Annotated in this window: 81 protein-coding genes, 1 tRNA gene and 1 pseudogene; 32 read left to right on the plus strand and 51 right to left on the minus strand. The window is 72.9% G+C overall.

Going from position 1 to position 84,344, the window contains the following annotated elements; translation table 11 throughout:
- Window positions 1-223: 223 nt before the first annotated feature.
- The 3 genes from HEQ75_RS14770 to HEQ75_RS14780 all read right to left on the minus strand — a co-directional run bounded on the left by HEQ75_RS14770 (window position 224) and on the right by HEQ75_RS14780 (window position 3,164).
- The gene (locus HEQ75_RS14770; RefSeq protein ID WP_168031896.1) at window positions 224-670 is read right to left on the minus strand and encodes a BLUF domain-containing protein; all 447 of its coding nucleotides are present in this window, start codon (window positions 668-670) and stop codon (window positions 224-226) included.
- A 41-nt stretch (window positions 671-711) separates the two neighbouring features.
- A complete protein-coding gene (gene mutL / locus HEQ75_RS14775; protein WP_168031898.1) occupies window positions 712-2,487 on the minus strand; it encodes a DNA mismatch repair endonuclease MutL in 1,776 nt (591 codons plus the stop codon).
- Window positions 2,488-2,564: 77 nt separating this feature from the next.
- On the minus strand, window positions 2,565-3,164 hold the full coding sequence (locus tag HEQ75_RS14780) for a YqgE/AlgH family protein (protein WP_168031900.1): 600 nt from the start codon (window positions 3,162-3,164) through the stop codon (window positions 2,565-2,567).
- Window positions 3,165-3,345: 181 nt separating this feature from the next.
- Between HEQ75_RS14780 and HEQ75_RS14785 the strand changes: the two genes are divergently transcribed.
- From HEQ75_RS14785 to HEQ75_RS14805, 5 genes are all read left to right on the plus strand, one after another.
- A complete protein-coding gene (locus HEQ75_RS14785; RefSeq protein ID WP_168031902.1) occupies window positions 3,346-3,828 on the plus strand; it encodes a peroxiredoxin in 483 nt (160 codons plus the stop codon).
- Window positions 3,825-4,097 carry a hypothetical protein gene (locus HEQ75_RS14790; RefSeq protein ID WP_168031904.1) on the plus strand — a complete coding sequence of 91 codons (273 nt, stop codon included), beginning with the start codon at window positions 3,825-3,827 and terminating at the stop codon, window positions 4,095-4,097. Before HEQ75_RS14785 ends, HEQ75_RS14790 begins: the two co-directional genes overlap by 4 nt.
- 121 nt (window positions 4,098-4,218) lie before the next feature.
- On the plus strand, window positions 4,219-4,782 hold the full coding sequence (locus tag HEQ75_RS14795) for a GbsR/MarR family transcriptional regulator (protein ID WP_168031906.1): 564 nt from the start codon (window positions 4,219-4,221) through the stop codon (window positions 4,780-4,782).
- A gap of 3 nt (window positions 4,783-4,785) precedes the next feature.
- Window positions 4,786-6,153, plus strand: a complete 1,368-nt coding sequence (locus tag HEQ75_RS14800; RefSeq protein WP_168031908.1) for a cytochrome ubiquinol oxidase subunit I — start codon at window positions 4,786-4,788, stop codon at window positions 6,151-6,153.
- Entirely contained in the window at window positions 6,150-7,163 is a 1,014-nt protein-coding gene (locus HEQ75_RS14805) for a cytochrome d ubiquinol oxidase subunit II (RefSeq protein ID WP_168031910.1), read from the plus strand. The genes HEQ75_RS14800 and HEQ75_RS14805 overlap by 4 nt, the downstream gene beginning before the upstream one ends.
- A gap of 93 nt (window positions 7,164-7,256) precedes the next feature.
- On the opposite strand, the gene HEQ75_RS14810 is transcribed toward HEQ75_RS14805, so the two are convergent.
- Both HEQ75_RS14810 and HEQ75_RS14815 read right to left on the minus strand, forming a co-directional pair.
- Window positions 7,257-8,447: a glycosyltransferase family 61 protein gene (locus HEQ75_RS14810; protein ID WP_168031911.1), complete on the minus strand. Its 1,191-nt coding sequence runs from the start codon at window positions 8,445-8,447 to the stop codon at window positions 7,257-7,259.
- A complete protein-coding gene (locus tag HEQ75_RS14815; protein WP_168031912.1) occupies window positions 8,444-8,962 on the minus strand; it encodes a hypothetical protein in 519 nt (172 codons plus the stop codon). Before HEQ75_RS14815 ends, HEQ75_RS14810 begins: the two co-directional genes overlap by 4 nt.
- Before the next feature lie 307 nt (window positions 8,963-9,269).
- Between HEQ75_RS14815 and HEQ75_RS14820 the strand changes: the two genes are divergently transcribed.
- Window positions 9,270-10,109 (plus strand): DUF1206 domain-containing protein, encoded by an 840-nt coding sequence (locus tag HEQ75_RS14820; protein ID WP_168031913.1) that lies wholly within the window; start codon window positions 9,270-9,272, stop codon window positions 10,107-10,109.
- Window positions 10,110-10,167: 58 nt separating this feature from the next.
- Here the strand turns inward: HEQ75_RS14820 and HEQ75_RS14825 are convergent, their stop codons facing one another.
- The 3 genes from HEQ75_RS14825 to HEQ75_RS14835 form a co-directional block, all read right to left on the minus strand.
- A complete protein-coding gene (locus tag HEQ75_RS14825; protein WP_168031914.1) occupies window positions 10,168-10,926 on the minus strand; it encodes an SDR family NAD(P)-dependent oxidoreductase in 759 nt (252 codons plus the stop codon).
- Between the two features lie 2 nt (window positions 10,927-10,928).
- Window positions 10,929-11,687 (minus strand): crotonase/enoyl-CoA hydratase family protein, encoded by a 759-nt coding sequence (locus HEQ75_RS14830; protein ID WP_328734016.1) that lies wholly within the window; start codon window positions 11,685-11,687, stop codon window positions 10,929-10,931.
- Window positions 11,688-11,761: 74 nt separating this feature from the next.
- Window positions 11,762-12,217: a MarR family winged helix-turn-helix transcriptional regulator gene (locus HEQ75_RS14835; protein WP_168031916.1), complete on the minus strand. Its 456-nt coding sequence runs from the start codon at window positions 12,215-12,217 to the stop codon at window positions 11,762-11,764.
- A 103-nt stretch (window positions 12,218-12,320) separates the two neighbouring features.
- Here HEQ75_RS14835 and HEQ75_RS14840 point away from each other — a divergent pair, with 103 nt between their 5' ends.
- From HEQ75_RS14840 to HEQ75_RS14865, 6 genes are all read left to right on the plus strand, one after another.
- The gene (locus HEQ75_RS14840; protein ID WP_209318574.1) at window positions 12,321-14,102 is read left to right on the plus strand and encodes a feruloyl-CoA synthase; all 1,782 of its coding nucleotides are present in this window, start codon (window positions 12,321-12,323) and stop codon (window positions 14,100-14,102) included.
- The gene (locus HEQ75_RS14845) at window positions 14,099-15,328 is read left to right on the plus strand and encodes a thiolase family protein (protein WP_168031917.1); all 1,230 of its coding nucleotides are present in this window, start codon (window positions 14,099-14,101) and stop codon (window positions 15,326-15,328) included. Before HEQ75_RS14840 ends, HEQ75_RS14845 begins: the two co-directional genes overlap by 4 nt.
- On the plus strand, window positions 15,325-15,750 hold the full coding sequence (locus HEQ75_RS14850; protein ID WP_168031918.1) for an acyl-CoA thioesterase: 426 nt from the start codon (window positions 15,325-15,327) through the stop codon (window positions 15,748-15,750). The genes HEQ75_RS14845 and HEQ75_RS14850 overlap by 4 nt, the downstream gene beginning before the upstream one ends.
- A gap of 101 nt (window positions 15,751-15,851) precedes the next feature.
- Entirely contained in the window at window positions 15,852-16,844 is a 993-nt protein-coding gene (locus HEQ75_RS14855; RefSeq protein ID WP_168031919.1) for a tripartite tricarboxylate transporter substrate-binding protein, read from the plus strand.
- Window positions 16,845-16,989: 145 nt separating this feature from the next.
- Window positions 16,990-18,552: a glycosyltransferase family 39 protein gene (locus tag HEQ75_RS14860; protein ID WP_168031920.1), complete on the plus strand. Its 1,563-nt coding sequence runs from the start codon at window positions 16,990-16,992 to the stop codon at window positions 18,550-18,552.
- Window positions 18,549-18,695, plus strand: a complete 147-nt coding sequence (locus HEQ75_RS14865; RefSeq protein WP_168031921.1) for a hypothetical protein — start codon at window positions 18,549-18,551, stop codon at window positions 18,693-18,695. The genes HEQ75_RS14860 and HEQ75_RS14865 overlap by 4 nt, the downstream gene beginning before the upstream one ends.
- Before the next feature lie 5 nt (window positions 18,696-18,700).
- Here HEQ75_RS14865 and HEQ75_RS14870 read toward each other — a convergent pair whose 3' ends face one another.
- The 7 genes from HEQ75_RS14870 to HEQ75_RS14900 all read right to left on the minus strand — a co-directional run bounded on the left by HEQ75_RS14870 (window position 18,701) and on the right by HEQ75_RS14900 (window position 25,817).
- Entirely contained in the window at window positions 18,701-19,498 is a 798-nt protein-coding gene (locus HEQ75_RS14870; RefSeq protein WP_168031922.1) for a YdcF family protein, read from the minus strand.
- Window positions 19,495-20,373 (minus strand): glycosyltransferase family 2 protein, encoded by an 879-nt coding sequence (locus tag HEQ75_RS14875; RefSeq protein WP_168031923.1) that lies wholly within the window; start codon window positions 20,371-20,373, stop codon window positions 19,495-19,497. The genes HEQ75_RS14870 and HEQ75_RS14875 overlap by 4 nt, the downstream gene beginning before the upstream one ends.
- The gene (locus HEQ75_RS14880) at window positions 20,373-21,260 is read right to left on the minus strand and encodes a glycosyltransferase family 2 protein (RefSeq protein ID WP_168031924.1); all 888 of its coding nucleotides are present in this window, start codon (window positions 21,258-21,260) and stop codon (window positions 20,373-20,375) included. The genes HEQ75_RS14875 and HEQ75_RS14880 overlap by 1 nt, the downstream gene beginning before the upstream one ends.
- Window positions 21,257-22,375, minus strand: coding sequence for a glycosyltransferase (locus HEQ75_RS14885; RefSeq protein ID WP_168031925.1), 1,119 nt, complete (start codon window positions 22,373-22,375; stop codon window positions 21,257-21,259). Before HEQ75_RS14885 ends, HEQ75_RS14880 begins: the two co-directional genes overlap by 4 nt.
- Entirely contained in the window at window positions 22,372-23,415 is a 1,044-nt protein-coding gene (locus tag HEQ75_RS14890; RefSeq protein ID WP_168031926.1) for a glycosyltransferase family 4 protein, read from the minus strand. Before HEQ75_RS14890 ends, HEQ75_RS14885 begins: the two co-directional genes overlap by 4 nt.
- Complete coding sequence (locus HEQ75_RS14895) at window positions 23,412-24,932, minus strand: oligosaccharide flippase family protein (RefSeq protein ID WP_168031927.1); 1,521 nt, start codon at window positions 24,930-24,932, stop codon at window positions 23,412-23,414. Before HEQ75_RS14895 ends, HEQ75_RS14890 begins: the two co-directional genes overlap by 4 nt.
- A 153-nt stretch (window positions 24,933-25,085) precedes the next feature.
- Window positions 25,086-25,817 carry a sugar transferase gene (locus HEQ75_RS14900; RefSeq protein WP_168031928.1) on the minus strand — a complete coding sequence of 244 codons (732 nt, stop codon included), beginning with the start codon at window positions 25,815-25,817 and terminating at the stop codon, window positions 25,086-25,088.
- Between the two features lie 255 nt (window positions 25,818-26,072).
- Here HEQ75_RS14900 and HEQ75_RS14905 point away from each other — a divergent pair, with 255 nt between their 5' ends.
- Both HEQ75_RS14905 and HEQ75_RS14910 read left to right on the plus strand, forming a co-directional pair.
- On the plus strand, window positions 26,073-26,282 hold the full coding sequence (locus HEQ75_RS14905; RefSeq protein ID WP_168031929.1) for a hypothetical protein: 210 nt from the start codon (window positions 26,073-26,075) through the stop codon (window positions 26,280-26,282).
- A 294-nt stretch (window positions 26,283-26,576) separates the two neighbouring features.
- Complete coding sequence (locus HEQ75_RS14910; protein WP_168031930.1) at window positions 26,577-28,037, plus strand: DUF6311 domain-containing protein; 1,461 nt, start codon at window positions 26,577-26,579, stop codon at window positions 28,035-28,037.
- Here the strand turns inward: HEQ75_RS14910 and HEQ75_RS14915 are convergent.
- Complete coding sequence (locus tag HEQ75_RS14915; RefSeq protein WP_168031931.1) at window positions 28,016-29,026, minus strand: glycosyltransferase family 2 protein; 1,011 nt, start codon at window positions 29,024-29,026, stop codon at window positions 28,016-28,018. The genes HEQ75_RS14910 and HEQ75_RS14915 overlap by 22 nt on opposite strands.
- A 94-nt stretch (window positions 29,027-29,120) precedes the next feature.
- Between HEQ75_RS14915 and HEQ75_RS14920 the strand changes: the two genes are divergently transcribed.
- The 4 genes from HEQ75_RS14920 to HEQ75_RS14935 all read left to right on the plus strand — a co-directional run bounded on the left by HEQ75_RS14920 (window position 29,121) and on the right by HEQ75_RS14935 (window position 31,232).
- Window positions 29,121-29,597, plus strand: a complete 477-nt coding sequence (locus HEQ75_RS14920; RefSeq protein WP_209318575.1) for a MarR family winged helix-turn-helix transcriptional regulator — start codon at window positions 29,121-29,123, stop codon at window positions 29,595-29,597.
- A 6-nt stretch (window positions 29,598-29,603) separates the two neighbouring features.
- On the plus strand, window positions 29,604-30,293 hold the full coding sequence (locus HEQ75_RS14925; RefSeq protein ID WP_168031933.1) for a cyclase family protein: 690 nt from the start codon (window positions 29,604-29,606) through the stop codon (window positions 30,291-30,293).
- Between the two features lie 275 nt (window positions 30,294-30,568).
- Entirely contained in the window at window positions 30,569-31,045 is a 477-nt protein-coding gene (locus HEQ75_RS14930; protein WP_168031935.1) for a hypothetical protein, read from the plus strand.
- Between the two features lie 112 nt (window positions 31,046-31,157).
- A tRNA-Thr gene (locus HEQ75_RS14935) sits at window positions 31,158-31,232 on the plus strand.
- 54 nt (window positions 31,233-31,286) lie between these two features.
- Here HEQ75_RS14935 and HEQ75_RS14940 read toward each other — a convergent pair.
- From HEQ75_RS14940 to HEQ75_RS14965, 6 genes are all read right to left on the minus strand, one after another.
- Window positions 31,287-34,052, minus strand: coding sequence for a PAS domain S-box protein (locus HEQ75_RS14940; RefSeq protein WP_168031937.1), 2,766 nt, complete (start codon window positions 34,050-34,052; stop codon window positions 31,287-31,289).
- A gap of 90 nt (window positions 34,053-34,142) precedes the next feature.
- On the minus strand, window positions 34,143-34,421 hold the full coding sequence (locus HEQ75_RS14945) for a circadian clock KaiB family protein (protein ID WP_168031939.1): 279 nt from the start codon (window positions 34,419-34,421) through the stop codon (window positions 34,143-34,145).
- Complete coding sequence (kaiC, locus tag HEQ75_RS14950) at window positions 34,414-36,108, minus strand: circadian clock protein KaiC (protein ID WP_168031941.1); 1,695 nt, start codon at window positions 36,106-36,108, stop codon at window positions 34,414-34,416. Before kaiC ends, HEQ75_RS14945 begins: the two co-directional genes overlap by 8 nt.
- Window positions 36,109-36,230: 122 nt before the next feature.
- A complete protein-coding gene (locus tag HEQ75_RS14955; RefSeq protein ID WP_168031943.1) occupies window positions 36,231-37,010 on the minus strand; it encodes a response regulator transcription factor in 780 nt (259 codons plus the stop codon).
- Between the two features lie 125 nt (window positions 37,011-37,135).
- Window positions 37,136-38,044 carry a GGDEF domain-containing protein gene (locus HEQ75_RS14960; protein WP_168031954.1) on the minus strand — a complete coding sequence of 303 codons (909 nt, stop codon included), beginning with the start codon at window positions 38,042-38,044 and terminating at the stop codon, window positions 37,136-37,138.
- A gap of 9 nt (window positions 38,045-38,053) precedes the next feature.
- Window positions 38,054-38,755 (minus strand): HD-GYP domain-containing protein, encoded by a 702-nt coding sequence (locus tag HEQ75_RS14965; protein WP_168031956.1) that lies wholly within the window; start codon window positions 38,753-38,755, stop codon window positions 38,054-38,056.
- 596 nt (window positions 38,756-39,351) lie between these two features.
- Here HEQ75_RS14965 and HEQ75_RS14970 point away from each other — a divergent pair.
- Window positions 39,352-40,554: a glycosyl hydrolase family 8 gene (locus tag HEQ75_RS14970; RefSeq protein WP_168031958.1), complete on the plus strand. Its 1,203-nt coding sequence runs from the start codon at window positions 39,352-39,354 to the stop codon at window positions 40,552-40,554.
- 63 nt (window positions 40,555-40,617) lie between these two features.
- Here the strand turns inward: HEQ75_RS14970 and HEQ75_RS14975 are convergent, their stop codons facing one another.
- The 6 genes from HEQ75_RS14975 to HEQ75_RS27900 all read right to left on the minus strand — a co-directional run bounded on the left by HEQ75_RS14975 (window position 40,618) and on the right by HEQ75_RS27900 (window position 45,993).
- Window positions 40,618-40,992, minus strand: coding sequence for a phage tail fiber protein (locus HEQ75_RS14975; protein ID WP_168031960.1), 375 nt, complete (start codon window positions 40,990-40,992; stop codon window positions 40,618-40,620).
- Window positions 40,993-41,030: 38 nt separating this feature from the next.
- Window positions 41,031-41,204, minus strand: coding sequence for a hypothetical protein (locus HEQ75_RS14980; protein WP_168031962.1), 174 nt, complete (start codon window positions 41,202-41,204; stop codon window positions 41,031-41,033).
- 147 nt (window positions 41,205-41,351) lie between these two features.
- The gene (locus tag HEQ75_RS14985) at window positions 41,352-41,624 is read right to left on the minus strand and encodes a hypothetical protein (protein ID WP_168031964.1); all 273 of its coding nucleotides are present in this window, start codon (window positions 41,622-41,624) and stop codon (window positions 41,352-41,354) included.
- An 11-nt stretch (window positions 41,625-41,635) separates the two neighbouring features.
- Window positions 41,636-42,907 (minus strand): LamG domain-containing protein, encoded by a 1,272-nt coding sequence (locus tag HEQ75_RS14990; RefSeq protein WP_168031966.1) that lies wholly within the window; start codon window positions 42,905-42,907, stop codon window positions 41,636-41,638.
- Window positions 42,908-42,918: 11 nt separating this feature from the next.
- The gene (locus HEQ75_RS27895; protein WP_209318576.1) at window positions 42,919-45,276 is read right to left on the minus strand and encodes a glycosyl hydrolase family 28-related protein; all 2,358 of its coding nucleotides are present in this window, start codon (window positions 45,274-45,276) and stop codon (window positions 42,919-42,921) included.
- A gap of 66 nt (window positions 45,277-45,342) precedes the next feature.
- Window positions 45,343-45,993 carry a hypothetical protein gene (locus HEQ75_RS27900; RefSeq protein WP_209318577.1) on the minus strand — a complete coding sequence of 217 codons (651 nt, stop codon included), beginning with the start codon at window positions 45,991-45,993 and terminating at the stop codon, window positions 45,343-45,345.
- A 319-nt stretch (window positions 45,994-46,312) separates the two neighbouring features.
- Between HEQ75_RS27900 and HEQ75_RS15005 the strand changes: the two genes are divergently transcribed.
- From HEQ75_RS15005 to HEQ75_RS15035, 7 genes are all read left to right on the plus strand, one after another.
- Window positions 46,313-47,413 carry an extracellular solute-binding protein gene (locus HEQ75_RS15005; protein WP_168031968.1) on the plus strand — a complete coding sequence of 367 codons (1,101 nt, stop codon included), beginning with the start codon at window positions 46,313-46,315 and terminating at the stop codon, window positions 47,411-47,413.
- On the plus strand, window positions 47,410-48,555 hold the full coding sequence (locus tag HEQ75_RS15010; protein WP_168031970.1) for an ABC transporter ATP-binding protein: 1,146 nt from the start codon (window positions 47,410-47,412) through the stop codon (window positions 48,553-48,555). The genes HEQ75_RS15005 and HEQ75_RS15010 overlap by 4 nt, the downstream gene beginning before the upstream one ends.
- Entirely contained in the window at window positions 48,552-49,424 is an 873-nt protein-coding gene (locus tag HEQ75_RS15015; protein ID WP_168031972.1) for an ABC transporter permease subunit, read from the plus strand. The genes HEQ75_RS15010 and HEQ75_RS15015 overlap by 4 nt, the downstream gene beginning before the upstream one ends.
- A complete protein-coding gene (locus HEQ75_RS15020) occupies window positions 49,421-50,203 on the plus strand; it encodes an ABC transporter permease subunit (protein ID WP_168031974.1) in 783 nt (260 codons plus the stop codon). Before HEQ75_RS15015 ends, HEQ75_RS15020 begins: the two co-directional genes overlap by 4 nt.
- Before the next feature lie 58 nt (window positions 50,204-50,261).
- Window positions 50,262-50,624: a hypothetical protein gene (locus tag HEQ75_RS15025; RefSeq protein ID WP_168031976.1), complete on the plus strand. Its 363-nt coding sequence runs from the start codon at window positions 50,262-50,264 to the stop codon at window positions 50,622-50,624.
- 98 nt (window positions 50,625-50,722) lie between these two features.
- Window positions 50,723-51,925, plus strand: a complete 1,203-nt coding sequence (locus HEQ75_RS15030; protein ID WP_168031978.1) for a pyridoxal phosphate-dependent aminotransferase — start codon at window positions 50,723-50,725, stop codon at window positions 51,923-51,925.
- Window positions 51,926-52,001: 76 nt separating this feature from the next.
- The gene (locus HEQ75_RS15035) at window positions 52,002-52,439 is read left to right on the plus strand and encodes a GNAT family N-acetyltransferase (protein WP_168031980.1); all 438 of its coding nucleotides are present in this window, start codon (window positions 52,002-52,004) and stop codon (window positions 52,437-52,439) included.
- Here HEQ75_RS15035 and HEQ75_RS28805 read toward each other — a convergent pair.
- On the minus strand, window positions 52,400-54,088 hold the full coding sequence (locus HEQ75_RS28805) for a sensor histidine kinase (protein WP_168031982.1): 1,689 nt from the start codon (window positions 54,086-54,088) through the stop codon (window positions 52,400-52,402). The two genes, HEQ75_RS15035 and HEQ75_RS28805, sit on opposite strands and share 40 nt — an antisense overlap.
- A 211-nt stretch (window positions 54,089-54,299) precedes the next feature.
- Between HEQ75_RS28805 and HEQ75_RS15045 the strand changes: the two genes are divergently transcribed.
- The 3 genes from HEQ75_RS15045 to HEQ75_RS15055 are packed head-to-tail and all read left to right on the plus strand — an operon-like array spanning window position 54,300 to window position 57,015.
- Complete coding sequence (locus HEQ75_RS15045; RefSeq protein ID WP_168031984.1) at window positions 54,300-55,502, plus strand: pyridoxal phosphate-dependent aminotransferase; 1,203 nt, start codon at window positions 54,300-54,302, stop codon at window positions 55,500-55,502.
- A complete protein-coding gene (locus tag HEQ75_RS15050) occupies window positions 55,499-56,503 on the plus strand; it encodes a GNAT family N-acetyltransferase (protein WP_168031986.1) in 1,005 nt (334 codons plus the stop codon). The genes HEQ75_RS15045 and HEQ75_RS15050 overlap by 4 nt, the downstream gene beginning before the upstream one ends.
- Entirely contained in the window at window positions 56,500-57,015 is a 516-nt protein-coding gene (locus HEQ75_RS15055; protein ID WP_168031988.1) for a DinB family protein, read from the plus strand. The genes HEQ75_RS15050 and HEQ75_RS15055 overlap by 4 nt, the downstream gene beginning before the upstream one ends.
- Window positions 57,016-57,067: 52 nt before the next feature.
- Here the strand turns inward: HEQ75_RS15055 and HEQ75_RS15060 are convergent, their stop codons facing one another.
- A complete protein-coding gene (locus HEQ75_RS15060) occupies window positions 57,068-57,943 on the minus strand; it encodes an alpha/beta fold hydrolase (protein ID WP_168031990.1) in 876 nt (291 codons plus the stop codon).
- A gap of 71 nt (window positions 57,944-58,014) precedes the next feature.
- Between HEQ75_RS15060 and HEQ75_RS15065 the strand changes: the two genes are divergently transcribed.
- Together HEQ75_RS15065 and HEQ75_RS15070 are read left to right on the plus strand one after the other, a co-directional pair.
- Entirely contained in the window at window positions 58,015-58,932 is a 918-nt protein-coding gene (locus HEQ75_RS15065) for an NAD(P)-dependent oxidoreductase (RefSeq protein WP_168031992.1), read from the plus strand.
- Window positions 58,933-58,936: 4 nt separating this feature from the next.
- Window positions 58,937-59,728 carry an N-acyl homoserine lactonase family protein gene (locus HEQ75_RS15070; RefSeq protein WP_168031994.1) on the plus strand — a complete coding sequence of 264 codons (792 nt, stop codon included), beginning with the start codon at window positions 58,937-58,939 and terminating at the stop codon, window positions 59,726-59,728.
- Here HEQ75_RS15070 and HEQ75_RS15075 read toward each other — a convergent pair.
- From HEQ75_RS15075 to HEQ75_RS15175, 21 genes are all read right to left on the minus strand, one after another.
- Complete coding sequence (locus HEQ75_RS15075; RefSeq protein ID WP_168031996.1) at window positions 59,719-60,048, minus strand: hypothetical protein; 330 nt, start codon at window positions 60,046-60,048, stop codon at window positions 59,719-59,721. The genes HEQ75_RS15070 and HEQ75_RS15075 overlap by 10 nt on opposite strands.
- 38 nt (window positions 60,049-60,086) lie before the next feature.
- Window positions 60,087-60,710 (minus strand): LysE family translocator, encoded by a 624-nt coding sequence (locus HEQ75_RS15080; protein ID WP_168031998.1) that lies wholly within the window; start codon window positions 60,708-60,710, stop codon window positions 60,087-60,089.
- A 75-nt stretch (window positions 60,711-60,785) separates the two neighbouring features.
- Window positions 60,786-62,963 carry an NAD-dependent DNA ligase LigA gene (gene ligA, locus HEQ75_RS15085; protein WP_168032000.1) on the minus strand — a complete coding sequence of 726 codons (2,178 nt, stop codon included), beginning with the start codon at window positions 62,961-62,963 and terminating at the stop codon, window positions 60,786-60,788.
- Window positions 62,960-63,445 (minus strand): GNAT family N-acetyltransferase, encoded by a 486-nt coding sequence (locus HEQ75_RS15090; RefSeq protein ID WP_168032002.1) that lies wholly within the window; start codon window positions 63,443-63,445, stop codon window positions 62,960-62,962. Before HEQ75_RS15090 ends, ligA begins: the two co-directional genes overlap by 4 nt.
- A complete protein-coding gene (gene recN / locus HEQ75_RS15095) occupies window positions 63,442-65,121 on the minus strand; it encodes a DNA repair protein RecN (RefSeq protein ID WP_168032004.1) in 1,680 nt (559 codons plus the stop codon). Before recN ends, HEQ75_RS15090 begins: the two co-directional genes overlap by 4 nt.
- A gap of 22 nt (window positions 65,122-65,143) precedes the next feature.
- Window positions 65,144-65,959, minus strand: coding sequence for an outer membrane protein assembly factor BamD (locus HEQ75_RS15100; RefSeq protein ID WP_328734039.1), 816 nt, complete (start codon window positions 65,957-65,959; stop codon window positions 65,144-65,146).
- Between the two features lie 175 nt (window positions 65,960-66,134).
- Window positions 66,135-67,082, minus strand: coding sequence for a UDP-3-O-acyl-N-acetylglucosamine deacetylase (gene lpxC / locus HEQ75_RS15105; RefSeq protein WP_168032008.1), 948 nt, complete (start codon window positions 67,080-67,082; stop codon window positions 66,135-66,137).
- A gap of 320 nt (window positions 67,083-67,402) precedes the next feature.
- Window positions 67,403-68,914: a cell division protein FtsZ gene (gene ftsZ / locus HEQ75_RS15110; protein ID WP_168032010.1), complete on the minus strand. Its 1,512-nt coding sequence runs from the start codon at window positions 68,912-68,914 to the stop codon at window positions 67,403-67,405.
- Window positions 68,915-68,987: 73 nt separating this feature from the next.
- Window positions 68,988-70,280: a cell division protein FtsA gene (ftsA, locus tag HEQ75_RS15115; protein WP_168032012.1), complete on the minus strand. Its 1,293-nt coding sequence runs from the start codon at window positions 70,278-70,280 to the stop codon at window positions 68,988-68,990.
- Window positions 70,277-71,167, minus strand: coding sequence for a cell division protein FtsQ/DivIB (locus HEQ75_RS15120; protein ID WP_268887761.1), 891 nt, complete (start codon window positions 71,165-71,167; stop codon window positions 70,277-70,279). The genes ftsA and HEQ75_RS15120 overlap by 4 nt, the downstream gene beginning before the upstream one ends.
- Complete coding sequence (locus HEQ75_RS15125) at window positions 71,157-72,080, minus strand: D-alanine--D-alanine ligase (RefSeq protein WP_168032014.1); 924 nt, start codon at window positions 72,078-72,080, stop codon at window positions 71,157-71,159. Before HEQ75_RS15125 ends, HEQ75_RS15120 begins: the two co-directional genes overlap by 11 nt.
- Window positions 72,077-72,976, minus strand: coding sequence for a UDP-N-acetylmuramate dehydrogenase (gene murB / locus HEQ75_RS15130; protein ID WP_168032016.1), 900 nt, complete (start codon window positions 72,974-72,976; stop codon window positions 72,077-72,079). Before murB ends, HEQ75_RS15125 begins: the two co-directional genes overlap by 4 nt.
- A gap of 14 nt (window positions 72,977-72,990) precedes the next feature.
- On the minus strand, window positions 72,991-74,433 hold the full coding sequence (murC, locus tag HEQ75_RS15135; RefSeq protein ID WP_168032018.1) for a UDP-N-acetylmuramate--L-alanine ligase: 1,443 nt from the start codon (window positions 74,431-74,433) through the stop codon (window positions 72,991-72,993).
- Window positions 74,433-75,596, minus strand: coding sequence for an undecaprenyldiphospho-muramoylpentapeptide beta-N-acetylglucosaminyltransferase (murG, locus tag HEQ75_RS15140; RefSeq protein WP_168032020.1), 1,164 nt, complete (start codon window positions 75,594-75,596; stop codon window positions 74,433-74,435). The genes murC and murG overlap by 1 nt, the downstream gene beginning before the upstream one ends.
- Window positions 75,593-76,723 (minus strand): FtsW/RodA/SpoVE family cell cycle protein, encoded by a 1,131-nt coding sequence (locus HEQ75_RS15145; protein ID WP_168032022.1) that lies wholly within the window; start codon window positions 76,721-76,723, stop codon window positions 75,593-75,595. The genes murG and HEQ75_RS15145 overlap by 4 nt, the downstream gene beginning before the upstream one ends.
- Entirely contained in the window at window positions 76,720-78,120 is a 1,401-nt protein-coding gene (gene murD / locus HEQ75_RS15150) for a UDP-N-acetylmuramoyl-L-alanine--D-glutamate ligase (protein ID WP_168032024.1), read from the minus strand. Before murD ends, HEQ75_RS15145 begins: the two co-directional genes overlap by 4 nt.
- Complete coding sequence (mraY, locus tag HEQ75_RS15155) at window positions 78,117-79,205, minus strand: phospho-N-acetylmuramoyl-pentapeptide-transferase (RefSeq protein WP_168032026.1); 1,089 nt, start codon at window positions 79,203-79,205, stop codon at window positions 78,117-78,119. The genes murD and mraY overlap by 4 nt, the downstream gene beginning before the upstream one ends.
- On the minus strand, window positions 79,202-80,581 hold the full coding sequence (locus HEQ75_RS15160) for a UDP-N-acetylmuramoyl-tripeptide--D-alanyl-D-alanine ligase (RefSeq protein ID WP_168032028.1): 1,380 nt from the start codon (window positions 80,579-80,581) through the stop codon (window positions 79,202-79,204). Before HEQ75_RS15160 ends, mraY begins: the two co-directional genes overlap by 4 nt.
- Window positions 80,578-82,041, minus strand: a complete 1,464-nt coding sequence (locus HEQ75_RS15165; RefSeq protein WP_168032040.1) for a UDP-N-acetylmuramoyl-L-alanyl-D-glutamate--2,6-diaminopimelate ligase — start codon at window positions 82,039-82,041, stop codon at window positions 80,578-80,580. The genes HEQ75_RS15160 and HEQ75_RS15165 overlap by 4 nt, the downstream gene beginning before the upstream one ends.
- 19 nt (window positions 82,042-82,060) lie before the next feature.
- On the minus strand, window positions 82,061-83,992 hold the full coding sequence (locus HEQ75_RS15170; protein ID WP_168032030.1) for a peptidoglycan D,D-transpeptidase FtsI family protein: 1,932 nt from the start codon (window positions 83,990-83,992) through the stop codon (window positions 82,061-82,063).
- Between the two features lie 10 nt (window positions 83,993-84,002).
- A complete protein-coding gene (locus HEQ75_RS15175; RefSeq protein WP_168032032.1) occupies window positions 84,003-84,191 on the minus strand; it encodes a hypothetical protein in 189 nt (62 codons plus the stop codon).
- 61 nt (window positions 84,192-84,252) lie between these two features.
- Here HEQ75_RS15175 and HEQ75_RS15180 point away from each other — a divergent pair.
- Window positions 84,253-84,344 (plus strand): annotated as a pseudogene (locus HEQ75_RS15180) (FHIPEP family type III secretion protein); the annotation flags it as partial.

Genomic DNA, 84,344 nt, shown 5'->3' on the forward strand with positions numbered 1-84,344 from the left:
CCTGCTGCGACGCATGGAACTGGCTCATCGCACAGCCAGAACAGATCACCACCATCGCATCGCGTGCATACGCACAGGTCAGAACATGACACCGGGCGTATAACTTGAGTGATCATGGTATGATCCTAGTCGAGTTTCCAATTGCTCAGACCGACAGCGCCTCAAGCCGCCGCTAAGTCTTTTGTGTGTCTGAAGCATCCGACGGGCATGAGAAGCTTGGCAATCACGCCACCTCCCCCGCCACCCGATCAAACACCTCCCGCGCCTCCGCCGCCGAGGCCCGCAGCATCGCCCCCGCTCGCACCTCCTCCCGGCTCCACATCCAGCTGCGCGCCGGGTCTTCCAGCATGTCCCAGTGGCCAAAAAGCCGGGCCGGCGCGTCGCCGGACCAGACGAGGGACACCTCCAGGTGCCGGTCGTCGCGCAGGATGCGGCCGAAGGTGGCGGTGACCTTGTCGCGGGGGCCTTCCAGCATCTGCAGGAACAGGTCGGCGCGGCAGATCAGCGCGCCCGTCAGCCCATCCCGCCGGTTGTTGTGCCGCGCCGTCATCAGGATGTCGTCCAGCATGTCCCCGGAAAAGCCGAAGGGGCGGGAGGCATAGATCAGCTGCATCAGCGGCGCGGCGGCCAGGGCCGGGGCGGCAGCCTTGGTGGCGGCAGGGGCGGTCATCGGCGCGTCTCCCATGGTCGTTGCGCCGAGGATGCACGCATTCAGCGCCGGCCGAACAGCCTTTCCAGCTCCGCCTTGCCGAAGCGCAGCACGGTGGGGCGGCCGTGGGAACAGGTGGCGGCGCGCGGCGTCGCCTCCATCTGGCGCAGCAGCGCCGCCATCTCCGCGCCCCCCAGCCGCCGCCCGGCGCGGATGGAGCCGTGGCAGGCCAGGCGGGCCACCGCCGCATCCAGCCGCGCCTCCAGCGCCAGGGCCTCGTCCATCTCGGCCAGTTCCTCGGCCAGGTCGCGCAGCAGCGGCGTCGGGTCCGGCGCGCCCAGCAGGGCGGGCAGGGCGCGCACCAGCACGGCGCCGGCGCCGAATCCCTCGATCTCCAGCCCCAGCCGGGCCAGATCCGCGGCGCGGTCCAGCAGGCGGGCGATGTCGCCGGCGGGCAGTTCCACCACGGCGGGCAGCAGCAGCGGCTGGGCGCGGACGCCGCCTTCCACCAGCTGCGCGCGCAGCGCCTCATGCGTCAGCCGTTCATGCGCCGCGTGCTGGTCCACCAGCACCAGGGCGCCGTCCGGCGCCTCCGCCAGCACATAGGTCTCGAGGATCTGGCCCAGCGGCCGGCCGAGCGGGCCTTCCGGGCCGAAATCCGCCGGCGGCGGCGGCGCGGCGGGGGGCGCGAAGCCCAGGTCGAGCCGCCCGGGGCCGCGCGGGCGGCCGGGCAGGGGCGTCGGCCGCCAGCCGGGGAAGCTCTCGGCGAAGCCGGGGCCGGCATCCCAGGTGGGCGGGGCCGCCGCCGGCGCGGCAAGGTCCGGCGCCTCCGGCGTCGCGCCCGGCGCGCCCACCGCCACGGCGCGGCGGAGCGCGGCGATCATCAGGCCGCGCACGCCTTCCGGGTCGCGGAAGCGCAGCTCCGTCTTCATCGGGTGGACGTTCACATCCACCGCTTCCGACGGCAGGTCCAGGAACAGCGCGGCGGCGGGAAAGCGCTTGGCCGGCACCAGGTCCCGGTAGGCCACGCGCAGCGCGGTGCGCAGCAGCGGGTCGCGCACCGGGCGGCGGTTCACCACCAGGTGCTGCGCGGCGGAGGTGGCGTGGTGGTGCGTCGGCAGCCCGGCCTGACCGGCCAGCTCCAGCCCGCCGCGGCGGGCTTCCACCGGCACGGCGGCGGCGGCGAAATCCGCGCCGAGCAGCGCGGCGATGCGGCCGGCGCGGTCGGCCTGGCCCAGCACCAAAGTGGGGCGGCCCTCCACCTCCACCCGGAAGGCCACTTCCGGCCAGGCCATGGCCAGGCGGCGCACCGCCTCCACCGCCTGCTCCGCCTCATGGCGCGGGCTGCGCAGGAAGGCGCGGCGGGCGGGGGTGGCGAAGAACAGGTCGCGCACCTCCACCCGCGTGCCGGGGGCGCCGGCGGCGGGGGAGACGGCGGATTTGCGGCCACCCTCGACGCGGATGGCATGCGCCGCGCCATCGGCGGGGCGGGAGGTGAGGGTCAGGCGCGCGACGGCGCCGATCGAGGGCAGGGCCTCGCCGCGGAAGCCGAGGGTGGCGATGCGGAACAGCATCGCCTCCTCCGCCAGCTTGGAGGTGGCGTGGCGTTCCAGCGCCAGGGCCAGATCCTCCGGCCCCATGCCGTGGCCGTCATCCTCCACCAGGATGCGGCCGATGCCGCCTTCCTCCAGCGTCACGGTGATGCGGGTGGCGCCGGCATCCAGCGCGTTCTCCACCAGCTCCTTCACCGCCGCGGCCGGCCGTTCCACCACCTCGCCGGCGGCGATGCGGTTGGCGGTGGTCTCGGACAGCAGGCGAATCCGGGGCGCGGGGGCCATGCCATCGGTGTGCGGCGGCTGCGGCGGGAAGTCCAGCGCTGGGGAATGGGGGGCGCCCGCCCGAGGGCACCCAGGTATCAGGCGTGCCCGGCGCTGCCCGACAGCGCGGAGGGGTCGATGCCCAGCCGCGCCATGGCGGCGCGCCACAGCTGGTCCGGGCGCTCCGCGAACAGCAGCGCCTCATCGGCCGGGACGCTGAGCCAGGCGTTCTGGTGCAGCTCGGAATCCAGCTGGCCCGGGCCCCAGCCGGCATAGCCCAGCGCCAGCACCCCCTCGCGCGGGCCGCCGCCGCCGGCGATGGCCTTGAGGATCTCGACGCTCGCGGTCAGGGCCAGGCCGGGCTTCACCGTCAGGCTGCCCTCCGTCTCCCAATCCGCCGTGTGCAGCACGAAGCCGCGGCCGCCTTCCACCGGCCCCCCCTGGGTCAGCCGGATGCGCCGGGCGGGCGGCACCGGCGCCAGGCCGAGCTGGCCCAGCAGGTCGTCGAAGGAGAGGTTGTCCAGCGGCTGGTTCAGCACGATGCCCATGGCCCCGTCCGGGGAATGGGCACAGAGGCAGATCACGCTGCGGGCGAAGCGCGGGTCGGACATGCCGGGCATGGCGACCAGAAGCTGGCCGGCCAGGTAGCCCTCGGGCTCGACGGGGTCGGTGGGGGGGGGCGGTTCACGTTGTGCCATGGCAGGGGAAACATGGCGGCCCACCCGCCCCCCCGCAAGCCGCGCCGCCTTCCGCAATCCTCCGCAGTGGCATCGCGCCCCCGCTCGTCGCCATCTGCCAGGACGGCGCGCATGGATGGCCCGCATGGACGGCATGGCACCTTCTGCCTTATGCAGCGTTCCGAGACCGAGGAGACCCCGCATGACCATCAAGGCTGGCGACACCATTCCCGATGCGAAGCTGATGCAGGCGACGGTGGAAGGCCCGAAGGAGGTCACCACGACCGACCTGTTCAAGGGCAAGACCGTGGTCCTGTTCGGCGTGCCCGGCGCCTTCACCCCCACCTGCTCCGCCAAGCACCTGCCGGGCTTCGTGACCCAGGCGGAGGCGCTGAAGGCCAAGGGCGTGGACGTCATCGCCTGCATGTCGGTGAACGACGCCTTTGTCATGGGCGCCTGGGCCAAGGACCAGGGCATCAGCGACCAGGTGGTGATGCTGGCGGACGGCTCCGCCACCTTCACCAAGGCGCTGGGGCTGGAGCTGGACCTGACGGCCCGCGGCCTTGGCATGCGATGCCAGCGCTTCGCCCTGGTGGCGAAGGATGGCGCGGTGACGCATGTCGCCGTCGAGGCGCCGGGCGCCTTCGAGGTTTCCAAGGCCGAAGCGGTGCTGGCCGCCCTGTGATCAACCCGGGCGCCTATGCGCTGTTCGCCTGGCAGGCCGGCTGGGTCTTCACCCTGCGCAGCCTGCAGCTTTCCGTCGACCCTGCCGGCGCCAGCGCGGCGCTGGCCGAGATGGTGGCGGAAAAGCAGAAGGCGTTCACCGATGGCGCCTTCGCCGCCACCCGCGCCGTGATGGCGGGTGCGCGGCCGGACCTGGTGGCGGCGGCGGCACTGCGCCCCGCCCGCCGCCGCGTCGCCGCCAATATCCGGGCGCTGCACCGCAAGCCCTGAGGCAGGAAGAGCCGCGCCGCGCGCGCCGGCCTCCGCCTGGCCGCTTCCCCGGTCGTTTCGAGCCTTGACCTTCCGGCAGCGTGATCCGATATTTCAGAAATTCCTGAAATGTCGGGCCGCCATGAAACTCCCACCCCTCGTCCAGGCCTTCGTGCTCCATTTCGGTGAGATGGGCAGCCGCTGGGGCATCAACCGCACCGTCGGGCAGATCTATGCCCTGCTGTATGTCTCACCCGATCCGCTGAACGCGGAGCAGATCGTCGAGGCGCTGGGCGTCTCGCGCTCCAACGTCTCGATGGGGCTGAAGGAGCTGCAGGCCTGGAACCTGGCCATCCCCAAGCACATCCCGGACGACCGGCGCGACCATTTCACCACGCCCGACGACGTCTGGCAGATCCTGCGCACCCTGGCGGAGGAGCGGAAGAAGCGGGAGGTCGACCCGACCCTGTCGGTGCTGCGCGAATTGCTGATGCAGACCCCGGGCAGCGAGGAGGAACGCCATGCGCAGGAGCGGATGGCGGAGATGCACGCGCTGATCGAGCAGCTCACCACCTGGTACGACGACGTGAAGCGGCTGGAGACGGAGCGCCTGGCCGCCCTGCTCGCGCTCGGCGCGCGGGTGACGCGGCTGCTGGAAGCGAAGGACCGGGTGGTCGGCCTGGTCCGCGGCAAGAAGGAGGGCTGAGCCATGGACCCGATCCTGCTGGCGCGCATGCAGTTCGCCGCCAACATCTCGTTCCACATCCTGTTCCCCACCATCACCATCGCGCTGGGCTGGGTGCTGCTGTTCTTCAAGCTGCGCTTCAACGCCACCAGGAACGAAGCCTGGATGGACGCCTACCGCTTCTGGGTGAAGGTCTTCGCCCTGTCCTTTGCGCTCGGCGTCGTCTCCGGCATCACCATGTCCTTCCAGTTCGGCACCAACTGGCCGGGCTTCATGGAGCGCGTGGGCAACATCGCCGGCCCGCTGCTGGCCTATGAGGTGCTGACCGCCTTCTTCCTGGAGGCGACCTTCCTCTCCGTCATGCTGTTCGGCTTCAGGCGGGTGCCGGGCTGGATGCACACCGGCGCCACCTTCCTGGTCGCCTTCGGCACGACGATGAGCGCCTTCTGGATCATCGCGCTGAATTCCTGGATGCACACCCCGGTGGGGTTCGAGATGCGCGACGGCGTGGCGCATGCCACGGACTGGTTCGCCATCGTCTTCAACCCCTCCATGCCCTACCGGCTGGCGCATATGCTGGTGGCCAGCGCGCTGACGGTGGCCTTCCTGCTGGCCGGGCTCTCCGCCTGGCGCTGGCTGCGCGGCGACCGGGCGCCGGGGGTGCGGAAGGCGCTGCACACCGGCATCGTCATGGCCGCGGTGCTGGCGCCGACGCAGGCCTTCCTCGGCGACCTGCACGGGCTGAACACGCTGGAACACCAGCCGGCCAAGGTGGCGGCGATGGAGGCGAATTGGGAGACGCGCGGCAACGTGCCGCTGGTGCTGTTCGCCATCCCGGATGAGCGCCGGCGGGAGAACCGCTTCGAGATCGCCATCCCCAACGGCGCCAGCCTGATCCTGCGGCACGAGGCCGCGGGCGTGGTGCCCGGGCTGAACGACTTCCAGGGCAACCACCCGCCGGTGGCCCCGGTCTTCTACGCCTTCCGCGTGATGGTGGGCATCGGCCTGCTGATGATCGCCATGGGCTGGGCCGGCGCGTGGTTCCTGTGGCGCCGCGGCAGCCTGCCCGGGCTGCTGCTGCGCGGCTTTGCGCTGATGAGCTTCGCCGGCTGGGTGGCGACGCTGGCCGGCTGGTATGTGACGGAGATCGGCCGCCAGCCCTGGCTGGTGACCGGCGTGCTGAACACCGCCGCCGCCGCCGGCCCGGTGCCCGCCACCGCCATCGGCGGCACGCTGGCGATGTACCTGGTGCTGTATGGGCTGCTGCTGCTGGCCTACATCGCCGCCCTCTTCCGCCTGGCCCGCGCCGGCCGGCTGGCGGAGACGCAGGACAACGCGCTGCTGAAGCCCGGCAGCGCGCCCGGCGCCGCCGGCCAGGAGAAGCTCGCATGACCCCCTTCCTGCCCGGGGAATGGCTGCCCCTGGTCTTCGCCGCCCTGATGGCGGTGGCGATCCTGGCCTATGTGGTGCTGGACGGCTTCGACCTCGGTGTCGGCATCCTGCTGGAGACGGCGGCGGAGGAGCCGGACCGGGACCGCATGATCGCCGCCATCGGCCCCTTCTGGGATGCCAACGAGACCTGGCTGGTGCTGGGCGTCGGCCTGCTGCTGGTGGCCTTCCCGATCGCCCATGGCATGATCCTGACGGCGCTTTACCTGCCCGTCGCGCTGATGCTGGTGGCGCTGACGCTGCGCGGCGTGGCCTTCGAATTCCGCGCCAAGGCGGCGGACAAGCCGGCCAAGCGGCGCTGGGACCGCTGGTTCTTCGCCGGCTCCCTGGCCGCGGCCCTGTCCCAGGGCTGGATGCTTGGGCGCTACGTGCTGGGCTTCGCTCAGGGCTGGGCGGCCACCGGCTTCGCGCTGATGGCGGCCATCGGCCTGGCGCTGGCCTATGCCTTCATCGGCGCCTGCTGGCTGGTCTGGCGGACGGAGGGGGCGCTGCAGGCCCATGCCATCCTCTGGGCGCGGCGGGCATTGTGGCCGGTGGGGCTCGGCATCCTGCTGGTCTCCGCCGTCACGCCGCTGGTCTCCGCCCGCATCGCCGCGCGCTGGTTCGACTGGCCGGAGATGCTGCTGCTGGCGCCCCTGCCGCTGCTGACGGTGGCGCTGCTGGCCGGGCTGTACCGGCTGCTGGCGCGAATGCCGCTGCAAGGCGATGCCTGGCACCAGGCGCCCTTCTGGGGGGCGACGGGGCTGTTCGTGCTGTTCTTCGCCGGCCTCGCCTGGTCCTTCTTCCCCTATGTGGTGCCGGAGCGGCTGACCATCTGGGAAAGCGCCAGCGCGCCGGAGAGCCTGTCCATCATCCTGGTGGGCGCGCTGGTCGTGCTGCCGGTGATCCTGCTCTATACCGTCTTCGCCTGGCGGGTGTTCGGCGGCAAGGCGCGCGACCTGACGTATTACTGAGCGGCCCCCTGGCGGGGCCGCCCGCAGGCGCCGGGCGCGAAGCTCCGGCCTCCTTGGCTCGCGGCCCCGGCCGCGACGCCGTCCTCGGACCGGTCAGGGGAAAGGCCCGCCGGTGGGCTGCGTCGGGCGGCCTGCGCTGTCCTCCAGCGCGTCCAGCGCCCGTTCCACCGCCGCCAGATCCACCAGATAGGGGCTGTTGTTGCGGTCGCGGCTGGCCGAGAAGCTCTCGCCCACCGCATGCGCGATGCGCAGCCCGGTGAGGTGGGTGGAGCTGTCGATCAGCGGCCGCGTGTAGTCCGGCGAGACCAGGCTGAGCACCCCGGTGCCGGGGGCGGAGAAGATGGCGTTCAGCAACCCGCCGCCCAGCGCCCCGGCGACCAGGCTGGCGGAGCGGTACAGCGCCAGCTGGCCCGCCACGTCGAGGGTGGAGGGCACCACCGGCTCGAACCCCCGGCGGCGCAGCAGGGCCACCACTTCCCGCTCGTTCAGCAGCATCCGGTCCCAGGCCCAGGCGTCGCGGCGCACCACCAGGATGCGCCGCTGCCCGGCCGGCATGGCCGCGGTGGCACGGCGGAACGGCGCCACGCTGCGCGCATCCAGCCAGCGGGGGAAGGAGGCGACGAGCACCTGGCGCAGCCGCAGCAGGGTCCGCGGCGCGTGCACCAGGAAGGCGTCCTCCGCCTGGCCGGATACCGCCAGCAGGAAGCCGCGCCAGCGCCGCCAGGCCTCCTGCGACACCAGCAGGCGCGGCCGCGGCGCCGGCAGGGCTTCCCACAGCGCCAGCTTGGGCAGGGTGTCGATCAGGAAGTGGGTGAAGGCGTTGTCCGCCTGGCACATCAGGTGGAAGACCGGCTCCTCCACCGTCCGCACCGGGCCGGGCAGGGCGGACAGCGCGCCATCCTCGGCCCGCAGCAGGCCGTAGAGGCGCAGCGTCAGCGCGAAGCGGGCCGGGTCCGCGGCGATCTCATGCGCATGGGCGGCCAGGCCGTCCAGCACCACCCCGCCATCGGCCCCGATCACGGCGCCACCGCCCGCCAGCCAGGCATCGCGCAGGCTGGTCAGGCGCAGGCCGTGGTCCATCTCCCACCGCCCGTACAGGGCGGTGGGCCGGCCCTCGGCGCCGAAGCAGGGGCCCCAGGCGTATTCGTGCCGCCCGGCGGGGTGCAGTTCCAGCACGCCCCCATCGCTGTCCAGCAGTGCCGCCGCATCGGCCACCGGCGCGAAGGCTTCCGGCCCCTTCAGCCGGAGCGCGGCGGGCGGGCGCTCGGGCGGTGGCGCCCTCATGCCACCAGCCCCACGGCGGCCGGCACGCCCTCTGCCGGGCGCCACAGCGTGGCGCCGGCATCGGCCGCGTCCGGATTGGCAAAGACCTGCACCAGGCAGGAGGGCCCGGCGGCGGCCAGCGCCGCGCGGCGGTCGGCGGCGGCGACGCGCGGGGTGCAGAGCAGCGCCTCGACCCGCCTCGGCCCGGTGGCGAGATGGGTGATCTGTGCCACCGCATCCGGCCCGGCCGGCAGCAGGTGCAGGGCGAAATCCGGGCGGATCTGCCGCAGCGCTGCCAGCAGCAGGTCCGGATCGCCATGGTGCAGGCCCAGCAGGATGGCCTGGCGGCTGAGATAGCGGTGGTTCAGCCCCTGCACGGCGGCGTGCATGGCGGCGGCCAGCACGAAATGCGGCGCCGGGCGCCGCAGCCGCGGCGGCACCAGCGCCTCGAAATACCGTTGCAGCACGGGGCTCGGGAACAGGATGTCCCCATCGGCCCCGGCCCTGATCGCCAGGAGGAGGTCACGCGGAAGCACCCGCGCCGCTTACGGCGGAATGCGCGGGGCCGCAATGGCATGCCCCCGGTGAAAGCGATGTTATTGCACGACAATCCTCTGCCCCAAGCCAGCCGCCTTCAGCGCGCGTCAGGGCCGCGCTGTGCCCCGCCGCCGCGCCGGCCGGCCGCGTTCGCCACCGGCGATGTCGCGGAGCCGAAGGGGGCGGGCTTCCCCGGCGACCGGGGCGCCGGCCGCCGGACCCTTTGCCGGCCTGGCGCGCAGGCGGCGGCGCGGGAACCCTGCGGCCGCCGGGCTCGTTGCGCCCGGCAGCAGACCGGGGACACCGATGGCCAGGACGCGATCACGCCTCGAAGGGCTTGCACGGCTCGGCTACGCGGCGCGCGGCGCGGTCACGCTGGTGGTCGGCGGGCTGGCACTGCTGGCCGCGCTGTCCCGCGGCGGGCAGGTGACGGGGTCCCGCGGCGCCATCCAGGCGATCTTCGCCCAGCCGCTCGGCGCCGTGCTGATCGGCGTGGCGGCGGCCGGGCTGTTCGGCTTCGCGCTGTGGCGGGTGTTCCAGTCGCTGCTGGATGCGGATGGGCGGGGGCGCGACATCAAGGCGCTGCTGGCCCGCGCCGGGCAATTGGTCTCTGCCGTCACCTATGCCGGCCTCGGCGTCTTCGCGCTGAGCCTGGTGCTGGGCCGGGGCAGTGGTGGCGGGGATGAGGAGGGTGCGGCGCAGGACTGGACCGCCTGGCTGCTGGCACAGCCCTTCGGCCGCTGGCTGGTCGCGGCCGCCGGGCTGGCCGTGGTGGGGGCGGCGCTGGCCATGGCGAGGCAGGCCTGGACGGCGCGCTTCCGCCGGCATCTGGCCTGCGACGCGGCGGCGGCGCGCTGGGTGGTGCCGCTGGGGCGGCTGGGCTACGCGGCGCGCGCCGTGGTGTTCCTGGTGATCGGCGGCTTCCTGATCCTCGCCGCCTGGCAATCCGACCCCAGCGAGGCGCGGGGCCTGGGCGGCGCCCTGCTGGCGCTGCAGGCGCAGCCCTACGGGCGGCTGCTGTTCGGCGTGGTCGCGGCGGGGCTGGCCGCCTTCGGCGCCTTCGAATTCGCCGAGGCCCGCTACCGCCGCATCGACACGCCGGACCGCGCGGACATGGCCGACGCTGTCGGCATGCGCGACCGCTAGCCTCCTCCGCCCTTCATGGCGGAGAGGGTTGGGTGAGCGGGCCGTGTGACCGCGGCGATCAGGCCGGCGGCAGCCGCAGCGCGCCGTCCAGCCGGATGGTCGTGCCGTTCAACTGCGGGTTGGCCGCGACCGCCAGCACCATCCGCGCGAATTCCTCCGGCCGGCCCAGCCGGGCCGGGAACAGCGGCATCTTCCCCAGGCTCTCCCGCGCCTCCGGCGTCAGCGTGTCCATCAGGGGCGTGTGGAACAGGCCCGGTGCCAGCGTCACCACCCGCACGCCGAAGCGCGCCAGTTCCCGCGCCGCGGGCAGCGTCAGGGCGGCCACGCCGCCCTTGGACGCCGCATAGGCGCATTGCCCGATCTGCCCATCCTCCGCGGCGATGGAGGCGGTGGTGACCACCAGGCCGCGTTCGCCATCCGCCATCGGCGGGTTGCTCGTCATCCGCGCCGCCGCCAGGCGCAGCAGGTTGAAGGTGCCGACCAGGTTCACCCGCACGACGCGCTCGAACAGCGCCAGGTCGTGCGGCCCCTGGCGGCCGGCGACGCGGGCGGCGGGCGCGATGCCGGCGCAGGCCACCGCGACGCGCAGCGGGCCGAGCGCGGCGGCGGCCTCGACCGCCGCCTGCATCGGCGCTTCCTCCGCCACGTCGCCGGGGATGGCGGCGCCGCCGATGGCCGCGGCCACGTCGCGCGCCGCGCCCTCGTTGATGTCGAGCACCACCACCCGCGCGCCGGCCTCCGCCAGCGCCCGTGCCGTGGCGGCGCCGAGGCCGGATCCGCCGCCGGTGACCAGTGCCGATGCGCCCCGCAGCTCCATGCTCAACCCTCCCCCGCCTTGGCCGCCCGCTTCTCCAGGAAGGCGGCGAGGCCAGCCTGCGCCTCCGGCCCGGTCTGGGCCAGGGCGGCCATCATGCTCTCCACGAACAGGCCGTCCTCCTCCGCCATGTCCTGGATGCGGGGCAGGGCCTGCAGCACGCCGAGCACCGTCAGCGGCGCCATCTGCGCCACCTTGGCCGCCAGCACGCCGGCCTGGGCCGGGGCGCCGCCGGGCTCGGTGAGGTAGGTGACCAGGCCGGCGCGCTCCGCCGCCGCGGCGTCCAGCGCGCGGCCGGTCAGCATCATGTCCGCCATCCGCGCGGCGCCGAGGATGCGCGCCACATGCACGCTGGCGCCGCCGCCGACGAAGATGCCGCGGCTGCCTTCCGGCAGGGCGAAGCGCGCGGTGAGGTCCGCCACGCGGATATGGCAGGCGGCCGCCAGTTCCAGCCCGCCGCCGACGCAGGCGCCATGGATGGCGGCGATGGCCGGGATGCTGCCCGCGCGGATGCGGCGGAACACGGCGTGCCAGCCGCGGGAATGGTGGAACACCGCCTCCGCCGTGCGCGCGGTGTGTTCCGACAGGTCGAGGCCGGCGGAGAAGCAGGGGCCGTGGCCGAACACCACCATCGCCCGCGCCGCGCCCTGCGCGCGGGCCACCGCCGCATCCAGCGCCGCCAGCAGCGCGTCGCTGATGGCGTTGCGCTTGGCCGGGCGGTCGAGGCCGATCCAGGCGACCTGCTCGCGGACCTCCAGGCTCACCAGCGATGCGGCCATAGGCGGCCTCCGTTCGTTATAGGCCATAACAATAAGACCGCCGCCCGCGGCCGGCAAGTTCAGCCGCGGGCGATGTGGCGCAGCGCCGCCAGCAGCGCGGCGCGCCCGGCGGGGTCCAGCCCCTCGGCCAGTTCCTTCTCCACCTCGGCTTCCGCCGCGGCGCCGCGCTTCAGCAGGGCGCGGCCGGCGGTGGTCAGCCGCAGGCGGTTGGCGCGGCGGTTGCCGGCTTCCTCCGCCCGGCGGATCAGCCCCTCCGCCTCCAGCGCCGCGAGCAGCACGGTGAGGTTGGAGGGCTTGATGCGCAGCGCCTCCGCCAGCACCGCCTGGCGGATATCGGGGTTGGCCTCGATCAGCAGCAGCACGCCGAGCCGCCCGGGTGTCAGGTTCAGCGGGCCGAGCATGCGGTGCAGCGTGTCGAAGCTCACCTGCTGCGCCAGGCGCAGCCAGAAGCCCAGCTTGTCCTCCAGCGGGGCGAGGTCGGGTTGCTCGGCTGGCGCGCGGCGGGTCAGGGACATGCCACCCGGCTTACAGGATGCACGCGACCCCTTGGAAGGGGGCGCGGTTCCTACTATTATGGGATATAACAGTCGGGCCGGGGAACCTCGGCCGGGGGAGAGCATGTCCGCAACCCGCCTGCCGATGGGCGCGGCGCCGGTCCGCCTGGAACAGCGGCCCGATGGCGCGCTGCTGGTGACGCCGGTGCCGGCGCTGGGCGCCTATCCGCGCCTGCTGACCGAGCGGCTGCAGCACTTCGCCGCCACGGCGCCCGGGCGCACGCTGATCGCGCAGCGCGACAAGGCATTGGGCGGCGACTGGCGGCGCATCTCCTATGCCGCGATGTGGGATGCGGTGCAGGCGCTGGGCCAGGCGCTGCTGGATCGCGGCCTGTCGGCGGACCGGCCGCTGGTGTTCCTCTCCGGCAATTCGCTGGCGCAGGCCATGCTGACCCTGGCTGGGCTGCATGTCGGCGTGCCGGTGGCGCCGGTCTCCCCGGCCTATGCGCTGCTGGCGAAGGATTTCGTGAAGCTGCGGCACTGCCTGGCGCTGCTCACGCCCGGGCTGGTCTATGCCGAGGACGGCGCCGCCTTCGCCGATGCCCTCGCTGCCGCGGTGCCGCCCAGGGTGGAGGTGGTGACGGCGGCCGACATGCCGCGCCTGCTGGCGACGGCGCCTACGCCCGGCGTCGCCGCCGCCCACGCCGCCGTGCGGCCGGATGACGTGGCCAAGATCCTGTTCACCTCCGGCTCCACCGGCCAGCCCAAGGGGGTGGTGAACACGCACCGCATGCTGTGCGCCAACCAGCAGATGCTGCGCGAGGCCTTCCCCTTCGTGGCGGAGGACCCGCCCGTGCTGCTGGACTGGCTGCCCTGGCACCACACCTTTGGCGGCAACCACAATCTCGGCCTCGTGCTGTACAATGGCGGCAGCTTCTACATGGATGACGGCCGCCCGGTGCCCGGCGGCTATGCGGAATCGCTGCGCAACCTGGCGGAGATCGCCACCTCCATCCACTTCAACGTGCCGCGCGGCTTCGAGGAGCTGGTGCACCATCTGAAACAGGATGCGGCGCTGCGGCGGCGCTTCTTCTCCCGCCTCCACATGATGTTCTATTCCGCTGCCGGCCTGCCGCAGCACATCTGGGACGCGCTGGATGCGTTGGCGCTGGCCGAGCGCGGCCGGCGAATTCCGATGTTCACCGGCCTGGGCGCGACGGAGACCGCGCCCTTCTGCCTGGTGGTGCGGGAGGATTCTTCCGAGTCCGGCGCCGTCGGCCTGCCGGCGCCGGGCATCGTGCTGAAGCTGGCGCCGGTCGCCGGCAAGATGGAGGCGCGGGTGAAGGGCCCCTCCATCACCCCGGGCTATTGGCGCAACCCGGAAGCCACGCAAGCGGCCTTCGACGAGGACGGCTTCTACCGCTTCGGCGATGCGCTGGTGCCGCTGGACCCCGCCGACCTGCACAAGGGCTTCCGCTTCGACGGCCGCATCACCGAGGATTTCAAGATGGCGACCGGCACCTGGGTCAGCGTCGGCCCGCTGCGCGCCCGGCTGGTCGCGGCCTGCGCGCCCTATGTGAAGGATGCGGTGATCGCCGGCCAGGACCGCGACAGCCTGGCCGCCATCCTGCTGCCGGAACGCGAGGCCTGCGCCGGCGTGGCGGACCTGCCGAGGCTGCTGGCGGACCGGCTGGCATCGCTGGCGGCGCAGGCCACCGGCAGTTCGCAGCGCATCACCCGCGCCGTGCTGCTCGATGGCGCACTCTCCCTCGATGCGGGGGAGGTGACGGACAAGGGCTCGATCAACCAGCGCGCCGTGCTGGCGCGCCGCGCCGCGCTGGTGGCGGCGCTCTATGCCGATCCGCCGGGTGCGGACATCATCTGCCTGCCGGAGACCGTCGCATGAAGGACCTGCACACCGAATGGCAGGATGCCTGGCTGTTGGCCGGCGCCCGCACGCCCTTCGCCGATCTCGGCGGGCCGCTGGCCAAGGTCTCGCCCATCGACCTCGGCATCGCCGCCGCGCGCGGGGCCATCGCCAGGGCCGGGATCGACCCGGAGGCGATCGGCTGCGTCGTCGCCGGCTCCGTCGCCCAGGCGAGCTTCGACGCCTACATGCTGCCGCGCCACATCGGGCTGTATGCCGGCGTGCCGGTGGAGGTGCCGGCGCTGCTGGTGCAGCGGGTCTGCGGCACGGGGATCGAGGCGCTGGTGCAGGGCGCCAATGCGGTGGAGCGGCAGGGCGCCGGCATCGCGCTGTGCGTCGGCGCGGAAAGCATGAGCCGCAACCCGATCGCCGCCTTCACCCATCGCGGCGGCTTCGACCTTGGCGCACCGGTGGAGTTCAAGGATTTCCTGTGGGAGGCGCTGGAGGATCCGGCCTGCGGCCTGTCCATGGGCGGCACGGCGGAGGAGCTGGCGCGGCGCCACGGCATCACGCGGGATGCCGTGGATGCCTATGCCGCGCGGTCCTTCGACCGCGCGCTGGCGGCACGCGAGGCCGGATTCTTCGACGACGAGATCATCCCCCTCCGCCCCGCCACCTTCAGCCGCGAGGGCCTGCGGGATCGCGGCATCGCCCTGCCGCGCCGGGTGGCGGAGGTGACGGCGGACACGCATCCGCGCCCCTCCCCGGTGGAGGCGCTCGCACGAATCCGGCCGGCCTTCGGCGGGGTGCAGACCGGCGGCAATTCCTCCGCCGTGGTGGATGGCGCGGCGGCGGCGCTGGTGTGCAGCGGCGCCGGCGCGCAGGGCGCGCTGCCGCTGGCGCGCCTGGTGGCCGCCACCGCCGTGGGCTGCCCGCCGGAGATCATGGGCATCGGCCCGGTGCCGGCGATCCGCGCCCTGCTGCACCGCACCGGGCTGACGCTGGACCGCATCGACCTGGTGGAGATCAACGAGGCCTTCGGTGCGCAGGTGATGGCCTGCGCCCGCGACCTCGGCCTGGATGAGGCGCGGCTGAACGTGCATGGCGGGGCGATCGCCATCGGCCATCCGCTGGCCGCCACCGGCATCCGCCTGGCGTTGACCTGCGCCCGGGCGCTGCGGCGGCGTGGCGGGCGCTACGGCATCGCCTCCGCCTGCATCGGCGGCGGGCAGGGCATCGCGCTGCTGATCGAGGCGGCGGCATGACCACGCTGGTCGGGCGCCAGGCGCGGGTGATCGAGTGGGGCGATTGCGACCCCGCCGGCATCGTCTTCTACCCGCGCTACTTCGCGCATTTCGACGCCTGCACCGCGCTGCTGTTCCAGCAGGCGCTGGGCGAGACGCAGGCGGCCTGGGCGGCGCGGCATGGCGTGATCGGTATTCCGATGGTCGACACCCGCGCGCAATTCACCACGCCCTGCACCTTCGGCGACCAGGTGGTGGTGGAAAGCCGCGTCGCCGCCTTCCGCCGTTCCTCCTTCCAGGTGGAACACCGGCTGCTGCGCGCCGACGGCGTGCTGGCGGTGGAGGCGTGGGAAACCCGGGTCTGGGCGGCCCGCCACCCGGACGACCCCGCCCGCATCCGCGGCGTGGCCGTGCCGGCGGCCGTCGTCGCGGCCTTCGGCTGAGCGCTTCGGCTGAGAACGGCTTGGTATCCCGGCCATCCGCCGGGCAGAGTGGCGTCAACGCCCCGGCGCAACGACGCCGGGTCCCAGGAGGAGAGACCGAGATGAGCACCAGCCTGACCCGTCGCACCGCGCTCGGCCTTGCCGCCGCGGCGCTCGCCACGCCCGCCTTGCCGCGCCGGGCCGGCGCGCAATCCATCGCCCGCACCGTCCGCGTCATCGTCGGCTTCCCGGCCGGCGGGTCTTCCGACGTCGTCGCCCGGCTCTACGCCGACAAGCTGCGCGGCCTCTACGCGCCGAACCTGATCGTGGAGGGCAAGGTGGGCGCCGCCGGGCGCATCGCGGTGGAGGCGGTGAAGGCCGGCGAGACCGATGGCAGCATCTACCTGCAGACCCCGGCCTCGATGCTGACGCTGCAGCCGCATGTCTTCCCGCGGGAGGTGCGCTACGACGCGCTGGTCGATCTCGTGCCGGTTTCCACCGTCTGCACCTTCCCCTTCGCCATCGCCGTGCCCACCGGCCATCCGGCAAAGACGCTGGCGGAGCTGATCGCCTGGATGAAGGCGCAGGGCGGGGAGGTGCCCTTCGCCTCGCCGGCCGCGGGCTCCGCGCCGCATTTCCTGGGCGTGATGCTGGGCAATGCGATCGGCGTGAAGGTGACGCATGTGCCCTATCGCGGCGCGGCGCCGGCCATGCAGGACCTGGTCGGCGGGCGGCTGCCGATCTTCGTCGGCGTGCTGGGCGACATCTCGCCGCAGCATGGCAGCGGCGCGCGGATGCTGGCCGTGTCCTCGCCGCAGCGGAACCCGCGCTACCCCGACCTGCCGACCTTCGCCGAACTCGGCTACCCGCAATTCACCAAGGATGAGTGGTTCGGCGCGCTGCTGCCGGCCAACACGCCGGCGTCCATCGCCAATGCACTGCATGCCGGCATCGTGCAGGTCTCGCGCATGCCGGAGATGGTGGCGGCGCTGGACCGGCTGGAATACCTGCCCACCGTCTCCGCCAGCCCGCAGGCCTTCGCCGAGCGCATCCGGCGGGAACGCGCGGAATGGGGGCCGATCGTGCAGGAAAGCGGCTTCAAGCCGGAAAACTGAGTTTTCCGCCGGCGGCCCCGGCGCCGCCGCAATCGCGCCGCGGGAAAACCGCGGCGCGGCGGCAAAGCAGGGCGCAGAGCGGTTGCATCCGCGCCCCGCCTTTGGGATGGGTAGCGCGTGCGGCATCACGGCCGTGTGAGAACCCATGCTGGACGGTCGAACCCTGTCTGCGCCCACAAGCGCCACGCGGCCCGGGGCCGCCGACGCGCTGGCGCTGCTGCTGATCCTGGCCGCCGCGGTGCTGCTGCGGCTGACCAGCTTCGTCCCCGCCGTGGTCGACACGGATGAAGGCCTGTACATGGTGCAGGCGCGGGAATGGCTGAACGGCGGCTGGCCGCTGGTGGCCGCCTGGGACATGCACCCGATCGGCGCGCCGGCGATGTTCGCGCTGGCCTTCCTGGCCTTCGGCGTCTCGGTGGAGGCGGTGCGGCTGCTGGGCCTGCTCTGCGTCATCGGCACCGGCTTCGGCCTGTATGGCGCGGCGCGGGCGGCCGGCGCGCCGCGGTCCGTCGGCGTCGCCGCGGCGGTGGTCTATGCGGCGCATTCGCTGCTGCTCAGCGGGTTGTGCACCAACACGGAATTGCTGATCGCGCCCTTCGTCACCGCCGCCATGGCCATCGCCATCCGCGGCGCGGCGCGGGCACTGCAGCTGGTGGATCCGGCGGCGCCGGGCTGGCCCTCGCTGGTGGCGATGGGGCTGCTGGTGGGCTGGGCGCTGCTGGTGAAGCAGGTGGTGGTGCCGGCCGGCTGCTTCGCCTTCGCCCTGCTGCTGGGTCCGGCGCTGTGGCGCGGCCTGCTGTCCTGGCGGCGCCTGCTGGCGATGGCGGCGGCCTATGCCGCGCTGTGCGCCACGCCCTTCCTGCTGGCGGGCTTCGCCTATTGGATCCAGGGCTGGCTGCCGGATTACCTGGACGGCTCCATCCTGGCGCCCTTCCGCTATTCCATGGAGCGCATCGCGGCGGCGGAGGCCTGGCGGCGGATCGGCACGGCGGTGCTGACGCTGGGGCTGGCCTTCGCCGCGGCGCTGGCGGCGCTGGCCTGCTGGCGGCCGCGCGGGCCGCTGGCCCTGCTGACGGCGGTGGCCTTCGCCTGGTTCCTCATCGCCAGCGTGGCGATCTCCGGCCCCGGCTTCTTCTTCGCGCATTACTTCCTGCTGTGGCTGCCCTCCCTCTCGCTGCTGGCGGCGGTGGGGCTGTGGCAGGTGGCGCGGCGGGTGGCGCGGCCGGAGCTGTCCCGCCCGGTGCTGGCCGGGCTGCTGCTGCTGCTGGCCAGCCAGGGCTGGCTGCCCGAGATGACGGAGCGGCTGGAGCGCGGCCCCGGCCTGATGCACCGCGACCCGGTGCGGGAGGTGGCGGCGGCGGTGCGCGAAGCCGCCGGGCCGGACGGCGATGCGCTGATCGCGAACTACCATGCCAGTGTCTACGTCATCGCCGGCGTGCGGGTGGCCACCCGCTTTCCCTTCCCGCCGCATCTGACCGGCTATTTCGAGGATCTGTCGGACACCAACACAACGGTTGAGCTGAATCGGGTGCTGGCGGCGCGGCCGCGGGTGATCGTGGTGGACCGCGCCTGGATGCAGACCATGCGGCCCGCGGCGGCGGAGCAGGTGATGGCGGCGGTGGCGGCGGGATACGATCTGGCCGCGACGGTGGCGGAACGCCGCGGGCCGGTGGAGATCTACCGGGTGCGGGGGGCCGCGGCGCCGTGACGGTGCCGCCGGAGCCTGCGGCGCTGGCGCGCCCACCACGCCCGGTACCCCTGATGCAGGTGGTGACCAAGGGCTGGTGGGTGCTGCGTGTGGAACGGGTGAGCGTGGAGGAATTGCAGAAGGCCGCGCAGGCCGCAGGCTGACCGCCTCACGGCGCCGGGAACCACGCCCCCGTCCGCCCGGTCAGCCAGTACACCGTCAGCCCCACCCATTCGCGCAGCGCCCATTCCGCCTGGTTCAGCCGGCTGGGGAAGGGGTTGTCCCACCACAGCGCGGGGTCCGCGCCGGTGGTGTAGTTCACCGGCCAGGCGGTGATCCGCCAGCCGGCGGCGCGGAACACGCCCATGCTGCGCGGCATGTGGCTGGCAGATGTCACCAGCAGCCAGGTCTCGCCCGGTTTCGGCGCCAGCAGGCGGTGGGTGAAGACCGCATTCTCATGCGTGTTGCGGCTGGCATCCTCCAGCACCAGGCGGCCTTCCGGCAGGCCGAGGCTGGCGAACAGCATCGCCGCCGTCGCCGCCTCCGTCGGGCCGGACTGGTCGATGGCCGCGGTGCCGCCGGTGAACACCAGCTTCGCCTCCGGATGCCGCAGCGCCAGCGCCACGCCTTCCGTCATCCGCTCCGCCGCGCCGTTCAGGGCGGGGATGCCGCGCGCCTCGGTCAGGCGCTGTTCCACCGCGCCACCGAGCACGATGATGCCGGTGACCTGCGCCGGCGCCTGGGTCGGGCGGGGGAAGCGGTTTTCCAGCGGCAGGGTCAGCAGGGCGGCGACCGGCAGGGCGAAGACGGCCCCATACCAGCCGAGGCCGAGCGCCAGCGGCCAGCGGCCGAAGCGGCGCCCGCGCCAGACCAGCACCAGCCCGGCCACCGCCAGCAGCAGCGCCAGCGTGTTCGGCCGCAGCACCCCCCAGGCCAGTTTGGAGACCAGGAAGAAGGCGTCCGTCATCCCTTGAGGTCCAGGATGCGCATGGGGTGCGCCCGGCCGCGCAGCAGGTCGGCCAGCGCCAGAAGGTTGCCGCGCAGGCGGCCGAAGCGGTCCACATGCGGCTCCGGCGCCAGGGACCGCGCGGCGTTCATCGCCAGATGCCGCGCGGCGGAGGGGATCGCGTGGCTCCAGGGGAAGGTGCCCTTGTGGGCGAGGTAGACCGGATTCGCCACCTGGCTGTAGCCGAGCCGGAGCCCGGAGACGCGGCCGGCCTTCACGCCGAGATGCACGCCGCGCGCCCCGGCCAGCCGCAGGATGGAGCCGTGCCGGCTGAGCGCGCGGGTGACGTCGATATCCTCGTACCAGCCATACAGCGGCAGCGCCTCGTCCACCCGGATGCCGTGCGCGCGCAGGGGGGCCAGCCGGAAGGCCATGTTGCAGCCATAGCCGTTGAAATGCGGCGTGACGGCCAGCGGGTCGGCGGGCGGCACGTCCGCGGCCAGCACGGCGCGGCCTTCCGCCACCGTCAGCCCCGGCCCCTTGGCGCCATCGGCCAGCACGGTGCCGGTGGTCACCACGCAATCGGGATGCGCGCGCAGCACCGCCTCCGTCACCGCCAGGTAGTCCGGCGCAGGGAGGAAATCATCGTCCAGGAACAGCACCGCGTCGCAATCGGTGCAGGCGTCCAGGATGGCGTTGCGCTGGCGCGGCAGGCCGGCGGGGCTGGCCATGAAGGTCACGGCGGGGAAGCGCGCCGGCAGCCCCGCCACGTCCTCGGCCGTGACGTGGCAGACCAGCACGCGGTCCGGCGCACGGGCCTGGCGGGACAGTTCGGCCAGCACCTCGCCCAGGATCGCGGCACGGCCGCGGGTGGCGATGCCGATCGCCAGCCGCATCAGCCTTCCTCCCTGCGGCCCTGGATGGCGGGGCGGATGCGCCCGGCGGTCGCGTCACCGCGGAGGAAGCCGCGTGCCCGGCCGAGGAAGGTCATGCCGTAATAGGCGGCCGGGCGCAGCCGCAGCCGGGCCAGGCTCAGCGCCAGGCCGCCGAGCGGGCGGATGGCAAAGGTCATCCAGATGCGCGCCGGCACGCCATGCCGGCGCAGCGCGAAGCCCAGCCCCTTGCCGTAGAGCCAGGCCCGCGCCACCGCGACATCGGAAAGCCGCTTGTCCGGGTGGATCACCCGCAGCGCCGGGTCGTAGACCGCCTTGTGGCCGACGGTGACGGCGCGCAGCACCAGGTCGTTCCCCTCCGCCGAGCCCAGCGAGGTGCCCGGCCCCATCGCCTCGTCATAGCCGCCCAGCGCCAGGGCCAGCGGCCGCCGCAGCCACAGGTTGAACTCAATGACGCTGGTCCAGGCGTTTTCCTGCGTGATCGGCCCGCCTTCCTCGCGCCAGCGGCCGGATCCGAGGCCGCCTTCCGGGTTGGCGGCTGGGCCGGTCAGGATCATCAGCGCCGGGTCGGCGGCGAAGGCGGCCTCCACCTGGTCCAGCAGGCCGGGCGGGTAGAGGCAGTCATCGTCCGGAAAGCTGACCAGCGCGCCGCGTGCCTGGCGCAGGCCGAGGTTGCGGGCATGGTTGGCCCGCGCGATGGAGGAGCGCAGATGCGTCAGTTGCAGCGGCGCCTGGTAGGGCGCCAGCAGCGGCACCAGCCGGCCATCCTCGTTCTGGTCGACGATGATGACCTCGGCATCCGTGCGGCCCTGCGCCAGCACGCTGTCGAGGAAGGCGACCAGCTCCTCCGTCCGGCCGCGGGTCGCGACCACCAGGCTGAAGCGCATCATGCGGCCCCCCCGCGGGCCGCCAGCGCCTCCTCCACCAGCGCCTGCATCCGGGCGCGGAAGGCGGCGCGGGAGAATCGCTCGGCATTGGCACGGCAGGCGGCGGGCGCGATGGAGAGGCTCTCGAAACGAGCGACGGCTGCCATGATGCTCTCCGCGGTCTGGTCGGGAAACAACAGGCCCGTCTCATCAGGTTGAACAATATCAGAAGCCCCGCCCCGGGCAAAGGCGACCAGGGGCGTGCCGCAGGCCTGGGCTTCCACCAGCGCGATGCCGAAATCCTCCTCCGCCGCGAAGACGAAGGCGCGGGCCGATTGCAGCAGCGCCACCAGTTCCGCCTGCGGGACGCGGCCGCGGATTGCGATGTTCGGCGCCCCGGCGGCGGCTTCCCGCACGCGGGCCATCTCCGGCCCGTCGCCGGCGATCACCAGTCGCCGGTCCGGCATCCGGGCGAAGGCCGCGGCGATCAGGTCGATGCGCTTGTAGGGCACGAGGCGGGAGGCGACGACATAGTGGTCCTGCTTGTCCGGCTGGAAGGGAAAGCCATCGAGGTCCACCGGCGGGTGCACCACCACGCTGTCGCGCCGCCAGGCCTTGCGGATGCGCCCGGCGATCCAGGCGCTGTTGGCGGCGATGACATCCGGCCGCGCGCCGGAGGCATGGTCCCAGGCGCGCAGCCGGGCCAGCAGCCAGCGCGTCAGCAGCCCCTTCACCCCGCGATCCAGGCGGGACTGCCGCAGATACTGGTGCTGCAGGTCCCAGGCATAGCGCATCGGGCTGTGCACATAGGCGACATGCAGCGTCCCCGGCCCGGTCAGCACCCCCTTCGCCACGGCGTGGGAGGAGGAGATCACCAAGTCGTAGGCCGAGAGGTCGAACTGCTCCACCGCGATCGGCATCAGCCCGAGATAATAGCGGAACCATTGCCGCGCCCTTGGCAGGCGCTGGATGAAGGAGGTGGTGGGCACCCGGCCGCCGAGGAATCCGCGCTCCGCCGCCGGCAGGAAGTCGCAGACCGCGAACAGCTCGGCCTGGGGGTACAGCAGCAGAAGCTGCTCCAGCACGCGTTCCGAACCGGCATAGCCGTCCAGCCATTCATGGATGATCGCGACCTTCATCGGTGCTCCAGCAGGGCCAGCAGCCGCTCGGCGGCGGCGGGCCAGGAGAATTGCGCGGCACGCGCCCGGCCGGCCTGGCGCAGCTGCCCGGCCAGCAGCGGCTCGTCCAGCAGCCGGGTCAGCGCCGCGGCCGGGGTGCGCGGGCCTTCCGCGTCGAACCACAGCGCGGCCTCGCCACACACTTCCGGCACCGCGCCGGCGGCGGCGGCCAGCACCGGGCAGCCGCACCACATCGCCTCCAGCGGCGGCAGGCCGAAGCCCTCATAGCGGGAGGGGAAGATGAGGCCGAGCGCATTCTCATACAGGGCGCGCAGTTCCGCATCGCTGACCCGGCCGAGCGCCAGCGCGGCGTCGACATCGCCGGCATTGCGGAACACGCCGGCATCCGCCGCGCCGGCCACCGCCAGCTTCATGCCGCGGGAAGCCAGCAGCGCCACGCCATCGCGCAGCGCATCCAGGTTCTTGTGCGCGGCGCGGGTGCCGACCGCCAGCACGAACCGCCCGGGCTGCAGGCCGGTCCGCGCCAGCACCCCGGTCTCCGCCGCATCCCGCAACGCATGCTCGCCCCCTTCCGCCACCACACCGATACGCGCGGCAGGCAGCTTCAGATGCAGCGCAAGCCGGGCGCGCGAAAATTCCGAGACGGTGACGATCCGCGTCCCCCGCCGCGGCAGCGCCCAGTGCAGGGCGCGGTACCAGGCGCGGAAGGGCAGGGAATAGCTTTCCGGCGTGTCGAAGACGCCGGCATCGTGGATCACCACGGTCTGCCGGCGGCCCAGGCGCAGCGGCGCTGTGTTGCCCAGGTTCAGCAGGTGGTCGGCGCCCACCGCGCCGGGCAGGTCGAATTGTTCCCAGGCCTGGCCGCCACGACGGCCGAGGCGGGTCACCGGATGGCCGGCGAAGGTCTCCGGCGCGTCGGGCGGGGCCAGCAGGCGGATCGGCCGGCCGGTGGCGAGCAGCGCCTGCGTGATCTCCCGCGCGAAGCGCTGCACGCCGCTCATCTTCTGGGTCAGGAAGCGGGCGTTGATGGCGAGGCTCATGCCGGCTCGCCCTTCAGCACGGCGCGAATCCGCCAGGGCCGGCGGGCCAGGATGCGCAGATCCTGACGCTCCGCCGCCGTCAGCGCGGCGAAGCCGGCCAGCGCGAAGGCCAGCAGCACGGCAAGACCCAGCGGGAGGGGCATCAGGCCCGGCAGCAGCAGCGCCAGGCCCAGCCCGCCGGCCAGCAGCGGCGGCACCAGGCGGTGCGTGGCCGCGGCGGCGGCCGGGTAAAGCCGGGCCACAAGCCACAGCCGGCCGGCGACATCCGCCGCGCAGCGCAGCGCCCAGGCCGCGGCCGCGCCCTCGATCCCCAGCCAGACCAGCAGCAGCGCGGACAGCGGCAGGAACAGCGCCGCCTGCGCCACCTGCCACTTCGCATTGGCATCCGGCCGGCCGATCGCGTCCAGCAGCGCGCCGGGGGCGAAGGCGGCGCAGGAGAAGAAGATGCCGACGGCCAGGATCTGCAGCACCCGGCCGCCGCCGGCGGCGAAGTCCGCGCCGAGCCAGAGGCCGAGGATCGCAGGCCCCCAGGCCACCAGCACCAGGCAGGCCGGCAGCACCGCGGCCATCACCAGCAGCGCGCCGCGCCGCAGCAGCCCGGCGGTGGCGGCCTGGTGCGTCAGATAGGCGCCGGCCATGGCCGGCAGCAGCGCCTGCGCGACCGCCACCGGCAGGATCCACATCCGCATGACCAGGTCGAGCGGCGTGGCGTAGTAGGCGACGGCGGCCAGAGTCAGCACTGCGCCAACCAGGAAGCGGTCGGCATAGAGCAGCGCCTGGGTCAGCACGCCGGAAGCGCTCATCCATCCGCCCATGCGCAGCAGCGGCGCCAGCAGCGCCCAGCTTGGCCAGGCCGGGCCGAGCCCCGGCAGGTCGCGCCGCGCCAGCCAGAAATAGGCCAGGGAATTGGCCAGCCGGCAGGCCAGCAGCGCCAGGATCACGCCGACCAGGCTCTGCCAGACCAGCAGCACCAGCACCGGACCCAGGTAGTAGAAGATGGCGATGGGGATGGCGGCCAGGTTCGCCTCCCGGAACCGCTGGTGGGCCGCCAGCGTGCCCCAGAGCGCCGCATTCACCACCACCAGCGGCGCCGCGGCGCACAGCCAGCGGAAGGCGGCGATGGCTTCCGCCTGCAAGGCGGGCGGCGTGTTCAGCAGCCCGGTGACCAGGGCCGGCACGAACAGGTAGGCGAGGGCGGCGATGCCGGCACTCAGCAGGGCCAGCGCGCTGATGGCGCTGCCGGCAAGCTCCGCCGCGCCCGCCACTTCTCCGGCGCCGATCCGCGCCGCCAGCGCCCGGGTCAGGGCGGCGCCGACGCCGAGGTCGAACACGCCGAAGACGCCGACCAGGGCGAGGGCGAGGGTGAAAAGCCCCCAGCGGTCGATGCCCATCTGCTGCACGAGAAGCGGGGTGAGCGCCAGGGCCAGCAGCAGCGGCAGCCCCCGCCCGGCGGCGTTCCACAGCGTGCCGGAGAGGAGCCGCCCGCCGGAGGCGCGTTGTTCGGCCGAATGGGCCATGACCTGCGCCGTTCCTGATCGTCCGGCGGCGGTGGCCGCCGGCGCTGACATTGTTCCGGCGGCGGTGGCCGCCGGTGCTGACGAAGTTCGGGGCGGTCTACGACGGGCGCCGCCGCACGGGAAGGCCCGCCGGTGCGGGGCCTTCCAGCGCCCTCAATAGGCGCCGCGCCGGGCCAGCACCGCCATCGGGGTGCGCAGGAGGATGCGGATGTCGCCGATCAGGGAGGGGTGCTTCGCATAGGCCACGTCCAGCGCCACGCGCTGGGCGTAGGAGGTGTCGTTGCGCCCGGAGACCTGCCAGGGGCCGGTGATGCCCGGGCGCACGGCGATGTAGTGCTGCGCCGCCGGGCCGTAATAGACCGCAAGCTCGCCGGACTGCACCGGGCGGGGGCCGACCAGGCTCATCTCGCCACGCAGCACGTTCAGCAGCTGCGGCAGCTCGTCCAGCGAGGAGGCGCGCAGGAAGCGGCCGATGGCGGTGACGCGCGGGTCGGCCTTCAGCTTGCGGGTCGCCTCCCACTCCGCGCGGGCCTGCGGGTCGCGGTCCAGCAGGGCGGCGAGGCGCCGGTCGGCGTCCGTCACCATGGAGCGGAACTTCAGGCAGCCGAACAGCCGGCCGCCGCGGCCCACCCGTTCATGCGCATAGAAGGCCGGCCCGCCATCGAGCCGGACCAGGGCGGCGATGACCAGGAAGGCCGGCAGGCAGACCAGCAGCAGGACCCCGGCGCCCAGCAAGTCCAGCGCACGCTTGGCGGCGGCCTGCGCCGGATGCGCCGCGGCCACGGCAGGGCCGTGCGGCGCCGCGCCCGGGGGGGCGAATTCGAACAGGGATTGCCGGGTTTCCGGCTCTCGCAGAAGTGTCTGGACGACTTCCAGGCCAGGCATGGAGGGTCCTCGTGGTGCGGTCGGGGGGCCGCGATGGGGTGTGGCGGGCAGTGGCCCGACCGAAGCGGCCGCAGGGGCCGCGTCGGGTCGGGGTTCTTTCCCTTGTCAGGATGGATACGCTTGGTCACTGGCGGGTTTGCGACGTGCTTGCGGCGGAAATAGGGCGCATCGGCCGGCTGTCGTTGCTGCGATGCAAATTAACCGCAGTGAAGCAGTTCGACACAGTTCCGCAGCCTGATGATGGCATGATGCCTCATGCGTGATTTCGCGAATCGCCGCCACGGCGCGGCTGGCCAGGCGGAGGCCCGCCGCGGCGCGACCTGTGGCACGGAGCGCCCGGAGCCGCCTCGGCGCCGGGCCTGGTTCGCCGTGCCGGAGGCCGCGCCCCGCGGCGGGCGCGGTATCCTGCTGGCGGCGGCGCTGTCCTCGGTGTTCTGGGCGGTGCTGGGGTGGGCGGTTCTCTAGAAGCCTTTGATTCTAGAGAAAACAATGCGTTCAGATGATTCGGTCTGAACGCAGATTCTCTAGGCTTGCGGCCGGGGCCGCGGCGGACCTAAGTCTGCAGCCGCACCCCGCCCCGCCTTCCCCCCCCTGCCCAAGGACGCCGCCATCCTGACCGCACGCCTTGAAGCGCGCCTCGCCTGGCTGGCGGCGCTGACCCTGGGCCTTGGCCTGGCGCTGTGGCTGTTTCCCCTGGATTTCCTGTGGCCGCAGGCGGGCCAGCCCTGGCGCCCGGCCGGGGATGCCGCCCAGCATCTGGTGGCGCAGCGCTACCTGATCGCCGATGCCTGGCGCTGGCCGCCCACCCTGGCGCTGAACCTCGATACCCAGCAGGGCGGCCTCAACACCGTCTTCGCCGATTCCATCCCGCTGCTCGTCCTGGCGCTGAAGGCGCTGCGCGGGCTGCTGCCGGAAGGCTTCCCCCAGGGGTTTCACGGCATCGGCCTGTTCTACGGCCTGGCCTGGGTGGCGCAGCCGCTGGCCGCGGTCTGGGCGCTGCGCGGGGCGGGGGAGACGCGGCTGGCGCCGGCCATCGGCATCGCGCTCGCGGCCGCCGCCATGCCGGCCTTCATCGGCCGCTTCGGCCATGCGGCGCTGGATGGCCATTTCCTGCTGCTGCTCGGCCTCGGCTTCTACCTGCGGCTGGTGGCCAGGCCGAGGCCGTGGCTGTGGCTGGGCGCGGCGCTGCTGCAACCGGCGGCGCTGCTGATCCACCCCTACCTGGCGGCGATGACGCTGGCGCTGCTGGGCGCGGTGCCGGCGACGCGGCTGCTGCGCGGGGAGGCCTTCATCGGCCCGGCCCTGGCGGTGGCGGCGGCCTTCGCGGCGGTGGTGGGCGTGATGGCGGGCTTCGGCTATCTGGGCGCCGCCGGCGATGGCGGCTACGGGCAGTTCGCCATGAACCTGCTCTCCCCGCTTTATCCCGCCGGGTCGCTGATCTGGGGCCTGCCCTGGTCGCCGCAGGTGGATGCCACCGGCCATGGCGGGTGGGAGGGCTACAACTGGCTCGGCACCGGGCTGCTGGGGGCGCTGCTGGCCGGGCTGCTGCTGCGGCCACGATTCGCCCTGCGGCGGCTCTCCCGCCATGCCGGGCTGGTGCTGGTGCTGCTGGCGCTGGTGGCGCTGGCAGTGTCCTTCCAGGTGGGCTTCGGGTCGCGCATCGTGCTCGACCTGGGGCCGCCGCCAGCGGTGCTGGAACAGTTCCGCGCCTCCGGCCGCTTCTTCTGGCCGGTGGGCTATGCGCTGCTGCTGGCGGCGATGGTGCTGCTGGCGCGCGTCGCCCCGCTGCTGTGCCTGCTGGCGGGGCTGGTGCAGTTCGTCGATGCGCAGCCGCTGCGCGCGGCGCTGGCCGAGTGGGCCGGGGCCCGCCCGGCCTGGACGGTGGAGGCGGCGGCGCTGCGCGCCGAACTGGCCACGGCGGAGCGCCTGACCCTGCTGCCGAGCTGGCCCTGCGTCGACAAGCCGACCGGCAACGAGACCTACGCCCTGCTGCTGGAGGTCCTCGCCCTGGCGTCGGAACGCGCCGTGCCGGCCAGCACCATGTATGTGGCGCGCTGGCGCACCCCGCCCCGCTGCCGCGACGCCGACCTGGCCTCGGCGCCGCTGGAGCCCGGCGAACTCCGCCTGGTGCTGCCGGCCGCGCAGCCCGCCCTGGCGCCGCTGATGCCTGATTCGGCCACCCGTTGCCGGGCGATCGGTCAGCTCCTCGCCTGCCGCTGATCCGTGGCCTCGCTCGGCAGGTGGCGCTCCACGATGTACAGCGGCCGGCGCTTGGTCTCGTTGAACACCCGCCCGAGATACTCGCCGATGATGCCCAGCGTCATCAGCTGCACCCCGCCGAGGAACAGCACCACCGCCATCAGGCTGGGGTAGCCTGCCACCGGGTTGCCCCACAGGATGGTGCGGATGATGAGCTGGATGCCGTAGATCGCCGCGCCGAAGGCGGTGGCCAGGCCGAGATAGGTGGCAACCTTCAGGGGCCCGACGGTGAAGGCGGTGATGCCCTCCAGCGAGAGGTTCCACAGCCGCCAGTAGTTCCACTTGGTCTCCCCGGCCGCGCGCGGCGCGCGGTCATAGGGCACGGGGATGCTGGGGAAGCCCACCCAGGCGAACAGCCCCTTCATGAAGCGGTGCTGTTCGCGCAGCGCCAGCAGCGCATCCAGGGCGCGCCGGCTCATCAGCCGGAAGTCCCCGGTATCGGCCGGCAGGTCCACCTTGCCGCCGATGCGCTGCATCACCCGGTAGAAGCCGGCGGCGGTGGCCTTCTTCAGCCAGGTCTCGCCTTCCCGCGCCCGGCGGCGGGCATAGGCGACGTCGTAGCCCTGGCGCCAGGCCGCGACGAGGTCCGGGATCACCTCCGGCGGGTCCTGCAGGTCGGCGTCGATCACCACCACCGCCTGGTCCGCCGCCGCATGGTCCAGCCCCGCGGTCAGCGCGATCTCCTTGCCGAAATTGCGGCTGAGATTGACCAGCGACACGCGCGGGTCCTGCGCCCGCAGCGCCAGCATCACGCCCAGCGTGCCGTCGCGGGAGCCATCATTCACATAGACCACCTCGAAGGGCAGGCCGATCGCTTCCATCACCGGCACCAGCCGGGCGTGGAAGGCGGGCAGCACCGCTTCCTCGTCGAAGGCGGGAACGACGACGGACAGCGCCGGGCGGGCGGCGTGGACCGGCAGGGCAGGGCGGGCGGCGAGCTGGGTGGACATGGCGCGCAGCCTGCCACCCGCTTGCGGCAATTCGGGGGCGGTCGAAGGGCCGCGGTTGAAGTGCCGCGGTTGAAGTGCCGCGGTTGACCGGCCGATGCATCCTGCGATCCTGGCCACGATGTCCGAGCCGGCGACCATCCGCGACCTGCTGTCCTACCGCATCCACCGCCTGGCCAATGCGCTGAGCCGGGGCGCGGCGCGGCGCTACCGCGCCGAATTCGACGTCAGCCTGATGGAATGGCGCATCCTGGCGCTGCTGGGCGGCTTCGCGCCGCTCACGCTGGGCGACCTGGCGCGCGAATCCGGCCTGGACAAGGCGCAGGCCAGCCGGGCGGTGAAGGCGCTGGTGGCGCGCGGGCTGGTGGAGCGCGCCGCCGGCGCCGCGGATGCACGGGCGGTGGCGCTGCGCCTGTCGCCGGAAGGCGCGCGGGTGCAGGCCGGGCTGATGCGGGCCGCCCGCGCCCGCGATGCCGCCTTCCGCGCCGCCCTGCCGGCGGAAACCCTGGCGGTGCTGGAAGATGCCATCCGCCTGCTGCAGGCCGAGGCCCGCCGCCAGACCCCGAAGGAATAGGAAGCCATGGAACTCATCGACCTCTCGCGCGAGATCTTCCACCGCACCCAGACCCACCCCAGCCACCCGCCGGTGGTGATGACGGTGTGGAACGACCATGCGGAGAAGAAGGTTGCCGGCGCCACCACCTTCAGCAGCAAGGCGCTGTCGCTGGCGATGAGCGACCATGCCGGCACGCATGTGGACGCGCCGGTGCATTTCGACCCGCGCCCCGGCGCGGCCTCCATCGACCAGGTGCCGCTGGAGAAATTCTACACCGAGGCGATCTGCCTCGACCTGTCGCATGTGCCGCTGAAGCACGCCATCACGGTGCCGGAGATGGAGGCGGCGCTGGCGGCCTCGGGGCAGGCGATCCGGCCGGGCGACACGGTGCTGATCCATATGGGGGTGAACGCCCGGCTGCTGGGCAAGCCCGGCTACCTGCACGACTTCCCCGGCCTCGCCATCCCCAGCGTGCACTGGCTGGCGGACCAGGGCATCGGCATGTTCGGGGTGGAGGCTATCAGCCCGGCCCCGGAGGGGGAGCTGAACTTCCAGGCGCACATGGCCTGCGCCGAACGCGGCATCACCCACATCGAATGCCTGGCGAATCTGGAGGCCCTGGTGGGTCGCGGCCGCTTCCGCTTCATCGGCTTCCCGCTGAAGATCCGGGGTGGCACCGCGAGCCCGATCCGCGCCGTGGCGCTGTTCGCCTAGGGCATTTTCAAGCCTTGCGGCTTCGCAAGGCGACTCGGAAAATGCGTCGAAACAAAAAGCTGGAGCCGTTTCACCGTCTTCGCTTGCGGTGAGGCGGCTCCAGGGCGGCGTTCGCCCCGCACCCGGGCGCCCGGTGGCCGCGTTACCATGCGATGGCGTTTGCGCCGGCGTCGTGACGGGCGCTTCGCCTCGGCCGGCGGGACATGCCATACAGCGCCCGACGCGGCTTCCCTTGAGCCTCCGAGGAGGACGAGAGCATGTTCTTGCCTGGACAGATGGTATGGCATCGCGACGGCCAGCGCAGCGGCAAGGTGCTGGAATGCGAGGGCGGGCGCGTCTTCATCGAGCAGGAGAACGGCGCCGAACTCGACTTCCCCGAGCGCGACCTGACGGCCTCGCCGCCGGCCTCCGCCAGGCCCGCCGGCACTCCGGCGGCGTCGGCCGGACGCGGCGGCGGCGCCGCTGCCTATGTCATGCCGGAGCACATCCTGATCACCGCCGACATCACGCCGGAGCATGTCCGGGTGCTGGGCCTGGTGCCGCAGCGCACGCTGCAGGCGGTCGCCGCGTTGTATGAGCGGCGGCCGGGCCGGCGCAAATTCAGCGCCCTCGACGTCGCCGGCAAGCTGAACGTCATCACCGAGATCACCGCGGTGCCCTACCGCACCATGCGCGACTACAGCGACCGGCCCGGGGAACTTGGCCTGCTGATGGGCAAGGGCCTGGCGGACAGCCAGAAGGCCGCGGGCTGAAAGCCCAGCGGCGCGGCCGGGCGGCTCCGCCCGGCCCTTGCCGCCGCCGCATGCAGGGGGTTGCGGCGCCCCCGGCGAACCGCTAGGAACCGGCACGCTTCGACGACGGCGCGCTGCTGTAGCTCAGTGGTAGAGCACTCCCTTGGTAAGGGAGAGGTCAAGAGTTCAATCCTCTTCAGCAGCACCACCGCCCGGACCGCTGGTCCGTCACCCCTCCTTCCAAGGTCACTGCCTGGCGGCTTCACGCTGGTGCCTCCAGCGCTTCCCGCACCTTGGTCGCCAGCTGGTTGCGGCGATAGGGCTTGGGCAGGATGGGCAGGGCCGGGCCGCGGCCGGGGATCTCCGGCTGGCTGTAGCCGCTGGTCAGCAGCACCCGCAGCGTCGGCCGCAGCGTCCGCGCCAGCACCGCCAGCTGCGCGCCATTCATGCCGTCCGGCATCACGATGTCGGTGAACAGCAGGTCGTATTCGCCATCCTGGCGCAGCAGCCGCAGCGCTTCCTGTGCCGTGCCGGCTTCCGTCACGCGGTAGCCCAGGTCGCGCAGCAGGGTGGCGACATGGTCGCGCACCGGCAGGTCGTCCTCCACCACCAGCAGTCGTTCGGTGCCGCCGCGCGGCGCCTCCGTCGGCGCGGGCGGCGGCGCCGGCACGCCGTGCAGCGCGATGGGCAGGTAGATGGACACCGCCGTGCCCGCCCCGGGGGCGGAGCGAATGGTGACCTGCCCGCCGGACTGCTTGATGAAGCCATAGACCATGGAAAGGCCGAGCCCGCTGCCCTGGCCGACCTCCTTCGTCGTGAAGAAGGGCTCGAAGGCCCGCGCCGCAACCTCCGGCGGCATGCCGTGCCCGGTATCGGTGACGCGGATCAGCACATAGCGGCCGGGCGCCACATCCTCCTCCGCCGCCGCCGCGTCCAGCGCCACGGTGGCGGTCTCGATGCGCAGCTGGCCGCCCTCCGGCATCGCGTCGCGCGCATTGATGCAGAGGTTCAGCACCGCGGTCTCCAGCTGCGGCGCGTCGATCAGGGCCGGCGCCAGGCCGGGCTCCGCGCGCAGCGTGAAGTCGACCTGCTCGCCCAGCGTCCGCCGCAGCATCTGCGCCAGCCCGCCGAGCAGCGCATTCACATCGACCGGCTTCGGGTCCAGCGCCTGGCGGCGGGAGAAGGCGAGCAGCCGGCTGGTCAGCGCCGCGGCGCGGTCGGCGGCGGCCATGTTCATCTCCGCCATCTGGCGCAGCTCGCTGTCCGGCTCCAGCCCCTGCACCAGCATCTCCGCATTGCCGAGGATGACGGTGAGCAGGTTGTTGAAGTCGTGCGCGACGCCGCCGGTGAGCTGGCCGATGGCTTCCAGCCGCTGCGCCTGGCGCAGCTTCTGTTCCAGCTCCAGCCGCTGGGTGATGTCGGTGTGGACGGCCAGGATGGCGCGCGGCCCGTCGCCATGGCCCATCATGGTCCAGTTGGCCTCCACCACCAGGCGCGTGCCGTCCTTGCGCCGGTGGCGCAGCTGGCCGCGCCAATGGCCCTCGCTCAGCACGGCCTGCATGGCCGCCGGCCCGTTCTCCGGCATGTCGTCGATGCGCTCGCAGGCCGGCTGGCCCAGCATCTCGGCCGCGGTCCAGCCGTACAGCCGTTCCGCGCTGCGGTTCCAGTAGAGCGTGGTGCGGTCCGTGCCGATCACCAGGATCGCGTCCTGCACCAGGTCCAGCAGCGCCGCCTGCTGTTCCAGCTGCGCCTGGTGCCGGCGACGATCGGTGATCTCGCGCTCCACCGCGACCCAGTGGGTGATCCGGCCGCGGGCCTCCTGCACCGGGACCATGTCCATCTCGATCCAGAACGCCTCGCCGGTGCGGGTGTAGTTCAGCAGCTCGGCATGCACCGGCTGGCCGGCCTGCAGCGCCCGGCGGACGCGGTCCAGTTCCGCCCGCTGGGTCTTCGGGCCCTGCAGCAGGCGCGGGCTGCGGCCCAGCACCTCGGCCGCGCTGTAGCCGGTGCGGCGGGTGAAGGCCTCGTTGACGAAGACGATGCGCGGCCCCGGCTCGTCCAGCAGGTCGGCATCGGTCACCAGCACGATGTGGTTGAGCTGCGCGATGCAGGCTTCGAGCAGCTGCTGCCAGGCGGCGCGCCGGCGCCGCTCGGTGATGTCGTGCAGCACCACCGTCACGCCCTCGGCGGCGGGATAGGCGCGCATCTCCAGCCATTGCCCGGTGCCGCGCAGCTCCGCCTCGCCACCGGCCATGGCGCGGCCGGTGGCGGCGTCGGCGAGCCAGCCGCCGAAGGGCTCGCCCGGCCCGAAGCCGGGCTGCGCCGCGGCGGGCTGGCCCAGCAGCGCCCGCGCATCCTGGCCCAGCAGCCGCGCCGCCGGATGGTTCACGTGGCTGAAGCGGCCGTGCTGGTCCAGGGTGAAGAAGGCGTCGGAGATCGAGGCGACGGTGGCGGCCAGCCGTGCGGCCAGGCGGCGATTCGATTCCTCCGCCGCCAGCCGCTCGGAGATGTCCTCAACGATCGCGATCAGCCCTTCCAGCGCGCCAGTGCCGTCGCGCAGGGCGGAGACGCTGACACGCGTCCACAGCCGGCGGCCGTCGCGCCGGATGAAGCGCTTCTCGATGACGAAGCCGCTGCGCTCACCCCGCGCCACGGCGCTGGCCAGCGCCCGGCAGGCCGGCACGTCGCGCGGTTCCGACAGGGCCAGGAAATCGTCCCGCGGCAGGGTTTCCGGCGTGTAGCCCAGCATGGCGCAGAAGGCGGGGTTGGCCTCGCGCACCTGGTTCGACGGCCCGGTGCTGACGATGCCGACGGCGGCATTGTGGAAGATGCCCTGGAAGGTGGCCGCGGCGCGCAGCACGTGCTCCTGTGCGCCGGGCATCAGGTGACGGCGGCCGAAGGGATCGATCAGCGCATCCACCTGGCCGCCCGCCAGGTCCTGCAGCCGCGCCTGGGTGACGTGCAGCGTGCGCAGCAGGTCGAGAAGTTCGGCGCGCTCGGGCTCGGCGGCGTGCAGGCCCGGCTTCATGGCCGGCTGCGGCCCGCAGCAGGGGCGCGACCGGCGGTGCCGGAACTGGCGGGGCGGCGGGTCTGCGTCACGGCGTGATGGGTCCTCTCGTCACGGCGGGACGACACCCAGCGTCGCCAGCAGGGCCGCATGGTCGCCGAGGTCCCCCACCACGGCGCGCGGCCCCTCGGCATCCAGGATGAGGAGTTGCGGCGTCAGCAGGATTCCGTCGGCAAGCGCCCGCGCCGGCTGCGCGAAGACGTCCACCGTCTCGACCTCCCAATCCCGGCCATGTGCGGCGCGGATATGGGCGAGGTTGGCGCGGGCGCGGCGCGAATTGGGGCTGGCGCCGGCGACGTAGAGGCGCAGCCGCAGCATGGTGTCAGGCATCCGGCGGGTCCTGTGCGTCGCCCATGCGACGCAGATGCAGTTCGGACCGGCCACGCGCCGCCTGCGCCAGGCTGGCGCGACCGGCCTCGCGGATCGCGTTCCACTCCGCCTGCTTCAGTTCCAGCTGGCGGTGCAGCAGCGACAGCCTGCCCTCGATCTCCGCCCTCTCCGCCTCCAGCCGCAGGCGCTGCAATTCCGCTTCGGCGGCGGCGGCGCTGGCACGGTTCCGCGCCGCATTCTCCTGCTCCCAGCGCAGCGTGCCCATCATGACTTCCCCATCCGCGAGGTAGACCTCGTCCAGGGTGACACCGTTGCCCGACAGCAGCAATTCGCGGACCTGGTTCGAATGGCCGGTGCCGCGCGACTTGATGATGGTCAGGGCGCGGTTCCGTTCGCCGCCGCGCGCCAGGTAGCTCAGGTGGATCCAGGTATCGGCGATGGTGGAGACCTGCAGCGGCGTGCCCTCCTGCTCCGGATGCAGATGCGCCATCAGGCTTGTGCAGAGCAGGGTGATGCCCGCCGCCTTCGCCCAGTCGATCAGGCGCTCGGCGACGCTGTGCGAATAGGCGGCGTTGCCGTCCTGCGCCAGCGCCGAGAGCGGGTCGATCACCAGGCAGCGCGCGCCCTGTTCATGCGCCGCGGCGCGGATGCGCAGCAGGTGGCCTTCCGCGCTGCCATGGACCGAGCGCGCGGCGAGAATGCGCAGCATGCCGCTGCGCTGGTGCGTCGCCAGGTCGATCGCCACCGAAGCGAGGTTGCGCTCCACCTCCTCGGCCCGCGAATCAAAGCTGACGAACAGCGTCGGCTCCCCGCGCTGGCAGGCGGCTTCGGCGAAGGCGCCGCTCAGCGTCGTCTTCGCCGTGCCGGGGGCGCCGCTGATCAGGATGCTGGCGCCGCGGTGGTAGCCGCCTTCCAGCATGGCATCGAGGCGCTGCACGCCGCTGCCGACACGTTCCTGCGGCGCCGGCCCGCCGGCGTCGCGTTCGCCGCCGGCGAAGGCCACCTCGATTCCTGCCGCGCCGATCAGCAGCGGCGCCTGGTTCTCGGCGAAGCCGGAGCCCCGGTACTTCAGCACGCGCAGGCTGCGCTGGGAGACGCCGCCGATCAGCTCGTGCCGCAGGCTGATGGCGCAATCCGCCATGAACTGCAGGAAGCCCAGCCCGTCCGGGTCCGCGGCCATGTCCGGCGCCGCGGCGGATTTGGCGGTGACGATGGCGGTCATGCCGCGGGCGCGCAGCCAGTGGTTCAAGCGGTGCAGTTCCCGGCGCCGCGCCGTCGCGTCCGGCAGCAGCGCCAGCATCACGTCGAGCGCGTCGAACACCACGCGTCGCGCGCCGGTCTCCTCCGCCATGGCCCCGATCGCGGCGAGCAGCCCGCCGAGGTCGAAGCTGCCCGCCTGCACCAGGTCCGGGTCCGGCTGCGCGTCCAGGAAGAAGGTGGCGTCGTGCCAGGCGGGGCCGGCCCAGGCGAAGCCGGCGCAATTCTCGCGGATGCGGTCGGGCGCTTCCTCGAAGGCAACGAAGATCGCCCGCTCGGCAGCGTGGATGGCGCCATGCGCCAGCACCTGCAGGGCAAGCAGCGTCTTGCCCGCGCCCGGGCCACCATCCAGCAGCGTGATCCGCCCGGTGGGAAGGCCGCCACGGGTGATCTCGTCCAGTCCGCTGATCCCGGTCGCTGCTTTCGCCATGGCCGTCCCCCCTTGTCGCCCTGCCGAGACCGGGCACCCTGCCGGGACTGGGTACTCCGCCGGCACCGAAGGGGGAAAGCCCGCGGCCGCGCGGCGGGGCCAGCCGCCTTGCGTGATGACGCCTACCAGACCAGCCGGTAGCCGCGGCCGCGCACCGCGGCGATGGTGACAGCCCCGGCGGAGGCGGCAAGCAGCTTTTGCCGGAGGTTGGAGGCCAGCTGGTCAACGCCGCGCTGTTCCGGCAGCAGGCGCCGTCCCAGCACCCGCTCGGAGATCGTTTCCCGATCCGCGAGATGGTCGGGCGCCGTCAGCAGCAGGCCGAGCAGCCCGGCCTCGCCGCCGGTCAGCCGCGTCTCCCGCCCATTGGCATCCTGCAGGCGCAGCCGGGCGGGTTGCATCGACAGGCCGGCGATGCTCCAGCTCTGCGGCTCGCCGACGGGGGCCGCCGGCTCCTGGTCCGGGGCGGCCGGCGGGGGCGGGGCGCCGGCAACGGCGTCCAGCCGCCGGCTCAGCGCCCGCACGCGCGCCACCATCTCCCGCAGAGAGAAGGGCTTGGCCAGGTAGTCATCGGCACCGACCTCGAGCCCGATGATGCGGTCGACCTCCTCCGCCCAACCACTGACGACGATGACGCCGAGGTCGGGGCAGCTGCCGGCCTCACGCACGAAGGCGATGCCGTTGCCATCCGGCAGGCCGAGGTCTACCACCACCAGGCGCGGCTGGTCCCGCTGCAGCCGATGCCGCGCCTCCGCCAGCGATCCGGCGGTGACGGTCGACCAGCCATCGCGCGAGAGCGCCGCGCAGATGGTTGCGGCGACGGCCTCGTCATCCTCGACCACCAGCACCGGGCGGTTCGTGGCTAGGCTTCGCGTCGGCATGCCGACCAGCGGAGAGACGACCATCTGCCGGGCTTTTCCAGACGTCTTAATGAAGTACTAATTTGATGAACCTAGGGTATGCCCTCCCAGGGTGTCCACCCGTAATGAGCGAATATCTGTTACGTTGATCGCCTGAAGGCGTCGGCAACCTAGCCGATTGCAACCCGGTTGCGGCCTTCCCGGCGCGCCGCCTGCAGGGCAGCCTCGGCCCGCCTTACCAGCTCGGACAGGGTCTCACCCGGCGCCGCGGCGCAGATTCCGAAGCTGCAGGTGACGCGCAGCGGCCCCGCCTCGGTCGGAAATTCCGCCGCCGCCAGCGCCCGGCGCAAGCGTTCCGCCGCACGGCGGGCGCCAAGCAGGTCCAGGCCCGGCAGGCACAGCGCGAAGGCGGCCGGGCCGGTGCGGCCAACCACGTCGCCATGGCGGACGTTTTCCGCGAGCAGGTCGGCCACGCCCATCACCACGGCGTCGCCGGCGGCAGGGCCGAAGGTTTCCGACACCCGGCGCAGCTGGTCGATCTGCAGGCAGGCCATCGCCAGGCGCGGCGTCCGCCCTGCCCCCAGCCGGCGCAGCAGCGCGGCGCGGTCCGGCAGGCCGGTCAGCGGGTCGCGCGCCAGAGGCGGCTCCCGCTCATCCAGCCGGCGCTGCTCCAGCGTCACGTCGCGGCCGATCGCGGCGAAGCCATGCGGCCGCCCGGCGGCATCGGCCAGCGGCGTGATTCGCAGGTCCAGCCAGAAGGGCGCGCCGTTGCGGGCATAGAGCAACAGCCGCGCCGCGCCGGGCTCCGCCGACCGCAGGGCCCGGCGCAGGGCGGCCAGCGCGGCGGTGTCGGTGCCCGGCCCCTGCAGCAGGGTCGGGCTGCGCCCGGTCATCTCCGCCTCGGTCCAGCCGGTCAGGCGGGTGAAGGCCGGGTTGACGTAGCGGATGCGCGGGCCGGCGCCGTCGAGCGTCGCATCGGTGACGATCACCGCGTCCTGCGCGGTCGCCACGACCTGGCGCAGCAGCAGCAGCGCCGGGTCCGGCGCGGCGGCAGGGTTGGCGGGCGGGTGCGGGCGCATCGGGGTCCCTCAGGTGCGGGGCGCATCGGCAGGGCAGGGCTGCCCCGCCAGCGCCGCATTCAGCAGGTCGGCCATTGCCGGATCGAACTGCGTGCCGCGGCAGGCGGCGATTTCGGCGAGGGCCGCGGCGGCGGTCATCCGCGTGCGATAGCGGCGCCCCGGCTCGACCATGGCGACGAAGGAATCGGCGACGGCGACGGCGCGCGTCACGGGATGCAGGCCGGATGCCGCGACGCCGGTGGGATAGCCGCCGCCGGCCCAGCGCTCGTGATGGTCGCGCGCGGCAAGGATCACCAGCGGCGGGAAGTCCAGCCGCGCCAGCAGCGCCGCCCCCAGCGCCGGATGCCGGCGGATGCTGGCCAGTTCCGCCGCATCCAGCCGGCGGTCGCCATCGAGCGTGGCGGCCGCCACGTGCAGCTTGCCGATGTCGTGCAGCAGGGCGCCGGTCAGCAGCGGCATGGCCTCGCCCAGCAGGGCCGGGCCCTGCCGCCACATCGCCATGGCCACGCGGGCGACGCGCATGGAATGTTCCGCGCTGGGTGCGTGGTGGCGCCGCAGCCGGCCGAGCAGGGCCAGCGTCGGCTCGAGGCGCAGGGTGGAGCCGGGCGGGCTGCACGCCGCCCCCGGCCCGGCCGGCGTGATCCCGGCCTCCCGACCGGCATGCCGGTCGAAGCGGGCGTGCAGCTTGCCCAGACCGAGGCTCCCGTCCATCCGGTTCATCCCGCAGATCGAGCACGGGCGGCCAGGCTGGACCGTCCTCATGCTCCTGAAACGATTGAGGCCAGGCCAGTGGACCGGGGCCGGCAGGCTTGCCGCGGCGGACGCTGCCCTGGATGCGGCCACCTGACCGCTGCGTCGGATCATCGATCCGCCACGCCGCCGATGCATGCCCGGAGTCGTCGTGAAATGTAGCGCAATGTGCGGTCGAAGGCCGGTTTCCGGCCGATCCGGCGGCAACCGGCCAAGCCAGGCGCGGCACCGGCAGGCCGCTGCCGGGTCGGCGCCGGCGATGGCGGTGGGGCGTGCGATGCCGGCCTGGTGCCTTCCAATAGGGGGCAGGGCACGGCGCGGCATCGCCGCAGCGTCAGCAAAGGTCAGCCAAGGTGCATGCCGGGATCGCCATCCGGCACGGAGAAGGGCCGCCTGGCGTGCGTTGCGTGCTGTATTGCAAGCAAAAGTCGCCATGGATCCCTGCCGCCACAACTTCGCACAAAAGCTGGTTCGAACCGGCGCGCCGCGACGGTTTAACCATTCTTCACGACTTGGACGAGCAGGCAGGACGCCGCAGGACAGAAAGGATCTCTGCGATGGTGCGGCAACCTTACCCGCAGGCGGGGCTGGGGGGCGGCCTTGGGCGGCGCGCGCTTTTCGGCGCCGGGATTGCGGCCGGCGCGGCGCTGGCCGGCGCACCCGCAATGGGCGCGGCGGTGCTGGGGGATTGGCTCGATTTCCGCCATCGCTTCCTGCACCCGGATGGCCGGGTGCTCGATACCGGGAATGGCGGCATCTCGCATTCCGAGGGCCAGGGTGCGGCGCTGCTGTTTGCCGTCCGCTTCGACGACCGGCCGAGCTTCGAGCGGATCCTGGCCTGGACGCGCGGCGCGCTGCGGCGACCGGACGACCAGCTTCTCGCCTGGGCCTTCCGCCCGGGGGCGCCGATTCCCGTGCCGGACGTGAACAATGCGAGTGACGGCGACCTGATGGTGGCCTGGGCGCTGGCGGAGGCGGGGGATCGCTGGGGGCTGGCGGAAAAGCGCGCCCTGGCGGCGGAGATCGCGCGCGACCTGCTGCGCCGCTGCGTGATGCGGCAGGGCGAGGCGACGCTGCTCCTGCCGGGGGTGGAGGGGTTCCTGAAGCCGGACCGCCTGGTGGTCAATCCCAGCTACTTCATCACCCCGGCCTTCCGCGCCCTGGCCCGCCTGGTGCCCGACCCGGCCTGGATGGCGCTGGAGGAAGGCGGGCTGGCCCTGCTGGAACAGGCGCGCTTCGGGCGCTGGCGGCTGCCGGCGGACTGGCTGGCGCTGTCGCGCGGCCTCGGGCGGCCGCAGCCCGCGCCGGGCTGGCCGGCGCGCTTCTCCTACGACGCGGTCCGGGTGCCGCTGAACCTCGCCTGGGGTGGCCATGCGCGGTCCGGCGCGCTGCGGGCGGCGGTGGAGTTCTGGGCCGACCCGACGCATGCCGCGCCGCCGGCCTGGACCGACCTGCGCAGCAATGCCGTGGCCCCCTATCCGGGCGACAGCGGGCTGCGCGCCGTGGCTTCCCTCGGCCTGGCCGCGCTGGCCGGCCGCGGGCGGGTGGAGGCGCTGCCGCGGGTGGCGGAGGCCTCGGCCTACTACCCGGCGGTGCTGACCCTGCAGGCGCGGCTGGCCTGGGCCGACCGCGGCCTGGATGGCAACGCCGCCTGCAGCGAGGGGCCGCTGGCGATCGAGCTGCCGCCAGCCGCCCCACCCGCCCCGCGCGAAGGCGGCAACCGCGGCTGGCTGCGCGGGATCTGGCCCGTGCGCGGCTGAGCGTTCGTGGATTGATGCCCAGTCGGCCCTTGCACGGATGCGGCGCGGTGCGCCGCGGCGGCGCTATTCCGGCTGCACCGTCAGCGCATTGCCGGTGAAGGTCACCACGCCGGGGCCGGCCACGGTCACCGGCGTGGTCAGCGCCGACCAGGTCAGCGGGTTGCCGCCGGTCACCGCGTCGAACAGGCCGACATGCGTCAGCGTGCCGGCCGCGGCGGTGAAGGTGAAGCGGATCGCCTCCGCATTCCGCTGCGTGCCGGTACCGGTGAAGGTGGCCCGCTGGCGGGCATAGCCGGTTCCGGCCGGCTCCCCGGTGATGCCGGCCGCGTCGCTGCCGCCGGTGCCGAGCGCGGCATAGACGGTGATCGGCAGCGTCGGCAGGCGGGCGCACAGCGCGCGGGCCAGCAGGTTCTTGGCGTGATCGGTCAGGTCGGTCATCCGGAGGTCCTCTGGGGATCGGGGGGGCAGGGTCTGGATCAGAAGCTGCCGGGCAGCGCGGCGGATCGCCGTCTCCCGGCAGGCGTCCGGCCGGCCGGCATGGCGACCGGTGGCGTGGCGAGGGGGCCGGCGCCGGCCCCGACGACGCGGGCGGCATGGGCGATGCCGTCGAACCCGCGGGGCGGGTCGCCGGACCGGGTGCAGCCACTCATGCTCGGTCCTTGATGGCGGCAGGGCAGGCGCCCGCAGCGCCGCCGGCCCGGGCTGGCGCCCGCGGCCAGCCGGTCTGGGCCGCCTCGCCCGGCGCGATGCGTGGGGTGGCGGGCGGCTTCGGGTCGGGGATCCGCGCGGTCATCGGGTCATCCCCCCACCAGGCGGCCGACCATCGCAGGATTGGCCTCCGCCATCCCTTCGGGTGCCGGGACCGGCGTCGCCGGGCGGGTCTGGATGGCGAAGATCCCGGTCGTGCCCGCCAGATCCACCGTCGCCGGCGGTTCCCCGGCCATTGGCAGCTTCACGCCCGCCTGCTCCGGCGGCAGCGCGTCGGTCACCCGCTTGCCGGCCTCGGCCGCGGCCATCGGCCCGAAGAACCCCTGCCACACCCAGGCGGGGGTCTCGATCTCATCGCTCATGGCGTCCTCCGTCACAGGGGCAGGGCGGCCGCCAGCGCCGGCAGCATGGCGCTGGAAACGGCGTGGGGCAGCACGCGGAAATGCGCGACGTCGCCGGCAAGCGGTGTCGTGCCGGCGGCCGAATTGCCCAGCCGGATCGTCGTCAGGCCGGCAGCAGGTCCGCCCGTCACCGTGGTGACGCTGCCGCCGTTGATCGAGCACGCGGCCGTACCGTCCCCGGCGACCGACACCGCCACCCGCACCGGGTCGCCCGGCGTCATCGCGGTGGCGGCCGCATCCGACAGCCCGCCGGCGGCGTAGCGATACAGTGACAGGTTCGATGTGCTGGCGCTCACGCGCACCCCGAAAACCTGCGTGTCCCCGCCGTTATCTACCTGAAACAGCCGCAGGGAATGCGCGGCCGGGGCGGCCTGGGGGATCACGCCCGACCACAGGATGGTGCAGGCGCCGCTCGTGCCGATGCCCAGGCTGCCCAGCGACGCGCTGACCAGATCCGCCCCGCGCGTGCTGGCACTTGGCGTGCCGATGGGCGGCAGGATCGGCGTGGAGGCGAAGGGCCCGAGTTCCAGTTGCGGCAGCAGGTAGGTATCCGTCCAGTCATAGGCCACGCCGGATTCGCACAGGTACTGGATGCCGCCATTCACGCGCGCGATGGTGCCGGCGCTGGTCAGCAGGAAGGGCAGGGCGAAGCGGGCGGCGTCGGCGCCGGGCGCGACCTCCACGGTGAAGGAATTGCCCGTCACCAGCGCGCCCGCCGTGGCGCGCCCGGCGCAGCGCAGATTGGTGGGCGGCGCCGCCACGGCGATGCTGCGGGCCAGGGTGACGGAGGCGGCCCAGCGCTGGTCCGGCGCCGCCACGATCGAGGAGGCGTTCGGCTCGAAATCCAGGATCAGGGAGGCGGTGGCGGCGGCGGTGCCGAACCAGCGGATGCTGACGCCCGCCATGCCGGCCACCGTCACCGGGGTGACGGTGCGCGACAGGCTGGGGGCGCTGGCGGATAGCGCCCAGCCCGTGGGCAGCGTGCCGGGGCTGCCTTCGGCCGCGCCCTCCGCGCGCGGATTGGGCAGGCCATTGGTGCGCTGTCCCTCGACCAGCAGCCGGCGTGCCGCGCCGGTGAAGCGCGGCGTGTCGGCGCCATGCTCCAGCAGGCCCAGCCCAACCTCGGCCAGGCTGGTGCTGTGGGCCGCGACCTGGGCGCGCGCCAGCGCCAGCGGTGCCAGCAGCACGCCGCGCGCCACCAGGGTGCGCCAGGGCGGCGCCAGCGCGCCGAGGGTGGCGATCATGGGGGGCGCCATCAGGCCGCCCCCGCCCCGGCCAGCAGCAGCACCCTGGTGGTGCCGCCATCCGGGCTGAAGGCCAGCAGCGTCGCCAGCCCACCCGCGCGGATCTTCGTCAGCCCATCCGGGTTGCTCGGCGTCGTGTCGGTGAAGCCGGTCATCGCCACCGCCAGATCCGTCGCGCCGCGATTGACGACAAGGCAGGAGAAGCCGTCGCCCGTCGCCGTCCAGTTGATCGAGAGGCTGGTGCCGGCATTGGCCGAGACCAGTCGGCCGTTATGCGCGGCCAGCGTCAGCGCCGTGGCGCCGGCGGTGGCGACCACCGGCAGCGCGCGGGCGGTGAACTGCGCATCCACATAGCCCTTGCTGGCCGCCTGCAGGCTGGCGGTGGGGTCGCCCGGCAGCAGCAGCGGCCCGGTCAGCGTGACGGTGCCGGAAGCGGCGATGCGGAAGCGCTCGGCCAGCGTGCCGGCGCTGCGCGTCTCCACCACGAAGGCGCCGGATTCGGCGCCCGTCGTCACCGCCTCGCTGAGGCCGCCGGCGCGCGCATACTCCACCTGGCCGCCGGCGGCATTGCCGCCGCTGAAGGCCAGCTGGCCCAGCGCATGGCCCGCCGCCGGGCTGGCCGAGGCGCGGCGAAGGGTGAGCTTCATCGGCGCCGTCATGGCCGAGGGCGCGCCGAACACCACTCCGCCATTCGGGTTGGCATCAGGCTCGCCGCCGATCTCGAGCGGTGCCAGCGCGCCGGCGCCGATATTGACCTGGTAGGTCACGGTGCCGTCCTGGTTCTCCACGTCCAGCTCGCCGCCCAGCGCATCGGAGCGCCGCCGCAGCAGCGCGCTCGCCTGGTCGGCGGAGGAGCCCAGCGCCTGCAGGCGGTTGCCCACCAGGGCGATGCGCGCGAGATCGGCTGGCGTCTGCGCCTCGAAGGTGGCGGAGCGGGTGTCGGAGGCGACGACGGACAGGCTGTCGCCCGTGCTGCCCAGATAGACGCGCGCCGCCGGCAGGTCGCAGGCCACCAGCGTCAGCCCGCCATCCAGCACCTCCACCGCGCGCCCGGCGCCGTCGCCGCCGACCATCACGCCGACGAACTGGTTGTCGCCCTGGTTGCTGGCCGCCGAATTCACGCGGATGGCGGTGGCCATGCTGCTGATGAAGCCGCCGACCCATTTGGTGCGGAAGGCGGTGCCCGCGATCAGCGCGCCGACGGTGTTGGGGTCCTTCAGCGTCAGCAGGTCGTCGACGCTGCAATTGTGCAGCTGGATCGACTGCGCGCCGGTGCCGAGGTCGAAGCCGCGCTCGTAGCCGTAGCAGAAGCAATTGACGAATTCCGCCACGTCGCTGTCCTCGACGCGGAAGGCGGTGCCGCTGCGGCGGTTGTTCCACATCGCCACGGTGCCGCCGCCGGACCAGCCGCCGGCGAAGGCCGGGCCCTGCAGGTCGAGGCGCGTGGTGTCGACCACGGTTACCACGAAGCGGCCATTCGCGGCGCCGACGCCGCCGATGCCATAGGTGTTCACCACGTCGCCGGTGACCAGCCCATGCGCCACGGCGGTGGTGATGCGGATGCCGCCCGCGCCGTTGTCGGCCACGGCGGAGACGGTGCGGTTGACCACCGAGACGCCGGCCAGGTTGCCGGTCAGGAAGGGCCAGAAATGCACGTCATGGATGCGCGTGATGTCGTAGGTGCGGGTCAGGTAGATGCCGTTGCGGTTGTCGCCGCGCAGGCGCCGCAGGTTCAGCCGCTGGCTGTTGTCGGACCGCACCGCCAGGTCGAAGCCCAGGATCAGCAGATCCTCCAGCAGCGCGTCGTGATGCGTGCCGGAGCCGTCGCCGATGGTCACCGCGGTGCCGTTCATCTCGTTGCGCAGCGTGACGCCGGCGCGCAGCGAGGCGGGCGGCGCGCCCAGGCCCTCGCGCATCAGCGTCACCGCGCGCAGCGTGGCGGCGCGGTTCACCTGGATGGTGCGGTTGCCGGCGATGACCAGCGTGCCGGGGATGCTGCGGTAGTCGCCGGACAGGCGCTGCCCGCCGGGGAAGAAGGCCGGGCCTTCCAGGCACACATTCTCCTTCACCACCAGGCTGGCGCCGGCGACGCGGTAGCGGCGCGGGCCGAGGCGGACGATGCCGCCACCGCCCGCGGCCGCCGCGTCGATCGCGCCCTGGATGGCGGCGGCGTCGTCCGTGGTGCCGTTGCCGATGGCGCCGTAGTCGCGCACATGGACCATGCGTTCGGCGTGCACGCCGGCGGTGATCTGCGCGAAGCTGGCGCGGCGGGTGACGGCGGCGGCGCCGCTGCCCTGGACGATCGGCGCGAGGTCCGCGGCGGCGAGCGCCGCGGCGGCCGGCAGGTCGGAGATCTTGGCGTCAGCCATGGGATGTTCGGTTCCGGATCGGGTGCGGGGAAGGGCGGGCGGGGGTGCCGTTCGGGGCGCTGGCCGTCAGACCAGCAGGCGCCCGCCATCCTCGATCAGCAGGCTGCCGCCGGCCTGCAGCAGCAGGCCGAAGGGCAGGGTGACGCTGAAGGCGGGGGAGGTGGCCGCGACGGCGGCATCCGCGGTGGAGACCACGCGCAGCCGGTAGCCGGTGCCGGCGGCCGGCGCCGGCAGGCTGGCACTGGCCGCGCCGGCGCTGACGGTGGCGACCGTCGGGCCGCGCACCACCGTGCCGGCGGCGTTGCTGATGCTGAAGGCCACCTGCGCCACCGGCCCGGCCACGGAAGCCGCCGCCTGCACCACGCCGTTCGAGAGGATGCCGCCGGCGATCGGCGCCAGCACCACGGTGGTGGCCACCGCGCTGGCGATCTGCGCGACGGAGAAGACCTGCGCCGCGCGCACCTGCACGCGGAACGGCGCCGCGGCGGTGTCCAGCACCAGGCCGGAGGCCACCACGTCGCCCACGCGCACCGGCAGGAAGGAGATGGAGTCGGCGGCGATCAGCACGATGATGTCGCCGGTCTCGAGGCGCGCGGCCGCCGGTTCGAAATAGCCGGCGGCCAGCACCGTGGCACGCGAATCGCTGGTGCGATACAGCCACATGGTGAAGCCGCTGTTGGTCACCAGCGGCACCAGGGCCGTGTTGCTGAAGGGCATGGGCGGGGCTCCGTTCGGATGCGCGGCGGGCGGGGCGCGCGCCAGCGGCGCGCCCCGTGGGGTAGGACCCGGGAAGGGGGCGGTGGGACCGGATCGTCGGGATCGGGGCGCACGGGCGAAGGCGGGGTCCGGCCCGCGCGTGCGGCGGGGCGGCCTGCCAGGCCCGGCATCGGGCGCAACTCGCCCCTTGGTGTGGCGATGACTACAGGCGGGATAGGAACAAGTCAAGAACAAATTCCTGTCCAACCAACCTATTCATTCCCAGTGCGGTGCGGCAAAGCCGTGTTAGGATCAGCGCTGCCTGACAGCGGAGTGCCCCATGCTGCGTCGCCTCGCCCTGCTCGCCGCGCCCCTCGTGGCCCTGCTCGCCCTCGCCCCCGCCAGCCGGGCGCAGGAGCGGGTGGTGAACGTCTTCAACTGGAACGACTACATCGACCGGGAGGTGGTGGCGCGTTTCACGGCGGAGACCGGCATCCGCGTGCGCTACGACGTCTATGACAGCCTGGAGACGCTGGAGGGCCGGCTTTCCGCCGGGCGATCGGGCTACGACATCGTGGTGCCGACCAGCGAGCCCACCTTCTCCCGCCTCGCCCGCGCCGGGGCCTTCCGGCCGCTGGACCGCGGCCTGGTGCCGAACCTGGCGGGCCTGGACGCCGCCCTGCAGCAGCAGGTGGCGAATGCCGATCCGGGCAACCGCTTCGGCGCCATGTATCTGTGGGGCAGCATCGGGCTCGGGCTGAATGCGGAGCGCATCCGCGCCCTGGCGCCGGACGCGCCGATGGACAGCCTGCGCCTGCTGCTGGACCCCGCCCAGGCCCGGCGCATTGCCCGCTGCGGCATCATCATGATGGACAGCGCCGCGGACGTCATTCCCACGGTGCTGCGCTACCTGGGCAAGAATCCCAACAGCACGGAGGCCGCCGACCTGCGGGCGGTGGAGCAGACGCTGATGGCGGTGCGCCCGCACATCCGCACCTTCTCCACCGGCGGCACGATCGAGGCGCTGGCCACCGGCCAAGCCTGCCTTGCTTTCGCCTATTCCGGCGATGCCATCCAGGCCGCGGCGCGGGCGGAGGAAGCGGGGCGCGGCGTCACCGTGCAGTATGTGGTGCCGACGGAAGGCGCACAGCTCTGGTTCGACCTGATGGCGATCCCCGCCGATGCGCCGAACCCGGAGAATGCGCACGCCTTCATCAACTTCGTGCTGCAGCCGCGCGAGATCGCCGCCATCACCAACGAGGTGAACTACCCGAACGGCGTGCCGGCCAGCCGCGAATTCGTCGAGCCCGCGGTCGCCGCCAACCCCGCCGTCTTCCCCGACGAGACCATCCGCAGCCGCTTCTTCACCATCGGCCCCGTGCCGCAGGCGGCGGAGCGTGCGCGCAACCGGCTCTGGGCCCGCTTCAAGGCCGGGCGGTGAGCCAGGCTGCCAAGCCCGGCACCGCCGAGCCCTGGCGCGACCCGGCCGCCGAGCCCTTCCTGCGCATCGAGAAGGTGACGAAGCGCTTCGGCGACTTCGTCGCGCTCGATGAGGTCAGCCTGTCGATCTATCGCGGCGAGTTGTTCGCGCTGCTCGGCGGATCGGGCTCCGGCAAGTCCACGTTGCTGCGCTGCCTGGCGGGGTTCCTGGAGCCGGATGCCGGGCGGATCGTGCTGGACGGGCAGGACATGGCCGGCGTTGCGCCCTATGCGCGCCCGGTGAACATGATGTTCCAGTCCTACGCGCTGTTCCCGCACATGACCGTGGCGCAGAACATCGGCTTCGGCCTGAAGCAGGAAGGCGCCGCGCGCGCCATCATCCGCGACCGGGTGGCGGAGATGCTGGCCCTGGTGAAGATGGAAGGCTTCGGGGACCGCAAGCCCTCGGCCCTGTCCGGCGGCCAGCGTGCCCGGGTGGCCCTGGCGCGCGCCCTGGCGAGACGCCCGAAGCTGCTGCTGCTGGACGAGCCGCTCTCGGCCCTGGACAAGAACCTGCGCGAATCCACGCAGTTCGAATTGATCAACATCCAGGAGCGCACCGGCACCACCTTCGTCATCGTCACCCATGACCAGGAGGAGGCGATGACCATGGCAACCCGCCTGGCAGTGATGGACCGCGGCACGCTGGCGCAGGTCGGCACGCCCTCCGAGGTCTATGAATTCCCCAACAGCCGTTTCACCGCGGAATTTCTGGGAACGGCGAATATCCTCGAGGGCGTCGTCGAGGGCGTCGAGGCGGAAGGCGTGCGCATCGGCAGTTCGGAGCTGGATTTCGACATCCTGGCGGAGCCGGCGCCGAGCAAGCCGCTGGGCAGCCGGGTCTTCGTCGCGCTGCGGCCCGAACGCATGCGCATCGAGCGGGTCGAGCCGGGCAGCGCGCTGGGCGACAACCGCCTGGTGGGGCGGGTGCGCGACATCGGCTATTATGGGGATTATTTCCTTTACTACGTCGTGCTGGAGCACGGCAAGGAAGTGCGCGTCAGCCAGCCCAATCTGCGCCGGCGCACGGAACGCCCGGTGGATTGGGAGGATACGGTCGCCGTCACCTGGGACCGCCAGGCCAGCATGGTGCTGCCGGAATGAGCCCCGCCGCGCGCCGCCGGCTGGTCCTCGCCCTGCCCTGGGCCTGGATGGCGGTGTTCTTCCTGGTGCCCTTCGGCATCGTGCTGTCGATCGCCTTCGCGGAGCCCAGCGAGGGCCTGCCACCCTATGCGCCGCTGCTGCGCTGGTCCGGCGAGGCGACGGCGGTGCTGCAGCTCAACCTGGCCAATTTCCAGCTGCTGCTGGAGGATCCCTACTACCTGGATGCCTATCTCCGCAGCCTGCGCGTCGCTGCCATCTCCGCCACGCTGTGCCTGCTTGTCGGCTATCCCATGGCGCTGGCCATCGCGCGGGCGCCGGCGCATCGGCGGAATCTGCTGCTGATGCTGGTGGTGCTGCCCTTCTGGACCAGCTTCCTGCTGCGCGTCACCGCCTGGATCGGGATCCTGCAGGACCAGGGCTGGCTGAACGGGCTGCTGCTGGCGCTGGGCCTGATCGCGGAGCCGATCCCGCTGCTCTACACCGATGCGGCGATGTATATCGGCATCACCTATTGCTACCTGCCCTTCATGGTGCTGCCGCTCTACGCCACCCTCTCCAAGCTCGATCCGTCGCTGCTGGAGGCGGCGGAGGATCTCGGCGCACGGCCCTGGCGCGCCTTCCTGCAGGTGACGCTGCCGCTGTCGCTGCCCGGCATCGTCGCCGGCTTTCTACTCGTCTTCATCCCGGCGGTGGGGGAGTTCGTGATCCCGGAACTGCTGGGCGGCCCCTCGGCGCAGCTCATCGGCCGGGTGCTCTGGACCGAGTTCTTCCAGAACCGCGACTGGCCACTGGCCTCGGCGCTGGCCATCGTGCTGCTGGCGGCGCTGGTCGCCCCCATCGCCCTGTTCCAGTGGCGGGCCGGGCGATGAGGGGGCGGCTCGCCATCGCGCTCGGCCTCGGCTTCGCCTTCCTTTATCTGCCGATTCTGCTGATGGTGCTGTTCTCCTTCAACGACAGCCGCCTGGTCACCAGCTTCACCGGCTTCTCGCTGCGCTGGTACGCCGGCCTGTTCGGCAATGAGGCGTTGATGGGTGCGCTCGGCCTGTCGCTGCGCATCGCCGCCCTCTCCGCCACCATGGCCACCATCCTCGGCGTGCTGGCCGGCTTCGCACTGGCCCGCTTCGGGCGCTTCCGCGGCCGCGCCGGCTTCGGCGCGGTGATGGCGGCGCCGCTGGTGATGCCCGAAGTCATCACCGGCCTGTCCCTGCTGCTGCTGTTCGTGGCCATGGAATCGGCCTTCGGCTTCCCCGCCGGCCGCGGCGCCAGCACCGTCGCCATCGCCCACGCCACCTTCGGCGCAGCCTATGTGGCGGTGGTGGTGCAGTCCCGCCTGGCGGATTTCGACCTGAGCCTGGAGGAGGCGGCGATGGATCTCGGCGCCCGGCCCTGGAAGGTGTTCCTGGTCATCACCCTGCCGCTGATCGCGCCGGGGATCGCCGCCGGCTGGATGCTGGCCTTCACCCTGTCGCTGGACGATCTGGTGATCGCCAGCTTCGTCTCCGGCCCCGGCGCCTCCACCCTGCCGATGGTCATCTTCTCCACCGTCCGGCTGGGGCTGACGCCGGAGCTGTATGCCCTGGCGACGCTGCTGGTGGTGGCGGTGGGCCTGGTGCTGGGACTGGCGCTGCGCCTGGTCCGCCCGCGCTGAGGCGCGTCGGGCTCAGGCTGCCATGGTCTTTCCATCAGGCCGTGCGAGGCTGGCCGCCATGCGCCCCATCCTGGTCCTTCTCCTGCTGCTTCCCCTGCTGGCCGGTTGTGCCGAGCGCTGGTCCCGCCCCGGCACGACGGAGGCGGAGGCGGAGGCAATGAACGCCGCCTGTGGCAATGACGCGCAGCAGGCCGTGCCGCCGCGCATGGTCTGGCAGCAGACCGCCCCGGCCCGCATCGAGCGCGACCGCCAGTGCTGGCGGGAGGATGGGCGCGAACGCTGCCGCACCACCGAACGCTTCCGCCCGGCGCGCTACGACATGGTGGACGTGGCCACCGGGCAGCGGGAGGCCTACCGCACCGCCTGCATGCGGGAGAAGGGCTTCGTCTTCGAGGGCTACCGCGCGCTGCGGCTGGAATAGCGCCGATGCGCCCCCTCGGGCCGGTGGACGCGCCCGGCGCCGGGGATTAGGACTCGCCAAGCCGCCGCAAGGGCGGCGCCGAAACGCCGGGACCCGTCATGAACCTCATCGCCGACCGCCTGAACCGCATCTCGCCGTCGCAGACCATTGCCATGACCGGCAAGGCCCGCGCGCTGAAGGCGCAGGGCAAGGACATCATTTCCCTGTCCGTCGGCGAGCCGGATTTCGAGACGCCGCGCAACGTCAAGGACGCCGCCATCGCCGCGATCGAGCGGGGCGAGACGCGGTACACCGATGTCGCCGGCACGATGGAGCTTCGCCAGGCGGTCTGCCAGAAGTTCAAGCGGGATTCGGGCATCGACTACAAGCCGGAGGAGATCCTGGTCGCGACCGGTGGCAAGCAGGTGATCTTCGACGCGCTGGTCGCCACCATCAACGCCGGCGACGAGGCCATCATCCCCGCCCCCTGCTGGGTCTCCTACCCGGACATCGTGGCGCTGGCCGAGGGCACGCCGGTGATCGTCCCCTGCGGCCCCAACCAGGGCTTCCGGATGACCGGCGAACAGCTTGAGGCGGCGATCACGCCGAAGACCAAGTGGCTGATCCTGAACAACCCCTGCAACCCGACCGGCGCCGGCTACAATGCCGAACAGCTCAAGGAGCTGACGGATGTGCTGCTGCGGCATCCGGATGTCTGGATCTTCTCCGACGACATCTACGAGAAGCTGGCCTATGACGGCATGAAGCCGGCAACGGTGGTGGAGGTGGAGCCGCGCTTGAAGGACCGCACCGTGACGATGAACGGCTGCTCCAAGGCCTATGCCATGACCGGCTGGCGCATCGGCTTCGCCGGCGCCCCGATCCAGCTCATCAAGGCGATGGACAAACTGCAGAGCCAGTCCACCTCCAACACCAGCTCCATCAGCCAGGCCGCGGCGATCGAGGCGCTGACCGGCCCGCAGGACAGCGTGGAGGAGATGCGCCAGGCCTTCGAGCGCCGGCGCAACCTGGTGGTCGGCATGCTGAACCAGGCTGCCGGCATGCGCTGCGCCACGCCGGAGGGCGCCTTCTACGTCTTTCCGGACGTGCGCGGCTGCCTGGGCAAGACCAGCGCCGGCGGGGCCGCGATCGACAGCGACGAGGCCTTCTGCCTGGCGCTGCTGGAGGAGAAGGGCGTCGCCGCCGTGCACGGCGCGGCCTTCATGTTCCCCGGCCATATCCGCATCAGCTATGCGACGGACGATGCGACGCTGACCGAGGCCTGCACCCGCATCCAGGATTTTTGTGCCGGCCTGAAGTGAAGCCGACGGCCGTCTTCGGCGCCTCGCCGGGCGCCTTTCCGACCTCGGGCGCCGGCCGAGCCGTGCGGCCGGGCCCATGACCTTCGATTTCCGCCCTGCCACGGCGGCGGACTTCGAGGCGCTGCTGGATCTCTCGGTGCGGGTCATGCGCCTGCATCTGGAACGTGTCGGCCGCTGGGACCCGGCGCGCCGCCGCGCCCGCATGGAAGCCGCCTTCGCCGGCGGCGGCATGCGGGTGATCGAGGCAGAAGGCCTCACGCTCGGCTGTGTCGGGGTGGAGCCGGCGGGCCCGGTTGTCGCGCTGCACAGCCTGTACCTGGAACCGGCCCGGCAGGGCCGCGGGCTGGGGGCCGCGGTGGTCGCCCGGCTGCTGGCCGAACACCCCGGCCAGGGCTTCCGCATCGAGGTGCTGAAGGCCAGCCCGGCGCGCCGTTTCTGGGAACGCCAGGGCTTCCTGCTGGTCGAGGAACAGCCCTATGACTGGGTGCTGGCCTTCCCCGCCGCCTCCGCCTGAAGCCGCGTCCAGCGACCGCCGGGGCGGAAGACGATGCGCGCCACCAGGCCGGCCGGCGCGAAATCCAGATCGATCAGGGGCTGCGGGCCGAGATCGGTCGGCAGGGCGCGGCGCAGCAGGCGCGTGCCGAAGCCGCCATGCGTCGGCGGCGCGGCGATGGGCGGGCCATCCACCTCCTGCCAAAGGATCTCCACCCGGTCCGCTGCCGCGTCCTCCGTTGGGCCCCGGGCCGGGCCGCGCCACAGCCGCACATGGCCGGCGGCAACGGCGAGCGCGCCGTACTTCGCCGCATTCGTCGCCAGCTCGTGCAGGGCCAGCATCAGCGCCTGGGCCTGGCGGGGGGTGACGGGGTAGCGGCCGCCCGGGCCTTCCAGCCGGATCGGCTGGTCGGTTCCCTGCCAGGGGGCAATGGCGGCGCGCAGAACCTCGTCCAGCTCCGCCTCGGCCCAGCCGGCCTGCGTCAGCAGGTCGTGCGCCCGGCCAAGGCTGCGCAGACGCCCGCGGAAATCGACGGCAAAGCGCTTCGGGTCGGCACCGGCGCTCCGCAGCGTTTGCTCCGACACGGATTGCACCGTGGCCAGCATGTTCTTCACCCGGTGGTTCAGCTCCGCCACCAGCACCGCCTGGCCTTCCAGCGCCAGGCGACGCTGCGCGGCCTCCCGCTGCAGGGTGCGGGCAACCTCCTGCACCTCGCGGAAGCCGGTTCGGGTTGCCGCCTCGCCCCGGCCGAGCGCCGCCAGCGCATCGAGGGCGAGCTGCAGGCGCCGGCCGATCAGCAGCGCCACCAGCAGGCCCAGCGCCAGCACCGCGCCGCCGATCGCCAGCACCGGCCAGAGCGTCGCCCGATAGGGCGCGGCGAAGGCGGCGGGCAGGGAAGCGCCGGCCGTGTAGCCGCTGACCTCGGCGCGGACGAAGGCGACCAGCACCGGCGCGCCACGCGGATTGCGCACCACGCCGGGCAGCGCCCCTTCCGCCGCCTGCTGCACCGCCTGCAGGAAGGCCGGGCCTGCCTTCTGGCCGATGAGGTCGGCATCCTCGCCGCTGCGCGCGACCAGGCGCATCTCCCGGTCGAAGATCACCCCGGTCTGGCCGTCCGCCAGGCGCCGCGGCGCCACCAGCCTCACCAGACGCTCCCGCGGCAGCAGCACCGTCAGGATCCGCAAGGGCGGCACCGGCAGGTCGATGCGGATGAAGCCGCGGCCGGGCTGGTCCGGCGCCGGCAGGTTGTGGATGCGCGCCACCGCCTCCAGGGCCCCAGCCTCCCGCGCCGGTGCCGGCTCCACCAGCGTTCCCCTGGTGAGGAGCACATCGCCATCCGCCCCGGCCAGCTGGATGGCGGCGCCTTCCAGCGCCAGCGCCGCATTCGCCATTTCCCGGCCGAAGCGGTCCAACTGCCCCTCCGCCAGGCTGGCGGACCCCGCCAGCGTGCGCAGCATGCCCAGGGCGAGCAGGAATTCGTGATCGACCGCCGCGGCCACCGTCCGCGCCTGGCTGACCAGCGCCGATCGTGCCCGGTCCGCCGCCGCCCGCTCCATGAGCCAGACCGGAAGCCCGGCCAGGGTCAGCAGCAGCAGCCCGAGCAGGGCGACCAGCGCCAGCAGGCAGGCGCGCAGGCTCGGCTGCCTGGCGTCAGAAGCCTTGCGAGGCACGGGCTGCGGGAGCGGGGGCTCCGAAAGCGGGGTCATCCGGCCAACATGCTTCCCATGCTGTCACTTTTCCACTGCCCTGGTTGTCGCTGCAAGGCTGGCGTTGCCGGGGCTGCCCGCCCTTCGGGCAGGCCAGACCCGCGCCACCCCTGCTTGGCGCCGCCAGCCGCAGCCTCTACCCTCGGCTGCCCACCGACAGGACCCTACTGGAACCATGCCCGCGCTCGCCAATCGCCTTAACGACATCGAGCTCTCCGCTTCCGCCGTGATGACGGCCAAGGGGCGCGAACTGGCGGCCAAGGGCATCAAGGTCATCAGCCTGGCGATCGGTGAGCCGGATTTCGAGACGCCGCGCCACGCCATCGATGCCGCCCACCAGGCGGCCCTGTCCGGGGACACCAAATACCCGCCGCAGGACGGCACGAAGGCGCTGAAGGAAGCGGTGCAGCGCAAGTTCAAGCGCGACAACGGCCTGGACTACGCGCTGGATGAGGTCATGGTCTCGAACGGCGGCAAGCAGGTCATCATGAACGCCCTGCTCGCCACCTGCGACCCGGGTGACGAGGTGCTGATCCCGGCGCCGTTCTGGATCTCCTACGCCGACATGGCGAAGCTGGCCACCGGCAAGCCGGTGCCGGTCACCTGCCCGCAGAACAACGGCTTCAAGCTGCGGCCGGAAGATCTGGAAGCGGCGATCACGCCGAAGACCAAGTGGCTGATCCTGAACTTCCCGAACAACCCGACCGGCGCCGCCTGTTCCCGGGACGAGATGCAGGCGCTGGCCGAGGTGCTGCTGCGCCACCCGCATGTCTGGGTCATGACCGACGACATGTATGAGCACCTGGTCTATGACGGCTTCGACTTCTGCACGATCGCGCAGGTGGAGCCGCGGCTGAAGGACCGGGTGCTGACGGTCAATGGCGTGTCCAAGACCTATGCCATGACCGGCTGGCGCGTCGGCTTCTGCGGCGGGCCGAAGCCGCTGATCAAGGCGATGGTCAACATGCAGAGCCAGCTGACCAGCGGCATCAGCACGGTCGGCCAGGCCGCGGCCGTCGCCGCGCTGGATGGCCCGCAGGATGTCGTGAAGGAGCGCGCGCTGATCTACAAGCAGCGCCGCGACATGGTGGTGGAGATGCTGAACCAGGCGCCCGGCATCCAGTGCCACAAGCCGGAAGGCGCCTTCTACGTCTTCCCGAACATCGCCGGCTGCCTCGGCAAGACCAGCAAGGGTGGCCGGAAGATCGACACGGACACCGACTTCGCCCTGGCGCTGATCGAGGAAGCGCATGTCGCGCTGGTGCAGGGCTCGGCCTATGGCATGAGCCCCTATGTCCGCATCTCCTACGCCACGGACACGGACAGCCTGCGTGAGGCCTGCACGCGCATCCAGGAGTTCTGCAAAGGGCTTTCGTGACCGCGACGCCGCTCCGCCCCGGCCGGGATTCCGACGCGGAGGGCTTCATCGCCCTCATCGGTGATTGCTGGGGCGAATACCCCAACTGCGTGCTGGACGTGGATGCGGAGGTGCCGGAACTGCGCAGGCTCGCAAGCCATTTCGCGGAAGCGGGCGGGGCGCTGTGGGCGGCGGAGGCGGAGGGCCGGATCATCGGCATGGCGGCGACGCGCCCGCTCGGCCATGACCAGGCCTGGGAGATCTGCAAGGTCTATGTGGCCAGGGCGGCACGTGGCAGCGGGCTGGCGCATCGCCTGATGGAGGCCGCCGAAGCCCATGCGCGGGGTGCCGGCGCGCAACGGCTGGTGCTCTGGACGGACACCCGCTTCGAGGCGGCGCACCGCTTCTACGAAAAGCGTGGCTTCGTGCGGCAGGGTTCGATCCGCATCCTGGACGACATCTCGAACAGCCTCGAATTTCGCTACGCCAAGCCGCTGCGCGGCCTGGTGGTGGAGGCGCTGGACGCCGCCGCGGCGGCGAGCGCGGAGCGACGCCTGGCGGCGCTGATGGTGGAATGCGTCGCCGATGGTGCCAGCCTGACCTTCCTGCCGCCGCTCGCCCCCGCCGTCGCGCAGGGCTGGTGGAAGCGGGTTTCGTCCCGCGTCGCGCTCGGGCAGTCCGTGCTGCTGGTCGCCTGGCTGGATGGTGCGCTGGTCGGCACCGTGCAATTGCTGCTGGACGGGCCGGAGAACGCGCCGCACCGCGCCGAATTGGCCAAGCTGATGGTGGCGCCGGCGGTGCGGCGGCAGGGCGTCGGCCGCGCCCTGATGCGCCGGGCGGAGCAGGCGGCGCGCGGCATCGGCCGCAACATGCTGATGCTGGACACCGCGGAGGGCAGCGCCGCCGCCGGGCTGTATCGCGCCATGGGTTGGGTTGAACTCGGCCGCATCCCGGGCTTCGAGCTCGGCCCGGATCGCCGGCCGCGCGACACGGTGTTCTTCTGGAAGGCCGCCGATTCATGATCACACCCGCCTGGGCACGGCTGATGGCCGCCTACAGCACCGAGATGAATCTTCGCGTTTACGCCGCGGCTTCCACGCTGACCGATGCGCAGCGGCAGCAGGATCGCGGCGCCTTCTTCGGCTCCATCCACGGCACGCTGAGCCACCTGATGTGGGGCGACGCCACCTGGATGTCCCGCTTCGCCGGCTGGCCCGCGCCGGCCTGCGGCATCAAGGACAGCCCCTCGCTGCATCCGGACTGGGCCGCGATGCACACGGCGCGGCGGGACCTGGATGCGCGGATCGAGGCCTGGGCGGCGGCCCTGGACCCGGCCTGGCTGGAGGGTAGGCTGGGCTGGTTCAGCGGCGCCCTGGGGCGGGAAGTGACCCGGCCGCGCTGGGTGCTTCTGGTGCACTTCTTCAACCACCAGACGCATCACCGCGGCCAGGTCCATGCGCTGCTGACCGGCCTCGGCGTCGCCACCGGCGACACCGACCTGCCCTTCATCCTGCCGGAACCCCGCTTTGGCTGAACGACACCCTCCCCCGCTTCACGGGGGAGGGTCGGGGTGGGGGTAGCGCCGCCTACCGCTCCAGAAACCCCCCCAGCGCCGCCAGCACCTCATCCGGCGCTTCCTCCGCCAGGTAGTGCCCCGATGGCACGCTGTGCCCGCTGACCGGGCCGCTGGCATAGTCGCGCCAGACCGCCAGCGCGTCGTACCAGACCTGGATCTTGCCCTTGGCGCCCCACAGCGCCAGCAGCGGGCAGTCCACCTTCCGCCCCGCCGCGCGGCTGGCGCGGTCATGCTCCAGGTCGATGCTGGTGGCGGCGCGGTAATCCTCGCAGATGCCCATCACCGTGCCGGGCTGGTGCAGCGCGGCGATGTAGTCGGCGCGGGCCTCCGGCGCGAAGACATCCGCCTGCCCGCGGCTGGTATGGCTGGCGAACCAGTCCTCCACATCCCGGAGAATCATGCGCTCCGGCTTCGGATGCGGCTGGGCCAGGAAGAACCAGTGATGGTAGCCCAGGGCAAAATCCATGTCCGCCGTCTCGAAATGATGCAGCGTCGGCACGATGTCCATCACACAGAGCCGCCGCACCGCCTGCGGCGTATCCAGCGCCAGCCGGTGCGCGACGCGCGCGCCCCGGTCATGCGCCACCACCTGGAATGCGGGGAAGCCCAGCCCCTGCATCAGTGCCAGCATGTCGGCGGCCATCGCCCGCTTGGCATAGGCCGCATGATCCGCGCTGGGCGAAGGCTTGCCGGAAAAGCCATAGCCACGCAGGTCCGGGCACACCACGGTGAATCGCTTCGCCAGATCCGGCGCCACCCGGTTCCACATCGCATGGGTCTGCGGGTTGCCATGCAGCAGCAGCAGGGGCGGGCCCTCGCCACCCCGGCGCAGCCGCAGCGTCACGCCATCGCCCGCGCGCCGTTCCTCCACGAAACCCTCGAACATCCCGCCCTCCCACCCGCTTGACCCGCCAACCTGCCGCCGCCAGCCTGACCGGGACAAGAGGGGGAAACGGCATGGACGGCACCATCGGGCGCGTCGGCTTCATCGGCATCGGGCGCATGGGCTGGCCCATGGCCATCCGCCTGGTCGAGGCCGGCTACACCGTCGCCGTGCAGGATGCCGTGCCCGGCCGGGCCGCCGATTTCGTGCGCCAGCATGGCGGCATCGCCGCCGCCAGCGCCGCCGCCGCCGCGCAGGGGGCGGATGCCGTGATCACCATGCTGCCCACCAGCCGCGACGTGGCGGAGGTGCTGGCCGCGATCCGCCCGAGCCTCGCCTCCGGCGCCGTGGTCATCGAGATGTCTTCCGGCGAGCCATCCGCCACCCGCGCCATGGCGGCGGAACTGCTTGCGCTCGGCATCGCCATGGTGGATGCGCCGGTCTCCGGCGGCGTGGCGCGCGCGGAAACCGGCACGCTGGCCATCATGACCGGCGGCCACGCCACCCCCCTGGCGCGGGTGGAGCCGCTGCTGCGCGCCATGGGCGGCAGCATCACCCGCTGCGGGGAGGTCGGCGCGGGCCAGGCGATGAAGGCGCTGAACAACCTGGTCAGCGCCGCCGGTTTCCTGGTGAGCGTGGAGGCGCTGCTGATCGGCAGTCGCTTCGGGCTCGACCCCGCCGTGATGGTGGATGTGCTGAACGCCTCCACCGGCATGAACAACAGCACCCAGCGCAAGCTGAAGCAGTTCGTGCTCTCCGGCCAGTTCAACTCCGGCTTCGGGCTGGACCTGATGGTGAAGGACCTGACCATCGCCCTGCAGGTGGGGCGGGAGACGGCAACCCCCGCGCCGCTGGCCGCCCAGACGCGGGAATTGTGGGCCGCCGCCGCCGGCCTGCTCGGCCCGGGCCAGGACCACACGGCGGCGGCGCAGTTCAGCGAGGCGCTGGCGGCGCACCGCCTGACCTCCCCCCAGATCGAGCGGAAGGAATAGCGCCATGTGGCAGGTCCTGGCGCTGCGCTACGCGCGGCACGAACCGCGCACCGTGCAGGCGAACTTCATGATGCCCGTGCCGGATGCGCATGAGCAGATGCCGATGGACTACTTCGTCTGGCTGCTGCGTGGCCCCGGGGGGCGGGAGGTGCTGGTGGACACCGGCTACACCGCTGAAACCGGGGCGAGGCGCGGCCGCAGCATCCTGCGTCCGGTCGATGCCGCGCTGCGCGCCGTGGGCAGCGACCCGGCCGCGATCCGCGACGTGGTCATCACCCACCTGCACTACGACCATGCCGGCAACCTGGACCTGTTCCCCAACGCCACCTTCCACATCCAGGACCGGGAGGTGGCCTTCGCCACGGGGCGGCACATGTGCGGCCCCTGCCTGCGCTCGACCTTCGAGGTGGAGGACGTGGTCCGCCTCATCCGCGCCGTCTATGCGGAGCGCGTGCAGTTCCATGACGGGGAGGGGGAGGTGGCGCCAGGCCTGACGCTGCACGGCATTGGCGGCCATTCGGACGGGCTGCAGATGGTGCGCGCCATCACCGCCCGCGGCCCGCTGGTGATCGCCGGCGACGCCAGCCACTACTACGCGAATATGCGCCGGCAGATCCCCTTCCCGATCGTCTTCGACGTCGGCGCCATGGTGCAGGGCTGGCGCAAGGCGCGCGCGCTGGCCGGCGGCGACGAAAGCCTGGTCATCCCCGGCCACGACCCGCTGGTGCGGGCGATGTTCCCCGTCTCCGACGAGGATCCCGAATCCTGGCGGCTCGACCTGCCGCCCTACTCGTAAAGGAAGGAATAGGTTGCCAGGCCGAGCCCGCTGACCGCGAACAGCATGGAGACCGCCGGCCAGGCCGGCTTCGGCCCGCGATGGCCGAACCACCAGTTCACGGCGAAGGACCCCAGCAGCGCCGCCACCGCATCCGACCAGTGGCGCTCATAGAAGCCGCGCAGCAGCAGCCCCGCCCAGGCCAGCAGGGCGGCGAAGGACAGCACGCGCCACAGCAGGTCGATCAGCGGATGCGCCGGGCGCATCTCCGGCCGGGTGGAGCTTGTGTGCAGATAGGCCGCGACCGAGAGCAGCAGCGCGGCGACGAAGAAGGCGGACATGCCATGCTGTTACGCCTCGCGCCGTATCCCGCGCAAGGTCATGCCGGGCGCAGGCCGAACAGCAGCCGCAGGCCGAGGCCGAGGAAGATCGCCCCCGCCAGCCCCTCCAGCCAGCGCGCCTGGCGGCCCAGCCGCGCCGCGGCGTGGCCGGCCCCGGCGATCAGCAGGCCATAGGCCGGCAGGCTCATCAGCGGCACCAGCGGCCCCATCAGCACCATCTGCAGCCAGGCCGGGCCGCGCGCCGGGTCGACGAATTGCGGCAGGAAGGCCAGGAAGAACAGGATGACCTTCGGGTTGGTCAGGTTGGTCAGGAACCCCTGCCGGAAGGCGGCCCGCGCCGGCGCCGCCGGCCGCAGCGCCCCGCCGCCGCGCCACGCGGCGCGCAGCGCGCCAAGGCCGAGCCAGATCAGGTAGCCCGCGCCGGCCAGCCGCAACGCCTCGAACAGGGCAGGGGAGGCCGCGATCAGCGCCGCGACGCCGGAGGTCACCAGCGCCACATGCACCATCGCGCCGGTGACGATGCCGAACATCGCCGCCCAGCCGCGCCGCGCCCCGCCGGCCAGCGCCTGGCCGATGACGAACAGCATGTCCGGCCCCGGCGTCAGGATCAGCACCCAGGCGGCCAGCAGGAAGGCGGCGAAAAGCTGCGGGTCGAGCGGCATGGGGCGGAGCCTGCCGCGCCGGCCGCAAGCAGGGAAACGAATAGGCTTGATGCGGCGGATCAGCGCCGCTGATGGTCAGCGCGGATCGGTTCGGTCCAGCCCGGCCATCGCCCGCCAATCCAGCTCCGTCAGCACGCGCAGCCCCAGCTCCGCGGCCTTCTTCGCCTTGCTGCCGGCATCCGCCCCGACCACCACGAAGTCGGTCTTCTTCGACACGCTCTTCGTCACCTTGGCGCCCAGCCGTTCCGCCTGCGCCTCCGCCTCGTCGCGCGAGAGGGTCTCCAGCGAGCCGGTGAAGACGATCACCTTGCCGGCGAAGGGGCTGTCGGCCGTGGCGGCCACCACGGCATCCTCCGGCGTCACCTCCCGCGCCAGGTCGTCCAGCGCCGCGCGGTTGCGTTCCTCGGCGAAGAACTCGGCCAGCTCGGTGGCGATGGCCGGGCCGATGCCCTGGATCGAGCCCAGCTCCTCCCGCGCCTCGGAGCCGATGGTGGTGGCGGCCACCATCTTCTCGCGCCATTCGGCATAGGAGACGTAGTGCCGGGCGAGCAGCTTGGCATTGGCCTCGCCGATGCGGCGGATGCCCAGCGCGAAGATGAAGCGCTCCAGCGGCACGCGGCGCCGCGCCTCGATGGCGGCCAGCAGGTTGGTCAGGCGCTTCGCGTCCCTGCCGGATTTCGCGCCCCATCCCTCCCAGCCACGGATCGTCTCGGCATGGTCCTTGATGCGAAAAATGTCGGCGGGCGTCTTCACCAGGCCCGCCTCGTGCAGCGCCTGGATGTTCTCCTCGCCCAGACCCTCGATATCCATGGCATTGCGGCGCGCGAAGTGGATCAGGCGTTCCACCGTCTGCGCCGGGCAGATCAGCCCGCCGGTGCAGCGCTTCACCACCTCCCCGTTCGGGCGGATGGCATGGCTGCCGCAGGCCGGGCAGCGGTCCGGGAAGGCGAAGGGCGTCGCTTCCGCCGGCCGCTTCTCCAGCACCACGGCGACGATCTGCGGAATCACGTCCCCCGCCCGCTGCAGCACCACCGTGTCGCCGATCCGCACATCCTTCCGGGCGATCTCGTCCTCATTGTGCAGGCTGGCATGGGTGACCATGACGCCGCCGACGCCCACCGGCTGCATCACCGCGCGCGGTGTCAGCGCCCCGGTGCGGCCGACCTGGATCTCGATATCCAGCAGCACCGTCTCCGCCTGCTCGGCGGGGAATTTCCAGGCGATGGCCCAGCGCGGCGCGCGGCCGACGAAGCCCAGCCGGCGCTGCCAGTCCAGCCGGTCCAGCTTGTAGACCACGCCGTCGATGTCGTAGGGCAGCGCCGCGCGGCCTGCCGCCATGCGCTGCTGGAAGCCCAGGGCCGCCTGCTCATTCTCCAGCATCGCCGAGGCCGGATTGACCCTGAAGCCCCATTGCCGCAGCTGGTCGAGCCAGCCGGAATGCGTCTCCGCCGGCACCGCGCTGGCCTCCCCCATGGCATAGGCGAACAGCTTCAGCGGCCGCTGCGCCGTCACGCCCGGGTCGAGCTGCCGCAGCGACCCGGCGGCGGCGTTGCGCGGGTTCACCGGCACGACGATGGCCGGGCCCAGCTTTTCCCCGCGCTCGCGCCGTTCCTCCCGCTCCGCCGCCGCGCGCGCCTGCTGGTCCCGGTAGGCGAGGAAATCCGCCTTCTCCATGAAGACCTCGCCGCGGATCTCGATGCGGGCCGGCGCCGTGCCCGCCAGCCGGCGCGGCAATTCGGCCTCCGGCAGGGTCAGCAGGTTGCGGGTGACGTCCTCGCCCTCCGTCCCGTCGCCGCGCGTCGCGCCACGGAGGAAGGCGCCATCCTCATACAGCAGGTTGATCGACAGCCCGTCGATCTTCGGCTCCCCCACGAAGGCCAGCGTCTCCTCCGCCCCCAGCCGCAGGAAGCGCCGGACGGAGGCGGTGAATTCCAGGAAATCCGCATCGCCGAAGGCGTTGTCGAGCGAGAGCATCGGCACGCCGTGCCGCAGCTTGGCGAATCCGTCCGCCGTCTCCGCCCCCACCTTGCGGCTCGGGCTGTCGTCGCGGACCAGATCGGGGAAGCGGGCCTCGATGGCGCGGTTGCGGCGCACCAGCGCATCATAGGCCGCATCGGTGATCTCCGGCGCGTCCCGGCGGTGATAGGCGGCGTCGTGATGCGCGATCTCGGCGGCCAGCGCGGCCAGTTCCGCCGCCGCCTCCGCCTCCGTCAGCGCCGCCACGGCCCGGGCGCGCAAGCCGTTTTCCGTCATCCTCCGCCCCTTTCCGTGCCGGCAAGCCGCGCCAGCGCCGCGCCTTCCAGCAACTCGCCGCTGAACAGCCCTTCCCGGGTCGCGCCGATGGCGCGGTAGAAGCGCGTCGCCGCCGCGTCGCCCTCATCGACGCCCCACCAGAGGCAGCGCGCGCCCTCGCGCAGCGCCACCCGGGCCACCGCCGCCATCAGCCCGCGCGCCAGGCCGCGGCGGCGGGCTTCCGGCGCCACATACAGGTCCAGCAGCATCATCGCCCAGGCCTGGCGTTCCGCGTCGTAGACCAGCCCGGCGGTGGCGAAGCCCGCGACCCGGCCCTGCCATTCCGCCACCCGCAGCAGCGCCTTGGGCGCGGCGCAGACCAGGTCGCGCAGCACCACCGCCGCCGTCATCGGCTCCGCCGGCGCGTGCCCGTCCAGGCTGTTGATGGCGTTGACCAGCGCCGCCACCGCCGCCGCATCCGCGGCGGTCGCCGCCCGGATCACAGCAGCCCGCCCGCCAGCAGGCTGTCGGCGGCCATGCGCGCGGCCTCCGTCACATGCTCCCCGGCCAGCATGCGGGCGATCTCCTCCCGCCGCTGCGGCGCATCCAGCGGCGTCACGCGGGTTTCCGCCCGCCCGGCCTTCACCGATTTGGCGACGGAAAGGTGCCGGCTGCCGCGCGCGGCCACCTGCGGCGAATGCGTCACCACCAGCACCTGCAGCCGTTCCGCCACCCGCAGCAGGCGTTCGCCCACCGCCGCCGCCGTGGCGCCGCCGACGCCGCTGTCCACCTCGTCGAAGACCAGCGTCGGCACCGGGGACCCGCGCGCCAGCACCACCTTCAGCGCCAGCATGAGGCGGGAGAGTTCGCCGCCCGAGGCCACCTTGTCCAGCGCGCCCGGTGCCTGACCGGGGTTGGTGGCGACCAGGAAGGTCACCCGGTCCATCCCCTCCGGCCCCCAGGCGGCTTCCGGGCGCGGCGCCACCTCCACCACCAGCCTTGCGCGGTCCAGCTTCAGCGGCGGCAATTCCCGCGCCAGGGACCGTTCCAGCTTCGCCGCCGCGTCCCGCCGCGCCGCGGTCAGCCGGCCGGCGGCGTCGAGATAGGTGGCGCGGGTGGCGGCGACGCGCGCTTCCGCCACCGAGACCTCCCCCGTCCCGGCATCCAGCGCCGCCAGGCGTTCCCTGAGCGAGGCCAGCAGCGCCGGCAGTTCCACCACGGCCACCAAATGCTTGCGCGCGGCGGCGCGCAGCGCGAACAGGCGTTCCTCCACCTGTTCCAGCCGGCGCGGGTCGGGCGCGGCGTCCTGCACCAGGCGTTCCAGCGCCGTCTCCGCCTCGCCGAGTGCATCCAGCGCCCGGCCGATGGCCTCCAGCGCCGGCTCCGCATCCGTGTTCGGCGCCGGCAGGCGTTCCAGGGCGCGGGCGGCGCCGCGCAGCGCCGCGGCGGGGTTGGCGCTGCGGCGGTCGCGCGGCTGCAGGCTGGCCAGCGCCTCCGCGATCGCCTCGCCGCGTCGCTCGCCCTGCTGCAGCTGCTGGCGCTCCGCCGCCAGATCGTCCTCCTCGCCTTCCGCCGGGGCCAGGCTTTCCAGCTCGGCCACCGCGTGGCGCAGGAAATCCTCGTCGCGCTGCGCCGCGGCAATGCGCTCCCGCGCCGCCGCCAGCACCCGCTCCGCCTCCCGCCAGGCGCGGTGTGCGGTGGCGCTGGCCTGGCGCAGCGGGTCCAGCCCGCCGGCCGCGTCCAGCAGCCCGGCATGATGCGCCGGGTCGGTCAGCCCCACCTGGTCGTGCTGGCCCTGCACCTCCACCAGCAGCGCGCCCAGCCGGCGCAGCAGCGCGAGCCCCACCGGCTGGTCGTTGACGAAGGCGCGGGACCTTCCATCGGTGGTGACGATGCGCCGCAGGACGATCTCGTCATCCGCCTCGATCCCCTGTTCGGTCAGCAGGGTCCGGGCGGGGTGGGCGTCGGCGGGGGCGAAGGCGGCGGCGACGCTGGCCTGGGCCTGGCCGGTCCGCACCAGCCCGGATTCGGCGCGCGCACCCAGCGCCAGCCCCAGGCTGTCCAGCAGGATGGATTTGCCGGCGCCGGTCTCGCCGGTCAGCACGGTCAGGCCCGGCCCGAAGGCCAGGTCCAGCCGCTCGATCAGCACGATGTCGCGGATCGCGAGCGAGGTCAGCATGACGCCAACCGCGCGCCCGGCGTCAGAAGATGGAGCCGACCACGCGGCCGAAGAAGCCGGGCCGGTTCACCTCGGTGCCCTCGGCGCCATCCACCAGCAGCGCGTAGCTGTCCTGATACCAGGGGTTGCCCGGGTAGTTGTGGCCCAGCACGGCGGCGGTGCGCCGCGCCTCGTCCACCAGGCCCATGGTCAGGTACAGCTCCGTCAGGCGGTGCAGCGCCTCCGGCACATGGTTGGTGGTCTGGTAGTCGTCCACCACGCGGCGGAAGCGGCCGATGGCGGCGGTGTAGAGCCGGCGCGTCTGGTAGAAGCGGCCGATCGTCATCTCCCGCCCCGCCAGGTGGTCACGCGCCAGGTCCATCTTCAGGCGGGCGTCGCGGGCATAGGGCGTGTTGGGAAAGCGGTTCGAGACGTCCTGCAGCGCCGCCATGGCCTGTTCGGTGGTGCGCTGGTCGCGCTGCGTGTCGTTGATCTGCTCGTAGTAGGACAGCGCGCGCAGGTAGTAGGCATAGGCGATGTCGCGATGCGCCGGATGCAGCTGGATGAAGCGGTCCAGGGCGCCCAGCGCTTCCGTGTAGCGGTTGCGCATGTACTCGCCATAGGCGGACATCAGCTTGGCGTTGGTGGCGAAGGCCGAATAGGGGTGCTCGCGCTCCACCGTGTCGAACAGTTCGACGGCGCGCTGGTAGCGTTCCGCGGTCAGCGCTTCCATCCCCTCGGCGTACAGCGCTTCCGGCGTGGTATTCGCCGCTGTCGCCGCCGGGCGGCGGCCGAGCGTGTTGTCGCGCCCGTCCCAGGCCGTGCAGCCGGCGATGGGCAGGAGGAGGAGGAGGAGCAAGGGCAGAAGGCGTCGAATCATCGCGCACCGGTCCGGCATGGGGCTTCCCTTTACCATGCCGCGGCATGGTCCCGGCAAGGCGAGGTTGCCTCGGGGGTTTCGCCTGTCCTAGCCCCTCGCGCCGGGCCTGTCACTTCACCGGCGGGTGGCGGCGATGCCACCCGGCCGCGACGGGTCAGGCCATCGCCGGGGCGGCGGCGGCGGGCAGGCGGGTGGTCACGCCATCCATCGGCATCTCGCCATCCACCATGCGCCAGGCGCTGCGATCGGCGAACAGCGCCCGCAGCAGGCGGTTGTTCAGCGCATGGCCCGACCGGTGGCCGATGAAGCGGGCGGACAGCGCCGCCCCGGCCAGGGCCAGGTCGCCCACCACGTCCAGCAGCTTGTGGCGCACGAATTCGTCCGGCCGGCGCAGCCCGCCGGGGTTCAGCACCAGCGGCCCGTCCACCACGATGGCATTGTCGAGGCTGCCGCCCTGCGCCAGCCCGGCGGCGCGCAGCCGCGCGATCTCCTCGGCCAGGGTGAAGGTGCGGGCATCCGCCAGCCCTTCGCGGAAGGAGCCGGGGGTGACGCGCAGGTTCACCGACTGGCTGCCGATGGCGGTGGCGGGGAACTCGATGCCCAACGTCGCCTCGAAGCCCGGCAGGCTGGCCGGCTGCAGTTCCACGAAGGCGTCGCGGTCTTCCACCCGGATGCGGGACAGCACCTCGATCACCGGGGCCGGCGCGTCCAGCACCGTCAGCCCGGCGCAGTCGATCAGGAACAGGAAGGGGGCGGCGGAACCGTCCAGGATCGGCACCTCGGGGCCGTCCAGGTCCAGGATGGCATCGGTCACGCCGGACCCGGCGAGCGCCGCCATCACGTGTTCCACCGTGCCGATGCGCGCCTGCGGCGCGCCTTCCGCCACCAGGGCGGTGCAGAGGCGGGTGTCCACCACGCGATCGAAACGGGCGGGGATGGCGATGTCGAGATCGGTGCGGCGGAAGACGATGCCGGTGCCGGCCGCGGCGGGTCGCATGGTCAGGGCAACGCGACGGCCGCTGTGAAGGCCGACGCCAACGCAGCCGATCGCCGTCCTGAGCGTCCTGCGCCGCCGCCGTTCGATCGGAAGGAAACCGTCCATGCTCGTCCTGCGCCCCTGGGCTCACCCGGTGCCGCCGCCGCGCGAGGCGGCCTGCGGATCAGGCGTGTCCACCAAAGCCGGGGCCGGCGCGAAGGCCGATCCTGGCAGGGTGCCGGAAGGCCGGCGTCCCAGGCTGTATGTGCCACGGCGCCGGGGCTTGGGCCATTCAAGCCTTGTTTCTCCGTATTACGTCACAAGGCGCTGATTTAGAACGATTTTTGCGGTGCGGCGAAGCCCCAATTTCGCCGTATTTTGCCCTGATCTGCCGCATTCGCCCGGCGCCCCCCGAAGCGGGTGCGCCGGGCTGCCTGGCGGCCCGCTCAGTTGGTCTGGCGGCGCAGGAAGGTCGGGATGTCGAGGCCCATCTCATCCTGCTGCGCCGGCGGCGCCACCGGGCGCGGTGCCGGGGCGGGCTCCATGCGCGGCTGGACATGCTGCGGCACCGGGCCTTCCGGCAGGTCGCGGCGCATCAGCCCGGTGGCGCGGCGGAACAGGTTGTTCAGCCCGCCCGGCTGTGCCGGCGGCATCGGCTGCGGCGCCTGGCGGCTGACCGCCGGGGCGCGCAGTGCGGGCTCCGCCGGCTGCGCCAGCGTCACCGGCGCCTCGGCCAGCGGCGCCATCTCCGCCGGGGCGGGGGCCGCCTGCACCGGGGCCGGCTGGGCGTAGGTCTGTGCCGGCCGCATCGTCGGCGCCGGCTGCGCCGCGACGAGCGGCGTGAAGCCGCCCGGCGCGCGCATCGCCGGCTGCGGCGCGTGGGCGGCCGGCCCATGCGCCGGCGGCACCGGGGCGCTGGCCACCGCCTGCAGCCCGCCGCCACCGCCCACCGCCACCAGCTTCGGCCGCTCCGCCTCCCGCGCCTCGCGCGCATCGATCCCGGTGGCGACGACGGAGACGCGCAGGCGGCCATTCATCGATTCGTCGACCGAGGAGCCGAAGATCACGTTGGCGTCCTCGTCCACTTCCTTGCGGATGCGGTTGGCCGCCTCGTCCACCTCGAACAGCGTCATGTCGAGGCCGCCGGTGATGTTGATCAGCACGCCGCGCGCGCCGTGCATGGAGGTGTCCTCCAGCAGCGGGTTGCTGATGGCTTCCTCCGCCGCCTTCACCGCGCGGCCCTCGCCCTCGGCCTCGCCGGTGCCCATCATCGCCTTGCCCATCTCCGCCATCACGGTGCGGATGTCGGCGAAGTCCAGGTTCACCAGGCCGGGGTTGACCATCAGGTCGGTCACGCCGCGCACGCCCATGTAGAGCACGTTGTCGGCCATGCGGAAGGCTTCCGCGAAGGTCGTGCGCTCATTCGCCAGGCGGAACAGGTTCTGGTTCGGGATGACGATCAGCGTGTCGACGAACTGCTGCAGTTCCTCGATGCCGGCATCCGCCGCCTTGCGGCGCTTCGGCCCCTCGAAGTCGAAGGGCTTGGTCACCACGCCGACGGTCAGGATGCCGCGTTCCCGCGCCATGCGGGCGATCACCGGGGCCGCGCCGGTGCCGGTGCCGCCGCCCATGCCGGCGGTGACGAAGACCATGTGGCTGCCTTCCAGGTGGCGCGCCAGCTCGGTCTCCGCCTCCTCCGCCGCGCCGCGGCCGATCTCGGGCTTGGCGCCCGCGCCGAGGCCCTGCGTCAGGTAGGAGCCGAGCTGCACGCGGCGGTCGGCCTTGCTGTGCTGCAGGGATTGCGCGTCGGTGTTGGCCACCAGGAACTCAACGCCCTCCAGCCCCATGGTCACCATGTTGTTGACCGCGTTGGTGCCGCCGCCGCCGACGCCGATGACGGTGATGCGCGGGCTGAAATCCGTGTGTTGCTGGGTGGGAATCGTCAGGTTCAGGGTCATGGGTGGACCTTTCCGGAAAGCGCAGCCTTGTGTCGGGCCGTGAGAGAGGGTTGGGGGAAGCCGGCGGGGCGCATCACACGCGCACCCGCAGCCATTCGATGAGCCGGCGTAGAGTGCCCCGCGGGCGCTCCCCACCGGCGGCGATGTCGATCAGCGGGCGGCCTTCGCCGGCGCCCCAGGCCAGCAGCCCGATGGCCGCGGCGAAGGGCGGGCCACCCGCCGTGTCCGGCAGGCCGCGCACGCCGCGCGGCCGGCCGATGCGCACCTGCCGGTCCAGCACGCGCGCCGCCAACTCCCGCGCGCCGATCAGCTGGCTTGCGCCGCCGGTCAGCACCACGCGGGTGCCGGCTTCCTTCGCCACGCCGGCCGCTTCCAGCCGTTCGCGGACGAATTCGAAGGTCTCCTCCAGCCGCGGCCGGATGATGTTGACGATCATGGTGCGCGGCACGCGGGCGATGTGGTCCTCGTCCTCGCCCACCAGCGGCACCGGCAGCATCTCGCGCTCATCGTCCGCGGCCGCCATGGCGCCGCCATGCAGCGTCTTCAGCCGCTCCGCATGGCTGATCGGCGTGGACAGCACGCGCGCCAGGTCGTTCGTCACCTGCCAGCCGCCCACCGGGATCTGTGCCGTGTGGATCAGCTGCCCCTCGGTGAAGACGGCGAGCGAGGTGGTGCCGCCACCCATGTCGATCACGGTGGCGCCGATGCGCTTCTCGTCCTCCACCAGCGTCGCCAGCCCGGCGGCCAGGGGCGAGGAGACCAGCTCCTCCACCTCCAGGTCGCAGCGGGCCAGGCAGGCGCCCAGATTGCGCAGCGCGGCCTGGGAGGCATCGACCAGGTGCACGCGGGCGCCGAGCGATTCGCAGACCATGCCGCGCGGGTCGTCCACGCCCGGCGTCGCATCCACGGTGAAGGACACCGGCGCGCCATGCACCGTCTCCCGCCCATCCTCCGTGCCGCGGCGGCGGCCTTCGGCCAGGATGGCGCGCAGGTCGGCCTCGGTCACCGCGCGGCCGCCGATCGGCCATTGCACGTTCAGCAGCCGGCTGTCCGGCTGGCCGCAGGACAGGTTGACGATGGCGCCCGTCAGCTGCGTGTCGGACATCTCCTCCGCCTGGCCGACGGCGGCGCGGATGGCGCGCTCCGCCTCCTCCAGGTCGACGATGGAGCCGCCCTTCACGCCGCGGCCGCGCTGCCAGCCGAAGCCCAGCACGCGCGGTTCGCCATCGCCCTCGATGCGCGCGATCAGGCACACCACCTTGGTCGTGCCGATGTCGAGCACGCCGAAGGTGCCGCTGCGGGCGCCGCGGCGGCGCCGTTCCGGCGGCGGCTCCGTCCCCATCGGCAGGCGCGGCAGCGCGTTCATCCGCGGGTGTTCCGCGCATTGCGGCGGGCTGCCGGCGGCTCCACCGTGCCAGGCTGTTGGCGCACCACCAGCCGGTCCGGCAGGCGCATGTCGACCGAGGCCAGCGGCCGGTCCAGCAGCGCGTTGCGCGCCTGCAGTTCCGAGAGCCGGTTCAGCGCCGGCGCTTCCTGGCCCTCCGGCAGCAGCACGTCGGCGCCATTGTGCAGCCGCAGGTTCCAGCGCCGTTCCCCGACGCGCACCAGCGCCTGGGTGCGCGCCAGGATCGACCGGTGCGCCAGCAGCAGGTCGTACAGCCCCGCCGCGTGCTTGTCGGCGCCCGCACCGACCACCAGCGGCAGCGGGCCGAAGGCATCCAGCGTCTCCGTCTCCACCACCAGGCCTTCGCGGTCGATGATCGAGAAGCGGCCCTGGTGCTGCCAGATGGCGAAGGGGGTGCGTTCCGTCAGCTTCACCAGGATGGTGCCGGGCAGGCGGCGCTCGACATGCGCGGCCTCGACCCAGGCGATGGTCTCGAGCCGCGCCCGCGCCTCCTCCGGCGAAAAGGCCAGCATCGGGTCGCCGAGCTCGGCGCCGATGGCGGCGCGGATCAGGTCGGCCGGCGTGTTCTGCCGGCCTTCCACCACCACCTCCTGCACCGCCAGCCCCGCCGCCAGGCCGATCTCCGCCGCATTCTCCACCACCGCGCGCACCCGCCCGGCGGGGTCCGCGGCATAGACCGCATAGCCCGCGGCGCCGAGCACGAAGCAGCCCATCAGCCACAGCGCCGCCGGCCGCAGCAGCCCGCGCCGGCGCTTCAGCCACAGCCGCAGCCGGCTGGGCCGGTCGGGCTCCGGCCGCTTCTCCGCGCGCACCGGGCGGCGGGCGGTGAGCGTCGCGCTACGGGCCATGCCGGGCCTCCCGCACCATCCAGGCACACAGCTCCGGAAAGCCGATGCCGACATGCGCCGCCTGTTCCGGCACCAGCGAGGTCCGCGTCATGCCGGGCTGGGTGTTCACCTCCAGCAGGTACAGCCGCCCTGGCGCGCCTTCGGTGTCGTCGTAGCGCAGGTCGGCGCGGGACACGCCACGGCAGCCAAGTGCCTGGTGCGCGCGCAGCGCGATCGCCATGGCCTCGGCACGGGTTTCCGCCGGTACCGGGGCGGGCAGGGTGTGGCGGCTGCCGCCATCGGCGTATTTCGCCTCGTAGTCGTAGAAGACGTGGCCGGTGTCGATCTCCGTCACCTCCAGCGCGCGGTCGCCCATCACGGCGACGGTCAGCTCGCGCCCCGGGATGAAGGCCTCCGCCATGATGCGCCTGTCGAAGCGCCAGGCCCGCGCCACTTCGGCGCGCCGGTTGCTGCCTTCACGGAAGATCTCGACGCCGACCGAGGAGCCCTCGTTCACCGGCTTCACCACATAGGGCAGGGGCAGCGGGTCCGCCGCCTCCAGCTCCTCCGGCGTCACCAGGCGCGAGGTCGCCACCGGCAGGCCCGCCGCCAGGAACACCGCCTTGGCCGCCGCCTTGTCCATGGCGACGGCGGAGGCGCGCACGCCGGAATGCGTGTAGGGCAGGCCCAGCCAGTCCAGCACGCCCTGGATGCAGCCATCCTCGCCGTAGCGGCCATGCAGCGCGTTGAACACCACGTCAGGCTTCGCCGCCTGCAGCGCGCCGATCACCGCGACCAGGTCGCCGCCCACCTCGATGGGCAGCACGGCGAAGCCCGCCGCGCGCAGCGCCGCCATCACCTGCCCGCCGGTCGCGAGGCTCACCTCGCGTTCCGCCGAGACACCGCCGAACAGCACGGCCACGCGTTCGCTCATGCCGCCACCTCGCCGATCCGCCGGATTTCCCAGTCGAGCGTCTCGCCGGACTGCGCCAGCACCCGCGCCCGCACCGTCTCGCCCAGCCCCTCGATATCGGCTGCGGTGGCGTCGCCGGTGTTGAGCAGGAAATTCGCGTGCAGCTCGGAGACCTGCGCGCCGCCGAGCCGCAGCCCGCGGCAGCCGGCGGCATCGACCAGCGCCCAGGCCTTGGCGCCCGGCGGGTTGCGGAAGGTGGAACCGCCGGTGCGCGCGCGCACCGGCTGCGTGGCTTCCCGCGCCGCGCGGATGCGCCCCATCTCGGCCGCGATCCGCGTGGCATCGCCCGGCATGGCGCGAAAGCGCGCGCGCACCACCACGCCGCGCGGCGGCAATTCGGCATGGCGATAGGCCATGCGCAGGCCGGCGGCATCCAGCCGCAGCAGGCCGGCGGGCGTCGCCACCTCCGCCCAGTCCAGCGCATCCACCACTTCGCGCCCATAGGCGCCGGCATTCATCGCCACCGCGCCGCCGATGCTGCCCGGGATGCCGGAGAGGAATTCGAGCCCGGCGAGCCCCGCCGCGGCGGCGTGTTCCGCCACCACCGCATCCAGCGCCGCGGCGCCGGCGATGATTCCATCCGCCTCCGCCACCACCGCGCCAAAACCGCGGCCCGCCAGGCGCAGCACCACGCCGCGCACGCCGCCATCGCGGATGATGAGGTTGGACGCCGCGCCGATCACGGTCAGCGGGACTGCCTTCGGCAGGTCGCGCAGCAGCAGCAGCAGGTCGTCGGCATCGGCCGGCCGCACCAGCCATTCCGCCGGCCCGCCGACGCGGAACCAGGTCAAGGGTGCCAGCGGCGCGGCGGCCTGCACGCGCCCGCGCAGCGGCGGCAGGGTGGCGTGCGGGGCCATGTCGCGCGGCGCCGTCACTTCATGCCGCCCGCAAGGCGCGGCCGGGTGCGCGACTGCAGCGCCAGGAGCTGTTCCGGCAGCGCATGCGCCCAGCCGGTGATGTTGCCGGCGCCGAGGCAGATCACGTAGTCGCCGGACTTGGCGATGGCGTTGACCATTTCCGCCAGGCTGTCCGGCCCGGGCAGCGGCACAACGCTGCGATGCCCGCGCGCGCGCAGCCCATCCACCAGCGCGTCCCGGTCAAAGCCGGGCATCGGCGGTTCGCCCGCCGCATAGACATCCGCGACGATCACCGTGCCCGCATCGTTCATGCAGGTACAGAAGTCCTCGAACAGCGAGGCGAGGCGGGAGTAGCGGTGCGGCTGCACCACGGCCACCACGTCGCGCGCGCCGGCCTGGCGCGCCGCCTTCAGCACCGCGGCGATCTCCACCGGATGGTGGCCGTAATCGTCGATCACGGTGATGCCGCCGGCTTCCCCCGTGCGGGTGAAGCGGCGCTTGACGCCCTTGAAGCCCATCAGCGCGGTGCGGATGGTGCCCTCGTCGATGTCCATCTCCAGCCCGATGGCGATCGCCGCCATGGCGTTCTGCACATTGTGGCTGCCCAGCATCGGCAGGCGCATCGGCTTCAGCGTGCGGCTGCGCCCGGTGGCGCGGTCGCGCACCGCCACTTCGAAGGTCGCGCCCATGCGGTCCGTGATCAGCTTCTCCGCCCGCACATCGGCCTGCGGTGAGAAGCCGTAGGTGATGATGCGGCGATCCGACAGGCGCGGGATCATCGCCTGCACCTCCGGATGGTCCGCGCACAGCACGGCGAAGCCGTAGAAGGGGATGTTGCCGACGAACTGGGCGTAGCCTTCCTTCATCGCCTCCGCGGTGCCCCAATGGTCGAGGTGCTCCGGGTCCATGTTGGTCACCACGGCGCAGACGGCGGGCAGCTTCAGGAAGCTGCCATCGCTCTCATCCGCCTCCACCACCATCCAGTCGCCGGCGCCGAGGCGCGTGTTGGTGCCATAGGCGTTGATGATGCCGCCATTGATCACGGTGGGATCGAGCTTCGCCGCTTCCAGCACGCAGGCCACCAGGCTGGTGGTGGTGGTCTTGCCATGCGTGCCGCCGATGGCGACGGCCCAGCGCAGCCGCATCAGCTCCGCCAGCATCTCCGCCCGCCGCACCACCGGGATCAGCCGGGCGCGCGCGGCCTGGACCTCCGGATTGTCGCGCTTCACCGCGGTGGAGACGACGACGACCTGCGCCGCGCCCAGATTGGCGGCGTCGTGCCCGACCGCCACCGGGATGCCGCTCTCGCGCAGGCGGGTGACGTTGTAGCCCTCCGCGATGTCGCTGCCCTGCACCGTGTAGCCCAGGTTGTGCAGCACCTCCGCGATGCCGGACATGCCGATGCCGCCAATGCCCACGAAATGGATCGGCCCGATGGAAAGGGGCAGCGCGCGCATCAGCGGGACTCCGGCGCCAGCTGGCGCATGATCGTTGGCGGTTCGGCGCGTCGCGTCAGCCCCTGCACCAGGTCGGCCAGGCGCCGCGCCGCATCCGGCCGGGCCAGCCCGGCCGCCGCGGCGGCGGCGCGGGACAGCACGGCAGGGGTGGTGAACATCGCCACCATCTGCCGCGCAAGCGCCTGCGGCGTGAAGGAGGGTTGCGCCATGACCCAGGCAGCCCCGGCGCTTTCCAGGAGGCGCGCATTGGCCGTCTGGTGGTCGTCGATCGCCTGCGGCAGCGGCACCAGCACGGCAGGCCGCCCGGCGCAGGCCAGCTCCGCCACGGTGGAGGCGCCGGCGCGCGCCACGACCAGATGGGCCATGGACAGCCGCACCGCGATGTCGCCGAAGAAGGGCGAGAGGTCCGCCGGCACGCCGGCGGCGCGATAGGCGGTCTCGACCCGCGGCAGGTCCTCCGCCCGCGTCTGCTGCGTCACCACCAGGCGCTGGCGCAGCGCCTCCGGCAGCAGCGCCACGGCGTCGGGCACGATGTCGGAGAAGATGCGCGCGCCCAGGCTGCCGCCCAGCACCAGCAGGCGGATCGCCCCCTCCGGTCCCGGCGCCGCAAAGCCGCGCCCGGCCAGCGCCGCCAGCGCCGGGCGCACCGGGTTGCCCACCACCGCGACATGCGCGGTGCCCGGCACGCGCGCCGTGTCCGCCGCCGACAGCGCCAGCAGGTCGGCGCCCGGCGCCAGCAGCCGGTTGGCGCGGCCCAGCACGCCATTCTGTTCGTGCAGGGCCGTCGCCGGCCGCGTCGCGCGCGGCAGGGTGCGCGCGGCGAGCAGCGGCGGGACGGAGGGATACCCGCCGAAGCCCACCACCGCCACGGCATCCAGCCGCGTCAGGATGCGCCGCGCCTCAATGGTGCCGGCGGCCAGCGCCAGCGCGCCCCGCGCCGCGCCGCGCAGCCCATGGCCAGCCAGGCCCGAGCCCTTCAGCACGAAGCGTTCGGCATTGCCGAAGGCAGGGCTTTCATAGGCGGCGCTGCGCTGGTCCGTCATCAGCGCGATGCGTTCGCCACGCGCCACCAGCTCCGCCGCCAGCGCCTCCGCCGGGAACAGGTGGCCACCGGTGCCGCCGGCGGCGATCACGATCGGGCGCACGGCCGGGCCCCGCATCATCGTGCTTCCTCGGCGCGGGACAGCCGGCGGCGCGTCAGCGCCAGCAGCATGCCCATGCCCAGCGCGATGGCCACCACGGAGGACCCGCCATAGGACACGAAGGGCAGCGTCATGCCCTTGGTCGGGATCAGGTGGAGGGAGGACGCCATGTTGATGAAGGATTGCAGCCCGAACTGCGTCAGCAGCCCGGCGCAGGCCAGCACCACGAACAGGTCGGTCTCGCCCAGCAGCCGCACCAGGCCGCGCACCACGACGAAGGCGAACAGCCCCAGGATCACCAGGCAGACCACCAGGCCGAATTCCTCCCCGGCCACGGCGAAGACGAAGTCCGCATGCGCGTCCGGCAGCACGTTCTTGATGCGGCCCTCGCCCGGGCCGCGGCCCAGCAACCCGCCATTGCCGAAGGCCTCCAGCGCCACCTCCGCCTGGTAGTTGTCCGCGGTGGGATCGAGGAAGCGCTGCACCCGCGCCTGCACGTGCGGGAACAGGAAATAGGCGCCGACGGCCCCCGCCATGCCCAGCAGCCCTGCCACCGCCACCACGATCATGTTCAGGCCGGCGACGAAGAACTGCGCGAAGAACACGGCGCTGACGACCAGCAGCATGCCGATGTCCGGCTGCCGCTGCAGCAGCAGCGCGATCAGGCCGAACAGCAGCAGCGCCAGCAGCGTGGCGCCGTGCCGGCGCTGCAGCCGGCCCTCCGCGATCAGCCAGGCCGCGACCACCGCGAAGCAGGGCTTGAGGAATTCCGAAGGTTGCAGGGACCCGATGCCGGGCAGCGCGATCCAGCGCCGCGCGCCCTTGATCTCCGCCCCCACCGCCAGGGTCGCCGCCACCATCGCCATGGCCGCACCCAGGCCGATCCAGGCCAGCAGCCGCACCTGCTTGACCGTCAGCATGGAGACCAGCACCAGCACGCTGGCCGCCAGTGCCAGGTAGGCAATCTGGCGGATGAAGAACATGTTGCGCGACGCCGCGCCGATGCGCTCCGCCACCGCGGGGCTCGCTGCCAGCATCATGACATAGCCGAAGCCGATCAGCGTCAGCAGCGCCGCCAGCGTCCAGCGGTCCACCGTCCACCACCAGCGCCCGACGGTCGAGGTATCGGCGCGGGAGACCTGCATCATGCCGCCCTCCCCCAATCCGCGGCGGCCATGGCCTGGACCAGCGCGCGGAAGCGGTCGCCACGCGCATCGAAGCCGGTGAACTGGTCCCAGGACGCCGCGGCCGGGGACAGCAGCACCACCGGCGCCGCGCCGCCGCGGGCGGCCGCGGCTGCGGCCGGCAGCGCCGCCTCCAGCGTGCCCGCCACTTCCTGCGGCACGCCATGGGCGGCCAGCGTCGCGGCGAAGGCCGGGCCGTCGCGGCCGATCAGGATGGCGCGGGCGATGCGGCCGAACTGCGGCGCCAGACTCTCGATCCCGCCTTCCTTGCCGGTGCCGCCGGCAATCCACACCACGCGGTCGTAGCTGGCCAGCGCCCGCGCCGCGCTGTCCGCATTGGTGGCCTTGCTGTCGTTGATGAAGCGCACGCCGCCGATCTCGCCCACCAGCTCCTGACGGTGCGGCAGGCCGGCGAAGCTGGCGAGCCCGGCGGCGATCGCGGCCCGCCCGATGCCGAGTGCCAGCGCCGTGGCGGCGGCCGCGGCGGCGTTCTGCGCATTGTGGCTGCCGGGCAGGGCAGGGGCCTGGCGCAGGTCGGCGATCTCCCCGGCATCGTCGCGCAGGCTGCGGTCTGCCGCCCAGACGCCGCCCGGGATCGGCCGCTGGCCCGAAATCGGCACCAGCCTGGCGGCCAGCCCAGCGGCCATGCTTGTGGATAAAGCATCGTCCTGACCGAGCACTGCGAAGTCATCCCGGCCCTGCCGCGCGAAGACATTTGCCTTCGCAGCAGCATAGCCGGCCATGCTTCCATGGCGGTCGAGATGATCGGGGCTCAGGTTCAACATCACCCCTACCTTGAAGCCGACGGAGGCGATTCGCTCCAAGCTGTAGCTCGACATTTCGAGGGTGTAGAAGCCTTCCGACCCCAACATGTTGAGTCCGAGCGCCGCCGGGCCCAGGTTGCCGCCGACCTCCGAAACCCGTCCCGCAACTGCCAGGATGTGGTGCAGCAGGGCGGTGGTGGTGGACTTGCCGTTGGTCCCGGTGATGCCGAGGAAGGCCGCCTGGCTGCCGGCGGCGCGCACCGCCCGGTAGAGAAATTCAACGTCGCACAGGATCGGCACGCCAGCCGCGCGCGCCGCTGCCGCCGCCGGGTGTGGCCGTGGCAGGGTGTGCGGGATGCCGGGGGACAGCAGCAGCGCATCCGCCGCCAGGCGGCCCTGCGAGGGATCGCGCAGCACGAACCCCGCCGTTTCCGCCGCCGCACGGGCCGGCGCGCCGTCATCCCAGCAGGCGACCTCCGCCCCCCAGTCGCGCAGCCGCGCCGCCGCCGGCAGCCCGGCGCGGCCGAGCCCGACCACCGCGATGCGCTGGCCGGCGAAGGGCCGGAAATCCGTGCCGGGGCGGCTTGCGCTGTTCATCGCAGCTTCAGCGTCGAGAGGCCGACCAGCCCGAGGATCATCGCGATGATCCAGAAGCGGATGACGATGGTCGGCTCCGCCCAGCCCTTCTTCTCGAAATGATGGTGCAGCGGCGCCATCAGGAACACGCGCTGCCCGGTGCGCTTGAACCAGAAGACCTGGATGATGACGGACAGCGTCTCCACCACGAACAGCCCGCCGACGATCGCCAGCACGATCTCATGCTTGGTGGCGACGGCCACCGCGCCCAGCGCGCCGCCCAGTGCGAGCGAGCCCGTGTCGCCCATGAACACCGCCGCCGGCGGCGCGTTGAACCACAGGAAGCCCAGGCTGGCGCCGATCAGCGCGGAGCAGAACACCGCCAGCTCGCCGGACCCTGCCACGGCGTGCAGCTGCAGATGGTCGGCGAAGATGCGGTTGCCGACCAGGTAGGCGATCAGCGCGAAGACGCCGGCCGCGATCATCACCGGCACGATGGCCAGGCCATCCAGCCCGTCGGTCAGGTTCACCGCATTGGACGCGCCCATCATCACCAGCATGGCCAGGATCGGGAAGGCGAAGCCCAGGCCGATCAGCACCTCCTTGAACACCGGCAGCGCCAGCTTGTCGGCCAGCGGCTCCGGCATCAGGAAGCTCAGCCACACCGCCGCCAGCAGCCCGATCGCCGCCTGCGCGATCAGCTTGTGGCGGCCGGACACGCCCTTGGTGTTGCGCTTGGTGACCTTCAGCCAGTCATCGGCGAAGCCCAGCGCGCCGAAGCCCAGGGTCACGAGCAGCACGCACCAGACGAAGCCGTTGCGCAGATCCGCCCACAGCAGGGTGGACCCGGTCAGCGCCAGCAGGATCAGCACGCCGCCCATGGTCGGCGTGCCCTTCTTGGTCAGCAGGTGGCTCGCCGGCCCGTCCTCGCGGATCGGCTGGCCGCCATTCTGCGTGGCGCGCAGCCAGCGGATCAGCATCGGGCCGAAGAACAGCGCGATGACCAGCGCGGTGAGGCAGGCCGCCCCGGCCCGGAAGGTGACGTAGCGCACCACGTTGAACAACGCGAAGCCGTCGGCCAGGGGGGCGAGAAGGTGGAAGATCATCGGGGGAGGCTTTCGCACAGCGCCTGCACCACGGTCTTCATGCCCGTCGCCAGACTGCCTTTGACAAGAACGGCATCGCCGTCGCGGAGCGCCGCCGCGGCCAGCGGGGCCAGCTCGGCGGAGGTTTCGGTCCAGGCGACGGGATGGCCCGCCGGCAGCGCCGCCAGCATGGCGCGCATCTGCGTCCCGCAGGCGAAGACCAGATCGGCCGAGGCGGCGACATGCGGCGCCAAAGCCGCATGTTCCGCCGCGGCGAATTCGCCCAACTCGCCCATCTGGCCCAGCACCACCACGCGGCGCCGGGCCGGCAGCAGGCGCAGCAGCGCCAGCGCGGCGCGCATGGACGGCGGCTGGCCGTTATAGGCCTCGTCCAGCAGCGTCGCCGTGCCGCCATCGGGCGTGGCGATGGCCCGCCGGTCGCCGCGCCCCGCCAGCGCGCGGAAGCCGGCCAGCGCCGGCGCCGCCTGCGCCACGTCCAGGCCCAGCGCCGCCACCGCGGCCAGCGCCGCCAGCGCATTGCCGGCCATGTGCAGCCCCGGCGTGCCCAGCCGGAAGGCGAGCCGCGTGCCCGCCACCTCCGCCACCACGTCGCTGCCCTCCGCATCCGGCGCGATGGAGACGGCGTGGACATCGCCGCCCTCGCCGAAGGTCAGCACGCGCGCCGCACCGGCTTCCTGGCGCAGCAGCGGCAGGAAGGGGCTCTCCGCCGGCAGCACCGCGCTGCCGGCCGGCTCGCCATGCCGCAGCCCGGACAGGATGGCCGCCTTCTCCCGCGCGATGGCCTCCAGGCTGCCCATATGGCCCAGATGCGCCGCCGCGACGGCGGTGATGACGGCGACATGCGGGGCGGCGAGCGCCGCCAGCGGCGCGATCTCCCCCGGATGGTTCATGCCGATCTCGATCACCGCGAAGCGCGACGCGGCCGGCATCCGGGCGAGCGTCAACGGCACGCCCCAATGGTTGTTGTAGCTGGCCACCGCCGCATGTGTCGGCCCGAAACGGCCGAGCAGGGCGCGCAGCATTTCCTTCGTCGTCGTCTTGCCGACGCTGCCGGTCACGCCCACCACCCGCGCGCCGCTGCGCGCCCGCCCGGCCGCGCCCAGCGCGCGCAACCCTTCCAGCGTGTCGCCCACCCGCAGCAGCGGCGCCTCCGGCGCGACGCCCGGCGGCACATGGTCCACCAGCGCCGCAGCGGCGCCGCGCGCCAGCGCATCGGCGGCGAAATCATGGCCGTCCCGCGCATCGCGCAGCGCCACGAACAGGTCGCCCGGGGCGACGGCGCGGCTGTCGATCGACACGCCCCGCACCGCCACCTCGGCCGCCAGCATCCCGCCGGTGGCGGCCCGCAGCCCGGCGCTGTCCCACAGCGCCGTCATGCCGCGCCGGCCGCTTCGCGCACCACCGCCACATCGTCGAAGGGCAGGGTGGTGCCGCCGATGGTCTGGCCGCCTTCATGCCCCTTGCCGGCCACCGCCAGCACATCCCCGGGCCGCAGCGCCGCCACGGCGCGGGCGATGGCGCCGGCACGCTCCCCGGCGTCGATGCCGCCGGGGCAGGCGGCGAGCACGGCGGCGCGGATCGCGGCCGGGTCCTCGCTGCGCGGGTTGTCATCCGTCACCCAGCAGGTATCGGCCAGCGCTGCGCAGGCCGCACCCATCAGCGGCCGCTTGCCCGGGTCCCGGTCGCCGCCGGCGCCGAACAGCGCATGCAGCCGGGCGCCGGGCGCCACATGCGCGCGCAGCGCCCGCAGCAGCCGGTCCAGCGCATCCGGCGTATGCGCGTAGTCCACATAGACCGCGGCGCCATGCGCCAGCCGCGCCGCCAGTTCCATCCGACCGCGTACGCCACGCAGCGCCGCCAGCAGGGCGAGCGCGCGGCCGGGCGCCATGCCGGCACCGATCGCCAGCCCCGCCGCCATCAGCGCGTTGTCGGCCTGGAAACGGCCAGGCAGGGCGAGCCGCAGCCGGTGCCGCTGGCCGAAGCCCTCGATGGTGATGTCCTGGCCATCCGGCAGCGGCGCCTGGGCCAGCAGGCGCAGCGCCTCCCCGCCCTCGCCCACGGTCAGCAGCCGCAGCCCGCGGTCCCGGGCGATGCGGGCCAGCGCCGCCAGCACCCCGGGTTCCATCTCCGCATGGGCCACCGCCGCCGCGCCGGGCGGCAGCAGCGTGTCGAACAGCCGCAGCTTGGCCGCGGCATAGGCCGCCATGTCGCCATGGTAGTCCAGGTGGTCGCGCGTCAGGTTGGTGAAGCCGGCGGCGGCCAGCGCCACGCCATCCAGCCGCCGCTGCTCCAGCCCGTGGGAGGAGGCCTCCAGCGCCGCAGCGGTGAAGCCCGCATCGGCCAGCGCAGCGAGCTGCCCCTGCAGCGCCACGGGATCCGGCGTGGTCAGCGAAGGGCCTTCCGGAAAGCCCTCCGCCCGCAGCCCCAGCGTGCCGAGCGAGGCGGCGCGGCGCCCGTCCAGCGTCCAGATCTGGCGCAGGAAATCCACCGTGCTGGTCTTGCCGTTGGTGCCGGTGACGGCCACCACGGTTGCCGGCTGCCGGCCATGGAAGGCGGCCGCCAGCAGCGCCAGGGCGCGGCGTGGATCGGCCGCCTGGATCAGCGGCCGCGCCGGCACGCCCTCCGGCCAGGCGGTGCCCTCGGGCGCCAGCACGGCGGCGGCGCCGCGCGCCACGGCATCGGCGATGAAGCGGCTGCCATCGGCGCGGCTGCCGGGCAGGGCGGCGAACAGGTGGCCGGGCGCGACCTCGCGGCTGTCCGCCGTCAGCCCTGCCAGGGCCGGCAGCGCAGCATCGGGGGCACGCAGCCCGGGCACCGACCGCAGCAACCTGTCCAGGCGGCGCGCGGTGGCGGCCTCATCGCGGGGCAATGCTCGCCTCCCGCAGCAGAGCGGGGTTCTGGGCGGTGCGGCGCGGGGCCTCGGCCTGGGTGGTCGGGGCGGCCGGGCGCGGGGCGGCGCCGGTGCGGGTGGGGGGGCCGCCGCGCGGCCGGGCTGGCTGCATGGCGATGGCGAGCCCGGCCTGGATCTCGGCCACGCGCTCCGTCTCCGGCGCCATGCCCAGCACGGGGGCGACGCGGCGCACCACCTCCCCGGCCGCGGGCGCGGCGACCCAGCCGGCGGTGGCGAAGCCGTGGCTGCGCGCATTCGGCGTCGGCTCGTCCACCATCACATACAGGGCGTAGCGCGGGGCGTTGATCGGGAAGGCGCCGACGAAGGCGGCGATGCGCTTGTTCTGCAGGTAGCGGCCATTGGCGCCGATCTTCTGCGCCGTGCCGGTCTTGCCGCCGACGAAATAGCCGGGGACGTCGGCGCTGCGGCCGGAGCCGTCGGTCACCACCAGCCGCATCAGCCGCCGCATGGTGGCGGAGGTGCCCTCGCTCAGCACCCGCGTGCCCTCGGCGATGGTCCCCGGCGGGCGGGCCAGCAGCGTCGGCTGGCGCAGGATGCCGCCATTGGCGACGGCGGCGATGCCGGTGACGACATGCAGCGGCGTGACGGAGATGCCGTGGCCGAAGCCGATCGTCATGGTGTTGATGTCGCGCCAGGCATTCGGGCGCGGGATCAGCGGCAGCGCCGTCTCCGGCAGTTCGATCCCGATGCGCGAGCCCATGCCCATGCGCACCATGAATTCGCGGTGCCGCTGCGGCCCCACCGCCGCCGCCATGTGGGCGGAGGCGAGGTTCGAGGAATAGGCCAGGATCTCCGGCAGGGCTAGCCAGCGGCCCTTGCCGCGGTAGTCGTTGATCGTGAAGCGCCCGTAGCGGATCGGGCGGGAGGCATCGTAGCCGCCCCACACATTCACCGTGCCGAGCTCCAGCGCCATGGAGGCGGTGAGCAGCTTGAAGGTGGAACCCGGCTCATACACCCCGACGGTGGCGCGGTTGAAGCGCGGGTTCTGGCCCTGCTGGTCCTGGCCCGGCGCCACGGCTTCCGGCCGCGCCGGCTCCGCCAGGTCGAAATCGGGCAGGGAGACCATGCCCAGCACCTCGGCGCTCTGCACATCCAGCAGGATGCCGGCGCCGCCGATGCCGTTGTAGTCCGTGATCGCCTGCTGCACCGCGTCGCGCAGCGCCAGCTGCACGCGGACATCGATGGACAGCTGCAGATCCATGCCGCGGCGCTCGCGCAGCCGCTCGTCGAAATAGCGTTCCACCCCGGCGGTGCCGTTGCCGTCCACGTCGACGCCGCCCAGGATATGCGCGGCGGAGCGGCCCTGCGGGTAGATGCGGCGCTCGGCTTCCTCGAAATACAGGCCCGGAATGCCCAGCGAGTTCACCGCCTGCTGTTCGCGCGGCGTCAGCGCGCGCGCCAGGTAGGCGAATTGCCGCTCCCCGCTCAGCCGCGCCGTCACCCGCTCCAGGTTCAGCTGCGGCAGCACGCCGACCAGCCGCCGGGCGACGCCGGCCGCGTCCTGGACCTCGCTCGGGTTGGCGTAGAGCGCCGTGATGGGCAGCGTCACCGCCAGCAACTCGCCGTTGCGGTCGGTGATGGCGGCGCGGCCGGGCAGGTGCTCGGCCGGCGGCTGGCTCTGCCGCGCCATCGCCGCCAGGCGCTTCGGCTCTGCCGGCGAGATCAGCGTGGCATCCGCGAGCCTTGCGGCCACGGCGCCGAACAGCAGGGCGAAGCCGCCGGCGGCGACCAGCAGCCGCGACCGCGTGCGCTCCATCACCGCGCGGCGCACCAGCTCCGGCTGCGCCACCCGCACCAGCTCGGTGCGCGGCTGGGCGCTCTGGCCGATGGTGCGGCCGGCGGGCGGGGCGTCGGGGGCGGGGGGGAGCTGGGTCATGCGCGCGGGCTCAGCGACCGTTCAGCGTGGCGGCATTGGCCGAGGAAAAGGGCACCGGCGGGGCCATCGTCGGCCGGCCGATGCCGAGCGAGGTGGCGCCGCCGAGCGCGGAGACGAAGGTGGGGGCCGGCGCGGCCTGCGTGGTGCGCACCACCGGCGCGGCGGGGCGGGCAGGGGTGATGTGGATGGCCGGCTGCACCGGGCGCGGCGCCGGGCGGCTTGCGGCGGCCGGCGGGGTGGCGGCGGCCTCCGGCGGCTTCCTGACGGGGGGCGACGGGCTGGTGGGGCAGATCCCGGCGCTGCTCGTCTCCCTCGCCGCCGGCATCGTGGTGACCAAGGGCGGCGTCGAGGG

It is taken from the genome of Falsiroseomonas selenitidurans, assembly GCF_012103215.1.
GTDB classification, from domain to species: domain Bacteria; phylum Pseudomonadota; class Alphaproteobacteria; order Acetobacterales; family Acetobacteraceae; genus Falsiroseomonas; species Falsiroseomonas selenitidurans.

Bases quoted from the DNA above. Each gene is read 5' to 3' on its own strand.
- HEQ75_RS14770 (WP_168031896.1), bottom strand. From the start codon at position 670: ATGACCGCCCCTGCCGCCACCAAGGCTGCCGCCCCGGCCCTGGCCGCC.
- HEQ75_RS15055 (WP_168031988.1), top strand. From the start codon at position 56,500: ATGATCACACCCGCCTGGGCACGGCTGATGGCCGCCTACAGCACCGAG.
- HEQ75_RS14970 (WP_168031958.1), top strand. From the start codon at position 39,352: ATGGTGCGGCAACCTTACCCGCAGGCGGGGCTGGGGGGCGGCCTTGGG.
- HEQ75_RS15065 (WP_168031992.1), top strand. From the start codon at position 58,015: ATGGACGGCACCATCGGGCGCGTCGGCTTCATCGGCATCGGGCGCATG.
- HEQ75_RS14965 (WP_168031956.1), bottom strand. From the start codon at position 38,755: ATGGACGGGAGCCTCGGTCTGGGCAAGCTGCACGCCCGCTTCGACCGG.
- HEQ75_RS15160 (WP_168032028.1), bottom strand. From the start codon at position 80,581: ATGACGGCGCTGTGGGACAGCGCCGGGCTGCGGGCCGCCACCGGCGGG.
- HEQ75_RS14890 (WP_168031926.1), bottom strand. From the start codon at position 23,415: ATGAGCCTCGCCATCAACGCCCGCTTCCTGACCCAGAAGATGAGCGGC.
- ftsZ (WP_168032010.1), bottom strand. From the start codon at position 68,914: ATGACCCTGAACCTGACGATTCCCACCCAGCAACACACGGATTTCAGC.
- HEQ75_RS14810 (WP_168031911.1), bottom strand. From the start codon at position 8,447: ATGAGGGCGCCACCGCCCGAGCGCCCGCCCGCCGCGCTCCGGCTGAAG.
- HEQ75_RS15045 (WP_168031984.1), top strand. From the start codon at position 54,300: ATGCCCGCGCTCGCCAATCGCCTTAACGACATCGAGCTCTCCGCTTCC.
- HEQ75_RS14800 (WP_168031908.1), top strand. From the start codon at position 4,786: ATGGACCCGATCCTGCTGGCGCGCATGCAGTTCGCCGCCAACATCTCG.
- HEQ75_RS14920 (WP_209318575.1), top strand. From the start codon at position 29,121: ATGCATCCTGCGATCCTGGCCACGATGTCCGAGCCGGCGACCATCCGC.
- HEQ75_RS14825 (WP_168031914.1), bottom strand. From the start codon at position 10,926: ATGGAGCTGCGGGGCGCATCGGCACTGGTCACCGGCGGCGGATCCGGC.
- HEQ75_RS14925 (WP_168031933.1), top strand. From the start codon at position 29,604: ATGGAACTCATCGACCTCTCGCGCGAGATCTTCCACCGCACCCAGACC.
- HEQ75_RS14895 (WP_168031927.1), bottom strand. From the start codon at position 24,932: ATGGCCCATTCGGCCGAACAACGCGCCTCCGGCGGGCGGCTCCTCTCC.
- HEQ75_RS14960 (WP_168031954.1), bottom strand. From the start codon at position 38,044: ATGCGCCCGCACCCGCCCGCCAACCCTGCCGCCGCGCCGGACCCGGCG.
- HEQ75_RS14875 (WP_168031923.1), bottom strand. From the start codon at position 20,373: ATGCGGCTGGCGATCGGCATCGCCACCCGCGGCCGTGCCGCGATCCTG.
- HEQ75_RS15170 (WP_168032030.1), bottom strand. From the start codon at position 83,992: ATGACCCAGCTCCCCCCCGCCCCCGACGCCCCGCCCGCCGGCCGCACC.
- mraY (WP_168032026.1), bottom strand. From the start codon at position 79,205: ATGATCTTCCACCTTCTCGCCCCCCTGGCCGACGGCTTCGCGTTGTTC.
- HEQ75_RS15005 (WP_168031968.1), top strand. From the start codon at position 46,313: ATGCTGCGTCGCCTCGCCCTGCTCGCCGCGCCCCTCGTGGCCCTGCTC.
- HEQ75_RS27895 (WP_209318576.1), bottom strand. From the start codon at position 45,276: ATGGCTGACGCCAAGATCTCCGACCTGCCGGCCGCCGCGGCGCTCGCC.
- HEQ75_RS15075 (WP_168031996.1), bottom strand. From the start codon at position 60,048: ATGTCCGCCTTCTTCGTCGCCGCGCTGCTGCTCTCGGTCGCGGCCTAT.
- HEQ75_RS14860 (WP_168031920.1), top strand. From the start codon at position 16,990: ATGCTGGACGGTCGAACCCTGTCTGCGCCCACAAGCGCCACGCGGCCC.
- ftsA (WP_168032012.1), bottom strand. From the start codon at position 70,280: ATGAACGCGCTGCCGCGCCTGCCGATGGGGACGGAGCCGCCGCCGGAA.
- HEQ75_RS14990 (WP_168031966.1), bottom strand. From the start codon at position 42,907: ATGATCGCCACCCTCGGCGCGCTGGCGCCGCCCTGGCGCACCCTGGTG.
- HEQ75_RS27900 (WP_209318577.1), bottom strand. From the start codon at position 45,993: ATGCCCTTCAGCAACACGGCCCTGGTGCCGCTGGTGACCAACAGCGGC.
- HEQ75_RS14945 (WP_168031939.1), bottom strand. From the start codon at position 34,421: ATGCCTGACACCATGCTGCGGCTGCGCCTCTACGTCGCCGGCGCCAGC.
- HEQ75_RS15120 (WP_268887761.1), bottom strand. From the start codon at position 71,167: ATGGCCCGTAGCGCGACGCTCACCGCCCGCCGCCCGGTGCGCGCGGAG.
- HEQ75_RS14885 (WP_168031925.1), bottom strand. From the start codon at position 22,375: ATGAAGGTCGCGATCATCCATGAATGGCTGGACGGCTATGCCGGTTCG.
- HEQ75_RS15060 (WP_168031990.1), bottom strand. From the start codon at position 57,943: ATGTTCGAGGGTTTCGTGGAGGAACGGCGCGCGGGCGATGGCGTGACG.
- HEQ75_RS14855 (WP_168031919.1), top strand. From the start codon at position 15,852: ATGAGCACCAGCCTGACCCGTCGCACCGCGCTCGGCCTTGCCGCCGCG.
- HEQ75_RS15125 (WP_168032014.1), bottom strand. From the start codon at position 72,080: ATGAGCGAACGCGTGGCCGTGCTGTTCGGCGGTGTCTCGGCGGAACGC.
- murB (WP_168032016.1), bottom strand. From the start codon at position 72,976: ATGGCCCCGCACGCCACCCTGCCGCCGCTGCGCGGGCGCGTGCAGGCC.
- HEQ75_RS14835 (WP_168031916.1), bottom strand. From the start codon at position 12,217: ATGTCCCTGACCCGCCGCGCGCCAGCCGAGCAACCCGACCTCGCCCCG.
- HEQ75_RS15145 (WP_168032022.1), bottom strand. From the start codon at position 76,723: ATGATGCAGGTCTCCCGCGCCGATACCTCGACCGTCGGGCGCTGGTGG.
- HEQ75_RS14870 (WP_168031922.1), bottom strand. From the start codon at position 19,498: ATGACGGACGCCTTCTTCCTGGTCTCCAAACTGGCCTGGGGGGTGCTG.
- mutL (WP_168031898.1), bottom strand. From the start codon at position 2,487: ATGGCCCCCGCGCCCCGGATTCGCCTGCTGTCCGAGACCACCGCCAAC.
- HEQ75_RS15020 (WP_168031974.1), top strand. From the start codon at position 49,421: ATGAGGGGGCGGCTCGCCATCGCGCTCGGCCTCGGCTTCGCCTTCCTT.
- HEQ75_RS15025 (WP_168031976.1), top strand. From the start codon at position 50,262: ATGCGCCCCATCCTGGTCCTTCTCCTGCTGCTTCCCCTGCTGGCCGGT.
- murG (WP_168032020.1), bottom strand. From the start codon at position 75,596: ATGATGCGGGGCCCGGCCGTGCGCCCGATCGTGATCGCCGCCGGCGGC.
- HEQ75_RS14900 (WP_168031928.1), bottom strand. From the start codon at position 25,817: ATGCCTGGCCTGGAAGTCGTCCAGACACTTCTGCGAGAGCCGGAAACC.
- HEQ75_RS15070 (WP_168031994.1), top strand. From the start codon at position 58,937: ATGTGGCAGGTCCTGGCGCTGCGCTACGCGCGGCACGAACCGCGCACC.
- HEQ75_RS14795 (WP_168031906.1), top strand. From the start codon at position 4,219: ATGAAACTCCCACCCCTCGTCCAGGCCTTCGTGCTCCATTTCGGTGAG.
- HEQ75_RS14840 (WP_209318574.1), top strand. From the start codon at position 12,321: ATGTCCGCAACCCGCCTGCCGATGGGCGCGGCGCCGGTCCGCCTGGAA.
- HEQ75_RS15035 (WP_168031980.1), top strand. From the start codon at position 52,002: ATGACCTTCGATTTCCGCCCTGCCACGGCGGCGGACTTCGAGGCGCTG.
- HEQ75_RS14955 (WP_168031943.1), bottom strand. From the start codon at position 37,010: ATGGTCGTCTCTCCGCTGGTCGGCATGCCGACGCGAAGCCTAGCCACG.
- recN (WP_168032004.1), bottom strand. From the start codon at position 65,121: ATGCTGACCTCGCTCGCGATCCGCGACATCGTGCTGATCGAGCGGCTG.
- ligA (WP_168032000.1), bottom strand. From the start codon at position 62,963: ATGACGGAAAACGGCTTGCGCGCCCGGGCCGTGGCGGCGCTGACGGAG.
- murC (WP_168032018.1), bottom strand. From the start codon at position 74,433: ATGCGCGCGCTGCCCCTTTCCATCGGGCCGATCCATTTCGTGGGCATT.
- HEQ75_RS14845 (WP_168031917.1), top strand. From the start codon at position 14,099: ATGAAGGACCTGCACACCGAATGGCAGGATGCCTGGCTGTTGGCCGGC.
- HEQ75_RS14780 (WP_168031900.1), bottom strand. From the start codon at position 3,164: ATGGCACAACGTGAACCGCCCCCCCCCACCGACCCCGTCGAGCCCGAG.
- HEQ75_RS14980 (WP_168031962.1), bottom strand. From the start codon at position 41,204: ATGAGTGGCTGCACCCGGTCCGGCGACCCGCCCCGCGGGTTCGACGGC.
- HEQ75_RS14820 (WP_168031913.1), top strand. From the start codon at position 9,270: ATGGCCAGGACGCGATCACGCCTCGAAGGGCTTGCACGGCTCGGCTAC.
- HEQ75_RS14805 (WP_168031910.1), top strand. From the start codon at position 6,150: ATGACCCCCTTCCTGCCCGGGGAATGGCTGCCCCTGGTCTTCGCCGCC.
- kaiC (WP_168031941.1), bottom strand. From the start codon at position 36,108: ATGGCGAAAGCAGCGACCGGGATCAGCGGACTGGACGAGATCACCCGT.
- HEQ75_RS14850 (WP_168031918.1), top strand. From the start codon at position 15,325: ATGACCACGCTGGTCGGGCGCCAGGCGCGGGTGATCGAGTGGGGCGAT.
- HEQ75_RS14930 (WP_168031935.1), top strand. From the start codon at position 30,569: ATGGTATGGCATCGCGACGGCCAGCGCAGCGGCAAGGTGCTGGAATGC.
- HEQ75_RS14880 (WP_168031924.1), bottom strand. From the start codon at position 21,260: ATGATGCGCTTCAGCCTGGTGGTCGCGACCCGCGGCCGGACGGAGGAG.
- HEQ75_RS14785 (WP_168031902.1), top strand. From the start codon at position 3,346: ATGACCATCAAGGCTGGCGACACCATTCCCGATGCGAAGCTGATGCAG.
- HEQ75_RS14975 (WP_168031960.1), bottom strand. From the start codon at position 40,992: ATGACCGACCTGACCGATCACGCCAAGAACCTGCTGGCCCGCGCGCTG.
- HEQ75_RS15030 (WP_168031978.1), top strand. From the start codon at position 50,723: ATGAACCTCATCGCCGACCGCCTGAACCGCATCTCGCCGTCGCAGACC.
- HEQ75_RS15015 (WP_168031972.1), top strand. From the start codon at position 48,552: ATGAGCCCCGCCGCGCGCCGCCGGCTGGTCCTCGCCCTGCCCTGGGCC.
- HEQ75_RS15080 (WP_168031998.1), bottom strand. From the start codon at position 60,710: ATGCCGCTCGACCCGCAGCTTTTCGCCGCCTTCCTGCTGGCCGCCTGG.
- HEQ75_RS14915 (WP_168031931.1), bottom strand. From the start codon at position 29,026: ATGTCCACCCAGCTCGCCGCCCGCCCTGCCCTGCCGGTCCACGCCGCC.
- HEQ75_RS14985 (WP_168031964.1), bottom strand. From the start codon at position 41,624: ATGAGCGATGAGATCGAGACCCCCGCCTGGGTGTGGCAGGGGTTCTTC.
- HEQ75_RS14905 (WP_168031929.1), top strand. From the start codon at position 26,073: ATGCGTGATTTCGCGAATCGCCGCCACGGCGCGGCTGGCCAGGCGGAG.
- lpxC (WP_168032008.1), bottom strand. From the start codon at position 67,082: ATGGACGGTTTCCTTCCGATCGAACGGCGGCGGCGCAGGACGCTCAGG.
- murD (WP_168032024.1), bottom strand. From the start codon at position 78,120: ATGAACAGCGCAAGCCGCCCCGGCACGGATTTCCGGCCCTTCGCCGGC.
- HEQ75_RS14940 (WP_168031937.1), bottom strand. From the start codon at position 34,052: ATGAAGCCGGGCCTGCACGCCGCCGAGCCCGAGCGCGCCGAACTTCTC.